Consider the following 111494-nt stretch of genomic DNA (forward strand, 5'->3'; position numbering starts at 1 on the left):
GCTCGGGCGGGCGCCGGTTGTTGTCCGGGTCCTCGTACCAGCGGTCGCCCTCTTCCTCCGACGTCGCGTACTTGTCCTTGAAGACGTCCGGGATGTACTCGAACATGAACCGCTTGCCGTCGGAGTTCTTCAGCACGCCGCCGTCGCCGCGAACGGACTCGGTGACGAGGATGCCCTTGACCGACGGTGGCCAGACCATGCCGGTCGGGTGGAACTGCACGAACTCCATGTTGATCAGCGAGGCCCCGGCGAGCAGGGCGAGCGCGTGGCCGTCCCCGGTGTACTCCCAGGAGTTGGAGGTCACCTTGAACGACTTGCCGATGCCGCCGGTGGCCAGCACCACGGCGGGGGCTTCGAAGACCACGAACTTCCCGGTCTCGCGGATGTAGCCGAACGCGCCGCAGATCTTGCCCTCCTCGTCCTTGAGGAGCCGGGTGATGGTCGTCTCGGCGAAGACCTTGAGTCGGGCGTCGTAGTCGCCGAGCTCCCGGTGGTCCTTCTGCTGGAGGGCGACGATCTTCTGCTGGCAGGTGCGGATCAGCTCGAGGCCGGTGCGGTCGCCGACGTGCGCCAGGCGCGGGTACTCGTGCCCGCCGAAGTTGCGCTGGCTGATCTTGCCTTCCTTGGTGCGGTCGAACAGCGCGCCCCAGGCCTCCAGCTCCCAGATGCGGTCGGGAGCCTCCTTGGCGTGCAGCTCGGCCATGCGCCAGTTGTTGAGGAACTTCCCGCCGCGCATGGTGTCGCGGTAGTGGACCTGCCAGTTGTCCTTGGAGTTGACGTTGCCCATGGCCGCCGCGGCGCCGCCCTCGGCCATGACCGTGTGGGCCTTGCCGAACAGCGACTTGGAGATGATCGCGGTCTTCTTGCCCTGCAGCCGCGCCTCGATCGCGGCGCGCAGCCCGGCGCCGCCGGCGCCGATGACGACGACGTCGTACTGCAGCCTCTCGATGTCAGTCACTTGTGGTCGTCCTTAGTTGAAGATCCGCAGGTCGGAGAATGATCCGTGCGCCACGAGCGCGACGTACGCGTCGGCCACCGCGAGCGTGCCGAGCGTGATCAGGGCGAACTGCCCGTGCCGGGTGTTCAGCCTGCTGATCTGCGTCCAGAGCCAGTAGCGGACGGGGTGCTTGGAGAAGTTCTTCAGGCGCCCGCCCATGACGTGCCGGCACGAGTGGCAGGACAGGGTGTAGGCCCACAGCATGATCACGTTGACCCACAGGATGATGGTGCCGAGCCCGATGCCGAAGCCGCCGTCCTTGCCGTGGAAGGCGTTGATCGCGTCCCAGGTGTTGACGACGGAGATCAGTGCGGCGATCACCCAGAAGTAACGGTGGGCGTTCTGCAGGATGAGCGGGAGGCGCGTCTCGCCGGAGTAGGCGCCCGGGGTCTTGCGGGCCGGGCTCTTGTCCGGGACCGCGCACGCCGACGGCGTGAGCCAGAACGCCCGGTAGTACGACTTGCGGTAGTAATAGCAGGTCAGCCGGAACCCGAGCAGGAACGGCAGCGAGATCAAGGCGTACGGGATGAAGAACGGCAGGTGGGCAGGGACGAACCTGCCGAAGTCCGCGGCACCTGCCGGGCACGCCTTGCTGACGCACGGTGAGTAGAACGGCGTCAGGTAGTGGTACTTCTCGACCCAGAAACTACTGCCCATCATCGATCGCACGGTCGCGTAGATCACCCACGCCGTGAACACGATGAACGTGATCAGGGGGCTGGTCCAGTAGCGGTCCGTGCGTAGGGTGCGCGCCGGGATCTGGGCCCGATCCTTGGCCGGCGCGTCAACCGTCGTCTGCGTCATCCGGAGTCTCCATCGAAGGCACATCGCCTGGGAGGGCCGCTTATACTCCAGCCTCTCCTCTGCGGGCGCACTACGTTATTAGGGAGTTGTCACGAGCAAGATACGAGGCGCGAACACGCAATGTGAAACTGCCCACTTACCAGTGAGTAACAGGGCAAATAATGCGCCTAATGTACCGTAAATCGACATATGCGAATTATGGTATCTAATGAGTGGTTGATGCGCTAGTGCCCGATTGTGGCTCGCGAGGCTAGGATCGCCGCATGGGACAGCGGTCACGCGGGACGGGTCAGCGCACACGGTCGAGCTTCGGCCAGGGCGCGTACGTCGTGCGCTACGCGTGGTGGAGCCCACTCGTCCCCACGCTCGTGGGCGCGGCCCTCGTCGCGGGATTCCTGATCGTCGAGCTGCGGCGCCCGGGGAACGAGCGCTGGCGGCCGGCCGTCCATCCGGGCGTCGACGACTGGATCAACTTCGTGGCCCGCTGCCTGATGCCGCTCGCCGGTATCGCCCTCTTCGTGCTCGCGGCCGTCTACCTGCGCCGTGTCGTACGGGGCCGGGTGGCGTTCGCCATCGCGCGCGACGGCGTCTACTGGTGCCCCTCCGGGAACCGCGCCAAGGGCGAGTGGTTCTCCTGGGACGACGTCGCGGCGATCGAGTTCCACGCGGCCGAAGGCGGCTCCACCGGCCATGGCGCCGTGGCGCTGCTCGGGTACGCGCCGCCGGACGAGGATCTCCCGCGCCTGGTCTCCACCCGCCTCGGCGGCTGGCGGATCGGCCGCCGCCGGCTGGTCCGGGCGCTCCGCGAGTTCGCCCCGCACGTCGAAGTCCTCAGATGACGAGCGTGCGGGCGGGCCGTCGATCGAGATGACGCGCTCGCGGACGAGCCGTTGAGATGACGAACGCGCGGGCGGGCTGTTGGTCGAGATGACGAGCGTACGGGCGGGTCGTTAGTCGAGCCGCTGGACGCCCGGCGGCAGCGCGTCGCCGGCCTCGGCGTCGCGCAGGAAGCCGAGCAGCGTCTCGCGGAACGCCCGCGCGGCGTGTGTCGGGTCGACGTCCTTGCGGTGGGCCAGCGCGATCGTGCGCTGCAGCCCGGGCGGGGCCAGCGGAGTGCCGACGAGGCCGGGCCGTCCGGCGAGGACCATCGACGGCACGACGGCCGCGCCGAGGCCGGCCTCGACGAACCGCAGTACCGCGTCCATCTCTCCGCCCTCGACGGCGAACCGCGGCTCGAACCCCGCCTGCCGGCAGGCCGCCTGCGTCGCCTCCCGCAGGTCGTACCCGCGGCGGAACATCACCAGCGGCCGCGACCGCAGGTCCTCGATCCGCAGCCGGGAGCGCTTCGGCGCGTCCGCGTGCGACGACACGACGACGAGCTCCTCGCGCAGGATCGGCGTCGTCTCCAGGGCCGGGTCCGTGCTCTGCAGCGGCAGGATGATCAGGGCCAGGTCGAGCTGCCCGCGCGCCAGGTCCCGTACGAGGTCGCGGGAGCCGCCCTCCTCGACGCGCAGCTCGATCCCGGGGTAGCGGGTGCGGAAGCGCATCAGCGCGTCGGCGAGCAGCCCGGCGAACAGGGACGGGGTCGCGCCCAGCCGCACCCGTCCGCGCCGCAGCCCCGTCAGGTCCTGCACCTCCCGGCGGGCCGTCTCGACGTCGGCGAGGATGCGCCGCGCGAGCGGAAGCAGCGCCTCGCCGGCCGGGGTCAGCGTGATGTTGCCGCGGGCGCGGCTGAACAGGGGGGCGCCCAGCTCCGCTTCCAGGGTCCTGATCTGCTTGGACAGGGACGGCTGTGCGACGCGCAGAGTTTCCGCCGCCTGTGTGAAGTGCCGCACCTCGGCCACCGCGACGAAGTACGAAAGCTGCTGTAGCTGCACGCTCCATAGCCTACGGCTATGGAAACGAGCGTCATCATGTCTCGGCCCGCAGGATCGCCGTCATCCTGGTCGGCCTCCACCGGCAGCACGGTGTGTTCAGCGAGGTGTCGCGTGGCGTGGCCTCACCGCGCGCACCTTCTTTAACTAAGTTCAAGAACGCTCTTGCACTTAGTTCAAGTCGCAGGTTAGTGTCTTCCTCGTCAGCCAGTTGAACTAAGTGCAAGTAACGCACGGATGCCCCGGAGGAGACCCCCGTGAACACCCTCGCCGCCGTCATGCAGCTGCTCGTCGCCGCCGCCTTCGTCAGCATCCCGCTGGTCCGCCACCGGTACGGCCCCGCAGCCAAGGCCGCCGCGCAGGCCGAGCTGCGCCGCCAGAACGTGCGGCCCGAGGTCCTGGACGAGAACAAGCTCCGCTTCGACGCCGGCGGCCACGAGACCGCGGCCCCCGCCACCGTCGCCGCGGTGATGATCACCACCGCCGTCCTCAACCTCGCCGGCCACGGGCTGGCCCAGCCGCTGACCTGGATCTTCTCCTCGCTGGTCCTGCTGTTGAACGCCGGGATCGTCTACAGCAACCTCACCGCGGTCAAGTCCGTGCAGGCCGCCTTCCGCCGCAAGGGCGACCCCGAACTGGCCCGCGTCCAGGTCGCGCCCTTCCTCAAGGCCGCCGAGAACGCCTTCCCCTCCTGGGTCCGCGCCCAGACCTACATCCGCAACACCACCGTCTTCGCCGGCTCGGCCATCGCCCTGATCGCCGTCTCCGTCGGCTGAGCCACCCGCCCACGACACCAACGGCCCGGGGCCCACCAGCCCTCGGGCCGTTCCCGCTGTCCGCGTCGCGCCGCCCCTACGAGGGTTCCCGCCGCTGGTGTGAAGTGCCTCACCTCGGCCGCGGCGACGAAGTACGAAAGCCGCTGTCGCTGCACGCTCCATAGCCTACGGCTATGGAAACGAGCGTCATCATGTCTTGGACGCCACGATCGAATCGGACATACCTTCCGCCATGTGTCGTCCGTGACCCGATCCACGCCGGTGGCCACCCGCTCCCGCCCGAAGGCCCCGTCGCCCGCGGCCGGTCCGCTGAAGCGGTACCGCTCGTCCGTCGGCAAGAAGGCCGTCATGGCGGTGACCGGCGCCGTCCTCGTCCTGTTCCTCATCGCCCACGCGATCGGCAACCTCAAGGTCTTCCTGGGCCGCCAGGACTTCGACCACTACTCCCACTGGCTGCGCACGATCGGCGAGCCCGCGATCCCGCACCGCGTCTTCCTGACCATCCTGGAAGTCGTCCTCGTCGTCGCCGTGATCCTGCACATGTGGGCGGCGGTCTCCCTGGCCCGCCAGGCGCGCCGGGCCCGCCCCATCCGGTACGCCGCGCGGCCGAAGGCGCATGAGAACCGCTACGCCACGCACGTCATGCGGTACGGCGGGATCGTCATCCTGCTGTTCGTCATCTGGCACCTGCTGGACCTGACCTTCGGCGCGGTCAACCCGAAGGGCGGGAAGGCCGAGGCGTACGACAAGGTCGTCGCGGACTTCGACCCCTCCCGCTGGTACATCTCGCTCTTCTATGTCGTCGCCGTCGTCCTGGTCGGCCTCCACCTGCGCCACGGCCTGTTCAGCGCCGTGCAGACGCTCGGCTGGGGCCGCCGGGGCCGGTACCCCGCCGTCCGCCTGGCCGCCGACGTCGTCGCGGCGCTGCTGGTGATCGGCTTCGTGTCCGTTCCCGTCATGGTCACGATCGGAGTGGTGAAGTAGCCATGAGCGAACTGTTCACCGAAGGCACCTCGATCGAGGACGACAAGGCGCCCGCCGGCCCGATCGCGGAGCGCTGGGACAAGCGCCGCTTCGGCGGCAAGCTGGTCAACCCGGCCAACCGCCGGAAGATGTCGGTGATCGTGGTGGGCACCGGCCTTGCGGGCGGCTCGGCCGCCGCGACGCTCGGCGAGCTGGGCTACCACGTCAAGTCGTTCTGCTACCAGGACAGCCCCCGGCGCGCGCACAGCATCGCCGCGCAGGGCGGCATCAACGCCGCGAAGAACTACCGCAACGACGGCGACAGCATCCAGCGCCTCTTCTACGACACGGTCAAGGGCGGCGACTACCGCTCCCGCGAGTCGAACGTCTACCGCCTCGCCCAGGTCAGCGTCGAGATCATCGACCAGTGTGTGGCGCAGGGCGTGCCGTTCGCCCGCGACTACGGCGGCCTGCTGGACACCCGGTCGTTCGGCGGCGTGCAGGTCTCCCGGACGTTCTACGCCCGGGGCCAGACGGGCCAGCAGCTGCTGCTCGGCGCGTACCAGGCCCTCGAGCGGCAGGTCGCCGCCGGGACCGTGGAGATGTTCGCCCGGCACGAGATGCTCGAGCTGATCATGGTCGACGGTGTGGCCCGGGGCATCATCGCCCGCGACATGGTCACCGGCGAGATCGAGACGCACACCGCCGACGCGGTCGTGCTGGCCTCCGGCGGGTACGGCAACGTCTTCTTCCTGTCGACCAACGCCAAGGGCTGCAACGTCACCGCGACGTGGCGGGCGCACCGCAAGGGCGCGCTGTTCGCCAACCCCTGCTACACGCAGATCCACCCGACCTGCATCCCGCAGAGCGGCGAGCACCAGTCGAAGCTGACCCTGATGTCGGAGTCGCTGCGCAACGACGGCCGGGTCTGGGTGCCGGTGAAGAAGGGCGACACCCGCAAGCCGGGCGACATCCCCGAGGACGAGCGCGACTACTACCTCGAGCGCATCTACCCGTCCTTCGGCAACCTGGTGCCGCGCGACATCGCCTCCCGCGCCGCCAAGAACGTCTGCGACGAGGGCCGCGGCGTCGGCCCCGGCGGCCTGGGCGTCTACCTGGACTTCGCCGACGCGATCGCGCGGCTGGGCCGGGACGCCGTCGCCGCGAAGTACGGCAACCTCTTCGAGATGTACGAGCGCATCACCGGCGAGGACCCGTTCGAGGTGCCGATGCGCATCTACCCGGCGGTGCACTACACGATGGGCGGCCTGTGGGTCGACTACGACCTGCAGTCGACCATCCCGGGCCTGTTCGTGATCGGTGAGGCGAACTTCTCCGACCACGGCGCGAACCGCCTCGGCGCCTCCGCGCTGATGCAGGGCCTGGCCGACGGCTACTTCGTGCTGCCGAACACCATCAGCGACTACCTCGCCAAGGGCCCGCTGCCGAAGATCGGCGACGACCACGAGGCCGTCGTCGAGGCCCGCGAGTCGGTGACGGACCGCATCGAGAAGCTGCTGTCGATCGACGGCGACCGCACCCCCGACTCCTTCCACCGTGAGCTCGGCGCGGTCATGTGGGAGTACTGCGGGATGGAGCGCACCGACGCCGGTCTGCGCAAGGCCATCGACCGGATCCGCGAGCTCCGCCAGGAGTTCTGGACCCGCGTCAAGGTCCCCGGCGAGAACGAGGAGCTCAACCAGAACCTCGAGAAGGCCGGCCGCATCGCCGACTTCTTCGAGCTGGCCGAGCTGATGTGCATCGACGCCCTGCACCGCGAGGAGTCCGCCGGCGGCCACTTCCGCGCCGAGTCGCAGACCCCCGACGGCGAGGCGCTCCGCGACGACGAGAGGTTCGCCTACGTGGCGGCGTGGGAGTACACGGGCCACGCGCCCGTCCTCCACAAGGAGAACCTCGAGTACGAGTACGTCAAGATGACCCAGAGGTCGTACAAGTAATGAAGCTCACGCTGAAGATCTGGCGGCAGAAGAACGCCGCCGACGAGGGCCGGATGGCCTCGTACGAGCTCGACGGCGTCTCGCCGGACATGTCGTTCCTGGAGATGCTCGACGTCCTCAACGAGCGGCTGATCCTGGAGGGCGAGGACCCGGTCGCGTTCGACCACGACTGCCGCGAGGGCATCTGCGGCATGTGCTCGCTCGTGATCGACGGCACGCCGCACGGCCCGGAGAAGGCGACGACCACCTGCCAGCTCCACATGCGGAAGTTCGAGGACGGCGACGTCATCACGATCGAGCCGTGGCGGGCGCGGGCGTTCCCGGTCATCAAGGACCTGGTGGTGGACCGGACGGCGTTCGACCGGATCATCCAGGCCGGCGGCTACGTCAGCGCCCCGACCGGCTCGGCGCCCGAGGCCGCGGCCCTCCCGGTGCCGAAGGAGGACGCGAACGACGCGTTCGACGCGGCGACCTGCATCGGCTGCGGGGCGTGCGTGGCGGCCTGCCCGAACGCCTCCGCGATGCTGTTCACCGCCGCGAAGATCACCCACCTGGGCCTGCTGCCGCAGGGCCAGCCGGAGCGGTACGACCGCGTCACCGCGATGGTGGACCAGATGGACGCCGAGGGCTTCGGCGGCTGCACGAACACCGGCGAGTGCACCGCGGTCTGCCCGAAGGGCATCCCGTTCGAGACGATCTCCCGTCTCAACGCCGACCTGCTCAAGGCCGTCCGCGGCTGAGCGGGCGGCGACCCGGACTTCACGGCCCGGGAGGAAGGTACGTCCCCCCTTCCTCTTGGGCCGTGAACATTCAGCCGACCGCGAGCTGCGTGACCGAGGGCCCCGGCAGGGTGAGGCTGATCTGCCCGGACTGGACGGGCAGCGAGCCGAGCGACGCGGGCGCGGCGTAGGAGACCGAACCGCCGTCCTTCTGGAAGCCGGTGGCCGTGGTGCCGCCGTCGACCCCGATGACGGCCTGCCGGCTCGTCGTGCCCTTGTTCACGATCACGATGACGTTCGGGTCCGCCGACGCGTACACCTCGACGTCCGGGAGGGTCGTCGACGAGGAGACCAGACTGGTGCCGAAGTGCTTCAGCGAGGTGCCCTGCTGGCCGGTGAAGAAGCCCAGGCCGCTGTAGATCGGCATCCGCTCGTCCAGGCCGGCGCCGTTCTGGGCGTACGACGGCCGGTCCGCGTTCGCCCGGTCGTACAGCAGGCCGAGGTCGCCGTTCTTGTCGGCGAAGGCCATGCCGGTCCCGCCCGCGGCGACGACGTGACCGAAGGCGCTGGCGGCCCACCAGATGGCGGCGTTGCGGTACTGCACGGGCTCGGTGCCGGTGTTCCCGCAGCTGCTCGGCGCGGTGTGCACGCTCCAGTCGGAGTTCATCTCACCGACCTCGACGCCGATCGACGACGCCCGGCTCGGGACCGTCGCCTGGATCATGCTGCGGAGGCGGGTGATGTCGTTCTCCCACTCGACCGTGCCGGCCAGCAACCGATCGTCGCAGAGGAACGTGTCGCCGCCCATGCCGTACTTGTGGAAGTCGACGAAGTCCGTCCGTGAGCCGCTGCCGTCCAGGAAGGTCTGGAGGAAGTCCCAGTTCGGGTAGGCCGTGGCGGGTCCACCGACCTTGATGGTCGGGTCGACGGCCTTCATCGCGTCGTAGGCGGCGTTGAACTTCGCGGAGTAGTCCGCCGCGTCCATCTTGGCCCCGTCGGGCTCGTTGCCGAGGATCCAGCGGGTGACCTTGTTCGGGGCGCCGCCCGTGTTGAAGTGGCGGACGAGCCCGGCGGCGTCGACCGGGTCCAGGGGCGCGATCACGATCGGCGTCGAGCCGAGATCCTTGATCGATGACACCCACTCGTCGCCGGTCGGCCCGCGGTCGGCGCCGTCACCGCCGGCCACGATCTTGCTGGTGGTGTCGCCGGGGACGCTGTAGACGAGCTGCATGCGCGCCAGGCCGTACCGGCCGCCGCCGAGCATGGCCCGCTGGGTCGCGTCATTGGTGATGTAGTTCCCGTAGCCGTACCCGGAGATGTCGATGCCGAAGGTCTCCGGCGGTACGGGGCGGACCGCCTGGCCGAAGGCGACGGTGACGTTGGCCGTCGCGGCGTCGGCGGGGCCGGCGGCGGACAGCAGGGCGGCGGCGACCGCACCGGTGGAAAGCAGGGCTCTGAGCGTTCTCATGTGTGGACCGGCTCCGGCGGGGAAATGATCTTGAGTGGTGGCGGACGGATGATCCACTCCGCGCGGTGATCCTCGCACTCGCGGACGTCCTCCGACAGGGGCCTGCGGCCCAATCACGAGCCGTACGGACGCGGTCGCCGGAAGGGCCGGTCGATGAGGACCGTTGGTAGGTATGTTTCAATATCAAAACGGTTGACGTAAAGATCTACCAGCGCCGGGCCGTATTGCCCCACGCTAGGGCCGTTCCCTGTACGACTCCGGAGGTGGACGGCCCCGATGACCGTGAAAAAGAGCCGCTGGCTCATCTCCCTGACCGCGGTTGCACTCGCGGCTTCCGCCTGTGGCGGCGGCGGGTCCGGCGGTGCCAAGGACAAGTCCTTCAGCTTCGCCATCACCGAGCCGGAGCACCTCACGCCGGGCAACACCAACGACGGTCAGGGCCTCAACGTCGACGAAGCGTTGTTCGACCGGCTCATGGCGCTCGACCCGACGGGCAAGCCCGTGCCGCAGGAGGCCGAGTCCCTCACCTCCACGGACCAGAAGGTCTGGACCGCCAAGATCAAGCCGGGGCTCACCTTCCACAACGGCGAGCCGGTCACCGCGCAGAGCTACATCGACGCGTGGAACCAGGCCGCGTACGGTCCCAACGGCTGGGGCAACAACGCCTACTTCGCCACCATCGACGGCTACGACGACATGAACCCGTCGGACGAGAAGGCCAAGCCCAAGGCCGACAAGCTCCGTGGGCTGAAGGCCGTCGACGACCACACCCTTCAGATCACGCTCTCGAGGCCGTTCAGCCAGCTGCCGCTGGTGCTGTCCTTCGCCGGCACCGCGCCGCTGCCCAAGGCGGCGCTGAGCGACCTCAAGGGGTTCGAGCAGAAGCCGATCGGCAACGGCCCGTTCATGCTGGACGGCGCCTGGGAGCACAACCGGCAGATCAAGCTCAAGAAGTTCCCGGGCTACAAGGGGCCGCGACCCGCCCACGCCGACGGGCTCACCTTCAAGATCTACGCCGGCCGTGACGCCGCGTACACCGATCTGCAGGCCGGGAAGGTCGACTTCGACAGCCAGATCCCGGCGGCCAAGGTCCCGCAGGCCAAGCGGGTGCTCGCCAAGCGCTTCCTGAGCGTGCCGAGCGGCACGATGGACTTCCTCGAGTTCCCGCTGTACGACAAGGCGTTCACCAACCCGGACCTGCGCAAGGCCATCTCGATGGCCATCGACCGGCAGTCGATCGTGGACTCCGTCTACAACGGCGCGTTCAAGCCGGTCGGGTCGCTGCTCGCGCCGATCGTCCCCGGCTACCGGGAGAACGCCTGCGGCCAGGCGTGCACGTACAACCCGCAGGCGGCCAAGCAGCTGTTCGACAAGGCGGGCGGCTTCAACGGCACGCTGCACCTGATGTTCTCCAACGCCGACTCGACGTACGAGCAGTGGATGACCGACATCGCCAACCAGCTCAAGCAGAACCTCGGCATCAAGGACATCGTCTTCGACAAGGTCCAGGTGTCGGACTACCTGACCAAGCTGAGCGACCACAAGGCGACCGGCCCGTACCGCAGCAACTGGATCATGGACTACCCGAGCGCGGAGGACTACCTCACCCCGCGCTGCACGCCGCCGATCCGCTCCGGCTACGACGGTGCGGCCTGCCTCGGCCTGATCAAGCAGGGGAACGCCGCCGGTGACCCGCAGCAGGCACAGCAGTTCTACCAGCAGGCCGAGGACGTCGTGCTGAAGGACATGCCGCTCACCCCGCTGTGGAACTGGCGGGACCAGGCCGGCTACTCCAACCGGATCTCGGGCGTCTCCGTCGACCCGTACACCATGCCTCTGCTGCGGCTGGACAAGGTGACGGTCAAGTAGCGTGTGGCGTTTCGTTCTCCGGCGCCTGCTGCAGATGGTGCCGGTCGTCCTCGGGACGACCTTCCTGATCTACGTGCTGGTGTTCGCGCTGCCCGGTGACCCCATCCGGGTCCTGGGCGGCGACAAACCCATGCCACCGTCCGTGTACGAGGCGCTCCGGCACCACTATCACCTCGACGAGCCGCTGATCGAGCAGTACGGCCGGTACCTGCTCGGGCTGTTCCGCGGCGATTTCGGGGAGACGCTCAACGGCCAGTCCGTCTCGAGCCTCATGGGCTCGAGCTGGACGGTCACCGTGCAGCTCGCCCTCACCGCGTGGATCTTCGAGTTGGTCATGGGGATCACGCTCGGCGTGTGGGCGGGGCTGCGCAAGGGCGGGATCGTCGACTCCCTGGTGCTGAGCGGCACGACGTTCGTCATCGCCGTACCGCAGTTCGTGCTGGGCTACTCCGCGCAGCTGGTGTTCGGGCTGAAACTCGGCCTGTTCCCGACCGTGGGCACCGACGACGGCTGGCCGTACAGCTACCTGCTGCCCGGCATGATCCTCGGCTCGCTGAGCCTGGCGTACATCGCCCGGCTCACCCGCACCAGCCTGATCGAGAACATGCGGGCCGACTACGTGCGGACCGCGCTCGCCAAGGGGCTGCCGCGCCGGCGGATCGTCGTCCGGCACACCCTGCGCAACTCCCTGATCCCGGTGGTGACCTACCTCGGCATCGACCTGGGGAACCTGCTGGCCGGCGCGATCATCATCGAGGGCATCTTCAACCTGCCCGGCATCGGCCAGCAGATCTTCCTGGCGATCCAGATCAAGGACGGGCCGACCGTCGTCGGGATCTCGACGTTCCTCGTGCTGATCTACCTGGCGGCCAACCTGGTCGTCGACATCGTGTACGGCGCTCTCGACCCGAGGATCCGGTATGAGTGAGACAGCGGACACGCTCGCGGTCGCGCAGACCGGCTCCGAGGTCGTCGGCGCCTCAGCCTCCCTGTGGAGCGACGCGTGGCGCGAGCTGCGGCGGCGCGTGATCTTCTGGGTGTCGGTCGCGATCCTTCTGGTGATGGGCCTGATCGCGGCGTTCCCGGCGCTGTTCACCGACCGGGGGTCCAACGACCGCTGCGACGTCAAACTGGCGAAGCACGGGCCGTCGTCGTGGAATCCCTTCGCGGCGGGCGGGCATCCGTTCGGGTACGACACGCACGGCTGCGACTACTGGGCCCAGATCGTGCACGGCGCGCGGGCGCCGATGATCGTCGGGTTCGTGGTGACGGGGATCGCCCTGACCCTGGCGATCGTGCTCGGCTCGCTGTCCGGCTACTTCGGGCGCTGGCTCGACACGATCATCTCCCGGCTCACCGACATCCTGTTCGGGCTGCCGCTGGTCCTGGGCGCGCTGGTGATCCTGACCGCGTTCCCCGACCACGGCGTGTGGACGATGTCGCTGGTGCTGGGCGTGCTGTGGTGGCCGACGATGACCCGCCTGATGCGGGGTCAGGTGCTGGCCGTCCGCGACGCCGACTACGTCCAGGCGGCGCGGATGCTCGGCGCCGGCGACGTACGGATCATGGCGCGGCACATCCTGCCGAACGCCATCGCGCCGGTCTTCGTCTACGCCATGCTCAACGTGGGAGTGGTGATCGGGTACGAGGCGACGCTCGACTACCTCGGCGTCGGCCTGCAGTACCCCACGGTCTCGTGGGGCCTGCAGCTGAGCCAGGCCCAGGAGCTGTTCACCGATTATCCCTACCTGCTCATCTATCCCGCGATACTCCTGACGGCGACCGTACTCAGCTTCCTGCTGCTCGGCGACGCCGTTCGCGACGCCCTGGACCCGAAACTGCGCTGATGAACACACCCGACCCCGCTCCGGGGACACCGCTGCTCCAGGTCGAGGATCTGCACGTCGAGTTCCGCATGCGCGGATCGACGGTGCACGCCGTCAACGGGCTCTCCTACGCGCTCCAGGAGGGCGAGACGCTCGCGATCCTGGGCGAGTCCGGGTCCGGCAAGAGCGTGAGCGCGCAGGCCGTGATGGGCATCCTCGACACCCCGCCCGCGTACGTCACGAAGGGCGCCGTACGGTTCCGCGGGACCGAGCTGCTCGGCCTGCCGGAGAAGAAGCGCCGGATCTACCGGGGCGCGCACATCGCGATGATCTTCCAGGACGCGCTGTCGGCGCTGAACCCGGTGCACCGGGTCGGCGACCAGATCGCCGAGATGCTGCTCGTCCACCGGGGCCTGTCCCGCGGCGACGCCCGGAAGCGGGCGATCGAGCTGATGGACCGCGTGCGGATCCCGTCGGCCGCCGACCGGGCGACCGACTACCCGCACCAGTTCTCCGGCGGCATGCGGCAGCGCGTGATGATCGCGATGGCGCTGGCCCTCGAACCCGACGTGCTCATCGCCGACGAGCCGACCACGGCCCTCGACGTCACCGTGCAGGCGCAGATCATGAAGCTGCTGCGGGACCTGCAGGACGAGATGGCGATGGGCCTGATCCTCATCACGCACGACCTCGGCGTCGTGGCGGACGTCGCCGACCGCATCGTGGTGATGTACGCCGGGCGCGTGGTCGAGCAGGCCGAGGTCAAGGAGCTGTACGCCCGGCCCGCGCACCCGTACACCGAGGGGCTGCTGGCGTCGGTGCCGCGCGTCGACGTACGCGAGAGCGCGCTGACGCCGATCAAGGGCGCGCCGCCGAACCTGGCCGCGATCCCCTCCGGCTGCCCGTTCCATCCGCGCTGCCCACGGGCGCGGGAGGAGCGCTGCCCGGACGAGGTGCCCGAGCTGCGCGACGTCACCGGCACCGGGCACGGGAGCGCCTGTCACTACGCGGAGGAGGTGCTCGGTGGCTGACGAGATCCTTCAGGTCGAGAACCTGGTCAAGCACTTCCCGCTCACCCAGGGCGTCGTGCTCAAACGCCAGATCGGGCAGGTCAAGGCGGTCGACGGGGTCTCCTTCGGGCTGCGCAAGGGCGAGACGCTGGGCCTGGTGGGGGAGTCCGGCTGCGGCAAGAGCACCCTCGCCAAGCTGCTCATGGCCCTCGAACGCCCTACCTCCGGCACCGTGCGGTTCGAGGACCGGGACGTCTTCGCGCTGTCGAAGGCGGAGCTGCGGCGGCTGCGCCGCCGGGTGCAGATGGTGCTGCAGGACCCCTACACCTCCCTGAACCCGCGCATGACCGTCGGCGACATCGTCGGCGAGCCGTTCGCGATCCACGGCGACCCCGACGGCGGGCGCCGCCGCCGCGTCCGGGAGCTGCTGGAGATCGTCGGCCTCGACCCCGACCACGTCAACCGGTACCCGCACCAGTTCTCCGGCGGGCAGCGGCAGCGGATCGGCATCGCCCGCGCGCTCGCGCTCCGGCCCGATGTGATCATCTGCGACGAGCCGGTGTCCGCGCTGGACGTCTCGGTCCAGGCACAGGTCATGAACCTCCTCGCCGAGCTGCAGGAGGAGTTCGGCCTGTCGTACGTCTTCATCGCGCACGACCTGGCCGTCGTGCGGCACATCTCCGACCGGGTCGCGGTGATGTACCTCGGGAAGATCGTCGAGGTCGGCGACGAGGAGCAGATCTACGACCATCCGACGCACCCGTACACGCAGGCGCTGCTGTCGGCCGTCCCGGTGCCCGACCCGACGCGGCGCGGGACCCCGATCGTGCTCGAGGGCGACGTGCCGAGCCCGACGAACCCGCCGTCCGGCTGCCGGTTCCGTACGCGCTGCTGGAAGGCCCAGGACGTCTGCGCGACGGAGGAACCCCTCCTGGAGATCAGGGCCGCGCGCGGCCCCGAGGAGGGCCCGGACGGGGGGACGACGGGTTCGCTCCACCCGAGCGCCTGCCACTTCGCCGACGAGAAAATCAGTCGCGCCCGATCGTGAGCGCTGGGTAGCGTCGAAGGATCTGCCGTCTCCTGATCGGCGGTTCCCATGCGCTCATTTCCCGTGCCGGACCCCGGCATGCCCGACGACCGGTCGCCCGCGCGCTACCTGCTGTGGGCGGCGCGTGCCCAAGGCGGCACGATGGCCGCCGCGGCCGGTTCCGGCGTGGTGTGGATGGCCAGCCAGGCCCTGATGCCCGCCGTGATCGGCCGGGCGATCGACGCTGGCCTGACCGCCCGCGACGCCGGGGCCCTGCTGACCTGGTCCGGGGTGCTGCTGGCCCTCGGCGTGATCCAGGCGATCACCGGCGTGCTGCGGCACCGCTACTCCACGGTCAACTGGCTGGGCGCGGCGTTCCGCACGGTCCAGGTGACGACCCGCCAGGCCGCCCGGCTCGGCGCGACGCTGCCGAAGCGGCTCGCGAGCGGCGAGGTCGTCAGCGTCGGGATCGCCGACATCTCCCACATCGGCGCGGCGATGGACATCTGCGGACGCGGCAGCGGCGCGGTCATCGCGATCGGCGTGGCGGGCGCGGTCCTGCTGACGACCTCCTGGCGGCTCGGCCTGATCGTCCTGGCCGGAGTGCCGTTGCTGGCCTTCGTGGTGGGCCCGCTGCTGCGCCCGCTGCACCGGTACCAGCAGCGCCAGCGCGAGCTGCAGGGCGAGCTGGCCACCCGGGCGGGCGACATCGTCACGGGACTGCGCGTGCTGCGCGGGATCGGCGGCGAGCAGGTGTTCGCCGCGCGGTACCGCGAGGAGTCCCAGACGGTCCGCGCGGCCGGCGTCCGCGTCGCGCGCACCGAGTCACTCCTGGACGGCGCGCAGGTGCTGCTGCCCGGCCTGCTGGTCGCGCTGGTCACCTGGGCGGGGGCGCGGTTCGCCCTGAACGGCGAGATCACGACCGGCGAGCTGGTCGCCTTCTACGGCTACGCCGTCTTCCTCGTCGACCCGCTGCGGACCCTCACCGAGGCGGCCGACAAGCTCACCAAGGCGCACGTCGCCGCGCGCCGGGTCGTGCGGATCCTCCGGATGACCCCCGAGCCGCCCGACCTGGGCACCGGGTCCCCGGCCGGCGGCGACCTGGTCGACGGGGAGTCCGGCGTCGTCGTACGGCCCGGCCGGCTCACCGCGATCGCCGCGACCGCCCCGGAGGACGCCCAGGCCATCGCGGACCGGCTCGGCCGCTTCGCCGACGGGGCGGTCACCTGGGGCGGCGTGCCCCTGCGCGAGCTGTCCCTGCCGTCCGTGCGCGAGGCGATCCTGGTCGCCGACAACGAGGCGCGGCTGTTCTCCGGGCGGCTGCTGGACGAGCTCGGCGGCCCCGGCGGGGCACCGGAGCCCGCCGTCCGGGCGGCACTGCGCACGGCGTGCGCGGAGGACGTCGTCGACGAGCTGCCGGACGGCCTGCACTCGGCGGTCGCCGAGGGCGGCCGGGAGTTCTCCGGCGGCCAGCAGCAGCGGCTCCGGCTCGCCCGCGCCCTCGCCGCCGACCCAGATGTCCTCGTCCTCGTCGAGCCGACGTCGGCGATCGACGCCCACACCGAGGCCCGGATCGCGGGCCGCCTCGGGGCGCACCGAGAGGGGCGCACGACGGTCGTGTGCACGACCAGCCCGCTCGTCCTCGACCACGCCGACGAGGTGATCTTCGTCCAGGACGGCAAGGCCGCGGCGACGGGCCGCCACCACGAGCTGCTCACCGCCGAGCCCGCCTACGCCACCACCGTGACCCGAGAGGAGCAGTGAACGTGCCGGAGGGGCGCGACGTCACGACGGAAGAGCGCGACGACGACCGGATCGACGAGGAGACGCGGCGGCCGGGCGAGGGACAGGACGTCACGGCCGAGGAGCGTGAGCGGCGCGCGTCGTCTGGACGGAAGACCGAAACGACCGGCGCGACGAGGGAGGACGGCGCGTTGGGCGCCGCGAACCGCGCTCGCGGAGCGAGCGCCATCCAACGCGACGACCGGACCGACGAGGAGACCCGGCGGCCGGGCGAGGGGCACGACGCGCCCGGGGCCGCGCGGATCCTGCCGGTCGCCTCGGCGGCCCAGGTGCGGGCGTACGCGCGGCGGCTGACGCTCGCCTATCCGCGTGAGCTCACCGTCGTGCTCGGTCTGCACGGCCTCGCCGCGATCGCCGGGCTGGTCGCCCCGCGTCTCCTCGGCGAGCTCGTGCAGAACGTACGCGCCGGGTCCTCGCACGTGACGGTCGACCGCATCGCGATCGCCATCCTGGTCTTCGTCGTCGCGCAGGGCGTGCTGCTGCGGTACGCCGTCTTCATGTCCGCGCGGCTCGGCGAGAAGGTCCTGGCGCGGCTGCGCGAGGAGTTCGTCGACCGGGTCCTGGAGCTGCCGCTGTCCACGGTCGAGCGGGCCGGCACCGGCGACCTGGTCACCCGCACGGCACGCGACGTCGACGCCCTCGCCCGTACGGTGCGGCACGCGGTGCCCGAGACGCTGATCGCGATGGTCACCGGCGCGTTCGCGGTCGGCGCGCTGCTGCTCGTCGGGCCGCTGCTGGCCCTGCCGTGCCTCGTCGGCGTGCCGCTGCTGTGGTGCGGCACCCGGTGGTACCTCAAACGGGCCCGCGACGGCTACCTCTGGGAGAACGAGGCATGGGGCGGCGTGACCTCCGGCCTCACCGAGACGGTCGACGGCGCGCGCACCATCGAGACGCTGCGGCTGGAGGGCCGCCGCGTCGCGCGGACCGACGCCGACCTCGCCGGCGCGTGGAAGGCCGAGCGGTACACCCTCGGACTGCGCCTGGTGTGGTTCCCGCTGGTGGAGATCGGCTACGTGCTCCCGGTCGCGGCGACGCTGCTGATCGGCGGGCTGTTCTACCTCCACGGCCTGGCATCGCTCGCCCAGGTCACCGCCGCCACCCTGTACGTCCAGCAGCTCATCGACCCGCTCGACCGGTTCCTGTCCTGGGTCGACGAGCTGCAGGTCGGCGGCGCGTCCCTGGCCCGGCTGCTGGGGGTCTCCGAGGTGCCGGCGGACCGCGTGCCGAGCGACGAACGGCCCGACGGCGAGCGGATGACGGTCGACGCGGTGCGGTACTCCTACCGGGACGGCCAGGACGTGCTGCACGGGATCGACCTGCGCCTGCGACCGGGAGAACGGCTCGCCATGGTCGGGCCGAGCGGCGCGGGCAAGTCCACCCTCGGCCGGCTGCTCGCCGGCGTGCTGCGGCCCCGCACCGGGGCGGTCACCGTCGGCGGGGTGCCGCTGGTGGACCTGCCGCTGGAGGACCTGCGCCGCAACGTCGCCCTGGTCACCCAGGAGCACCACGTGTTCCGGGGCACGGTGCGCGACAACCTGGTGCTGGCCCGGCCGGACGCGACCGACGAGGAGCTGGCGCGGGCCCTGGACGCCGTGGACGCGACGTGGGCGAACGCGATGCTGGACACCGAGGTCGGCACCGGCAACACGGCGCTGTCACCGGCCCAGGCGCAGCAGCTCGCGCTCGCCCGTCTCGTCCTGGCCGATCCCCACACGCTGGTGCTGGACGAGGCGACCTCGCTGCTGGACCCGCGCGCCGCCCGGCACCTCGAGCGCAGCCTGTCGGCGGTGCTCGACGGCCGTACGGTCGTGGCGATCGCACACCGGCTGCACACCGCGCACGACGCCGACCGCGTCGCCGTCGTGGAGGACGGCCGGATCACCGAGCTCGGCGGCCACCACGACCTGATCGCCCGCGACGGCTCCTACGCCGCCCTGTGGCGCTCCTGGCACGGCCAGGGCTGAGGGGCCAGGGGAGGCTGTGCGCGGAGACCGGCCGTAGCGGTCCAGGGATGGGGCGACCAGGGGTCGCCGACGGCGAGGAAGGCGTGACAGGCATCGTTCCGGGAACGAGGGACGCGCCCGCTATCCAGCCCGGTTCTGGGACGCATGAAGAAGTCGTCGATCTGCCGGACCACGTGATGAACTGGTCGAAGTCGACGGGCTTGGTGACGTAGGCCGGCGCTGAGGACACCGACGTCTCCCGTGAACCGTTGTGCTTTCATGATCAAATGAGGTATGAGGAGGCGCTGTCCGGCGTCCGTGAGCTGTGTGTCGAACATCTGGGGGAACACCTCGGGGCTCAGGTGGCGGCGTTGGCGCGGCCCGGGTTCGAGCTGAAGCCCGCGGACGAGGATGCCGCGGTGACCGGGTTGTGCCGGTGGGGCGGCCCGGCGCTGCTGGAGCCGGGCACACAGTGGCCCATGTACGCGGGTGTACCGCTCAGCGTGTACGCCGTGCTCGATGTCGGCGCGCTCGGCCCGTGGCTCGGTGATCAGGTCCCGGCGACCGGGTCCGCGCTGCTCAATTTCTTCTTCCTGGATCCATGGACCGGGTCCCAGGAGGTTCCGAAAGACGCCGGCGGCTTCAGCTACGAGGATCCGCGGGTATGCCGGGTCGTTCCTGCCGACTCACAACGTGCGGTCGAGGTGCCGGCGCCGGATCCAGCCCCGAGATTCGACGGAGTTCCGCTGCACGCCCACCCTGTCGTCACCTTGCCTTCGGCCTCGTCCTACGACTGCGATCCGGTGCTCAGCACTCTCGACTATGGCGACGCGATCGAGGAGTCGTCTCTTTACCAGGTGGATCCCGCCTGGCTGGTGGTCGACAAGTTCGGCGAGGCCGCCTGGCCGCAGTACTGCGTGGACGAGCAGGGCATCGAGTGGGGCGGCATGCGTAATCAGGCGTTCGGCTGGCCGCCGATCCACAGCTACGGCGTTGGCCTGTTGGAGGATCTGTCGCAGGACGAGCCCTACGCTCACCTGCTCACTCTCGGCGCCACCGATATGTGGGAATGGGGTGATGGGGGCATCCTGCGGTTCGTCGCCCCGGCCAAAGCGTTCCGGGCAGGCGACATGAGCCAGGCGCGAGCCAATCCCGACGCCTGGTAGTGAGGTGCCTTCCTTGCCGTCGGCGTTGACGTCATAAAGCGCGCAAACAGCGCATATGCCGGTCCACTGCGACGGCAAAGTGTCCAGGACGACGGCGAAGTGGCCGGCTTACCGCGTCAGGAGCGGGGGAGTTTGACGACGCTGACGAAGAAGTCGTCGATTTGCCGGACCACCCTGATGAACTGGTCGAGGTCGACGGGCTTGGTGACGTAGGCGTTGGCGTGCAGCCGGTAGCTGCGGAGGATGTCCTCTTCGGCCTCGGAGGTGGTGAGGACGACGACCGGGATCGTGCGCAGCGTCTCGTCGGCCTTGATCTCCCCCAGCACCTGCCGGCCGTCCATGCGCGGCAGGTTGAGGTCGAGGAGCACCAGGTCGGGGCGTGGCGCGTCGGTGTAGTCGCCCTCCCGCCGCAGGAAGCGCATCGCCTCTTCGCCGTCGCTGACGATCGACAGCTTGTTTCTGACCCCGGTGTCGTCGAACGCCTCTTTGGTCAGCACGACGTCACCGGGATCGTCCTCGACGAGGAGCACTTCGATCGGGCGGATGATCACGTCGTTCATTCCTCGGCGTTCTCTGTGGTGTCGTCGGCGATGGCGGGCAGCGTCCACCGGATCGTGGTGCCCCGCTGCTCCGGCTCGGTTTCCAGCCAGATGCGTCCGCCATGGTATTCGACGATTTTCTTGCACAACGCCAGCCCGATCCCGGTCCCGGCGTATTCGTCCTTGGGATGCAGGCGCTGGAAGATGAGGAAGATCCGGTCGGCGTACGCGGCGTCGATGCCGATGCCGTTGTCGCTGCAGGCGAACTCCCAGACCTCCTCGTCCCGCCGGGCCGAGACGTGCACGCGCGGCGCCTCCTCGCTGCGGAACTTGATGGCGTTGCCGACGAGGTTCTGGAACAGCTGGGTCAGCAGGGTCGCGTCGCCGGTCACCTTGGGCAGCGGGTCCCAGCTGATGCCCGCGTCCGACTCGGAGCGGGCGAGGCCGAGGTTGTCCAGGGCCCGCTGCAGCGTTTTTTCGCAGTCCACGACCGCCATGTCGCGGCTCACCCGGCCGACCCGGGAGAAGTTCAGCAGGTCGTTGATGAGCGACTGCATGCGCTTGGCGCCGTCGACCGCGAAGTCGATGTACTGCCGGCCGCGGTCGTCGAGGACGTCGGAGTAGCGGCGTTCGAGCATCTGGCAGAAGCTCGCGACCTTGCGCAGGGGCTCCTGCAGGTCGTGGCTGGCGACGTAGGCGAACTGCTCCAGCTCGGCGTTGGAGCGGCGCAGCTCCTGGGTCTGCTCGTCGAGCTTGGCGCGCGCCTCGGACGCCTCCCGCCACTCCTCCAGGATGTGGTTGCGCATCGCGTCGATGTGCGCGGCCAGCTCGGCGATCTCGGCCGGCCCGGAGGCCTGCAGCGGATGCGTCAGGTCGCCCTGGGAGACGCGGCGGACCTGGCCGGTCAGCGCGGACACGGGACGCAGGACCGTACGCCGGATCAGGAGGGTGAGCCCGAGGGCGCCGACGACCAGGGCGATCGCGCCGCCGAGCAGGGTCTCGTACAGCCGGTTCACCTGGTCGTTCAGCCGGTCGGCGGCGTGGTGCTGCAGCGCGGCGAGCCGGGTGCGCTCGGCCGCGGCCGCGTCGCGGACCGCGGCGAACCGCTGCTCGCCCAGGACCTCGGACGGCTTCCCCGTCTTGGTGATCAGCGGGTCGGCGTAGTCGTGCCGCCAGGCGGCCAGCCGGGAGCCGACCTCGGTGAGTCCGGCGCGGGCCGGCCCGGCGTCGTGGGCGTCGCGCAGGAGCCGCGTCGTCTCGGCGATGGCGGCGGAGGTCTCGGCCTCGGCGCGCCGGTAGTCGGCGGGACCCGTCGCGGCGCCGGTCAGCGTGTACGCGCGCACCGCGCCGACCTCCGCCGAGATGGACGTGCTGAGCCGGGCGGACTGCAGCACGGCCGGGTCGATGTGGCGGAGCAGCGTGGTGCGGGCGGAGGCGCCGTCGCGGACCGCCAGCCCGATGACGGTGCCGACGGCGACGACCGCGAGCAGCAGGAGGACGATGCCGAGGCCGTACCAGTGGCCGACGCCGAACCTCGGTACGCCCTCCGCGTCGACCTGGAGCGTCGGCTGGCGCGGGCGGCGTATCGAGGGAGTGGTCACCGGGCGGCCTTTCCGGACAGCATCACCACGGCGAGGTCGTCGGTGAGCGCCTCGCCGTTGAGCGCCTCCACCGCGGTGACGAGGTGGTCGATGAGCAGGTCGCCGGTGAGGCCCTGGGCGCGCGCGGCGGAGGCCATCTCGACCAGGCCCTCGGTGCCGAGGCGGTCGGGCCCGCCGCCGACGCGGCCCTCGATCAGCCCGTCGGTGTACAGCATGAGCGACCAGCGGCCGGTCAGCTCGACCTCCGCGGCCGGCCATTCGGAGCCGGGGAACAGGCCGAGCGCCGGGCCGTACGCGTCGTCGGGCAGTGCCGTGGCCGTGGTCTCGCCGAACAGCAGCGGCGCGGGATGGCCGGCCATGCGGAACCGCGCGCGCTGCCGGTCGGGTGCGATCGTGACCATGCTGAGCGTCGTGAAGATCTCCTCCGACCAGCGTTCGTGTCCCAGGACCGTGTCGAGCGTGCCCAGCAGGTCCATGCCGGTGTGCCCGGCCAGCACGAGGGTGCGCCAGGCCATCCGCAGCCGGACGCCGAGGGAGGCCTCGTCCGGGCCGTGCCCGCAGACGTCGCCGATGACGAGGTGGACGGTGCCGTCGGCGGTCTGCACCGTGTCGTAGAAGTCGCCGCCGAGGAGGGCGCGCTCGCGGCCGGGGCGGTAGCGCGTGTGGTGCTGCAGCTCCGGGTCGTCGATCAGCGGGACCGGCAGCAGCCCCAGCTCGATCCGGGCGTTCTCCTCGCTGCGCAGCTCGGCCTCCATGAGCTGCCGTTCGGAGTCCTCGGCGCGCTTGCGCTCCAGGGCGTACCGGATGGCACGGGCCAGCAGCGGCCCGTCGACCTCGTGCTTGATCAGGTAGTCCTCGGCGCCGGCGGCCACGGCGGCGACGCCCACCGCCGCGTCGCTGCGCCCGGTGAGGACGAGAACGGCCGAGCGCGGAGCCATGTCGAGCACCGCGCGCAGCAGGTCGAGCCCCTCGGCGTCGGGCAGCGACAGGTCCACCACCGCGCAGTGGATGCCCGGGCGCAGCCGCTCCCGGGCCTCGCGGAGCGTGCGCGCCTGGACGATGCGGGCGTCCGGGAGCTCCTCGCCGAGGAGCTCCTCGAAGAGGAAGGCGTCACCCGGGTCGTCCTCGATCAGCAGGATCTCCAGCTTGCCGTCGCCGGGAACGACCGAGGTCGAGTGCTCGATTATCGCGCTCACGTCTCGTCGGGGGTCGGGGTGCCCATCGCACCGTCGGAAGAATGGTGCCCGCTCCGGGGCGTCGGAGCAACGGTCACGCGAGCGCTTCCTTCAAGAACCGTATTTGAAGCAGCAGAAGGTTCTCGGCGACGACCTCCTGCGGCGTCATGTGGGTGACCCCGGACAGCGGCAGCACGCTGTGTGGCCGGCCCGCGGCCAGCAGCGCGGAGGACAGCCGAAGCGTGTGCGCGGCGACGACGTTGTCGTCGGCCAGCCCGTGGATGAGCAGCAGCGGCCGGGTGAGGTCGGCGCCTTCGGACGCCGCGCGCGTCAGGTCGCACTTCTCGTACGCCTCGGGGTCCTCGCCCGGGTGGCCGAGGTAGCGCTCGGTGTAGTGCGTGTCGTACAGCGTCCAGTCGGTGACCGGCGCGCCGGCGATCGCGGCGTGGAAGACGTCCGGCCGGCGCAGGACCGCGAGCGCGGCGAGGTAGCCGCCGAACGACCAGCCCCGGATGCCCACCCGCGACAGGTCGAGGGGGAAGCGCTCGGCCGCCCCGCGCAGCGCCGCGATCTGGTCGTCGAGCACCGGGTCCGCCATGTTCCTGTGGACGGCCCGCTCCCACGCGCCGCCCCGGCCCGGGGTGCCGCGCCCGTCCGCGACCACGACCGCGAACCCCTGGTCGGCGAGCCACTGCGGCTCGGCGAAGGCGCGCCGCGCCGCCATGACGCGCTGGGCGTGCGGCCCGCCGTACGGGTCCATCAGGACCGGCAGCGGATCATCCCCGGTGTACCCCGTCGGGAGCAGCACCGCGGTGCGCAGCTCCCGCTCGCCGGTGCGGATCAGGGTGACGCCGACGTCGAGGGACGGCCGTTCGGCGTGCGAGGCGATCCGGCCGACCGGCCGGCCGCCGCGCAGCACCGTCGTCTCCACGCCGAACCGGTCGAGCCGGCTGCCGGTGACGACGGTGGTGCCGCCGCGTCGCCGCGCGCCGAAGACGCCCGCGCCGTCGCTCACCCGGCTCAGGCCGCCGGGGGAGTACGCCCAGACGTGGATCTCGGTCGGCTCCTCGGAGGCGGTGAACAGGACGGTGTCGCCGTCCACGTCGAGCACCGAGCGTACGTGCAGGTCGTCGGGGGTCACGCGCTCGCCGCCGACGATGAGTCCGCGTGCGTCGTGCCCGTCCTCGGCGGCCCACACCAGGTCGCCGTCCCCGGTACGGGCGGGCACGCCCGGCGCGATGTCCAGCCAGACCGGGTCGGTGTCCTCGCGGACGAGCGTGGTCCGGCCGGTCGCGGGGTCGGCCTCGAGGATCCGCATCGTCTTCTGGTCGCGGGTCTGGACGACGAGCAGGACGCCGCGGGAGTCCCAGCGGGCGGTGACGAGGTACGGGAACGTGGCGCGGTCCCACTCGACCGCCTGCCGCCCGCCGTCGAGCCCGAGGACGACGAGGGAGACGTCGGCGTTCGGCGTGCCGGCGGCCGGGTAGCCGACCTCGCGGGGCGCCGCCTCCGGGTGGGCGGGGTCGGCGATGTGCCACCGGTGCACCGGCGACTCGTCGACGCGGGCGGTCAGGATCGCGGTGCCGTCGGGCGCCCACCAGTAGCCGCGCATGCGCTGCATCTCCTCGGCGGCGATGAACTCCGCGAGGCCGTACGAGATCTGCTCGTCCTCCGGCTCGGCCAGCGCGCGGTCGGCGCCGGTGGCCACCTCGATCACGCGCAGGGCGCGCCCGGAGACGTACGCGACGCGGGTCCCGCTCGGGTCCGGGCGCGGGTCGAAGACAGGGACGGCGGCGTCCAGGGGCCGGACCTCCGCGTCGAGGTCGGTGACGAACAGCCGCCCGGACAGCGCGAACGCGGCGAGCGAGAGCCGCTCGTCGGCGGCGTACGCGACCACGCCGCCCGCCTGCTCACGGGCGCGCTCGCGGCGGGCCCGCTCCTCGGCCGGCAGGTCCTCCTCGCCGGGCAGGTCGAGGGCGCGCGGGTCGACGATGAGGCGCTCCTTGGCCTCCGCGCCGTCGCCGGGGACGTCGAGCGCCCACAGGCAGGTGACCGGATCGGTGCCTCCCCGTGAGCGGAGGAACACCACCCGTGAACCGTCGGGAGAGACCTGGAAACCGCGCGGGGCTCCGAGCGTGAACCGCCGTGTACGCGCACTCTGCCGGGGAAAGCTCGTCGTCATGCCTCGATCCTGCCAGGAGCGTGTGAATGCTCCGTGCAAGTCCGTCGGTCATACGGAAGACTGTCCCCATCCATGTGCCGTTCCCCCCAGGAGTATTGATGTCGCCCGACGCCCGTCCCCTCAAGCCCGGTGACCCGGACAGACTGGGGTCGTACGAGATAACGGGTCGCCTGGGCGAGGGCGGCCAGGGGACCGTCTATCTCGGCCGCTCCGCCGCCGGGGACCCGGTGGCCGTCAAGCTGCTCCGCGCCGACCTCGCCCATGACGACACCGCGCGCGGCCGGTTCCTGCGGGAGCTGTCCGCCGTCAAGAGTGTCGCCCGGTTCTGCACCGCCCAGGTGCTGGAGGCCGACGTCGACGGCGACCGGCCCTATATCGTCAGCGAGTTCGTTCCCGGGCCCTCGCTGCAGGAGCTCGTCACGAGAGAGTCCCCCCGTTCCGAGGCCGAGCTCGAGCGCCTGGCCATCGGCACGGTCACCGCGCTCGTCGCGATCCACCAGGCGGGGATCGTCCACCGTGATTTCAAGCCCCAGAACGTCCTGATCGGCCCCGACGGCCCCCGCGTCATCGACTTCGGCATCGCCAAGGCCCTCGACACGGCCGCGACGATGACCAACTCCGCCATCGGCACGCCCGCCTACATGGCGCCCGAGCAGCTCACCGGCAAGGAGATCACCGCGAAGGCGGACATCTTCGCCTGGGGCTCGACGATGGTGTACGCCGCCACCGGCGCCGCGGCGTTCGGGCAGGACACCGTGATGGCGGTGATCAACCGCATCCTCAGCGAGCCGCCGGACCTCGGCGGCGTGCAGGAGCCGCTGCGCGGCATCATCGCCGCCTGCCTCGCCAAGGACCCGGCCGCGCGCCCGACCGCCCAGCAGCTGCTGATGCTGCTGCTCGGCCAGGAGGGCGTCACGCCGGCCGCTCCGATGCCGGGCGGCGGCCCGCAGACGGCGATCCTGGACCAGGGCGCCGCGTTCGCCGACACGAGGATGGCCGGGGCGGCGCCGACCGCGCCGGTCACCCCGGCCGCGCCGACGGTCGCGGGCGCCGGTCTGGGCGCCATGGGGGCGGCGGGCGCCGCCGGCCCGCCGACCATGCCGCACTACCCGGGGATGACGCATCCGGGCGGCCAGGACCGCCGCGGGATGTCGCCGCGGATGGTCCTGGCGGCCGTCGCCGGTGTGGTGCTGGCGCTGGGGATCGCCGCCATGATCGTCTGGGCGGCCGCGCACCGCGCCGACACGACCGGCAACCACGGTCCGGCGCAGACCGTCGAGAGCTCCGGCGAGCCGTCGCAAAACACCGATAAACCGGAGCAGCCGACGCAGACCAACACGCATCGCGAGCCGTCGTACACCCAGCGGCCGACGTCCCACCGGCCCACCGCCACCCACACGGTGACGAGCTCGCCCCCGACCGAGCCGAGCGGCGGCACGTCCCCGACCGGCAGGCCGACGGGCGGCGGGAAGCCCACCGGAGGCAGCACCGGAGGCACCGGCGACGGCACGGGCGGGAAGAAGCCGACCGGCGGGGCGACCAATCCCGCCGCCGGATAACGTGTTCGGTCATGGCCGACCTGCGCATTCTGTTCGTGCACGCCCATCCGGACGACGAGTCGATCGAGACCGGGGCGACGATGGCGAAGTACGCCGCCGAGGGCGCCCACGTCTGCCTGGTCACCTGCACGCGCGGGGAGGAGGGCGAGATCGTCCCCGAGGAGCTGCGCCACCTGGACGGTGACGCGCTGGGGGAGTACCGGGTCGGTGAGCTCGCGCGGGCGTGTGCCGCCCTCGGCGTGACGGACCACCGGTTCCTCGGCGGCCCGGGGCGCTGGCGCGACTCCGGGATGATGGGTGTGGCGTCCAACGATCATCCCCGGTGCTTCTGGCGGGCCGACGTCGACGAGGCCGCCGCCGAGCTCGTCGCGATCGTGCGGGAGGTGCGCCCGCAGGTGATCGTGACCTACGACGCCGACGGCTTCTACGGCCATCCGGACCACATCCAGGCGCATCGGGTCGCGTGGCGGGCGTTCGAGCGCGCCGCGGACCCGTCCTTCGGCGCCGGTGAGCCGTGGCGGCCCTCGCGGTTCTACGCGACCGCGCTGCCCCTGTCGGTGCTGGAGGAAGGGGTGGGCCGGGGGCCGTTCCAGCAGGTCGGGTCCGTGTCCGACTTCGGCTTCGGCGTGCCCGACGAGCAGGTGACCACGCGCGTCGACGCCCGTGACCACCTGCCGGCCAAGGAGGCCGCGATGCGGGCGCACCGGACGCAGCTCACCGTCGATCCGCCGTACTTCGCGCTGTCCAACGACATCGGGCAGCCGCTCCCGGGCGTCGAGTACTACACGCTGCTGGCCGGGGAGCCGGGGCCGCTGGGCGAGGACGGCCGTGAGTCCGGCTTCGCCGAGCCGGTAACCTGACCCGCTGTGGACGGATGGACGGGCCCTCACGCCCCTCAGGAGACGGGTGTCCCTGCCCCCCAGGAGCCGGCGAGCGAGCCGGGGCTGGTGACCGGCGCCGCGTACGGCGTGCTCGCCGTGCTGGGCCTGTTCCTCGGCGTGGTGGGGTCGTTCGAGTTCTCCTGGACGGCCGGGAGCGTACCCGTGGCGGCCATCCTGCTGTCCCTCGTCGAGTTCGGGGCCTTCCGCTTCGCGGGTTGGGGGATGAGCGGCCGGCTCGGCGTGGCCGCGATGGCCGTCCCGTGGCTGATCGTCGTCGTGCTGCTGTCGAGCCGGCGCCCCGAAGGCGACCTCATCGTCACCGGCACCACCAGCGGGTACGTCTTCATCTTCGGCGGGGCGATCGCCGCCGTCGCCGCCGCGGTGGCCACCCGGCCGGCGCGGCCGTGGATCCTGCAGGGTGCGCCGCCGGTCTCCCCGCCGCGGGACTGAACGCGAGCACCGAGCCGCGCCTACGGTAACGGCGCGGCCATGCACGCCGCGCCGTTGCCGTACGGCTGGATCGTGTACGCGGGCGCGCACCCGATCGTCGGTCAGCCGGTGGTCGCCTCGACCGTCTCGGGAGAGCGTTCCGCGGTCTTGCCGCGGCGCCCGCGCATCGCGAGGCAGGCGAGGGATCCGACGAACACCAGGATGATCGGCAGGGTCATCGTCGGCTTCATCGCATCGACGAACCCGTGCGCGAACACGCTCTGGGCGGCGTGGGTGATCTGGTCGACGACCTGCTGGGGGAGGTTACGCGGCAGGTGCTGGGCCGCGCCGGTCTGCCCGGAGCCCACCTCGAGACCGCCCTTGGCGGCCTTCTTGAAGCCCTCGACGAAGGGGGCGCGGGCCTGAGCGGGCAGCTGCCCGGCGCGCTTCTCGGCCTCGGCGCGGAGGTGGGAGGCGAGCTGGTTCTGCAGGATGGCGCCCGCCGTGGCACTGCCGACCACGGAACCGACCTGCCGGATCGTGTTGTTGACGCCGGAGGCCGCGCCGGCCATCCGGGGGTCCACCCCGCGCATGGCCTCGGTGGCCATCGGCGCGAACACGCCGCCGATGCCGACACCGGCGACGACCAGCCCGGGCAGGAAGGCCGGCCAGTGGGTGTCGGCGCCGGCGATCAGCACGATCCAGCCCATGCCGATCCCGTACAGCGCGAGGCCGGCCATGAGGATGAACTTGCCGCCGATCTTGTCGGAGAGCCGTCCGGCGACCGGCGCGAGGAACATCGACACGACCGACGACGGCGCCATCACCAGGCCCGCCTTGAGCGCGCTGAAGCCGAGCACCGACTGCAGGTAGATGGTCAGCGGCAGGAACATGCCGATCATCCCGATCGACACGATGGCGCCGACGAAGTTCATGACCGTGAAGTTGCGGTCCCGGAACAGGGCGAACGGGACCAGCGGCTCGCGGTCCTGCCGACCGCGCTGCTGCATGATGAAGACGACGAACACGACGGCCGCCGCGGCGAACAGGGCCCAGATGACGCCGTTCCAGTCGTACCGCTGCCCTTCGGTGAGGGCGAAGGTGAGGCAGAACAGCGCGACCGAGGCGATCAGCACGCCGGTGAGGTCGAGACGGTGCGTGCGTTCGACGCGGACGCCGGGGATCACGGTGAACGCCAGGAACAGCACGATCACGCCGATGGGCAGGTTGACGAAGAAGATCCACCGCCAGTCGAGGGCGGTGACCAGGAGTCCGCCGAGGGTCGGCCCGGCGATGGTCGCGACGCCCGCGACCGCTCCCCAGATGCCCAGCGCGGTGCCCCGGCGCTCGGCGGGGAAGGTGGCGATGATGATCGCCATCGTCTGTGGCATGAGCATGGCCGCGCCCAGGCCCTGAACGGCGCGGAAGGCGATCAGCTCGGCGGGGTTCTGGGAGACCCCGCAGAGCAGGCTGGCGATGGTGAAGATGGCCACCCCGCCGATGAACAGCGTGCGCTGGCCGCGCAGGTCACCCAGCCGGCCCGCGGTGATCAGCAGGACCGCGAGGATGAGGACGTAGGCGTTGACCACCCAGAGGACCTCGTCCAGCGACGCGTTCAGCTTGTCGATCATGCTGGGCATCGCGATGTTCACGATCGTGAGGTCCAGCAGTGTCATGAAGAACCCGAGACTGAGCGTCACGAGGATCGCCCAGGGGTTACCGCGCCATTTCGTCATTTGTCGTTGTTCTCCCCGTTTCGGCGGTCATGGGGCCGCCATGTCATCCGGCCGTTCTTGATGTCCGCGACCAGCGCGTTGACGAACTCGAGCTCGGAGCGCAGCCGGGCGTTGCACAACTCCAGCTCGATCACCGACACGCGTTCGAGACCCTGCTTCGCCAGGTTCGTGAGGACCGTGTCGTGCGCGGCCAGCTGCGCCTCGAGCCGGACGGTCCGGCGGTCGAGCAGCTGGGCAGCCTCCTCTGGCGGCAGCATCCCCAGGAACGACAGCGCCATGTCGAAGGTCGGGTACTCCTCCACGGGGTGGCGCAGGAACTCCCGGAGGCGGGAATACGCCTCGTCGCGCCCCTGTTCGGTGATCGCGTAGACGGTGCGCTCCGGACGGCGGCCCTCCCGTGTGGTCTCGACGGGCTCGATCAGGCCCTGGCCGGCGAGCCGCTCCACCGTGTGATACAGCGACCCGTGCGCGACCTTGACCACCTGGTCGATGGAGTAGTCGCGGATGCGCTGCTGCATCTCGTACGGGTGCATGGGCTCCTCGTTGAGCAGCCTGAGGACCGTGAGTGCGAGCGGCGTGAGCGGTCGTGACATGGGCCTCGTTTCTCGTCCGTTCCGAATAATCCATGTGGACTATAGGCCCGAGTTGCGACGGCTGCAATCTGATTTAGGGCAACAAAGGGGTAAACGTCGGAGACCCGGACCGGGCGGTCCGGGCCTCCGACGGCGGGTGGGAGGAAAGAGGCGTCACACCTCGGTGAGCACGGCCTCCAGCTGGTCGAGGGCCCAGTCGAGGTCCTCCTGGCTCACCACGAGCGGCGGCGCCAGCCGGAGCGTCGTCTCGTGCGTCTCCTTCGCCAGCACACCGCGCTCCATGAGTCTCTCGCTGACCGGGCGGGCCTTGCCGTTCAGCTCGACGCCCGCCCACAGGCCGCGCCCGCGCACCTCGCGGACGTGGTCGGACGGCAGCCCGCCGAGACGCGCGTGCAGGTGCGCGCCGAGCGTCCTGGACCGTTCCTGGAACTCCCCGGTCCTCAGCATGGCGATGACCTCGCGCGCCACCGCGCAGGCCAGCGGGTTGCCGCCGAACGTCGACCCGTGCTGGCCGGGCTTGAAGACGCCCAGCACGTCGCGGTCCGCGACGACCGCCGAGACCGGCAGGATGCCGCCGCCCAGCGCCTTGCCGAGGATGTAGACGTCCGGCACGACGTTCTCGTGCTCGACGGCGAAGGTCGTGCCGGTGCGGCCCAGCCCCGACTGGATCTCGTCGGCGAGCATCAGCGCGCCCCGCGCCGTGCAGATCTCGCGCACCGCCGTCAGGAACCCGCTCGGCGGGACGTTCACGCCGGCCTCGCCCTGGATCGGCTCGACGAGCACGCCGACCGTGTCGTCGTCGACGGCCGCGCGCAGCGCCTCGACGTCGCCGTACGGCACGGTGCGGAAGCCCGGCGTGAACGGACCGTAGGAGTTCCGTGCGTCCGGGTCGGTGGAGAAGCTGACGATCGTGGTCGTCCGGCCGTGGAAGTTGCCCTCGAACGTGACGATGTTCGCCTGGTCGGCGGGCACGCCCTTGACCTCGTAGCCCCACTTGCGGGCGGTCTTCAGCGCCGTCTCGACGGCCTCGGCGCCGCTGTTCATCGGCAGGACCATGTCCTTGCCGGCCAGCTCGGCCAGCTCCGCGACGAACGGCCCGAACTGGTCGTGGTCGAACGCCCGGCTGACCAGCGTGACGCGGTCGAGCTGCCGCCGGACCGCCTCGACCAGCCGCGGGTGGCGGTGCCCGAAGTTGACCGCGGAGTACGCCGAGAGCATGTCGAGATACCGCTTGCCCTCGACGTCCGTCACCCAGGCGCCCTCGGCCTCGGCGATGACGATCGGCAACGGGTGGTAGTTGTGCGCGCTGTGCTCCTCCGACAGCGCCCGCAGCTCCTGCGTGTTCAACGGTGCTCCTTCTCGGACCTGCGGGGTCTCCCCAGTCCTATTGTTCCTGCTACGGGCGGAGTTCGAGGGTGCAGCACTTCGGGCCGCCCCCCGCCTTGCGCAGCTCGGTCATCTCGATCGGGATGACCTGGTAGCCACGCTCCGTGAGCCGGGCGATCAGCGTGGTGGCGTCGTCCGGGACGATCACGTGACGTCCGTCGCTGACCGCGTTGAGGCCGAACGCGAGGGCGTCCTCCTCGGTGGCCTCGATCAGCTCGGGGAACAGCGTCTTGAGCTTGATCAGGCCGTCCTCGTCGAAGGCGCCCGGGTAGTACGCCGCCGTGAACGGGTCGATCACGCACAGCGCCGTGTCGAGGTGGTAGAAGCGCGGGTCGACGAGCCGCACGCTGACCACGGGCAGCCCGAAGGCGTCGTGCAGTTCGTTGTGCGCGACCGGGTCCGTACGGAACCCGTGCCCCGCCACGATCGCGCGGTAGGCGAAGGCGTAGTCACCCTCGCCCTCGTTGACGTACTCGGCCGCCCGGATGCGGCGGTAGCCGTGCTCCTCGAACCACGCCCGGTGCGCGTCGGCCTCGGCGGCGCGCTCGGAGTGGCGGAACTTCGCGCCCAGCACCATGCCGCCCACGACCGTCGCGCCGTTCGCGGCGAACACCATGTCCGGCAGGCCTGGGACGGGCGGCAGCACGTGCACGGTATGCCCGAGTGAGACGTACGTGGCGCGCAGGCGCTCCCACTCGTGGCAGGCCCGGTCACGGTCGACCGGGGTCTTGGGGTCCATCCACGCGTTGATCGCGTATTGGACGTCGAAGTAGGTCGGCGGGCACATCAGGTAGGTCCGTGCCGGCTGCCCCGCCGGGATGCCCGCGCCGTTGCGGGCAAGGGTCTGCATCGTCATCGATGTGGTTCTCCTGGCAATGCGGGCCCGATATCGCGCCCTGTGGTTGGTGAGGCACCACTCGAAGCGTAAGGTCGACATGTCCGCAACACCAATAACGGATATGCGCGTGGGAGGGTCTGATCATTGCGTCTTGACGACCTGGATCGGCAGATCGTTGCGTGTCTGCTGGAGAACGCCCGGGCGTCCTTCGCCCAGATCGGTGACGAGATCGGGTTGTCGGCGCCCGCGGTGAAACGCCGGGTCGACCGGCTCCGGCACGACGGCGTGATCACGGGCTACGCCGCGGTCGTCGACCCCTCCGCGCTGGGCTGGACCACGGAGGCGTTCGTGGAGCTGTTCTGCGCTGGGCGCACGTCCCCCGACGAGATCTCCGCGAGCGTCCGCCGGCACCCCGAGGTGGTCGCCGCGTACACGGTCACGGGGGAGGCCAACGCGCTGATCCACCTGCGGGCCCGCGACATCCAGGCCCTCGAGGAGGCCCTGGAACGGCTGCGCAACGAACCGAACATCGTGCAGACCAAGACGTCCATCGTCCTGTCCCGCCTGATCGGCCGCCCGACCGGCGGGCCGGACACCTGATTACGATGCGGTGGATGAGCTTCATGACGGCTGATCTGTTCGACGAGTACGGTCCGGAGCTGGCGAGCTGCGAGACGCAGTTCCGCTCGTACGGGGCGCGGGAACGGTTCGCGGGGCCGCTGGCGACCGTCCGCTGCCTCGAGGACAACGCGCTGCTCAAGAAGGTCCTCGCCACGCCGGGGGAGGGCCGCGTGCTCGTCATCGACGGCGGCGGCTCGCTGCGCACCGCGCTGATGGGCGACATGATCGCCGGGTCGGCGGTCGCGAGCGGATGGGCCGGCGTGGTGATCAACGGTGCGGTCCGCGACGTCGTCGCGCTCCGCGGACTCGACCTCGGGATCAGGGCGCTCGGCTCGAATCCGCGCAAGAGCGCGAAGGAGGGCACGGGCGAGGTCGACGTGCCGGTCGTCTTCGGCGGGGTGGAGTTCCGGCCCGGGGCATGGCTGTACGCCGACGAGGACGGCGTCGTCGTGGCGGCCCGCCGCCTGGTCTAGGGGAGCCTTCCGAGCTGCTTCGTCAGCAGCGCCGTCGCCTTCTCGGTGACCGGGTCCCCGGACGCCTTCGGGCCGACGCGCTCCCAGTACATCGACACCAGGACGACGTTGCCGCGGCTCACGTAGTCGTACACGCGGTAGAACACGTTGATCACGCTGGACGACGGTGAGATCAGTGACTTCTCGAAGCCGCGGACGTGCGACCAGCCGGGCGTCGTCTCGTCCGAGGCGCGCCAGGTGTCGTCGTGTGCCAGGGCGATGCGGTCCCCGGAGAGGGTCTTCTGCGGGACGTGTTTCTTGGCCGGGCACCCGGTGACCTTGGCGCGGATGGTCGCGAACATGGCCGACGCGGCGGCCGCGTCCGGGTAGGTCAGCGCGATCTGCCCGAAGTTCGCCCCGCCGTACCGGCTCGTGTTGAACTCGTGGGCCTTGATCTCCGGGCTTCCCGACGGCTTGATCGCCGAGAGCGAGCAGGACGGGACGGCGTGGTCCTTCAGGGCCGGCGTGCTCAGCGGCTGCTCGGCGACGTGCGGGTCGACGTCATGGGTCGACAGGAGGGCCGCCGCCACGCGGCCGGGCGCGTAGCTCGGCGCCGGAGACGGGCTCGCCGGCGTCGTACGGGCGGACGGCCCGGCGGACTTCGCCGTCTTGTGATCGCCTCCGCCACCGCACCCGGCGAGGAGGACGCCGGCGGCGAGCAGGGCCAGGGGGTGTCCGGCGGAGATCCACCGGACACCCCCGAGGACACGCGGACGTGGTCGGAACACCGGTCGCTCCTCCTCCGGGGCGGCGTGCGTCAGCCGGGCTGGGCCTGGGTCTGCACCTCGCCGACCGCGAGGGCGAGGTTTCCGGCGGGACCGTTCATCTGCCCGAACACCCCGCCGGGGGTGTCGCACTCGGCACCTACGCAGGCCCAGGTGATGTTGTAGCTGATGGTCGCGGTGACCGTGTACTTGCCGCCCGGCTGGCCGGCCGAGGACTTCTCGTAGGTGTATCCGCAGTCGGTGCCGCCGGGCGTGCCCGCCGTCGCCCCGGCGCAGGACACGCTCTTCCCGTCGCCCATGTTCCAGGTCACGTTCTGCAGGGCGGCGGTGACCGTCACCTGCTGGCCCGGCACCGTGGCCTGGGCCGTCTTGTTGCCCACGTCGTCCACCCACAGGCCGGTCGTCATCCGGATGTACGTGCGCGGGCTCGGCGCCGTGCCGATCTTCGGGACGGGCAGCTGGAGGTTGTCGCGGGCGTCGTACGCGACGTCGATCGTGGGGATGTGCGGTGCGGCCTGGGGCGCGGCCCCGCCCGGGGCGCAGACCACCTGGCCGCCCACGGTGGGGCAGCCGAGACCGGGACCGGTGTCGCCGCCCCCGCCCCCGCCACCACCGCCGCCTCCGCTGCCGGTGCCGCCTCCACCAACGGGGACGGTGCCGCCGCTGTGGGCGCAGGCGTTGGGGAGGCACATCGGGGCCGCGGACGCCGTCCCGGTCGCCAGGCCGACGACGCCGCCCGCGAGGAGGATCGGCAGGACGGCGATGGAGGATCGTCTGGTCAGCATTTCCTGCCCTCCGTCGCGTCGGAGATCTTGTAGGTGCCGTCGGTGTAGCGCATGATCGCCTGGTAAAGGTTGCTGCCGTTGTGCCAGGCCGCGAGCCGCTTTCCGGTCTTCGCCGAGAAGCGGTACGACCCGAGGGTCTGCACACAGTCGATGATCACGACGATCGAGTCGTCCTTGGAACCGCCCTGAACGCGCGGATTCAGCACATTATGAAATCGCCAGAAGACACCCTGTCGCCGGATCTTCGCGACGTCCTTGTCGATGATCGACAGAAGAGGGTCCATGGCGACCGCGTCGAGCCGGCTCGTGTCGTTCGTCTCGTACGCCTGCTCGTACATCCGCTGATACTCGCGGTAGGCGGTGAGGGCGGACTGCGGGGTCCTGGGGAGCGGGCCCCCACCGGCCGCCGGTGAGCCCGCCGGGTCCGCTGTGCCCGCCGTGCCGTCGGACTGCGGCGCGGAGCCTGCGGATGAGGAGGTCGTGGGGGAATCCGGCTGGACCTGCCCGCTGGGATGGAAGCCGCCGCTCGCACGGCCTCCACAGGCTGTGAGCAGGCCCACCAGGGTCAGTGTGCCGACGCACAAGCGGAATCGCATCGTCAATTCCCGGGCATCGGGGCAAATTACCTCATGAGCTTACTGAGACGGTAGGGGCAAGAAAAGAGGTTCCCAAGAACCGGGGGATCGGTCAGGGACTTATCCCGGATTAGAGACGGCCGACCAGCCGAACCAGGTCAAGCCCCAGAATCATGTCGAGCGCGATCGCCGTCTCGAATTTCGCCCCAGGCGCCACGGAGTCGTCCGTCGCGAGCCGGGACAGCGTCGACAGCGCGGCGGGAGTGTCCAGGTCGTCGTCGAGGTGCGCGACCGCCTCGGCCACGTACGAGCGGTCGAGCGGCCGTCCCGGCGACTCGGCCCAGCCGGCGACGCCGCGCCGCCACGAGGTGAGCGAGGCGTCGGCCCGGGTCAGGTCCGCCCGGGTGTGGGCGGCGTCCGCCCGATAGTGGGTCTCCAGCAGCGCCAGGCGCACGGCGAGCGGGTCCAGGCCGTCCCAGGGCGCCGGGTCCCAGCGCCCGACGGCCTCGCCGACGCGCACGTCGGCCGGTCCCGACGACAGCTGGGCGGGGCGAACCCCCAGGTCCGGCGCGCCGGGCACGGCGTTCCAGACCCCCACGGCGCGCACCCGATGGTGTTCGGCGAGCCGGCGGATCAGGTCGCCGACCACCTGGGCGCGCAGCTCTTCGGCGCAGGCCACCCGGAGGACTCCGGGGCGGGCCGGGACGACCTCCGCGACGCGGCCGGTTCCGGGGTCGTAAAGGCGCACCATGCCGACGACAGTACCCATCTCTCCGCGAACCCGACCGCCACCGCCGGAGCCTAGGGGCTGGGTTTCCGCCGGAGACGTTCAGCGTCTCCTACCGGCCAAGCGAAGCCCCGGGAATCGTCCCGGCTGGATGCCCGGCGTGTGTCGACCGTCTTCGTGCACCGGTCGGCGCCAGGCAGAGCCGCGACCTGCGTGGCGCGTCCCTCCGGAGACGTTCAGCTTTGGGGAGCCGATGGCACGTGCGGGGCGGGTTGCGGCTGCGGGGCCGGCGGCGGAGGAGTGGGCGACGCCTGCGGGGCCGGCGGCTGGACGAGCTCGTCCCCGCCGGGCTTGCGCACGGCGGCGAACCGGAGCCGTACATAGTCGGCCATCCAGCCGGACTCGCGGCGCAGGGCGGGCGCGGCGAGCTCGTTCACCCGGTCGAGAAGCGGACCGGCGATCTCCGGGGGGACCTCGGCGATCAGCTCCGGCGCGAAGAGCCGGACCCAGTCGGCGGCGCCGTCGGGGCACTCGGCCAGGCGGGTGGGCCGGTCGGCGTACTCCATGAGCCGGATCACGAAGCCGCCCTCTTCGAGGCGGGCGGCGTACTCGGCCGGGGTGGGGAAGTACCAGGGCAGCTCGGGCTCGGGCAGGCCGAAGACGCGCCATGCCGTCTGCACGGCGGCGATCAGCTCGGCGCAGTTGCCCGCCCCGCCCATCTCCGCGACGAACCGTCCGCCCGGCCGGAGATTGGCGTGCACGCGGGAGATGACCGCCGAAGGGTCGCGGGACATCCAGTGCAGCGCCGAGTTGGAGAAGACCGCGTCGTACCGATCACCGGTCGTGAAGCCGTGGGCGTCGCCCACGGCGAACGACAGGTGAGGGTGCTCGGATCGCGCCGCGTTGACCATCTCGACGGATTCGTCGATGCCGAGCACCTCTGCGCCGCGCGCGGCGATCTCGACGGTCATCGTGCCGGTCCCACAGCCCAGGTCGATGATGCGCTCGTCGGGCTGAGGATCGAGCAGGTCGAGCAGCGGCGCCCCGTGCGCGGAGACGTACCCGAACGCGGTGTCGTACGTCGCCACGGCCCATTGCATGAGCCGAAACATATAGGACAAACATGGCAAGTGCCGTAACGTCTCGCATCCTGGATCGTTAGTAGTGACTCGTGTCACGTCCGTGTCAGGATCCTTCTCCTCGGAGGGTGGGTTATCCACAGACCGGGGTGGAGGACTTACGGCGCACGAGCGGGCCGGGTCAGGCTTTCCGGGAGACCGATTCCCGGAGGCTTTCCATGATCGACCTGACGATTCCCGAGACCGTGACGGCCCCCTTCGTGGTGGCCACCGCGCATCCGCTCGACGACCCGGCGGCCGCCGCGCGCGGCCGGGTGCGACTGCCGTTAGCGGCCGAGCTGCTCGGCTCGTCGCTCCTGCGGTTCCGCAGCCGCCCCGCGGCCGAGTCCGGCTACGCCGACCTGCTCGGCAGCGCCGCCTGGGCGCGTCCGGAGCAGGCGCACCTCCTCGACAAGGCCCGGCACCACATCGTCATCACCGGGCACGCCCCGCCCGTCTCGCAGCCCGAGCACGCGCAGGCCGCCCGCGAGATCGCCCGGGTCGTCGCCGAGGCCTGCGAAGGCGTCGTCTACGACGCCTGGTCCCACCAGGTGCTGCCGCACGCCTTCCGGTTCGGTGCCGAGCATCCCGAGTTCTGCCTGGCCGACGACTGGCTCGCGACCTTCGTCACCGGCGAGGAGGACGACGACCTGCACCTCGTGACCGCCGGGCTGCACCGCTTCGGCCTTCCCGAGCTGGAGGCCGTCGGCGTCCCCGGCGGCAACCTGTTCGCGGCCATCACGCTGCTGCGCTGCCTGGCCGTGGGGCTGCTCGACGAGCACTGGGCGTGGCTGGCCTGCAACCCCGGCGCGCGGCGCCGCCGCATCCCCGAGGAGACGCGGGTGGACGGCGCCGACGTGTGGCGCTACTGGGCGGCCGAGCCGGCGGGCGTCGCCGGTGCGCCCGTGCGCGTCCGCCTGCGGCCCGCCCCGCCCGAGGGCGGCGACACCCTGCCCTACCTCGTCGCCGGGCCGCCCGCCGGCTTCGACGCCCCCGCCGCCCTGTGGTGGAACGACGTCGTCGACCTGGCCATGCCGTACGTCCCCGAGGCACCACGCCGCACCGCCGCCTGAGCCGCGGAGCGCGCCCGTCCACCACGAACACCAGGAGACGGTCATGTCCCCCTTCGTGCTGTCCGTTCCCGAGGTCGTCACCTCGCACTATGTGATCGCGACCAGCGAGCCGCCGCCAGACCCCTACGCGGTCGTCCCGTGGCGCGTGCCCGAGCCGTTCCGCAAATCAGCCATCGAGGCGCTCAAGTCCCCGCGGCTCGGCATCTTCACCATCGACGCCGGCGAGGCGACCTGGCGTCTCGACGACGTCCTGGCCTGCGAGGAGGATCGGCGGCGCATCCACGAGTCCTCCCACCAGATCCTGCTCGTGCACCAGGCGCTGACCGTGGAGCAGCCGCACCGCGAGCAGGTCGCGCGCGCCGTGGCGCGGGCCCTCGCCGACGCCACGGGCGGCGTCCTCATCGACCCGCAGGCCCGGCAGGTCCTCCTCCGCGACGGCCTGGCCCGCGCCGAGCGCGGCTGGTTCCGCATGGGCGACCAGTGGTTCGGCACCCGCTACGACGTCGACGAGGCGGCGCGGCGCCTGCATTCGCCCGGCGGTGATCCCACCGCCTGCGGGTGCCTGCGCATCACCCTCCTCGGGCTGCGGCGTTTCGGGCTGCCGGACCTCGCGATCGACAAGGTCGCCTGCGCCCAGGACCTGCCCGCGCTCAACCTCCTGCGCGCGGTCGCGTCCCGGCTGCTCACCGACCAGTGGCGATGGTGCCGGGAGCGGCCGGCACGGCCCACGCGCCGGCTCGACGACCATCCGAAGATCGAGCCGGACGACTTCTGGGCCTTCTGGGGCGCCACGCCCTACCTGGACGGCCGCCCGGTCGTCACGCGACTCGTGACCAGCTCGGCCACGACCCTGGAGGTGGCCCCGCCGGACGGCTATGTCGGCACCGTGGCCGACTGGAGCCGGGAGGTCCTCGCTCCGGCGATGCCACCCCTGGTCGGCTGCCCCGCCGACGAGGACTCGGCTCACGCCCGCTCCGCCGGCGGCGGGGCGTGACAGTCGGCGGCGGGGCGTGACCGTTGGAGGGGCGCGTGACGGGCCGATGGGGCCGGCGGCGTGGCCGCCGGAGGGGCAAGGAGGTGACGGGGGCAGGAAGGTGAGGGTCGGCGGGGGCGGGGCGTGACGGTCGGCGGGGTTGGCTCGCCGAGCCGAGCGCGCTCGCTGTACTGGTAGGTCGACCCGGCCGTGGCCGCGGCGGTCGCCGACCACAGCTCTAGAATCCGATTCTGTATTCGTCCGCGGCGCGAGGAGCAGCAGTGACGTACACCGAGATCGACTACACCGTGGCCGGCGGGATCGCCACCATCACCCTCGACCGGCCCGAGCGGCTCAACGCCTTCACGCTCGTGATGCGCGGCGAGCTGATCGACGCCTTCGACCGCGCCGACGCGGACGACGCCGTGCGGGCGGTCGTCGTCACCGGTCGGGGCCGGGCCTTCTGCGCCGGCGCGGACCTCGAGCGCGGCGGCTCGACCTTCGACTACAAGGCCGCCAAGGAGATGTTCGGCGGCGAGGACACCTTCGAGGACGGCGCGCCCCGCGACGGCGGAGGCACCGTCGCCCTGCGGATCGCCCGGTCCCTCAAGCCGGTCATCGGGGCGATCAACGGCCCGGCGGTGGGCGTGGGCGTCACGATGACCCTCCCGATGGACATCCGGCTCGCCGCGGACGGTGCGAGGTTCGGCTTCGTGTTCGCCCGGCGCGGCATCGTCACCGAGGCCGCGTCGAGCTGGTTCCTGCCGCGGATCGTCGGCATCTCCCAGGCCATGGAGTGGGCCGCGACGGGCCGGGTCTTCGGCGCCGAGGAGGCGCTCCGCGGGCGGCTTGTGTCCGCCGTGCATCCCGCGGATGAGCTCCTGGAGGCGGCCTATGCCCTGGCAGGGGAGATCGCGGCCAACACCTCGGCGGTGGCCGTCGCGGCCGTACGGCGGCTGATGTGGTCCGGCCTGGGCCTGTCCACACCGTGGGACGCGCACCAGGCCGACTCCCGCCTGATGTACGCGCTCGGGTCCGCACCGGACGCGGCCGAGGGGGTGACGTCTTTCTTGGAGAAGCGCCCGGCGGACTTCCCGATGAAGGTCAGCCAGGACCTGCCCGAGGAGGTCCCCGACTGGCCGGCCCGGTGACCGGCCACCAGCCGCTGCGAGTCCGGTCTGCCGTCCGCAGGGGCTCGATCACGTCTCCCGAAACATGATCAACGTGTGGTTATAGTCACTCCACGTCGTCCGTCTTTGCGCGCTCTCCGGGAGAGTCCATGCCTGTCGCCCCACCCGACCTGTCCGCGTATTTCACGGACGGCAGAAGCTACCGGGACACGGGCACCACGATCGTCGGCGACCCGTACGACTTCCTCCAGAAGATCACGGTGGAGCACCTGGGCGAGCTGTCGACGCCGAGCGGGCGGGTCATCGCTTGCGATCCGATGCTCGTCGGCTCCGACCTGCCGGCCCTCGCCGAACACATCGAGCCCGGCCGCCATCCGGTCTCGGTGGCGAGGCTGACCACGGCGATGGCCGAGTACCCGGAAGGCACCTGGAGCGAGATCGCCGCCATGCGGCTCGTCGTCCGCGACGCCCCTGCGGTCGCCTGGGAAGCGGCGCTGCTGGAGGGGCAGGAGGACCCCGAGGTGCTCTACGGCTATCCGGTCGACACCGGCTTGGCCTGCTTCGTGGACGCGGCCGCCAACACCGCCTTCGGCCGGCAGGACGACCCGTGGGAGAACCTGACCGAAGCGTCCCGCGGCTGGGACGCCGTTCCGGCGGTCGTCACCGAACCGGCCACCGGCCACGCCATCGCGGTCACGCGCTCGGGCGCGGGCGACGGCCTCTATCCGAACTGGATCGGCCGCGACGCCGACGGCGAGGTCACCTGCATCGTGACGACGTTTATCGAGATACTCCGGTCGTGAGACCGGAGAGCTCCCTTTCCGTTACTCTTTGTGAGTCCGCGATGGCCAAGCGGATTCGCGGCCGGGCGGGCCGTGACAGCGCGGGGAGCCCTCCAGCCGTTGGGCGGGGCCGTGAACCGCGAACCACCGGCTTCTCCTTCGCGAGAGGTTGGAATCTCCGGCCTTTAGGCGGGAGAGGACGTCAAGCACGACATCAAGTGAGCGTCCCGCGAGCGCCGCTGCCCCCGGACCCCCGTGACCGACGAGCGATCAGGTCCGGGCGGCGCGGCGTGGGGGAGGCGGGGGCACGACCTTGCCCGCCACCAACTCCGCCTCGGGGACCGAGACGATCGAGCCGTCCCGGCGGCGCACGGTCAGCAGCCCGTCCGCCCACGCCTGTAGCTCACCGACCACGTCGCTGTACGATCCGCTATCAAGGCGACGTCGGAGCGACACGCGACGTCCGATGTCGGACGGAGCTATCGAAACGACATAGCGGGCGGAGAATCGCGGTCCGATGTGACGCCCCCCATGGTGAAAGCGTTGACTGACAGCAGCAATACTAGGCAATGACACCGCTGCGAGCGTGGCGATGGCCACAGACGTTGAGGAGTAGGACGTGACCTACGTCATCGCGCAGCCTTGCGTGGACGTACTCGACAAGGCGTGCATCGAGGAATGCCCCGTCGACTGCATCTACGAGGGCAAGCGCATGCTCTACATCCACCCGGACGAGTGCGTCGACTGCGGCGCCTGTGAGCCGGTGTGCCCGGTCGAGGCGATCTTCTATGAAGACGACACACCGGATCAGTGGAAGGACTTCTACAAGGCGAACGTGGAGTTCTTCGACGATCTGGGCTCGCCGGGAGGGGCGTCCAAGGTCGGCAAGATCGACAAGGACCACCCGATCGTGGCGGCGCTGCCGCCGCAGGCCGAGGACGCCTGAGCCCACGCGCCCGGCGCCTTCCGGACGCGTGAGTTCAACACAGGCCGAGGCGCGCCGCCCGCCAGTCAGCGGCAGGCGGCGCGCGAACGTTCGAGCGAACGCGCCGCAGCGAGCCCTGTGTCCGGCCGAGCAACGAGGCCGGACACAGGGCGAGTGAGCAGCGTGAGCGCCATGGGCAGGGGGACAGATGATCACGACGCTGCCGGACTTTCCCTGGGACCTGCTGGCCCCGTACAAGGAGCAGGCGCGGCAGCATGCCGGCGGCATCGTCGACCTGTCGGTCGGCACGCCGGTCGACCCCACGCCTGAGATCGTCCGGCGGGCGCTCGTGGACGCGGCCGACGCGCCGGGATACCCCGCGACGTACGGCACCCCCGAACTGCGCGACGCCGTGGCCGGCTGGTTGATCCGCCGGCTCGGTATCGAGGCCGACCCGGCCGCGGTCCTGCCGGTCATCGGCACCAAGGAGGCCGTCGCCTGGCTGCCCACGCTGCTCGGCGCGGGCCCCGGCGACACCGTGGCCTTCCCGGAGCTGGCCTACCCGACGTACGACGTCGGCGCGCGGCTGGCCGGCGCGACGCCCCGGGCCGTCGACGGGCTGTTCTCTCTCGGCCCGGAGACGCCGAAGATCGTCTGGATCAACTCGCCGTCGAACCCCACCGGCAAGGTGCTGCCGGCCGAGCACCTGCGCAAGGTCGTGGCGTGGGCGCGGACGCGCGGGGCCATCGTCATCAGCGACGAGTGCTACGTCGAGCTCGGCTGGGACGCCGAGCCGGTGTCGGTCCTGCGCCCCGACGTCTGCGATGGGGACCACCGCGGCCTGCTCGCCCTGCACTCGCTGTCCAAGCGCTCCAACCTCGCCGGGTACCGCGCCGGTTTCATCACCGGTGACCCCTCCCTGGTCGCCGCGCTCCTGGAGATCCGCAAGCACGCGGGCATGATCGTTCCCGCACCGGTCCAGGCCGCGATGACGGCCGCCTTCGGCGACGACGCGCACGTCGAGGAGCAGCGTGCCCGCTACGCCCGCAGGCGCGCCGTCCTCCGTACGGCCCTGGAGTCGTACGGCTTCCGTATCGACCACTCCGAGGCGGGGCTGTACCTCTGGGCGAGCCGCGACGAGCCCTGCTGGGACACCGTGAAGGCCCTCGCCGAGCTGGGCGTGCTCGTCGCCCCCGGCGAGTTCTACGGCGAGGCGGGCGCCCGGCACGTGCGCGTCGCCATCACCGCCACCGACGAGCGCGTCGACGCCGCCGTCGCCCGGCTGACCGCCTGACCCACCCGCGCGTCCCGCATTCCCCGGGAGTCTCCAGCGGCGGCGGGCGTCGGCAGGGCGACGTGCGTCGCCCACCGCGGCGGAGACGGTGATCCCGGCGTCCTCGAGCGGCCGGGTGAGACCACGCCGGAAGAGCATGCCGTCCTCGGCGAGCATCACACGCGTGGGCCGAGGCTGGGGGATGCCCAGTGGACCTTCGTCCGGCTTACGAACAAGATCCACCGGACACCCCTCAGACCGCTGTGATCACGCGTTGCTCTCGGCGGCCGGTTCGGGGGTCTTCTCCGGTTCGGGGCGGGGCTGGGGGCGGAGCACCGAGAAGGCCAGGACGGCGGCGGCGATGCCGCCGAACACCCCGACGATGGAGGTGGTCGACATGGCGTCGACGAACGCGTCCTTCGCGGTCCGGGCCAGCGTGGCGTCGCCGCGCGCCGCCGCGATGGCGAGGGCCTCGCCGATCGAGTGACGCGCCGGGCCGGTGACGCTCTTGGGCATGCTGGACGTGTAGGCCGCCGTGAGCACGCTGCCCAGGATGGCGACGCTGAGCGCCTGGCCGACCTGCTGGACGGTGTCGTTGACGGCCGAGCCGACCCCGGCCCGCTCGGGAGGCAGGGCGCCCAGCAGGGTGCCGTAGGCGGCGGGTCCGGCCGTTCCGCTGCCCGCTCCGATGACCACGAGGGCGATGGAGAGCTTGAGGTAGCCGTCGCCCGGAGAGATCGAGTAGAGCACCGCGAACCCGCCGGCCAGCAGGATGAGCCCGGCGGCGAGCGCGACGCGGGCGCCGAACCTCTTGTCGACCACCACGCCGAGGCCGTTGAAGGCCATCGCGGTGATGACGAGCGGGATGAGCGCGGTCCCCGCCTTCATCGGCCCGTATCCCAGCACGAACTGCAGGTACTGCGTGAGCGCCAGCAGCACGCCGCCGGCGGAGAACGACAGCAGGACGATCGACAGGCTGGCGCCGCTGAAGTTCCGGTCGCGGAACAGGGCGAGCGGCAGCATCGGCTCCGGGCAGCGCCGCTCCCACAGGACGAAGGCGGTGAGCGCTACGACCGCGACGGCGAACCCGCCGAGCGCCTGGGTGGAGGACGAGCCGTCCTTGGCCGAGTTGATGACCCCCCACACCAGGGCGGTGATGCCGACCATGGACAGGAGGGCGCCGACGAGGTCGGGGCGGACGGCGGGCCCCCGCGACTCGGGGATGATCAGCAGCGCGGCGATGATGCCGAGGATGGCGATCGGCACGTTGAGCAGGAAGACCGAGCCCCACCAGAAGTGCTGCAGCATGAAGCCGCCCAGGGTGGGGCCGCCGACCGCGCCGAGCATGAGGACCGAACTCCAGATGGCGATGGCCTTCTTGCGCTCCGTGTCGTCGAAGACGGTGGTGAGGATGGACAGCGTGCCCGGCATCAGGAACGCGCCGCCGATCCCCATGGCGGCGCGGGCGGCGATGAGCTGACCGGGGCTGCCGGCGAAGGAGGCGACGAGGGACGCGCCGCCGAACAGGACCAGCCCGATGATCAGACCGCGGCGCCGGCCGTGCCGGTCGGACAGGCTGCCCGCGGTGAGCAGGAGCCCGGCGAAGACCAGGATGTACGCGTCGATGATCCACTGGATGTCGGAGCTGCTCGCGTGGATGTTCCGGATCAGCGACGGGATGGCGACGTTGAGCACCGTGTTGTCGATGACCAGGACGAGCAGGCTCAGGCAGAGCACGCCGAGGATCCACCAGCGGCGCGGATGAGAGGTCGACATGAGCGTCCGTTCGTACGGTGTGCGATTTTCTCGCACACCGTACCACGCGCCTCGAACGCCGTACGATTCTGCTCGCACACTGTACGAGCGACGGTAGAGTGAGAGGACAAGCCACCCCTGGTGAAGGACGTCGAATGTCGTCGAACGCGGATCCTCTCGCGAACTCTGTCTGGACCCGGCCGCCACGCTCGCGCGGTGGCCAGCCGACGCTCAGCCGCGAGCAGATCGTGCGCGCCGCCATCGAGCTGCTCGACGAGAAGGGGCTCGACGGCCTGAGCATGCGTCGCCTCGGCAGCAGGCTGGCCGCCGGGGCCACCTCCGCCTACTGGTACGTCGCGACCAAGGACGAGCTGCTCGAGCTGGCCCAGGACGAGGTCATGGGGGAGATCGAGATCCCGGACACCGACGCGGCGGACTGGCGGACCGCGGCCTCCGCCGCGGCGCATGGACTGCGCGCGGTGATCCTGCGTCATCCCTGGATCACGGGTCTGTACGGCGTCCGCCCCGCCATGGGCCCCAACTCGATGCGGGTGAGCGACCGGCTGATCGGGATGCTGACGGACGCCGGCTTCTCGGGCCTGGAGGTCGCCTACGCGAGCTCACTGGTGCTGTCCCACACCATCGGCTCGGCCACGATAGAGGCCGCGTGGAAGGGGTCGATCGCCCCGTCGGGCAAGACCCCCAACGAGGTGGTCGACGAGATGCGGCCCTACATCGACGAGGTCGCCTCCCGCTACGAGAACTACGGCGCGTGGTGGCGGGAGAACAAGACGTTGGACGTCGACACCATGCAGGACGACAACTTCGCCTTCGGGGTGGAGCGGCTCCTCGACGGCCTGCAGTCGTGGCTCGACCGGCGGGACGCCGGGGACCGTCACGACGCCGGCCGGGCGTGAGCGAGGGCGCGTGCCCGAACCGGGACGGCATGACGGGGCGGCCCTCAGAAGCCGGGAGTGACCGGCATGTAAGTGGTAAATTACTCGCGAGTCGGTTCGTTCAGCCCGAGGGAGGCCGATGGTGCGGCGCGAGATCTTCACGGATGAGCACGAGGCCTTCCGCGACATGGTGCGGTCGTTCATCGCCAAGGAGATCGCGCCGTTCCACGAGCAGTGGGAGAAGGACGGCGTCGTCTCCCGCGACGTGTGGCTGGCCGCCGGGCGGCAGGGGCTGCTCGGCATCGACATCGCCGAGGAGTACGGCGGCGGGGGCGACCCCGACTACCGCTACTACGTCGTGTTCAACGAGGAGCTGGCCCGCGCGGGTGCCCACGGCCCCGGCTTCGCGGTCCACAACGACATCAACGGCGCGTACCTGAACCGGCTCGCCACCGACGAGCAGAGGCGGCGGTGGTTCCCCGGCTACTGCTCCGGCGAGATCGTCACCGCGATCGCCATGACCGAGCCTGCCGCGGGTTCGGACCTGCAGGGCATCCGCACCACCGCCGTACGGGACGGCGGCGACTACGTCCTCAACGGGCAGAAGACGTTCATCTCCAACGGCATCCTGTCCGACCTGGTCATCGTGGTCGCGCGGACCGACCCCGACGCCGGGCACCAGGGCATCAGCCTCCTCGTCGTCGAACGCGGCATGAAGGGCTTCGAGCGCGGCCGCAACCTCGAAAAGATCGGCCTGCACGCCCAGGACACCGCCGAGCTGTACTTCGAGGACGTCCGCGTGCCCCGGGAGAACCTCCTCGGTGAGGAGGGGCAGGGATTCATCCACCTGATGCAGAATCTCCCGAGGGAGCGGGTGTCGATCGGCGTGGGAGCCCTGGCGGGCGCGGAGAAGGCCTTCGAGCAGACCCTGGAGTACTGCAAGACCCGGGAGGCGTTCGGCCGCCCGATCGGCCGCTTCCAGCACAACCGGTTCACCCTGGCCGAGATGAAGACCGAGCTGACGGTCGCCCGCTCCTTCACCGACCGGTGCATCACCGAGCACGTCGACGACCGCCTCGGCACCGAGGAGGCCTCCATGCTCAAGTGGTGGAACACCGAGCTGTGCAACCGGGTCGTCGACCGCTGCCTGCAACTGCACGGCGGTTACGGCTACATGAGCGAGTTCCCGATCGCCAAGGCGTACCTCGACGCCCGGATCCAGACCATCTTCGGCGGCACGACCGAGATCATGAAGGAGATCATCGGCCGCGGCCTGGGCGTCTAGCCCAACCTGCCGCCCGCGACGGTTGCCGCGGCGTGCGGGCCGGAGCCGATGGAGTCTCTCGGGGGCACCCTCGAGCTCGCCGCGCTGTCAGGGGCGCTGCCCTGGCCGAAAGCGGAGGCGGTCGGCGGCTGGTGGAACCGCCGGTTCGACCCCGAGGTCGACCTGGTCGGAGCCGATCGCGCGCCGGTCGCGGGCACCATCTTCTTCGCCGGGTCGATCAAGTGGCTCGCGAGCCCCTTCGACGGCCACGACCTTGCCGCGACGCGGCGCGCCGTCACGCGGATTCCCGGCTTCGACTCGGGGGCGACCGGCCTTGTCGTCGCCTCCCGGGGCGGCCTCGGCGCTGATGTCGAGCGATCCATCGACCTGCTGTGGAGCCCCGAGGACGTGGTCGGGGCCTGGCGCGGGTGATCGCGCCCCTCAGCCGACCGTCAGGACCGCGTTGCCGCGGATCCCGCGGGCACGCAGGTCGGTGATGACGTCGGCGGTACGGCTCCAGTCGAGCACCGTGCCGATCTCGGGGTGCAGCCGTCCGCCGGCGACCAGCCTGACGAGCGCGGCCAGGTCCCGGCCGTACGTCACGTCGGACACCGTGTAGTCGAAGTGCCTGATGCGGCCCTGGGCGGGACCCTTGAAGAAGTCGAAGAAGTCGAGCGTCACGGGCGTACGGCCGGCCTGTCCGAACCAGATGAGCAGGCCGCCCGGGGCCAAGTGGGCGAGCGCCGCGGGCAGGCTGTCGCCGCCGACCGACTCCAGCACGACGTCGTACGGGCCCGCCGCGTCGTTCACCGAGGTCAGCAGGTCCGTCGCGCCGAGCTCCAGCAGCCGGGCACCGCGTTCCTCGGTGGCGCTGACGGCCGTGACCTCGGCGCCGGACGCGGCGGCGAGCTCGGTGACGTAGTGGCCGACGCCGCCGCTGGCGCCGGTGAGGAGTACGCGCCGGCCGGCGAGCGGGCCCGCCGCGCGGAGGAGCCGCAGCGCGGTGATCCCGGCCAGCGGCAGCGCCGCCGCGGTCACCGCGTCCACGCTGTCGGGCAGTTCGGCGACGCTCGACGTGGGCACGGCGACCCGCTCGGCCCATCCGTAGGCCGGGGGATGGGCCACGACGCGGGTGCCCGGCGCCGGTCCGGTGCCGTCCGCCGCGGCGCGAACGACGGTGCCGGCGACGTCCTTGCCCGGGCGCCAGCCCGGCCAGCGGCGGTCGAGCGCGCCGTCGAGCTGGAACGTCTCGCCGCGGTTGACGGAGTACGCCTCCACGGCGATCACCACCTCGTCGGCGGCGGGCTCGGGCTCGGCGGCCTCGCCGAGGATGACCGCCTTGTCGGCGGCCGAACCGGGAAGCATCGCCTTCATGGTGAAACCTGCCTTTCCGGGTGTCAGGGAATGGACGCGGCCGGGTCAGCCGAAGACGACGTTCTTCGCGTGCAGGGTGTCGAAGTACTCGCGGACCGCCGCGATCTTGCCGTCGTGGACGGTGAAGATCGCCAGGCAGTGCTGGTCGTAGCGTCCGCCGGTCTTGCTGAGCGCTCGGGTGTTCCACTCGGCCAGCACCTGGTCGCCCTCGGCGATCACGCCCGTGAACTCCAGCGCCATGGACTCCGGCACCAGCCGGGACACCATCGCCGGCACGAACTCGCCGAGGATCTCGTCCGGCCCGGTCCACGTCCGCGACAACGGCAGGTCGCCCGCCAGCGTCCAGGTCGCCTCGGGGGTGAAGAAGCCGCGGAGCACCGTGAAGTCGCCGCCGGTGAGGGCATTCATGTAATCGAGGACAACGGCCTTGCTCTGCGCCGTGACGTCATCGGCATTCAGCGTTGAGGTCATTTCCCGAACCTTTCTCGAACGGTTTCTTTCCGGTGTCTCGAACGTAGGCGGAGCCGGACGGCGAAGGGAAAGACCTGTTGCTTCTCGGCTTAGAACGTCGCGGCATAAGTGCAGCTCGGAGCCCGTGTAAGATGCCTCGCGTGCCGGATCTTCACCGTCTTCGCTGCTTTCTGGCCGTCGCGCGGGAACGCAACTTCACCCGTGCCGCCGAGCAGCTGCACATCGCCCAGCCCGCGCTGAGCCGCCACGTCCGGCAGCTCGAGCAGGAATTGGGCGTACGGCTGCTGGACCGGACCACGCAGTACGTCGAGCCCACCGAGGCCGGCCGGGTGCTGATGGAGCGCGGGGCGGCCCTGTGCGAGGAGGCCGACCGTCTGTGGCGCGACGTGCGCGCCTACGCCGACGGCGAGCACGGCACCCTCACGATCGGCTACAGCGCCAGCCTCGGCTACGAGACCGCCCCCGCCCTCCTCGCGGCCCTGGCCGAACAGCATTCCGGCATCACGGTCGACACCCGGCTGCTGTCCACGACCGACATCGTCGGCGGTGTCGCCGACGGCACCCTCGACGCGGGCCTCGTACGCTGCCCGCCGCCCGTACCCGACCTGGTGCGCACCATGCTCAGACTGGAACCGCAGGGCGTGCTCATGCACGCCGAACACCCGCTCGCCGGCCGTCGCGCGGTGGCCGCCGCCGACCTCGGCGAGGAGACCCTGCTCGTGCACGCCCGGGAGGCCAACCCCGGCCACTACGACGCGATCATGGAGATCCTGCGCCGCGCGGGTGTCTCCCCGCGGCTACGACCGCGTCAGCTGTCGTTCGACGCCGCGCACACGCCGGTGGCGCGGGACGACGCCGTCTCCATCGTCGGGCAGTCCGCAGCCGGGAGCCTGCCGGCCCACCTGGTGTGGCGGCCGTTGACCCCCGCGACCACCATCGAGATCCACCTGCTCACCCGCGGCAAGGGCACCACCCCGGCCCTCGCCCGGCTGCTGCGGACGGCGTCCGCCACGGCCCGCGCCCACGGCTGGCTCCGTACGGCCGACGCGGCGGGCCTCAGCGGATGACGATCCGGTCGGCGGGCGCCGCCTTGTCGTGCGTCCAGCCGTCGTGCCCCTGCTCCGCCCGCCAGTGCCTGCCGGCGTAGCGCACCTCGCGGAGCCCGAACGGCTGGGCGTGCGCGACCATCCAGATGGCCATGGTCCAGCCCGCGCGGGCGTTCGCCGCGGTGATCGCGTCGCCGCCGGTGTCCTTGCGCTTCAGCGCCTTGTCCAGGGCGCCCAGAGCCTGCCGCGGGTCGCTCTGCTTCTTGCGCTTGTTCGGGGGATACCAGCACCGCATGGCGCCGGGCACGCGCCCGGTATAGACCGCGGCCATGATCTTGGCGTCTTCCTCGTGCCGGGCGTACGCCTTGCCGTCCGCGCTGCGCTGGACCTTCTGGGCCGCCTCGTGGACGGGCATGCCGCTGTAGTCCTTGATCTTGACGAGCGCGCTGAAGAACCGGTTCGCGGCGTACACCGGGTCCTTCAGCTGGTTGACCGTCCCCCATCCCTGCGACGGGCGCTGCTGGAAGAGGCCGACCGAGTCGCGGTCGCCGCTCTCGAGGTTGCGCAGGTGCGACTCCTGCAGCGCCGTCGCGTACGCGATGATCACTGCCTCTTCGGGGAGCTTCTTGCGCAGCGCGACGGCGGCGATGGTCGCGGCGTTGCCCGCCTGGTCCAGGTCGAGCGGCATCACGCCGGCGGTCGTCCGGGCCTCGCAGTTGGTGCCGTGGAGGTACGGGCGGAAGTGGACGTACAGCGCGATGGCGCCGCCGACGATGACGAGCGTCGTGGCCAATCCGATGATGGCGAGCCGTAGCCGCCCACTCCTCCGACTCACGGCACGAAGGTACCCGGTTCGCACACCCTGCCGGACATCTTGCGCCGAGGCCGCCGCTATCCTCACCGGCATGACCGACACGTTCACCAGCCCGATCTCAAGCGCCATCGACGAGCTGTGGGAGCGCCGGGCGGACCTGAGCCCTGAGGACACCGACGCCCGTTCCGCCATCGTGGCCGCCGTCGATCTGCTCGACGCCGGGCAGGCGCGTGTGGCGTTCGTCGACGAGGCCACCGACGAGGTGATCGTCGACGAGCGCGCCAAGCGGGCGATCCTGCTCAGCTTCAAGGTGCTGGGCATGGCCCGGGCACAGGTGGGCGACTTCCACTACCACGACCGGATCCCGCTGAAGACCCGCCTCGACGGCGTGCGCGTCGTGCCGGGCGCCATCGCCCGCTGGGGCTCCCACCTCGCGCCGGGCGTCGTCCTGATGCCGTCCTTCACCAACATCGGCGCCTACGTCGACTCCGGCACGATGGTCGACACCTGGGCGACGGTCGGATCCTGCGCGCAGGTCGGCAAGAACGTCCACCTGTCCGGTGGCGTCGGCATCGGCGGCGTGCTGGAGCCGCCGAACGCCAAGCCTGTCATCATCGGGGACGAGGCCATGATCGGCAGCCGCTCGATGATCGTCGAGGGCGCCCGCGTGGGCACGGGCGCGGTCGTCGGCTCCGGCACGAACCTCTCCGCCTCGATGCCGGTCATCGACGTGGAGACGGGCGAGGAGCTCGGCCGCGGCCGGATCCCCGACTGGTGCGTCGCCGTCGGCGGAACGCGCCTGAAGGAGTTCTCCGGCGGCACCTTCGGGATGCCCGCCGTCCTGGTGATCAAGCGCCTCGAGCCGGGCGTACGGCACGACAAGTCGCAGCTCAACGACGTCCTGCGCGACCACGGCCTGAGCGCCTGACCGACCCGTACGGGGCGTCTACCGGCCCGGAAGCCTCGACGGCCTGAGCGCCTGACGGGGCATCCGGCGGCCCGGAAGCCTCGACGGACCGGACGCGAACGCGCGCGGCGCCGGAGCCCTGCTCCGGCGCCGCGCCGTCACGCGATCAGGTGTTGTCGGCCAGGGCGAGCAGGCGCGTGGAGTCTCCGTTGAAGACGTCCTGGTCGCCGGGGAACGTCCCGCTGTCGGCGTACTGCCAGAAGGTGTAGAAGCTCCAGCCCGCCGGCAGCGTGCCTGCGGAGCTCGCCCACTTCGCGATCCACAGCGGGCTGTTGGTGGCGAACGTCGTGTCGGTGTTACCGGTGCAGCTGGTCCACCAGCTCAGGCTGGTGTAGATGACCGCCCACCGGCCGCTCTTGGCGTGGTACTCGTTGATGAACGCGTGGATCCAGCTGCGCATCGACGCCTGGCTGAGCCCGTAGCAGGACGCCCCGTACGGGTTGCTCTCCAGGTCGACCGCGCCGGGCAGGGTGTGGTGGTCCGCCGACCAGCCGCCGCCGTGCGCGGCGAAGTAGTCGGCCTGCGCCGCGCCGCTCGAGGTGTCCGGCGTGGCGAAGTGGTAGGCGCCCCGGATCAGGCCGACGTTGTACGACCCGACGTACTGCTGCGAGAAGTACGGGTTCTGGTACGTCGTTCCCTCGGTGGCCTTGACATACGCGAACTGCGCGCCGTTGCTCTTGACCGAGCTCCAGGTGACGTTGCCCTGGTGGCTGGAGACGTCGAGGCCGAGCGGGCCGGACACGAGCGGGGTGACGGTGCCGGACCCGCTGCCCTCGAGGCTGGAGCCCGCATGGTCCTTGTCGGGGTGCGTGATCGGGTTGGGTGACGCGCCGGCCGCGGGGCCGGCGGCCAGGACGCCTCCGGCGAGGGAGAGCGCGGCGAACGCCGTGCTCAGCCGGCGGATGATGCGGTTGCGGGGGGACGGGGCCACGGTTCCTCCTGGGGTCGTGTGGCGGGACGGGAGGGCCGCCCCTGGGGCCGGGGCATGCCACGTGCGAGGGCCCGGTGACGGCGGGTCGCCGTGAGCGGGCGGATCGGTCGACGGCGGGTCGTCGTGAGCGGGCCGAGTCAGGTGACGGCGAGTCGTCGTGAGTGGGCGGGTTCGGTTGACGGTGGGTCGACCGTGAGCGGGCGGTTCGGGTCGTCCGCGAGCGGTCGGGGCGGTCGAGGGTGAGCCGATCGTGAGCGGGCGGTTCGGGTCGACCGTGAGCGGTCGGGGCGGTCGAGGGTGAGCCGATCGTGAGCGGTCGGTTCGGGTCGACCGTGAGCGGTCGGCGGTCGACGGTGGGACGACCGTGAGCGGGCCGGATCAGGTGACGGTGGGTCGGCCGTCAGGGGCGGGGTTCGGTGGCGCCGACGGCGGGGCCGTGGTCGCCGAGGGTGCGTGGGCCGGGCAGGCCGGATCGCGTGACGGAGCCGGCTCGAGCGGCGGACGCCAGGCCGAGCGTGCCCGCGACCTCCGATCGGAGCCGGGGCAACTGGGCGTAGAGCGCGTCACCGGGGCACTGGGTGGAGTTGTAGTCGCGATGGCCGACGATCGCGGTCGCCGGCGACAGCCCGTACAGGTCGCAGAGCCAGGCGAGGGTCTGGACGAGGGCGTTCCAGAGGGCGGTGGGCGGCAGCTCGGTGGTGTAGGTGCCCTCGTTCTCGATGCCGAGCGTGTGGCCGTTCTCGTTGGCGCACTGGGCGCCGAAGACGTTCTCGCGCTGCCCGATGGCCTCGAGCGTGCGGTTGCGGCCCTCCATGACGTAGCCGCCGCGGCTGATGGTCAGTTGCTGCCCGGTGTCGCTCCAGCCGTTGGTGTCCATGTGGAGGTTCTGGCAGTCGCGGGACAGCTGGAAGGCGTGGGCGAGGGAGTAGTCGGTGGAGTTGGGGAACGCCATGTGGTGCACGATCAGGTGGTCGGGCGCCTTGATGATCGTGGCCGGCGAGGTGGGCGGACGGGCGCTCCACTCGGCGCGCGTGTAGACGCGGGGCGCGGTGACGGCCCGCGCGCGGCGGGGCCGGGCCAGGTCGGCGGCGCCGATGAGCGCGGCACCGCCCGCGATGACGGCCGCCCGAGTGAGCAGATCGCGACGGCCGAGACCACCGGGCGCGGCGGTCGCCGTCGCGAGCCGCTGGGGCGCGGTCGCGTACGTCAGCGGGTCGGGTTCGGCGACGCTGAGCAAGCGGGCCTCGGTGGCCGCCGTCGCGGGCGGCTGGGGCGCGGTCGCGGGCGTCAGCGGGTCGGGTTCGGCGACGCTGAGCGGATGGGGCTCGGGAGCCGCCGTTGCGGGTGGCCGGGGCGCGGTCGCGGACGTGGGCGGATGGGGTTCGGTGACACCGGGTGTGGTGGCCGCCGGCGCGAGCGGCCGGGGTTCGGCGGCGCGCGGTGCGGCGGTCGCCGGTGCGGGTGGGTGGGGTTCGGTGACGCCGGGTATGGCTGCGGCTGAGGTGATCGGGTCGTGACGGTCGGGGACGAGGCTGTCGTACGTGGAGGCCACCCCTGGGGCGAGGCGGCCGGCGGGGGGTTCCGGCATGGTGGGAGCTCCTTCCGGCGGGGGTGAAAGGGGCCCGCTCCCACATATGTAAATATCCAACGGCAGGACCATCGAATAGGTGGAAAATTCCCCTAAGCTCAGCCGTTTTTTGGCAGATCGTCACATCCGCGCAGCTGATACCAGGTCGACGCGGGGTTTCCGGCGGCAGGGTGACTGGCCGGATCCGGGCACCTCTGGCGTAGGCTCATGCGGCATGCGGCTTGATCTGACCCAGGACGTCGCCTCCCTCACCGCGGCGATCGTCGACATCGAATCGGTGAGCGGCAACGAGAAGGCGCTCGCCGACGCCGTCGAGGAGGCGCTGCGCGCCCTGCCCCACCTGTCCGTCGAACGCGACGGCGACACCGTGATCGCGCGCACGTCGCAGGGCCGGAGCGAGCGGGTGGTGATCGCCGGGCACCTCGACACGGTCCCGGTCAACCACAACCTCCCCTCCCGGGTCGAGGGCGACCGCCTGTACGGCTGCGGGACCGGCGACATGAAGGCCGGCGTCGCCGTGCAGCTCAAGCTGGCCACCATCGCCGAGACGACCCGGGACGTCACCTACTTCTTCTACGAGTGCGAAGAGGTCGAGGAGGCCCGCAACGGGCTCAAGCGCATCGGGCAGACCCGCCCCGAGCTGCTGCAGGCCGACTTCGCGGTCCTCATGGAGCCGTCGGGTGGCATCGTGGAGGGTGGCTGTCAGGGCACCATCCGCGTGGAGGTCAAGGTCCCGGGCGAGCGGGCGCACAGCGCGCGGTCGTGGATGGGCTCGAACGCCATCCACCACGCCGGCGCGGTCCTCGACGTCCTGCGGGCGTACGAGCCGAAGCGTCCCGTGGTCGACGGCCTGGAGTTCCACGAGGGGCTCAACGCGGTGTTCATCGGGGGCGGCGTCGCGGGCAACGTGATCCCCGACGAGTGCGTCGTCACGATCAACTACCGGTTCGCGCCCGACAAGTCCCTGGGCGACGCGGAGAAGTACCTGCGCGAACTGTTCGGAGGCTACGAGGTGACCGTGGTCGACGGTGCTCCCGGCGCCCGGCCGGGTCTGACGCATCCGGTCGCGTCCGCGTTCGCCGCGGCCACCGGCGGCGAGGCGCGCGCCAAGCTCGGCTGGACGGACGTGGCGAGGTTCTCCGAGCTGGGCATTCCGGCCGTCAACTACGGTCCCGGCGAGCCCAGCCTGTCGCACACGCGTGACGAGTACGTGGAGATTCCGCGTATCTTCGCCAGCGAGGAGCGAATGCGGGCCTGGCTCACCACGTGAGCCCTGCCCGGCCCACGGGTCCGGCTCATGACCTGAGCCGCGCCCGGTCCACGGGACCGGCTCACGACCCGAGCCGCGCCCGGCCCTTGACTCGGTATCGACGCGGAAGGGCGACCTCATGGCCCAGGCACTGGCCCAGGGACTGACGATCGCGGAGGCGGCCGAGCGTACCGGCGTCTCCACGCACACCCTGCGGTACTACGAGCGCATCGGCGCGTTCCGGGAGCCGCCGGAGCGCGACTCCAGCGGGCACCGCCGCTACACCGACCGGGACCTGTCCTGGATCACACTGCTCACCCGGCTGCGCGCGACGGGGATGCCCATCGCGACGATCCTCCGCTACGCCGAGCTGGCGCGGGAGGGCAACGGAACGGCCGCCGACCGCAAGGCCCTGCTCGTCGCGCACCGCGCCGAGGTGGCCGCGCGCATCGACGAACTGCAGCAGGACCTCGAACTCATCGACCACAAGATCAACGTCTACGAGGAGATCGACCGCACCCGCTTCGGCCGGTGACGGCTCGTACGACCATGGCGGACCCGCACGACGGGTGACGGATCCGCACGACCGTGGCGGCTCCGCACGACGGTGGCGGCTCCGTACGACCATGGCGGATTCGCACGACGGGTGACGGATCCGTACGGCCTCAGATGCCGGCCTGGGAGGGCAGCGGCTCGCCCTCCGAGAACGTCCCGGTGCGCCGGATGACGTGCCAGCGCAGCCGGGCGCCCAGGACCGCCGTGACGAGCGACTGGATGACCACCAGGTACATCAGCTGCCGGTAGACGATCTGCTGGAAGGGCAGCACCCACAGCGTGGTGAGGCGTTCGCCGTCGAGCCGCAGCGCGTACATCGCGGCCGCCGCCTGGGCCACCGTGAACAGCACCCACGACCCCGCGACGGTCAGCGGGTCGAGGACGAAGATGCCGTAGATGGCGAACACGTCCACCACGGGCGCGAGGCACGGCAGGGCGACCTGGAAGAGCGCCAGGTACGGCAGGCAGCGGCGGCCGAACCGGCCGGACCGGCCGCGCTCGGCCAGCGCGCGCTTGTGCTTCCACATCGACTGCAGGGTGCCGTAGCACCAGCGGTACCGCTGCTTCCACAGCTGGCGCAGCGACGACGGCGCCTCCGTCCACGCCACGGCGGTCTCCTCGTACACGACCCGCCAGCCCGCTCGGCAGATCGCCATGGTCAGGTCGGTGTCCTCGGCGAGGGTCTCGGTGCTGAGCCCGCCGACCGACGCGAGTGCCTGCCGGCGGAAGGCGCCGATCGCGCCGGGCACGGTGGGCATGCACTCCAGCACGTCGAACATCCGCCGGTCGAGGTTGAACCCGATGACGTACTCCAGGTGCTGCCAGCGGCCGATGAGACCCTTGCGGTTGGCCACCTTGGTGTTGCCGCTGACCGCTCCGACGCGCGGGTCGACCAGCGGCCGTACGAGGTTGTTGAGGGTGTCGCGCTGGAAGACGGTGTCGCCGTCGACGAGGACGAGCACGTCGTGGCTCGCCTGCGCGATGCCCGTGTTGAGGGCGGCCGGCTTGCCGCCGTTGGGTCGGCAGATGAGCCGGACGTTCGGGAACTCCTGCTGCAACCGGTCACCGATGACGGGGGTGTCGTCGGTGGACCCGTCGTCGACGATCAGCACCTCGATCGGCGACGGGTACGTGGTGTTCACGAGGGAGCGGACCGTCGCCGCCAGGCCGACCTCCTCGTTGTACGCCGGGACGATCACCGACACCGGTGGCGGGGCGCCCCCGGCGGTGAGCCATGGCGAGGGCCCGCGGCGGGGGCGGCGCCGGACCCGCCGTACGTGGACGTGCGCGAACAGCGGGAGGGCCAGCAGCCGCAGCGTGGTCAGCGCGCCCGCGATCCCGAAGAGGATCCCGAACCAGCCGGCCCACAGGTCGGACCAGCGCTGCGCGGCGGTCAGGGCCGTTCCGGTCACCTTGTCGAAGGTCGAGGCGGGCACGTCGGCGGACGGCAGCCGCGTCGCCTGGCTCAGTGTCGTGAACCGGTACCCCTTGGCCGACAGCCGGGTCAGCAGCGCGTCCAGCGCCTGTACCGTCTGGGCCCGGTTTCCTCCCGCGTCGTGCATCATCACGACGGCGCCGGCGCCCTTCTCGGGCGTCGCGGCCTGGATGATCTTCTCCACGCCCGGCCGCCGCCAGTCCTCGGTGTCCCGGTCGGTGAGCGCGACGACGTAGCCCTGCCGTCCGGCCTCCAGGGCCGCCCGGTACTCCGGCGCGGACAGGCCGTCCGGCACGGAGGAGTACGGCATCCGGATGAGCCGGGTGTTGATGCCGGCCGCGCCGGCGAGCGCGCGCTGGGTCAGGTCGAGTTCGAAGCGGATGCGCCAGGGCGGGGAACTCGCCATGTCGATGTGGGTGTAGGTGTGCGAGCCGATCTCGTTGCCCTCACGGAGCGCCCGTTCGACGATGCCGGGGTGGTCGGCGACGCGCGCCCCGATGACGAAGAACGTCGCGTGGGCCCCGTGGCGCCGCAGCACGTCGAGGACCTGCGGCGTCCATCGGGGGTCGGGTCCGTCGTCGAAGGTGAGCGCGATGGTGCGGCGGGGCGTCCGGATGCTCTGCGGTTGGCCGCCCGACAGGTTCACGACGGGACCGCCGTCCGCGACCGCGGACGGCGCCGAACCGCTTTTCTCGTAGTTGTGCTGCGTCGACTCCCCGACCGTGCCGTGCGCGTAACCGGTCAGCAGGAGCCCCGCGACGAGGGTGACGGCGCCGAGGAAGAGCAGGATCCAGTGGCCGCGCGGATCACGCCGGCGGTCCCGGCGTGCCATCAGGGCTTCCTCGGGTTGGGGCTCTTGGTCCGGCCGTAGGCGTGTCCCTTGCCGGGGGCGGTGGTGGTGGACGTCGGCGTCACCGGCGGCGTGGTCGCTCCGGTGGTCGGCTTGGAACCAGGGGTGCCGGACGTCGTGGCGCCCGGGTGGGTGCCGCCCGCGGGCGCTCCGGCCGTCGGCGCCGGGCCGCTCGGTGCCTTGCCGGCGGCGGAGCTTCGGTTCGGGAGCGGGTTGCGTCCTCCGCTGCGAGGCATGAGGCCGTCCTCGGCGGGGCCGCGGCCCGACTTCGCGTGCTTCGTCTCGGGCCACGGGGTGAGCGGCACCCGCGTGCCGGTGGCCAGCCCGATTCCGACGAGCAGGAGATAGGCGGCGACGACGCACCCGAGCGCGATCCCCGCACCGCGCGCGATCCGTGCCCGGCGCCCCGTCGCGTCGACGAAAACGGGCTCCGGCTCGAGCACCTCAGTCGCTTGGTTCACGGCCGAAGTCTAGAGCCCAACAAAACGACAAACAGCACAAATGGGTTCCTTGTCCTCGGGTCGATTCAGTGTCCGATTGCTCAAAACCGCTTGCGGTGCTGGCTAACGTTGGGCCATGCAACCTGACGAGACGCGGCGCCGGAGGCGGCAGGGCCCCGTAACGCTTCGCGGCAAGGCGATCCCCGCCACGACGACCGACCAGCGACTGCTCGACGCCCGCGGCCCGTCCGACTGGGTGCACACCGACCCCTGGCGGGTGCTCCGCATCCAGGCGGAGTTCGTGGAGGGCTTCGGGCTGCTGTCCGAGCTGGGGCGCGCGGTGAGCATCTTCGGCTCCGCCCGCACCAAGCCGGCGTCGGAGGAGTACGAACTGGCCGAGCGGATCGGCGCCCTGCTCGTCGAGGCCGGGTACGCCGTGATCACCGGCGGCGGCCCCGGGATCATGGAGGCCGGGAACAAGGGGGCCGACGAGGCCGGCGGCGTCTCGGTCGGACTCGGCATCGAGCTGCCGTTCGAGCAGGGGCTGAACGACCACATCGACGTCGGCCTGGAGTTCCGCTACTTCTTCGTCCGAAAGACGATGTTCGTCAAGTACTCCCAGGCGTTCGTCGTGCTCCCCGGCGGGTTCGGGACGCTCGACGAGCTGTTCGAGGCGATCACCCTCGTGCAGACCAAGAAGATCACCCGCTTCCCGATCGTGCTCGTCGGCACGGAGTTCTGGGGCGGCCTCGTCGACTGGATCAAGAACCAGATGCTGCCCTCGGGCAAGGTCTCCCCGCAGGACATCGACCTGATCCACCTCACCGACGACCCGGAGGAGGTCGTCGAGGTCATCAGGCGGGCCCACGAGACCCAGGAGCGCGAGCTGGAGGAGCGCGCCGCCCTGGAGGCCGACGCGCAGCTCGGAGGGAACGGAAGCTGATGCGGATCTGTGTCTTCTGCTCCTCCAGCGGCCGCATCGACCGCCGCTACGTCGACCTGGCCGCCGAGGCCGGCGCCGAACTGGCCCGGCGGGGGCACGCGCTCGTCAGCGGCGGCGCCACCGTGTCCTGCATGGGGGCCGTCGCCCGGGCCGCGCGCGAGGGCGGCGCGCAGACCGTCGGCGTCATTCCGCAGGCCCTCGTCGACGTCGAGATCGCCGACGACGACTCCGCCGAACTGGTCGTGACGGAGGACATGCGGTCCCGCAAGGGCGAGATGGACCGCCGCTCCGACGCGTTCCTGGTCCTGCCCGGCGGGCTCGGCACCCTCGAGGAGCTCTTCGAGGTCTGGACCGCGCGCGTGCTGGGCCTGCACGAGAAGCCCATCGCGATCCTCGACCCGGACGGCCTGTACGACCCGCTGCGCGAGCTGATGAAGCACCTGCTGAACGAGGGTTTCGCCCGGCCCCGCATCTTCGACGCGATCGGCTGGACCACCACCGTCGAGGAGGCGTTCGACCACCTGGAGCGCTCGCCGGTACGCCTGCAGCCGACCGCCGAGGACTACATCGAGGCCGAACCCTGAGCGACCGGCCGACGCCCGCGCCGTGCATGCACGATGTCGGCGCGCACGGGGGTACGGTGCCGCGCTCGTACGATCTCGGCACGCGTCCGTGCGATCCCGCACCGCGTCCGTGCGATCCCGCGCCCCGCGCTCGTACGATCCCGGCCCGCGTCCGCCCGATCCCGCGCCCGTACGATCCCGGCCCGGTCCGTGCGATCCCGCACCGCGCACGCTCGTTACGGTGCCGGGCTCGCACGGCCAGGCACCGCGCCCGTCCGGTGCGGCGTCAGGCGAGGCCGCGGCGTGAGACGGCGGGCGGGCGGGTTCCGGTGATCGACGCGACCATGTCGAGGACCTGCCGGGTCGGGTCGGGGTCGGCCGTGCGGAAGACGCGCGCGCCGGCCCAGGCGAACACCGAGACGACGGCGGGCTCGGCCTCGTCCACCAGGACGGCGTGACCGGCCCCAGCGAGGCGCTCGGCCTCGTACGGGTCCGTCGCACGGACCAGCACCCCGTCCGGCCGCACGCCCGCCGCCCGCTCCGGCGCCGAGCACAGGAGCGCCGCCCCGGTCGCCGCGGCGACGCCGGCGAAGGCGTCCCCGGCCAGCAGGTCGGCCCCGGCCCGTGCACAGGCGACCGCCTGCTCCTCCGACGACGGCGCCACCGCGATCACCCGCCCGTCCGCCCGGGCCGCGCGGACGGCCTCTGGGTCGGCGGGGACCTCGGCGATGTCGGCGCCGTCGACCAGGCCGATCGTCATGATCGCGAATTGCCCGGGGCGAATGATCCGGGTCCCGAGGCGCAGGTCCATGCCCCGATCGTGGCATACGCGGCCGAGAGCAAGTCCGTCCGACCGGGTTGACGCACTGTACGTCATGGTTGTGGCACGATCGGCATATGCTGGTCACCATCACCGTGGCCCTCGCCGCGTTGGCCGTCCTGGCGGCGATCGTCGTCGTGGCCATCGGGGGCGGCGGGGAGCTGTCCGTAGAGCACCCCGACCACCCGCCGCTGGCGCTGCCGGGCCGGCGTTCCGCCGGCGGCACCGACGCCGCGCTGCTCCGCCTGCCGATGGGGCTGTGGGGCTACCACAAGCAGATCACCGACGAGGCGCTGGAGCGCTTCGCCCATGAGCTGACCGAGCGCGACACGCGGATCGCCGTGCTCGAGCAGGAGCTCGCGGAGGCGCGGCAACACCTGTACGAGCCGCCGGAGCAGTCCTCGTGGCGGCCGTCCATCCCGTCGGCGTCCCCGGCGCCGGACACGCTGACCGCGCACCACGACTTCGACCCGGCGGACACGCTCGCCCCGCGCGAAGACGACCTGCCGCCCCTGCCCCAGCGCGCGGACGAGCCGCCCCGAGAGCGGGCCATCGAACCGCCGCAGACCATCGTCGACAAGGTCGTCTTCGACCCCAAGGCCACCCTCGCCGACCACGACGCGGGCGAAGACACCGGCCGGGACGTCGAGTACGACGCCGGCCGGGCGGCCGAGAACGGCACCGGCCGGGACGCCGACCACGGCGACGCCGGCGCGGGTCACCGGCCGGGCGAGGGCATCCCGTGGCGGGAGCGGGACGAGTGAGGACGAACACGGTCGCGGTGCACGCCTCCGCCGACGTCGCCGCCCCGGCGGAGCGGGTCTGGGAGGTCCTCGTCGACTGGCCCCGGCACGCCGAATGGGTGCCGTTCACCCGCGCGGAGGGCGGCGCGGGCGACGGCGCGAGCCTGGAGGCGTGGACCGGGATCGGGCCGGTCGGGTTCCTCGACACCATGGTGATCAGCGAGTGGCGACCGCCGCACCGGGTCCGGGTGCTGCACACCGGGACGCTGGTCCGCGGTGAGGGCCGGTTCGACCTGCTCGACCTGCCGGAGGGCAGGTGCCGGGTGACCTGGGCGGAGCTGATCCACCTGCCGTTCGGGCCGGTCGGCCGGGTCGGCTGGTTCGCGGTCGGACCGCTGGCCCGGCTCATGTTGCGGACGTCGCTGCGCCGTCTCGCTACCATGTTCGAATGACTGTGATCGGCCCGGACGGGCTGGCGCGGTGCCCGTGGGGCGTCTCCGCGCCCGACTACATCGCCTACCACGACGACGAGTGGGGCCGCCCGGTCCGCGACGACCGGGGCCTGTACGAGCGACTGTGCCTGGAAGCGTTCCAGTCCGGCCTGTCGTGGCTCACGATCCTGCGCAAGCGCGAGGGGTTCCGGCGGGCGTTCGACGACTTCGACCCGGAGAAGGTCGCGGCGTACGGCCCGGCCGACGTCGAGCGGCTGATGGCCGACGCCTCGATCGTCCGGAACCGCCGGAAGGTCGACGCGACGATCGCGAACGCCCGCGCGGCGCTCGACCTGCCCGACGGCCTGGCCGCGCTCGTCTGGGCGCACGCCGACCCGGACGCCCCGGCCCCCAAGGACGTCACCGACGTGCCCGCCACCACCCCCGGCTCCACGGCGCTCGCCAAGAAGCTGAAGAAGCACGGCTTCAAGCACGTCGGCCCGACGACCGTCTACGCCCTCATGCAGGCATGCGGCCTGGTCGACGACCACCTGGTGGACTGCCACCGGCGCGGCGCCTACCGCTGAGCGTCTTTCGACGGCGTCGACGACCCTCGGGCCGGCCCGCCGTAACGGCAGGCATCGCTCGGTGGCGTCGACGGCCCATGGGCGGGCCCGCCATCGGCGTCGCGCGCCGGTGAGCGTCCCTCGGCGGCGTCGACGGTCCTCCAGCGGGCCCGCCGTCGGCGCTGCGCGTCATTCCGCCTTGGCGGCCTCCAGGACCGGTACTCCGGCGGCGCGGCGGGCGGGCAGGGCCGACGTCGCCCACGTCACGGCGCCCGCGCCGCCGACGACCACGGCGAGCAGCCACCACGGCAGGTGCACCCGGATGTACGAGCTGCCGGTGGCCACGTGCAGCAGCGCGACGGTGCCGACGGCGGTCGCCATGCCGAGCAGCACGCCCAGCAGTACGACGGTCGCGGCCTCCCAGCGGACGATCGACCGGATCTGCCGCACGGTCGTCCCGACCGCGCCGAGCATGCCGAACTCCCGCGTCCTTTCGAAGACGCTGAGCGACATCGTCGTGGCCATCCCGAACAGGGAGATCACCAGCGACATCCCGATGAACCCGTAGACCACCCGCAGGCCCTTCTCCATGGACGCGACGGCGACCCGGACGTAGGCCGCCGGCTCGTACACCCGCGCGACCGGGACGTCGGCGACGGCCGCCGCGAGGGCTCGCGTGGGCGCGGTGCCCCGGACCAGCACGGCCGACGTGGTCGCGCCCGGGTCGAGCATCGCCATCGTGGCCGGGGCGACGAGCGCCTGGTCGGCGAACACGTGCGAGGGGTCGTGGTAGCGGCCGGCCACGGTGAGCGTCACGTTGCCGCGCGCTCCGTGCACGACGATCCGGCGGCCCGGCCACAGGTGATACGCCGTCACGAGCGGCGACGCGACTCCGATCTCGCCGGGCCGCAGGGCGGGCAGGTGCCCGCCGAAGCGCAGCACCGGCCGTACGTCGGACGCGCCGGTCACGTTGAGGAAGACCGGCGGGCCGGGGACCTCGTCGGCGATCTTCATCTTCGGCGACACGAGCTCTACCTCCGTGCGCGTCAGCGCGACCGCGGCGGTCACCCCGGGGACGCGTGCGACCCGGGCCGCCGTGTCGCCGGGCAGCGGGGCGGCACCGTCCGAGGTGCGGCCGTTGGTCGCGATGACGTGGTCGGCCGCGAGCGTCTGCGCGCCGGCCTCGGCGCCGCGCTGATGAACGGAGGTGATCAGCAGTCCGGTCGCGGCGACGAGCGCCACGCCGAGCATGAGCGAGGCGGCGGCCGAGGAGACCCGGCGGGGGCTGCGCGTGATCGTGGCGCGGGCGAGCCGGCCCGACTCGCCGCTGACGAGCATGCCGAGCCGCCCGACCAGGCCGCCGAGCGGCCCGACGAAGAACGGCGCGAGCACCGCCAGCCCCGACACGCACACCATCGAGCCCATGAGGATGAGCACCACGATCCCGATGGTCCGGTCGATCCCGACCTCGGTCTTGTCGTTCGCGACCGCGAAGACGGGGCCGAAGAACATCCACGACGCCCCGAAGATCGCCAGGGCGCCGACGAGCCGGGGCCAGATCCGTCCCCGGCCCTCCGCGGTGGACGACCGCAGCGCCTCGATCGGCGCGATCCGCGCCGCGCGGCGGGCCGGCCGCCAGGCGGCCAGCTGCGTGGTCACGACGCCCGCGGCGAACGGGAAGACCAGCGCGACCCAGCCGACCTGCACCTCACCGGCGGAGATGTCGAAGCCGTCCTGGGCGAACAGCCGCGTGAGGATCTCCGACACGCCGTACCCGGCCACAAGGCCGCCCGCCGAGGCGACCACCCCCAGGACCAGCGCCTCGAAGCGGACCAGCCGCTTGATCTGCCGGGGCCGGGCCCCGATCGCCGACAGCAGGGCCAGCCGCCGGGTGCGCTGACGGACCAGCGTTCCGAAGGCGTTCGCGACCACGAACAGGCCGGTGAACACCGCGACCGACGCCAGCATGCCGATCGCCCCGCCGACGGACGCCCCCGCCCCCTGCAGCTCGGCCGACTGCCGGTGCCGTACGTCGGAGGCCTTCCGCACGACGTCCGGGCGCATCACCGGGACCAGCCGGGCGCGCAGCGCGGCGGCCGTGACGCCCGGCGCGGCCTTCACCCACAGGCCCTGCCAGGTGCCCGGCCGCAGCCCGGCGGCGCGATGAACGGCCGTCGGCGTGCCGAGGATCAGGTCGCCGGAGGCCACCGCCCCCCGCCCTCGTACGGTGACGACGCCGACGACCCGCACGCGCTGCGTGGAGTTCGGCAGCAGCAGCGTCGTGGCCGAGCCGGCGTGGAGCCCTCCGGCGCTCGCGACGTGCCGTACGACGGCCACCTCGTCATCGGCGGCCGGCGCCCGCCCGGAGACCAGGTGATAGGCGCTCAGGCGGGCGTCGGGGATCCAGGGGCGGAGCGCGGTCCCCGCGCCCGCCGGCGGCGTCACCGGCCTTCCGTGCGCGCCGACGATCGTGACCGGCACGGCCGCGTCACCGGCGACGGCCGCGACGCCCGGCACCGAGGCGATCGCGCCGGGCCGTACCTCACCCTGCGGCACGCTGAACACGTCATCCGGGTCGGCGCCGCGCGGCTGCACCAGCACGTCGACCCTGGCGTACTCGCTGGCGTCCGATCCGGACACCGCCGCCTCCGCCCGCAGCGCGAACTGCAGCGCCCCCGACATCAACCCCACGGAGAACAGCACGGCGAGCATCGTCGCGGTCAGCCGCGCCCAGTCCTGCGCGAACGACCGGCGGGCGATCAGCCACATGCTCAGGCCTCCATCCGGCGCATCACGTCGTGCACCGCGTCGATCGTCGGCCCGGCCAGCTCGTACACGATCCGGCCGTCCGCGAGGAACAGCACCCGGTCGGCGTACGACGCGGCGAGCGGGTCGTGCGTCACCATGACGACCGTCTGGCCGTACGTGTCCACTGCCGCGCGCAGGAACCGCAGCACCTCCCCGCCGGCCGAGGAGTCGAGGTTGCCGGTCGGCTCGTCGGCGAACACCACCTCCGGCCGGGTCAGCAGCGCCCGCGCGACCGCGACCCGCTGCTGCTGCCCGCCGGACAGCTCGGCCGGCCGGTGCCCGAGGCGCTCGCGCAGCCCGAGCGCGTCCACGAGGGTCCGGAACCACTCCCGGTCCACCCGCCGCGCGGCCATCCGCGCGGTCAGCCGGATGTTCTCCTCGGCGGTCAGCATCGGCATCAGGTTGAACGCCTGGAAGACGAAGCCCAGCTTCTCGCCGCGCAGTCTCGTGAGGCGCGTCCGGGACAGCCGCGTGATGTCCACCCCGTCGATCACGACCGAGCCCGACGTCACGGTGTCCAGCCCGGCGAGGCAGTGCAGGAACGTCGACTTGCCCGACCCCGAGGGCCCCATGATCGCGGTGAACTGCCCGCGCGCGAAGGAGGCCGAGACGCCGCGCAGCGCGGCCACCGTGTTCTCCCCGGAGCCGTACGTCTTCACGAGTGAGTCCGCCTGAGCCACCGGCGCCAGGACGGTCGTCTGTGTCATGCCTCAACCCAACCCCGTACGGGCCGGAGGCACATTGGCGCGACCTGGAGAGCCGGAGTAGGGCTGACCCCACCTGGTACCCCACCCGTACGCCGAGTGGACCGCCCACCACACCGACGACCACCGCTGATCCGGACGGCCGTTCTATGGTGATCTACGGCAGGGGAGGCCGACGGGGTGGGGGTCACAGTGAGCGAGCGCGCGATCCGCCGGTTGAGGAATCTCGGCCCGATCGTCGCCGGCGGTGTTCTCGGCGTCGTGCTGACCGTCGCGGTGGGCGTCGCGGCGTCGTGGCCGCGATCCGCGGTCGTCTACCGGAGCCGCCAGCCGTCGACCGTCGCCTACCAGGACGGGGCGCCGCACTATCTCGGCCTGATCCGCGACCGTTCAACGCTCGCCGGTGAGTCCTACCACCTGATGATCGGCCGTGATCCGAGCCTGTCGTACGGTCATCGGATCCGCGTCGACACCGCCATGTCGGTCGCCGTCGGCTCGATCGAGTGGCGGGCCGACGGTGTGCGAGTCCGCTTCACCACCGGACACGAGTTGTTCGTCCCCGCGCGGTACTTCACGTTCGGCCGGTGATCGGGGGTCAGCACCGGCCGTCGACGGAGACGTGCTCCCAGGCGTCCAGGCCGGCCGCCGATCCGGTGCGGACCGGAGGCACATCGGCACGCCCCGGAGAGCCGGAGTAGGGCCGGCCCTACCCGGACGGGTCTACCGCATCTCGGCATTCCGCCCTACTGATCTTCGCGCTCGCCGTCGGTTGGCTGGCATCGACCCGCCCCCGACGCAGGAGCACCCGCATGACGATCACCGTCTCCCCTCCGCCGATCACAGGCCACCCGGGCGACCCACGGAAGCGCGTGCGCCGTCGTGAGCCCGACCGCTGGGTGTTCGTGGCGGAGCCACACCTGTACGCGCTGTTCGCCGGGTTCGCGGGCGTCTTCGCCGCCACGGCGGGAACGGCCGCGCATCGCGCCTGGGGAACGGCAGCGGCGGTCGGCTACGCGTGCGCCGCGCTCGTCGCCGTCACGAGCCGGACCGCCGGAAGGGCGTGCGCGTTCGCGGGCGCGGCGCTGGTCCCGCTCGCCGTGCTGATCGCCACCGGGCAGGCTCAGGAGGAGGTCTCCGTGGTGGCGCGGTCCGGCGCCGCGCTCCTGCGCCACGGCACGCCGTACCCGCCCGTGCCCGGTACCGCGTACACCGCCTACGACCCGTACCTGCCGGGGATGGCGGTGTTCGGGCTGACCGGGCTGGATCCGCGGATCCTGTTCACGGGTGTCTTCGCCGCCGCGATCATCGCCGGGATGGTGCTGAGCCGGTCGCATGGCGGGCCGCGCCAGGTCGGGTGCATGGGGGTGCTGATCGTCACCCTCGCCTCCCCGCTGGTCGCCCTGCCGGTCGCGGTCGGCGGCGACGACCTGCCCGTCCTGGGGTGCGCCTGCCTGGGCCTGGCGCTGGCCCGGAACCGGCCGGGCGCGGCGGGGCTCGCGCTGGGCGCCGCCGGAACGCTCAAGCCGACCGCGTGGCCGGTTCTGATCACGGTCTTCTTCCTGCTGCGAGCGCGGCGGAAGGCGCGACGGTACGTCGTCGCCGCGACCGCCGTGCTCACCGCCGGGGTGGGGGTGCCCGCCGCACTGGACCCGTCCGGATTCGTGACCAACGCCGTGCTGTTCCCCCTGGGCCTCACGCCCGCGACCTCGCCCGCCGCGAGCCCCCTGCCCGGGCATCTCCTCACCGGACTCGGCCCGGCCGGGTACGCGGTGGCGGCGGCGCTGCTCGCCCTCGCCGCCGTGGCCGTCGGCGTCTCGCTGGTGCTCCGCCCGCCCACGGACGTCCGGGGCGCGGCGCGCAGGGCGGCGCTCGGCCTCGCCCTGGCGATCTGCCTGCTCCCCGCCGCCCGCTGGGGCTACTTCCTCTACCCGGCGGTCCTGGCCGCGTTCGCCACGCTGCCCGAGCGCCCGGCGGCCACCCGCGAAGGGATCGTGCCGTGCGCCGCTGCCTGATCGTCACCAACGACTTCCCGCCACGGCTGGGCGGCATCGAGACGTTCGCGTACGAGCTGGCGCGCCGGTTCCCGCCGGAGGAGGTCGTCGTCTACACGTCGCGGGAGCCGGGCGGGGACCGGTTCGACGCCCGGCTGCCCTTCCCCGTCGTACGGGACCGGGCCCGCACGCTGCTGCCGACGCGAGCGGTGGCCGGTACGGCGGCGGCCCTGGTGAAGGGGTACGGCTGTGACCGGGTGTGGTTCGGCGCGGCCGCGCCGCTGGGCCTGCTCGCCGGGCCGCTCGGCCTGCCGTCGGTGGCGACCACGCACGGGCACGAGACCGGGTGGGCGGCGCTGCCGGGATCGCGGCAGGTCCTGCGCCGGATCGGTGACCGGGTGGGCACCGTGACGTACCTGACCGAGTACACGCGGCGGCGGATCGCCGGAGCTCTCGGTCCGCTCCCGCGCCTGGCGCGCCTGACGCCCGGGGTGGACGTCTCGATGTTCCGCCCGGACGCCGCGGCCCGGGCGGCGATCCGGCGGCGGTACGCCCTGGGGGAGCGGCCCGTCATCCTGACCGTGTCACGGCTGGTGCCGCGCAAGGGCCAGGATCGGCTGATCGGCGCGCTGCCGCTGGTGCGGCGCGCGGTGCCGGACGCGACGCTGCTGATCGTCGGAACGGGACCGTACGAGGATCGCCTGCGGCGGCTCGCCGGGAACGGTGTCGTGTTCGCGGGCGGGCATCCGCACCACGCGCTGCCGTGGTTCTTCGCGGCAGCGGACGTGTTCGCGCTGCCGTCGCGCAGCCGGCTGGGCGGGCTGGAGGTCGAGGGGCTGGGGATCGTGTTCCTGGAGGCGGCCGCCGCCGGGCTGCCCGTGCTGGCCGGCGATTCGGGCGGCGCGCCCGAGGCCGTACGGGACGGGGAGACCGGGCATGTCGTCGACGGGCGTTCGGTGCCGGACATCGCCGACCGGCTGATCGGGCTGCTGACCGATCCGGGCGCGATGGGCGAGAAGGGCCGCGCCTGGGTGTCGGCCGCGTGGAGCTGGGACCGCTCCTACGAACGCCTGCGCGAGCTGCTGTCGCGTACGGTCGCCTCGTGAGCGACGTACGGGCCGCGGACCCACGGGTGACCGTCTGGCGGGCGCTGGCCCGGAACCCGCTGCGGTTCCTGTGCTCCTCGTGGCCGTGGCGCGCGTTCGCCTACCTCGTCACCGGCGTTCCGATCGGGCTGCTGTGGCTGGCCCTCACCGCCGCGCTGCTGTTCTTCGGCGTGCTGCTGACGCCGGTCGTCGCGGGCGTCGGCCTGCTCGCCTGCGTTCCGCTCCTCGCCGTGGCGCTGGCGGCGGTCGAGCGCCGGCGGTTGCGCTGGCTCGACCCGCGCGCGGCTCCGTCACCGCACCGGGGCGTCCCCCGACCGGGGCGACGGGTTCGGTTCCGGCTGCGGGAGGCGGCGACGTGGCGCGAGCTCGGCTACGCGTTCCTGCACGCGGTCCTGTCGGCGTTCGACGGCGCCGTCGTGTTCGTGTTCGTCGTCGGCGCCGTCGTCCAGGTCGGCGCGCCCGCGTGGGTGGGCGGCGGTGACCGGATCCAGTACGGCTCGACCATGACCGTCGACACACCCGACGAGGCGTGGCTGACCGCGCCGATGGGACTCGTCGTGGCGGTCGTGGGCGTGTACCTCATGACGGTGCTGGCCGGCGCCCGCGTCGCGCTCGCCCGCGCCCTGCTCGTGCCCTCCCACGACACCGAGCTGGGGGAGCGGCTCGTCGCGGTCACCGCCTCCCGGGCCCGGATGGCCGACGCGTTCGAGACCGAGCGGCGGCGCATCGAACGCGACCTGCACGACGGGGCGCAGCAACGGCTGACCGGGCTGATCATGACGCTCGGGCTGGCCCGGCTCGACGGAGATCGCGAGCTGATCGCCAAGGCCCAGGACGAGGCGCGCGCCGCCCTCGCCGAGCTGCGCGACCTCGTACGCGGCATCCACCCGTCGATCCTCACCGACCGGGGACTGGAGGCCGCCGTACGCGCCCTGGCCGAGCGTTCCCCCGTGCCGGTCGACGTGGACGTCGACCTGCCCGCACGGCCGCCCGAACCGATCGAGTCCGCCGCCTACTTCGTGGTCGCCGAGGCGCTGGCCAACGTCGCGAAGCACAGCGGGGCCGGCGGCGCCCGCGTGTTCGCCCGGGTGCTCGGGCGACTGCTCGTCATCGAGATCCGCGACGACGGCACGGGCGGCGCCGACCCGGAAGGCGGCACCGGCCTGCAGGGCCTCGCCGACCGGGTCGCCGTCTACGACGGGTCGCTCCGGCTGTCCAGCCCGCCCGGCGGCCCTACGATCATTCGGGTGGAGATCCCATGCGGGTAGTGCTCGCCGAGGACTCGGTGCTGCTGCGCGAGGGCCTCACCCAGATCCTCGGCCGGTTCGGCCACGAGACGGTCGCGGTCGCCGACGCCCCGGCGCTGATCGCCGCCGTCGCCGACGACCGGCCGGACATCGTCGTCACCGACGTGCGCATGCCCCCGGGCCACCGCGACGAGGGACTGCGCGCCGCGCTGGAGTTGCGGCGCGACGATCCCGGGCTGCCGGTGCTCGTGCTGTCGCAGTACGTCGAGCAGTCCTACGCCGCCGACCTGCTGCAGACCGGCGGTGGCGTGGGATATCTGCTGAAGGACCGCGTCGGGGACGTCGCCGAGTTCCTGGACGGCCTGGAGCGCGTGGCCGGCGGAGGCACCGTCATCGACCCCGAGGTGGTCCGGCGGCTCCTGTCCGGCCGCCGCGGCGGCTCGCCGCTCAGGCGTCTCACCGACCGGGAGCGCCAAGTGCTGGAGCTGATGGCCGAGGGCCGCTCCAACGGCGCGATCGCCCGGCGCCTGGTCGTCAGCGAGGCGGCCGTCGTCAAGCACGTCGGCTCGATCCTGATGAAGCTCGACCTGCCGCTCGCGGCCGACGACCACCGCCGCGTCCTCGCCGTCCTCACCTACCTCCGCGCCTGACGACCACCGTTCCGTTCTCGCCGTCTCGACCTGCCTGGCGGCTGACGACCACCGTTCCGTTCTCGCCGTCCTCACCTGCCTTCGCGGCTGACGACCGGTCCGGCGGATCCCCGCCTTGGCCCTGGAGGCGCCCGCCCGCACGGGTCCCGGCGTGCCGATCCGCGTGAGCCGACGCTTCGGCCGCGGTCCTCGCACGGGGTCAGGGAGTCGCCGGCTGCCAGTCGCGTACTTCGTGGGCCCAGGCGGTCAGACCGGTCACGAATCCCTCCCGGTCCTGCGGAGAAAGGTCGCGTAGGACGCGCACCAGCGGGGCGGACCGCCGGGCGATGAACGCCTCGATCATCGGGCGGTGCCGATCCGCGATGGACACCAGGGTGCGGCGGCGGTTGTCCGGGTCCTCCCGGCGCTCGACCCATCCGGCCCGGCTGAGGTCGCCGACGAGCTCGCTGGCGGTCGACAGGGAGATGCCGAGGCGGCGCGACAGTTCGGTGACGCTCATCGCGTGGGCGCCCAGCAGGTGGGGGAGCACGGCTCCGTGCCGGGCGGTGAGCCCGTGCGTGCGGAAGGCCTCGAGGATCTCCCCGGACATGTCGCCCCGCGCCCGCTGGAAGTAGGCCGCGACCAGCGGAATGAGGGCCAGCACCTCGCGGTATTCCGCCGGGATCGGCGCGTCGGCCGGAGAGGGAGGGGTGTCGCTCACGAGGCTCAGTCTATATATTCGGATATCCAAAGTATTCGATTATCCGAATGGAGATGTGATGATCCTCGTGACGGGAGCGACCGGGAACGTCGGCCGGCAGGTGGTCGAACAGCTGGTGGACGCGGGCGAAGAGGTCTGCGCCCTCACCCGCAGGCCCGACCGGGCCGGCCTGCCGGACACGGTCGAGGTCGTGCGCGGAGACCTCGCCGAGCCGGACACCCTGCCCGCCGCGCTCCGCGGCGTCGAGGCGGCGTTCCTGTTCCCGGTGCCCGGGCGGGTCCCCGGATTCATCGACGTGGCCGAGAAGACCGGCCTCCGCCGTGTCGTCCTGCTGTCCGCCTCCGCGGTCACCTACGAGCGGCCGAACGCGATCGGGCGCGTCCACCAAGGCGCCGAACAGGCGGTCACCGGCGCCGGGCTCCCGTGGACGATCCTGCGGCCCGGCGCCTTCATGGCCAACGACCTGAACTGGGCACGGCAGATCCGGGCCACCGGGGTGGTGCGCGGCATCGGGGACGGCGCCGCCACCGCGCCGATCGACGAACGCGACCTCGCGGCCGTCGCCGTCCGCGCCCTCCTCGATGACGGACACGCCGGAAAGGCCCACCTGCTCACCGGCCCAGAGGCGCTGACCGAGGCGGAACGCGTCCGCGTCCTCGGTGAGGTACTGGGCCGGCCGGTGCGGTTCCAGGAGCTGTCGGTCGAGGAGGGACGCGCGGCGATGCTCGCGCACCTGCCCGCCGAGGTCGTCGACTCCATGCTCGCCATGCGCGCGGAGTCCAAGGAGATGGCCGAGGTGTCGCCGGCTCCGGCCGACCTCCTCGGCCGGGCGCCGTACACCTACGCCGAATGGGCCGCCCACCACGCCGCGGACTTCTCCTGACGCCCGAGAAGCGGGGTCACGCCGGAGCGTCCGGGCGTCGCGTGGGGAAGGGATCACCGGTGTCGCGTACGCCTCGCAGAATCAGCGCCAGGGCGAACCGGAACCGGCCCGCCGGGGTGCCGAGCCCGCGGCACTAGGAAAGGGGCGTCGCGGTGCTGCTGCGGACGATCAGGGAGGGGTCGATGACCAGGTGCGGGTCGTCGGGGCCGTTGCCCTCGATCCGGTCGAGGAGCAGCCGGATGCTGGCCTTGCCGACCGTTTCGAAGTCCTGGCGGACCGTCGTCAGCGGCGGCGCGAAGTACTCGGCCTCGGGGATGTCGTCGAATCCGGCGACGGCCACGTCGTCCGGCACGCGTACGCCCGCCTCGCGGAAGGCGCGCAGCACCCCGAGGGCCATCTGGTCGTTGGCGACGAACACGGCCGTCAGGGCGGCGGCCCGTCCCGTGGCGCCGGCCGCCTGCCCGGCGAGCTGCTGCCCGGCCCGGTAGCCGGACAGCGGGCTCCAGTCGCCGAGCAGGGGAGTCGGAGGCTCGGCTCCCGCGTCCTCCAGGGCCGCGCGCCACCCGGCCATGCGCGACTCCGCCTCGATCCAGTCCTGTGGGCCGGCGACGTGCCAGACGGTGCGGTGACCGGCGGCGAGCAGGTGCTCGGTGATCAGTCGTGCGCCCAGGTGCTGGTTGACCGAGACGCCGGGGATGTCGAGGTCGTGTCCGCCCTCCACGGTGACGATGGGGAAGGGGCGTCGCATCGCCGACAGCGCGACGACCGCCTGGCGCTGTGGGGTGATGACGACCGCGCCCTCGACGCCCCACTCGCCCAGGTGCTCCAGCGCCTGGGTCAGAGACTCACGGCTCAGCCGGCGGAGGTTCACGGTGGAGGTCAGGAACCCTTCGGCGCGGGCCGCCTCCTCGATGCCGGCGAGGGTGCTGGCCGGGCCGAACAGGGCGGTGTTGACGGCGACCACGCCCAGGGTGTGCGTGCGGCTGGTGGCCAGCGCGCGGGCCGAGGAGTTACGGCGATAGCCGAGGTCCTTGATCGCCTGAAGCACCTCCGCGCGGGTGCTGTCCCGTACGTTCGGGTGGCCGCGAAGGACGCGCGACACGGTCTGATGGGACACCCCGACCGCCCGCGCGACATCCTCCATGGTCGGACGGCGCAGCGGAACGTCATCCAGGGGCGAGGGCAGGACTCCTCCCTCCGGGTTCACGTCCTGTTCGGTCCATGTTCGCGCTCACAACTTACCGGGGTCAAGCGAAGAGAGGTCGTACGAACCCCTCCGGAAACCGACCTGGCGGGTCCGTTGACACGTCGTATTGTGAGCGCTAACAATACCGGGGCAATGCGCACTTAACTCGCTCGATACCACCCGATCGACCCGGTTACCCGAGGCTGAGACCGTTCACCCGACGGCGCGCCTCCTCCTGGCAGCCGAGGGTTCGGCGCGAATCCTCGCTCGCCGGCGCGCGCTTTGTTAGCGGTCTCATCCCGAGAGGACCACGTCCCGCTGCTCGAAATACGGAGCCCACGGATCCCCCAGAAACCGGAAGGCGCCATGTTCACCTCGAATCGCAATGGCCGGCGATGGCCGGCCGGCAGCGCACGCACCCGAGCCGCGCTCGTGGTCACGGCATGTTCGGCGTTGCTCGCCGGCGTGCTGACGACCACGGGCGCGGCCGCCGCCGACGGCCCCGCCCTGGCCGGCCACTGGACGCTCGACGAGGGCAGCGGCACCGCCGCCGCCGACTCCTCCGGCAACGGGAACACCGGCACGCTGGGCTCGGGCGCGACCTGGGCCGGCGGGCAGATCGGCCCGCACGCGGTCCAGTTCAACGGCACCGGCAACGGCACCGTGGACATCCCCCAGCCCGTGGTGGACACCTCGCAGAGCTTCACCGTCTCCGCCTGGGTGAAGCTCGACTCCACCGTCGGCTACCAGACCGCGGTCAGCATCGACGGCGGCCAGATCAGCGGCTTCTACCTGCAGCTGAGCGCCGGGTCCGGCGGGTTCTCCTTCACCCGCCGGACCGCCGACGACTCGAACGCGACCGAGGTCCGCGCGGACTCCGGGGTCTCGCCGACCGCCGGCACGTGGTACCACCTCGTCGGCGTGGACGACGCTGCCTCCGGGAAGCTGAAGGTCTACGTCGACGGCGACGAGGGCACCGACGCCGCCTTCACCGCACCCTGGAAGGCCACCGGCCACACGCTCATCGGCCGCGGAAAGTACGGCGGCAACTCGGTCGACTTCGTCCACGGGGCAGTGGACGACGTGCGGTTCTACCAGGGGGCGCTGACCGCCGGCCAGGTGGAGGCGCTCGAGGAGGCCGGGCACTGGACCTACGACGAGGGCAGCGGCACCACCGCCGCCGACTCCTCCGGCAACGGCCACACCGGCACCCTCGGGTCGGGCGCGAGCTGGACGACCGGCCGGGTCGGCGCGCACGCCGTCGCCCTCAACGGCACCGCGAACGGCGAGGTCACCTCCCAGGGCCCCACCGTCGACACCGGCGGTTCGTTCTCCGTCTCCGCCTGGGCGAAGCTCGACCAGACCACCGGCGACCAGGACCTCGCCAGCGTGAACGGCTCGCAGGTCAGCGCGTACGAGCTACAGCTGCGCGGCGGGAGGTTCGCGTTCGCCCGGCCGGCCTCGGACTCCTCGTCGGCGGCCGTCGCGTACGCCGCGGCGAGCGCCGCTCCGAAGGCGGGCCAGTGGTACCACCTGGTCGGCGTGGACGACGTCGCGGCCGGGAGGCTGCAGCTCTACGTCAACGGCCTGCCGGCCGGCTCCGCCGCGTACACGTCGGCGTGGAAGGCCACCGGTGACACGGTCATCGGGGCCGGCCGTACGGGCGACTTTCTTCATGGCGCGGTGGACGACGTGCGGATGTACGGCTACGCGATGTCCCTCCACCAGGTGCAGGACCTCGCCGGCAACATCGGCGGCACGCTCAGCGTCGACGCGGGCAGGTCGCTGCACTCGCTGCCGTCCACCTTCTTCGGCCTGATGACCGAGGACATCAACCACTCGATGACCGGCGGCCTGTACCCCGAGCTGATCAACAACCGCTCGATGATGGCCGACGCCTCCAAGCCGGTGGAGTGGTCCGCGGCCGGTGACGCGGCCATCTCCCTCGACCCCGGAAACCCGCTGAACACGGCCCTGACGCGCTCCCTCAAGGTCGACGTGCACGGCGCCCGCGCGGGCGTCGCCAACGGCGGCTACTGGGGCATCCCGGTCACCCCGCGGAAGACGTACAAGGTCTCGTTCTTCGCCAAGGCGAGCGACGGCCTCACCGGCCCGCTGACCGTCGACGTGGAGAGCACCGACGGCACCAAGGTGTACGCGAGCGCCGACGTCCACGGCGTGGGCGGCGACTGGAAACGGTTCACCGCGACGCTGCGCACCAAGACGGACGCGCCGACGACCGCCGACGCCCGCTTCGTCCTGTCCACGAGCGGCAACGCCGGCCGGACCCTGTGGCTGGACAACGTCTCGCTCTTCCCGCCCACGTACAAGAACGTCAAGAACGGGCTGCGCCCCGACCTGATGAAGCTGTTCGCCGGGCTCAAGCCCGCCTTCATCCGCGAACCGGGCGGCAACTACCTCGAAGGCAACACCATCGGCACCCGGTTCGACTGGAAGAAGACCATCGGACCCGTCTGGACCCGGCCCGGTCACCCGGACGACGCCTGGGGCTACTGGTCCACCGACGGCATGGGCCTGCTGGAGTACCTGGAGTGGTGCGAGCAGCTGGGCGCGGAACCGATGCTGGCGGTCTACGCGGGTTACTCGCTCAACCACTCCTACGTGCCGCAGGACCAGCTGCAGCCGTACGTCCAGGACGCCCTGGACGAGATCGAGTACGCGACGGGCCCCGTCACGAGCACGTGGGGTAAGAAGCGGGCCGAGGACGGGCACCCCGCGCCGTTCAAGATCCGCTATGTGGAGGTCGGCAACGAGGACTGGTTCGACAAGTCCGGCGGTTACGACAACTACCGCTTCCCGATGTTCTACGACGCCATCAAGAAGGCGTACCCGTCGATGCAGCTGATCGCCACGGCACCGGTGACCTCACGGACGCCCGACATCGTCGACGATCACTACTACCAGTCCCCGGGCTGGATGAACACGCACGCCAACCTGTACGACGGCCATTCCCGCAGCGGGCCGAAGGTCCTCGTGGGCGAGTGGGCCGCTCAGGAAGGCGCGCCCACGCCCGACCTGAACGCCGCGATCGGCGACGCGTCCTGGCTCACCGGCCTGGAACGCAACTCCGACCTGGTCATCCAGGAGGCGTACGCCCCGATGCTCGTCAACGTCCACGACGACCGCTGGAAGACCAACCTCATCGGGTTCGACGCGCTGACCAGCTACGGTTCGCCCAGCTACTACGCGCAGAAGATGCTGGCGCGCAACCACGGCGACCAGGTGATCGGCGCGACGTACACCGGCGTCGGCGGCATCAACGTCGTCGCCACGAAGGACGGCCGGAGCGGCAGGATCTACCTGACGGTGGTCAACCCGAGCTCCGCGTCCCAGCCGGTCTCCGTCGACCTCGGCGGCGCGGGACACATCGGACGGCGGGGCACCGCGACGGTGCTCAGCTCCGCGCACCCGGGCGACACCAACACCATCTCCCAACCCGCCAACGTGGTGCCGAAGACCACGACCATCACCGGACTCGGCTCCACGTTCACGCACACGGTCCCGGCGTACTCGGTCACCGTGCTCACCCTGAACTGACCCCCCACCGGCCCGGCGCGGCGACCGCAGCACGCGGTCGCCGCGCCGCGGCAGGTCAGTAGCGGGTGTCCAGCGAGACCGGCTCCCAGCGCTCCAGGTCGGCCAGCTGCCCCTGGAGCTTCCGCCGGATCCGCTCCACCGCCTCCGGGCCGAGCGGCAGACGCAGCGGCGAGTCCTCCTCGTCGACGGCCCGGACGATCGCCTCGGCGGCCTTGGCCGGGTCGTTCGGCTGCGCGCCGTCCTGGGCGGAGAACCGCTTCCGCAGGGCCCCGGCCGGCGTTTCCCGGTAGTCGTCGATCGGGTCGGCGAACCGCATCGACCGGCCGGCGAAGTCCGTACGGAACGGTCCCGGCTCGACGAGCGTGACCCGGATCCCGAGCGGCGCGACCTCTCCGGCCAGCGCCTCGGACATCCCCTCCAGAGCGAACTTGGAGGTCGCGTAGATGGCGTGGCCCGGGTTGCCGACCACGCCGCCGACCGAGGACATCTGCACGATGTGCCCGCGCCTGCGGGACCGCATGTGGGGGAGCACCGCCCGGGTCACGGCGATCACACCGAGCACGTTGGTGGAGAGCACCGCGTTGATCTGCTCGTCGGACAACTCCTCCAGCGCGCCGAGCAGACCGTGGCCGGCGTTGTTGACCAGCACGTCGATCCGCCCGAACCCCTCGATCGCCGTGCCGACCGCGGTCGCCACCTGCGCCGGGTCGGTGACGTCGAGGGCGACCGCGCGGACGCGGTCCGGTGCCCGCTCCACCAGGTCCTTGACCGTCTGCGGGTCCCGCGCCGTGGCGACGACACGCTCACCGCGGGCGAGCACCGCATCGGCGATCGCACGCCCGAGGCCGCTGCTGGTGCCGGTGATGAACCACACGCGGGCGTCGTTTCCCATGTCAGGCATACTCGATCCTTCTCGGTAGGCTAGTTTGAGTATCAAAGTTTGACCCTCAAAGTATTTTAGTTCGAAGGATGTGTCCAGTGGCCTCAGAGCAGGACGAGCTCCCGCCCGACTCGGTCGGCGCCGACTTCGCGGAGTGGATCGAGCAGATGCCCTCCGGCGTCGACCCCGTCGTCGAGGCCGCTCGCCAGCGGATCGGCCGGATCGCGCGGCAGTTCGGGCGCGTCCTCGAACGCGTCGCCGACCGGCAGGGCGTCACCGTCGGCGACTGGGCCGCGCTGTCCGTCCTGCAACGCTCCGGCCCGCCGTACGAACGCACGCCCAAGCAACTGGCCGACGCCCTCGGCCTGACACCCGGCACCATCAGTGTGCGCATCGACCGCCTCCTCCGAGCCGGTCTCGTCGAGCCGGCGCCCGCCGCCGACGGCCGCAGCCGCCCGGTCCGCCTGACGGCGGAGGGGCGCCGCCTCTGGAGCGACGCCACCGCGCAACGCACGATCGAGGACCGCCGCCTATTCGAGCGAGCGTTGAACAGGGAGGAACTCGACCACCTCAACACATTGCTAGCCCCACTACTGGCCGGTCTGGAAGCGGAGTTCGGCCCCGCCCCCCGCCACGACCGGCTGCGCCCCGGCGCCTGAGCACGGCCGATGCCCACCTTGCCGCCGGTCTTGACGGCGCAATCTTCGCGGATCAGGGCAATCGAAGGTCACCAGCGACGGCAACGTGTCCACGGCGACGGCATGGCCGGTGGCTCAGTCGTAGAGGGCGCCGATCAGGGCGCCTTGGCCCGACTGGAGGACGTGAGCCGCCTCCAGCGGTATCCAGAAACACTCGAACGCCGTGGGCTCCCGCTCGCCGTCGTGAAGTTCCTGACTGAGCCATCGCTCCGGCGCCGGCTCGGCCAGATTCAGGGCGAAGACGTGCCGCCGCTGAACCTCGAAGCGGTACGGGCTGATGTCGTACGTGACCTCTCCCAGCTTCCGGGTGATGGTGAACCGGGTGAGACCGGTCTCCTCCCGGGCCTCGCGAAGGGCGGCCTCCTCCGGCGCCTCACCCCGGCGAATGCCGCCGCCGGGAACCTGGATGCCGACCTCCTCGTAGGACCGGCCGACGTGCCGGAAGACCAGCAGCCGTCCGTCGCGGACGACGTAACAGAGCACCTTGTCCTTGACGACCTTCTCGGTCATGGCGCCTCAGCCCGCGGTGATCAGGAACGCCAGCGCGCCGACCAGCGCCAGGACGACGGCGTCGACAGAGACCATCGTCACGGAGTCGCGGACCCGCAGGCGGCTGATGATCGCACCGCACATCAGTGCGGTCAGACCGATCGCCGCGACCGCGGCGAGGCCCGGAAACGCCATGCCGATCAGCAAACCGGCACCACCCGCCGCCTCGAGTGACCCGATCGCACGCCACAGCTCTGGTGGCAGGCCGAGATGGTCACGGATCTTCAACGACTCCGGTAGGTCCACGACCTTGACCATGCCGGTCACCACGAAGAGCAGTCCTAGGATCACCGACAGTGTGATGGTCATGACGTGCATCCTCGTCCTCCGGCGCATCGAGCGACTGAACGGTCATCATCGGTCACTTGAACGGTTCTGTTCAATCCGTAACCATTCGCGCACGAACCGCCTTCTCGGCCGGTCGCGCATGGAACCGGGCTTCCCGCCGTCCGCGATCGACCGCCTCCTCGCCACCGGCGAACCCGGCACCCCGTGACAGCGGCGGCATCCGCGACCCGGGAAAGTGGCCGATACCGTGCCATCTGTGATCGATAAGGAAAGAGCCCAGGGCGGGCGGCAGACCGACGCGGCGATCGAGGCCTTCTTGGCCGGCCGGCCAGACGACGCCCGCAGGGTGACCCTGCGCCCGCTCGCCGGCAGTGATCAGCGCGAGTTCCTCGATCTGGTGAGCGTCAGCGAAGACCTGCATCGTCCGTGGATGTCCCTGCCCTCCACTCCGGAGCGGTTCCAGGCGTACGTCGCGCGGTACGAGCAGCCCGACGAGGAGTCGCTGCTGGTCTGCGTGCGCGGCACCGGCGCCATCGCCGGCATGGTCAACATCAACAGCATCATCCGCGGGCGCCTCCAGTCCGGCGCCCTCGCCTACGCCGCCTTCGCTCCCACCGCCGGTCAGGGCTACCTGACCGAAGGACTCGACCTGGTGGTGCGGTACGCCTTCGAGCAGTTGCGGCTTCACCGACTCGAAGCCCAGATCCAGCCCGACAACCATGCCTCCATCCGGCTGATCCGCCGGGTCGGCTTCCGGCACGAGGGCAACTCGCCGGAGTTCCTGTTCATCGACGGCGCCTGGCGAGACCACGAACGGTGGGCCATCACCAACACCATGATCGACATCAGGCCGACCGCTCCCCATCCGACCCTGCCCGAACGCTGAGCACCGGCCGGGGGCGCGAGTGCGAGCGGCCGGCGAGCCGGGTGGCGGTGGCCCCCGACTCCGGCCGGGCGGCGGCGGACCCGGCCGACCTACCGTTGTGCGACGGTCGCGAACACGCCCCGCGCAGCCGCCCCGTCCGGCCAGGTCCACCCGGCGACGAGGCGTCCGGGCGCCCCCTCCGCGGCCTCCTCCGCCCGCAGGACGCGGTTGATCCGCACATCGGACCCGTCGACAGGGCTGATTCCGTGCACGACCACGGTCGGGTCCGGGGTGTCGCTCACGCTCTGGCGCTGCGGCACCGCCTCGCCGCGCAGAAGCGCGCGCAACCGCGCCGTCACCACCGGGTCGTGGACACCGTCGTAGATCCACCGCTTGCCGAGCACCCCGTGCTCGGAGGTGCCGATCAGCGCCGCGCCGGGAACGCCCTCCAGCGCCGCACCGCGGTAGCCCATCGGCACCAGGTACGCCACCGGCTCCCGCGCGCCGGCGTCGACCACAACCATGAGCTCGATCCCGACCTCGCCCTCCGGGTCGTCCAACCGGAACCCGCCGGCCTTGAGCAGCTCCGGCGATCCCGCACCGCCCACATACCAGCTCTGAGCCGGCAGCCACTCGGCGAGCAGCTCCAGCTTGGTGGGCGTCATGGTGGTGTGGTGGATGAAGGCCATACGAGCTTCCTCACGCGTGTCTCTACCGGGCTGTGATCGAGAACCTATCGGGGCAGGACCAAGGGGGAGCGGCGCGGTCAACCGACGGGCGAGCCACAGATAGGCGGCGGCGGTGAGCATGCCGATCGTGACGACCGCGAGCAGGAGCCGGTAGTCGGCGACGGACACCAGTGCGGCACCCGCCGCGATGGAGATCGTCTGCGGACCGCTGATCAGCGTTTCGGCCGCGGTGGAGACCCGGCCGATCAGGGGGCCGGGCGTGTGCCGCTGTATCACGGTGGTGAACCCGGTGATCATTATGGTCAGGCCCAGGCCGCCGGTGACCTTGCCCAGGAGGATGACGGGCAGCCAGGGAAAGGCGATGAGGGCGTCGGCGACTCCGATCGCCGCCATGCCGATCGCGATCGCCGCGAGTTCACCGACGCCTCGGGCGAGCCGGCCGGCCCACAGTCCTCCGGCGATGGCGCCGACGCCCTGGGCCGAGGCGAGCACGCCGACGAACGCGGCCGGCCGGTGCAGGCCCTGTCCGACGACCGCGAACAGCACCGACTCATTGATGCCGATGACCAGGAAGCCGATGGCCGTGGCGATCGTCATGCGACGCAGTGCCGCTTCGGTCCTGATGTGCGACAGTCCTGCGGTCAGTTCGCTCAGCCAGTGCAGACCCGAGGGCGCCGGCGGCTCCTCGTGCAGGCGCATGCGGGCGATGGCCACCGCGGCGACCAGGAAGGTGACCGCGTCGATCGCGGCGACGGCCGCGCCGCCTAACGCGGCGAACAGCGCCGCGCCCGCGAGCGGACCGCCCAGCCGGAGCCCTTCCCGGACCGTCTGCAGGGTGCCGTTGGCGTCGGCCAGCAGGTCGTCGGCGAGCAGTTCCTTCAACAGGCCGCTGAGCGCGGCGGCGATCGTCACCGACGAGACGCCGTAGAGCGCGGCGACCGTGTAGATGATCCAGACGTCGGCGGCGTCGCGTACGGCGAACAGCGGGAGCAGCATCAGCGCCGAGGCGAGGTTGGCGACGACGAGGAAGGGGCGGTGCCGGAAGCGGTCGACCAGCCAGCCGCCGAGCGGCGCCAGGACGTACGGCACCGCGATGAACAGGGTGACCAGCCCGGCCGCGCCGTTGGAGCCGGTGAGACTCTTGACCCAGATGGCGTACACCAGCATCAACAGCGCGTCGCCGACCATGCTCGCGGCCAGGCCGGCGAACAGCAGCCGGAACGCGGGAATCCGGAAGACGGCGCGCATCAGTCTTCGGCGTACGGTTCGGCGGGCACGGCCCAGGCGAAGACCCGGACCCGGCGGGCCCCAGGGGGACGTCCGGCCGGGTCCCGGCGCTCCTTGTGGCGGCCGACGATCGCGGTGATGGCCTCGTTGAGCTCTTTCAGCTCCTCCACGGTGAGCCAGTCGATGTTCTGGACCCAGTTCGCGGCGTCCTGCCATTCGGGCGGATCGGTGCGCCGCCACGCCTGCCAGTCACGCAACCCGGCGAACTCCTGCTCGACGAACTGGGCGCTGAGCGCGTCGCTCGCGGCGGCGACCTCACCGGACTCGTCACTGTCACCCCACGACAACGCATGCGGCACCGGCCGCCACGGGCGATGCCGGCCCTTGCCGCCGCCGGCCTCCTCGACGAAGCCGTACTTGGCGAGCTGACGCAGATGCCAGGAGCAGTTCGCCGAGCTCTCCCCGATCATCTCGGCGAGTTCGGTGGCGGTCGCGGTGCCGCGCTCGTACAGGGCCTGGCTCAGCCGCATGCGTACGGGGTGGGCGAGCGCACGCAGTTCGCCGGGGTCGCGGAGCTTCCGTTCCGGTGTCTCCATGTCGGGGACGATAGCTCTGAAAAGACTCTTTCGAAAGAGTCTTTTCATGCTGTGCTAGTACAGTCCATCGGGCGTCGATGTTGGGAGGCCCCGCCGTGGGTGAGCGGTATCCGCCGATTGAGCCGTACGAGAGCGGAATGCTCGACGTCGGTGACGGCAACCTCGTGTACTGGGAGGCCTGCGGTAATCCGGACGGCAAGCCGGCGCTCGTCGTCCACGGCGGGCCGGGGTCCGGGTGCCGCACCGGGATGCGCCGGTACTTCGACCCGGATCGGTACCGCGTCGTCCTGTTCGACCAGCGCGGCTGCGGGCGCAGCACTCCACACGCGAGCGATCCCGCGACCGACATGCGGCACAACACCACCCCGCATCTGATCGCCGACATGGAGCAGCTGCGGGAGCACCTGGGGATCGACCGCTGGCTGCTGTACGGCGGCTCGTGGGGCTCCACGCTGATCCTCGCCTACGCCGAGTCGTACACCGAGCGCGTGTCGGAGATCGTCATCGCCGCCGTCACCAGCACCCGGCGCTCCGAGATCGACTGGCTCTACCGAGGCGTCGGGCGGTTCTTCCCCGAGCAGTGGGAACGCTTCCTCGCCGGTGCCCCCGGCACGCCGCGCGACGGTGACATCGTCGCCGCGTACGCCCGTCTGATGGAGCATCCGGACGCCGCCGTACGGGAGAAGGCCACGGCCGACTGGTGCGCCTGGGAGGACGCGGTCCTCTCCGGGGAGACCACCTCCAAGCCTTACGGCGACCGTCCCCCGGCCGCCCGACTGGCCTTCGTGCGCATCTGCTCGCACTACTTCGCCCACGGCGCGTGGCTGGAGGAAGGCGTGCTGATTCGCGAGGCCGGCCGGCTGGCCGGCGTACCGGGCGTCCTGATCCACGGCCGGCTCGACATGAGCGGACCGCTCGAAACCGCGTGGGAGCTCAACCGCGCCTGGCCCGACGCGGAGTTGATCGTCGTCGAAGACGCAGGACACATAGGCAGCGAGACGACGCGCGACCACGTACTCCGAGCCCTCGACCGGTTCGCCGTTCCGGCTTGACCCCGACTCGTCATCGATCTGCCGCAGAAAGGCCAAGGGCCTGGTCCGTCGGCGCACCGGCGGCTGAGCCGGAGAGGCATCAACCGACCGGCGGACCCTCGCCGACCGGCGCGGCCTGTGGGAAGCGGTCTCGCAGGTGCCGCAAGCTGCGTTCCTCCAGCGCGATCAGCAGCCTCGACACGGTCTCCGGCGCCGTACGGGCCGCGGTCAAGATCTTCTCCAGGTCGGCGAAGAGGCCCGGTACGTCGAGCAGCTCGGCGGCCCGCAGGCACGAGATCACGCCGCGGCGGGCGCTGCGCGGCGTCGGTGGGGTGACGGCCTGCCACAGGTATGCGCGCTGCAGCCGGTTGACCGTCGTGCCGGTACGGACCAGCGCCTGGGTAAGGGTCGCCAGCACGTCGGAAAGCAGGAAGGTGACGTCGAAGGTGTTCCGCGCCGGCGTGCCGCCGCCGGCCGCGAGGCGGTCCCAGGCGCCCAGGTGGTGCGGGCCGGGAATGCCGTGGCGGAAGGCGTCGCGCGGGTCATGCCCGGTGCGGGCGAGCGTTTCCTCGAGCGGTGCCTGCCCGTCGAGGCGGTACGTGTGCGCGACCTCGTGAGTGGCGTACATATCGAGCACCTGCCGCTCGCGTCCGCCGTCCGCCGGTATGTCGCGGAGCAGGGCGACGCCGTACCGCTGCCACGGCGTCAGGCCCGGCGCCGGCCGCGACAGGCGGGCGAGCCAGTCGTAGCCGGCCGCCACCACCTGTACGGACGCCGGCTGGGCGAAGAAGCGGTCACCGACGGTGAATCCGTAGTAGCGGCGCGCGAAGACCGAGGCCGCCCGCTCGGTGACCATGGTGAACGGGTGTCCGGCGTGCCACGCGACGGTGTCCCGGTGCAGCACACCGAAGGAGTGCCGGTTCGCCCAGCGGACACCGTCGCCGTCGACCCTGCCGGTGGCGGTACCGGACAGCAGACCCAGCGCGGCCTCCCGGGCCGCGCCGGGGATCGTGCACACGGCCGCGGGGTCGATGTCGTGCTCGCTCAGTGGCCCGTAGTCGATGTCTTTGAGCCGTGACACCACGTGGGCCAGTGCCGCGCCGCGTCGCGCCGGCCGGTCGAGGTAGGCGCGGACCGCCTCGAGCCCGTCGGCCCGGGCCAGTTCGCGCAGCAGCACGTGGGAGGGGTCGTCCAGCGGATGCCCGGCGGCAAGCCGGGAGTCCGTCACCCCGGTCAGCACCCGCAGGTGTTCCGCCCGGCCGAGGAGGGTCAGGGCGTCGTCCATCCCACCAGTGTGACGGCCGTGGTCAGGCGGGCAAGGCTCGGACTACGCCGGCCCGTCAACCGCGGCGATCAGGAAATTCGGCATACGGACGTAGCTCCCGATCCCGCGGATCGAGGCAGGTTCAATCCCAGACCAGATCGTAGGCATTGAATCGCTGATCGATATCCGCGGTCAGCCCGGTCACGTTCGCGATCACGCTCCACAGGAAGTCCTCATCGGGTCCCCAGGAGGGAATCTCGACCTGATCCTCGATCGGGAGCGGTTCGCCGACGGTCCCGCCGAGAACATTCGAGGACTGGCCGTTCTCGTAGCAGACGTGGCGGACCAGCCCGCCGTCGTCGAAAAGCCAGAACGCGTAGGTGCTCATCACGCTGGAGAACAGAACGGCCAGCGCCCGGGTTCCCTTGAGCGTGTCCAGCTCACTGCGGTCCAGCCAGCCCTCCACCTTGCCTGCGAACCGGCCCTCGGGGTCCCACATCTGACTCCAACCGGCCGTCTCGGCGAGATAGACGCGCTCGCTGGGCGAGAAGGACCATGCCTGATCGGCCGTCACCTGCTCGTCGTCGAGGACGTAGTCGACGAGGTCCGGAAGAGAGTCAACCAGATCATCGACAGAGCGATCGCGTACGAAGAGTGCCGTTGTGTTCCAGCCCATGCCGACGGATCTTTCACGTCACCAGCACACGCTGTCAAAATCCCCGAACAACCGAGCGAGACCATCGCGTGCTGGACCTTCAAGCGCCTCTACTCGTGCAGGTCAGCCCCGCCGCCCGGCCTCGACCGCGTCCCCGTCGAAATCCAGGCAGAGCTCCGCGTGGAGTGCCCGAGGCCGGAACCGCGCTGATCTTCGTTTCGTCGAATGCGGAGTCGACGAAGGGGCGGCTCCGGTGACATTCCGGCGTAGGAGGCTCAGCGGCAGGGACGCGCTCATCGCCGGCGTTGTCGGCTGGGGGCTCTACCTGACGGTGTTTCTGGTCAGTCAGGTGGCCCCCTTCGGGCCATCGCCTCACGATCGGGTCTGCCAGTCGTACCGGGACGACGAGAGGATTCTGTCGATCTCCCTGTACCCGAGTTCCGGTTCTTCGCTGGACGGCACGGAAGCCGGCCGCGCAGCGATGGGGGCCGCCGAACTGCAGCGGCAGCAGGAGCACGACACCCTCGTCACGAGCCACCCGGACTGCTTCAGCGCGCAGCAGGTCCAAGCCGCCTCAGCCAGGCTCCGGACCACCGTCGGCTGACCACCGGGGCTGGAGGACGAGGTTCGCGCCAGCGAGTTGTTACTTCCCGAGTTGGGACTCCATGCCGACGACCGCCAACTCGACGCAGTTGTCACCTGAGCTGCCGCTCCGGCTGCTCTTCCGCCAATCGGTAGTCATCGCGCGACCTCTACCTCGGCTTCAGCGATGCTGACTTCCACGCAGTTGTCGCCGGAATGGCCGCTTCTACTACTCCTACGCCAGCAGGTAGTCATTTCGTCACCATGGCCACGGCGTGGGTGATGGTGACTTCCACACAGTTACCGCCCGAGCTTCCGCTGCGGCTGCTCTTGCGCCAGTCCGTGAGTAGGCGAGGGGTGTTCACAATGCCTCCCGGATCAACCTGGTGCTCTCATCGACGCTGACGGCTCGAGCCCGGATCAACTCGAAACGAGTGATGGTCCGCGCTACATCCTTCTGCTGTTCGATCATGTGCCCTCCACCTGCAGCTTCTGCGTAGGCCATATCCGCGCCATCGTCGAAGCTGAGGATCGAGAAGCCGCCTTCCAGGCCAATGTACTCACCTACTGATGACGGAACGACCTGGATTGTGACGTCGTGACGCTCGGTCATCGTCAGGAGGTGCGTGATCTGCTTGCGCATGACTTCGGCGCCGCCGATCTGTCGTCTGAGAACGCCCGCGTCAATGACGACCCAGAGACGGGGCGGAGTGGGCTCCTTACGGTGAAGAATCTTCTGCCGTTCCAAGCGAGCGGCCACGGCCTGGTCCAGTTGGTCCGGGCTCTGATCGGTGGCGAGCAGCGCGCGGGCGTACTCCTCGATCTGAAGGAGACCAGGGACGACGAGCGGCTCGAACATCCGGATGTTCGCTGCGTCGGGCTCCTTCCGTGCGAAGGGACGGAAGAAGTCGGGGAGCTCTTCGCGGATGATGAGGCCGTGGAGCCAGCCGAAGCGGTCGGTGGCGAAGAAGGTGTCGAGGTCCTTGGCGTGGTCGGAGGTGGGGGAGCGGAACGCCGTCTCGAGGTTGCCGACTGCGGACTTGGCCCAGTGCAGGCGATCGGCCAGCTCGGCCTGGGAGAGCTTCACGTACTCGCGATGCTTGCGCACCTCGAAGCCGAAGTAGGCCGTGAGGCTCTGATCCGGCGTTAGGGCTTTGGGGGGTTTTGGCATTGTTCGCATCCATTCGGTGTCCACAAGGCGGAGCCCGCTCACGTGTGGATATGAAGCTGATGCAGAGAGTAACAATGCGGTACGACGATTAGCGGGTCAACGGAGGATTCGGCCGGCGAGAGCCGCGTCGAGAGATGACAGGCATGGCCCATGGATCACCTTCCGGCGTCCCAGGCGCTGTCGTTCACGGCTACCGAGAGCACCGTTCCCGCCATTCGCCGATGGGTCTCGATAGTCATCGGTGAGTTCGGCCGGCACGACCGGTGTTCCGACGCCGAACTGATCATTTCCGAACTCGCGACCAACGCGGTCAAGGCCGCACCCGGGAAACTCATCAAAGTGATGATCACTCGGGACGGCGAGGGAAGCGTCCTCTCCGTCTGGGACCCGTCCCCCGAACTCCCGGAGGTCGGATCCGACCCGCTCGCCGACCTGGACGACGACGACTTCGACCACAACGGCGGACGCGGCCTGCTCCTCGTGGCCGCCGCCGCCACCGCGTGGGGCTGCACACCGACCCCTGACCAGGGAGGCAAGTGGGTATGGGCGCGGATTTGAGCGGCCGACTTCGAAATCACTTGGATGCGGGGCGTGCTATGCGCTCCAGCTCTGCCAAGAATGGGCTTTTTTGAGCGCTTCGGCGCGCGCCATCAGTTTGGCTCGTTCGCCCTCTGGTCCAAAAAGCATGAGCAGTTCGATCGACTCATGGTCCGCGTGCCCCATCCAGTGCGGTACACCTGTGTCGAACTCCGCGGATTCGCCGGGTTTCAGCACGAAATCCTGATCACCCAACAGGACGCGTAGCCGGCCGCTGAGGACGTATAGCCACTGGAAACCTTTGTGGCTGCATGGGTCGGGTGGAGGCAGCGTGTGCCGGGCCGGGGAAAACATCTTGTACGCCTGGATTCCGCCTGGGCGTCGGGTAAGCGGGACGAACACCGCTCCGTGACGGTGGATCACCGGCATGCGCTTGTCCTGGCGCTCGGAGTCGGGAAGGCCGACCAAATCATCGAGCGTGACGTCGTACACACGGGCCAATGGGACCAACTGCGCCAACGTCGGCCGTAGGCGCCCGGTCTCCAGTCGAGACAATGTGCTCTCTGATATGCCGGTGGCCTCCGCAAGTTCGGCGAGCCTCATGTCCCGGCCATGTCGTAGCGAACGCAACCGACGCCCTACGTCCGCGAGTACGTGCGAGGCGTCCATGTCCATGGGCGCTCAGCTTGCCGATCTGCAACATCGATTGCAAGCCGGCCGGCCTCACGATCAAGATCACGGGCATGTCATCAACGGAAGACCCACGAGGCGCGCAGTATGACGTAGCCGTGATCGGCGGTGGTGCCGCCGGTCTGAGCGCCGGGATCACTTTGACGCGTGCTCTGCGCTCAGTAGTCGTCTTCGACGCGGGGCACCCCCGCAACCGGCCGGCCAAAGCGGTCCACGGTTTCCTGAGCCGCGACGGAGCACCTCCCGGCGAACTACTCGCCGTCGGCCGCCGGGAACTGGTGCGCTACGGCGGCTTGGTGCTGTCGCGCAAAGCGGTGTCCGCCCGCAGAAGTGATACCGCTTTCGAAGTCACCGCCGAAGACGGTGACGTGATCCGGGCCCGGCGGCTGATGGTGACCAGCGGGCTTACCGACGAACTGCCCGAGGTGCCAGGGGTACGCGAGCGCTGGGGCAAAGACGTTGTGCACTGTCCTTACTGCCATGGCTGGGAGATTCGCGGACGCGCGATCGGAGTGCTGGCCGGCGGCCCGATGGCGATCCATCAGGCTCTGCTGTTCCGGCAGTGGACCGACGACCTGATGCTGCTGACGCACACCACCACGATGCCGACACCCGATCAGCTCGAGCAACTCGTCGCCCGTGGAATCCAGGTGGTCCCCGGCGTCGTCGAGCGGCTCGAGATCACGGACGACCGACTGCGCGGCGCACGACTCACAGACGGCAACCTCATCGCCCGTGAGGCGATCGTGGTGGCTCCGCGCATGGTCGCCGCATCGCCGGTACTCGAGAGTCTCGGGCTGAAACCGATCGCCCACCCCCTGGGCAGTGCCGTCGGAGCAGCCTATGAGGCGGATCCGACTGGTGCGACGCCGGTCGAGGGTGTCTGGGTGGCGGGCAACGTTCATGACATCCAAGCCCAGCTGATCACCTCGGCGGCGCAGGGAGCCGCGGCTGCGGCGGCGCTGAACGCTCACCTGATCGCCGAAGAGACCAAGGCCGCAGTCGTGCGGTCTCGCGCTGAAGTTTCCCCGTAGGACCTTCTCACTACAACACCGACGATGGCCATATCAGCGTCTTCGGTCTTTTCGATGCGCGGAGAATATCACCGAAAGGCCCCTTCAGTTGCAGGCCTTGTCTATTACTCTGACAATAATACTCGCCATATTTCTCGTTGTCGTGGGATCGCTCCGGATCGCTGGGTATCCGCCTATAAGGTCCGACGCGGAGCGGTTCGGCATTCCTTATATCGCTTATCGGTGGCTTGGGGCGTCGGAACTCATTTGTGCTGCCATCCTGATCTCGGGGCTGGCATTCTGGCCGCTGGCGTTTGCCGCGGCAGCGTACATGGCGGCCGGGGCGGCCGGGGCGCTACTGCTCCACGTACGCGCCGGCGATCCGATGAACAGGCGCGTGGGAGCGCTGGCCGTAGTTTTGATGGCGGCCTCGGTGGGATTGATGAGCGCTTTCAGTCCGTGATCCGAAAGCAAGCCGCAGTGACCGGCGTCTTTTATGAGTTATGGAGGTGAATCATGGACATTAGGTCACTTCGTTATGCGATCACGCTCGCGGAGGAGTTGCACTTCGGCCGCGCCGCGCAGCAGCACTACATCGGCGCCCAACCGTTCGGCCGGCACATCCAGAATCTGGAGCGTGAACTGGGCGTCCGGCTGTTCGAGCGCACCAGCCGGCGGGTCACCCTGACCCCGGCGGGCGCGCGGGTCCTGGCCGAGGCCCGGGCCATCGTGGACGCGGTGGACGCGCTCGCCGACTCGCGCCGCTAGGCCGAACCCGACGAGGGCGATCCCAACCACCTGATGGAGCGTGCGGAGATGCACGCGTGTGGAGACGTTTGGGAGTGCGCCTGGTCTGAGTAGTCATCAGGTGGTCGGTCGCAAACGGTCCGGAACCTTCCCGGATAGGGGAGACGTCTAAGATCACCTGGCTTCGACCTGACCTCTCCCAAAGCTCACCACGGAGACTGGACCACCGATGACCGACGACGGCGAACCGCGTACCCGCCCATCGACCGCACCACGGGTGGAGACCGTCATGTCGTGGACGGTCGACGAACCGGCGGTCAGGAGGGGGCGACGGTGGCGGCCGTACGCGGTCGTGGCGGCACTGATCGCCGTCGTCCTGGCGTTCTGGGGTGCGCCTCGTCTCTGGGCGATGTTCGACGACGGCATGCGCGGGCCGTACGGGCGGTTCCCTCAGCCGGTGGCGGCGCAGCCACCCGTGCACTCGGCGCAACGGGTGGCGTCCGTCCGCAGGTCCACGGTGGTCTACGGCGGGCTCGCGATCGTGCCCGCCGGTGACGGGGTGCGCGCCGTCGACATTGTCACGGGCAGGGTCTACTGGCGCTTCACGAGGAGCAAGCGGGCGCCGGTGGGCGTCGATCGCTCGACGGGCGATGTCTTCCTCCAGTCGACGGGCGACGAGCTGGTGAAGATCAACATCCGTTCGGGCAAGGTCCGGTGGTCCGGAGAGGTGCCCGACATCGGTGACGACGAGTCCGTTGTGCCGGACGCCGACGCGGCGACGCTGGCGTTCATCGGCCGCGACGGAATGGCTGGAATCTCCCGTACGACCGGCAAGGTGCGCTGGATGGAGAAGTGGCCTGGCACCTGCCCGTACGAGAGCATCTTCGCCCACGTGGCCGTGACGCCGGGTACCCTCGCCGTCGCCTGTAACAACTATGACGCGCGGGACAAGGCACTGGTCGGGTTCGACCCGGCGACTGGAGCCACACGGTGGGCGCTGCGCGTCTCACAGTTGTCCGCCGGGGCGTCGGACCCAGACCGTATGGTCAAGGCCCTCGGAGTCGTCAACGGTCGGCTGGCAGTGGCGGTCGGTGACACGACCGGCCTTCTTGACCCGGCGACCGGCCGGATCGTGGCCAAGCGGCGATGGAAGGATCAGACCGCGGCCGCCCTGGACGACGGGTTCCAGGTCAGCCTCTGTGCGGACAAGAAGGACAACGCCATCTGCGGATTCGATCCGGCCACCGGCGGGGAGCTGTGGCGCACCCCGATTCCCGAATCCGGCCACCTCCCCCAGGACGGCGAGAGCCTCGCCGTGGCCGATGGCCGGGTCTACATCGTGTCCGAGGTCCCCCGGAACGACACGGCCGTCTACGAGTTCATCGTCTTCGACGGCCGAACCGGCAGGATCCTCGGCCGCATCCCGATCTCCGGCGACGCGGACTTCATCGGATCTGTCACCGACGGCATCATCACCGTCAGGAGCGGCGGCGCCGCCGGCCTGTACGCCGAGCGCCCCGATATCCGGAACACCCGCAGACTCCCCTCGTAACGGCCGGGGTGCCGGCAATCGGAGCCGGGCTCCTGACAGCCATGGCGGGTCGTTCCGCGCCCGGCTCGGGCGGCGAGCGGAGGCGGCGACGACCGTGTCGACCGGGCGGGAGCCGCCAATGGTCACGGTTGTCTGTCCGGTACGCGCTGCGCGGGCAGCGTGGGAGCGGTGTTGGTCCATCGGGCGCTGACCGGGGTGTAGGCGTTGTGATTTCCGGGAGCGTTCTGATTTCCGACCGCGAGGATATTCGCAGTGGCGGGGTCGATGATGAACCGGTCCTGATATGAACCACCCTGGCGGAAGCTCGGGTCGGTGACGATGAGGCCGATTCCCTCACGGCCGAGCGGATCCCGTTCCTTGCCCAGCGTATTGATCCCCGGGAACGTCGCGAGAAGGCGGAACGCCGCTGCCCGGACCTTCGGCGGTGCTGGTGCGAGGATGAGCAGATCCCGGACGGCGTCGTACATTCCTTCGGTCGGCGTACGGCCGAAACTCTTCAACGCGGCCGGATCTGCGAGCGCTTGTAGACGAGCCTTGAGCCGGGCCGGCTCGGTCGGCAGAGCCATGACGTCCGTTACCGAGACCTTGTGGCGGGATTCGCCGAGGAGAATGCTGCGCGGGCCTTTGACATAACGGCCCGGCAGGGTGCTTTCGGTGGCCAGGCGCCACCCATGAGGAGCCGCTTTCCCCGCCGGCCATGGCCGCAGCACCTCCGAATCATCCGGACCGTCCGACATCGGGCCACAGCATTCAGGGCGGGGCTTGGCTTTGATGAACACCGTCGGGGAGCCGTCGCGGCGCCATGCGGCAGCGTCGGCCGGGGTCGGGGCGGTGAAGGTCGGGTCGCCGCCTTGCAGATACCAGCTGAGATCTTTGGGCGACCGTGCGATCCAGACGTTGGTCTGGTCGACGGTCATGGCAAGCCGGTACCGGATGCGGCCGTGTTCGACGGTGACGGGTTCGGGGACGTTACGGATCTCGGCGTGCCAGTAGCGGCCCGTCGTGGATGGTCGTCCCTCGGACGTGGTCGCAGCCGCCAGCAGGATCTGCCGCGCGCTCATCGGCTGATCCTTGGACGACCGGTCCGCCGGTCCACCCACGCCGAAAACGGCCACGAGCGCCGCGGCGCCGACGGCCGTGGCCGCAAGGCCGGCCATCCAGACTCGGCGGCCTCGCCGACCGCCCGGTCGTACGGCGTTCTGGTTCGAGGTCAGCAGCGCGCGGCCGGTGGCGACGACCTCGGGACTCGGACCCTGCGCTTCCGGCAGTGCCTGGCGAAGCATCTGCAACTCATCCATCGCTTACTCCTCCTCGAATGGGTCATTGGGTCCCAGTGCCTCGCGCAGTTTTCGCCTGGCGCGGTTCAATCGGGAGCACACGGTCCCGTACGGGATGTCGAGCGCCGTGGCGACCTGCTCGTAGGAGAGCTCCGCGAGAGCCACCATCAACACGACGTCGCGATCGCCGGGACTCAGCCGTGCGAGTGCCTTGAGGAGCTGTGGCCGCATCCCCAACGCGACGATCCGGGCGTCCGGCCCGTCCTCATGGACCTCAACGCTCTCCGCCGCACCGGCTCGGGCGAGCGCCTTGTACGCGGCGACCTCCCGGCGCCGATGCCGCCTGATCAAGTTGGTGGCGATCCCGTACAGCCAGGCACGCGCATCGCCGCGAGCGCGGTCATAGCGCTGACGCTGCCGGAACGCGGCAACGAACGTCTCAGCCGCGAGATCATCGGCGATGTCCCGACCCAACCGGCGCTCGACATACTTGTGGATCTCCACGAAATACGCGTCGTAGATCTCGGCGAAGCGTTCGGGGGCCTCCCAGGACGCCTGAATCACCGCCGCGTCCTCATCCCGAAACCTTCCAGGCGCGCGGGGAGTCAGGCATCGGTCGGATTCAAAGCCCATGCGGTGTTCCGCTCATGAACGTGACCCTCCTCTGCGGACAGCTGACACCTGTTCTTGCCACGAGGCCCATCAGCCCTTCACGCCCGAGGACAGCCGGGGCCACGACCACGACTCGCAGCGTCGGAGACAGTGAAAGCCGACCCCGGGAGGGGGCCAGGACGCCGGGGTCCGCGATCTCCCGCGAGGAGGCGGGAGCCGGTTGGTGAGGGGCGCGAGCGGTGCAGGCGTCCGACGGTTGCTGGTACGTGCGCGGACCGATGAGTTTCTCGGCGAGTTCAAGTCATCATCAGGACGGCACGTAGACACGGAGGCATGATGGGCCGGCTTGCTGCCGCTGCTTCACCAGCGTCGGTTGGCTGAGCATGCCTCATTGACCTAAGGATGTGACATGTTCGACAGCGAACCGGATGTCGTGCTGGGGCCGTTCTCGTCTCCGGGCGCGCAGGCGACGCCGTGGGCGTCGGCGTTGGCGGTCCTCGGTGAGGCGGAGGTGTTCTGGCTCTCTACGGTGCGGCCTGACGGGCGACCGCACGTGACGCCGTTGTTGGCGGCTTGGAGTCTGGGCGGCCTGTGCTTCACCACGGGTGCTCAGGAGCGCAAGGCGCGGAATCTTGAGCGTAATCCCCGCTGCGTGCTGACGACCGGCACGAATGCCTTGACCGGTATGGATGTCGTCATCGAGGGTGTCGCATCCGTGGTGGATGAGCGCTCCGAGCGTGAACAGGCCGCCGCGGACTTCGAGCAGAAGTACGGCGCGCATCTGACCAGCCCCGAGGGTGTCTGGTACCGGTTGGGCGAGGCCGTCATCGCCGGCGACGTCAAGCTGTATCGAGTCGCGCCGACCGTCGGATTCGCCTTCGGCAAGCTGCCGACGTCCAGCGAGACTCGCTACACGTGGCCGAGCGGGTGACGGCGATGCCCTCACTGCAGCAAAAGGTTCAGAGCGTCCTCGACGAACTCGTCGATACCGGAGCCGAAACCGGCTTGCAGGTCGCCGTTCACCACCACGGTGCTCTTGTCGTCGACGCCGTCGCCGGCGTCGCCGACGGCCGGACCGGGCGCAGGGTGACCCCCGAGACCCCGTTCTTCAGCTTCTCCGCCGGCAAGGTCATGACGGCGCTGATCGCTCACCTGCTCGTCAGGACCGGTGCCGTCGGGTACGACACACCAGTGGTCGACCTGTGGCCGGAGTTCGGTGCCCACGGCAAGGCGACCGCGACTCTTCGGCACGTGCTCACACACTCGGTCGGGGTGCCGGCGATGCCTCGTGGCATCGGCCCTGCCGACCTGACCGACTGGTCGCGGGTCTGCAGCGCGATCGCCGAGGCCGAACCGCGGTGGCGGCCCGGGACCGAGACGGGATACCACGCGTTCACCTTCGGCTTCCTCGTCGGCGAGGTCGCCCGCCGGGCCACCGGCAAGCCGATGCGGCAGCTCCTCCATGAGTGGGTCACCGTGCCCCTGGGCATCGACGGTGACCTGTACTTCGGTGTGCCCCGAACCGACCTGGCCCGGCTGGCACGGCTCGAAGACGCCGCACCGCTCCCGGTCGCCCCACCTGACGGCGACGCCATTCTCGCGCCCTGGGAACTGCGACCGACCGCGGCCATGGGCAACAGCCACGAGATCCTGCAAGCGGACATCCCGTCGGTCGGCACCTTCACCGCGCGGGGAATCGCCGCCATGAACGCCGCGGTCCTCGACGGTCGGCTCATCGATTCACGCCGGCTCGAGGAATTGACGGCGGTGGCCTTCGAGGGCACCGACCAGGTCTTCGGTAACCACGCGCGGATGGCCCTGGGCTATCCGCTCGGCCGCATCGGTACCCGGCCGGACGAGGCACCCACCACGTTCGGCTGGGTCGGTGGTGGCGGCAGTTACGTCTATGCGGACACCGCCACCGGCACCTCCTTCGCCATGACCAAGACCCGTCTCACCCCCCACTTCAACACCGCACAACGACTCGCGGATCTGACCACAGCCGAGATCAACCCACATGCTTGAGCCCGGGACACGCACCGGGTGAGGCCGGTATAGGGCTACTTCACGGCCCCGCTGGTGATTCCGGAGATGATCTTCCGCTGGGCGACGGCGAACACGGCGATCAGCGGGAGGCTCATGAGGATCACGTACGCGAAGATGAGGTGCCAGTTGTTGAGGTACAGGCCCGCGCTGGCGACCTGGAACAGGTTGAGCGGCAGGGTGTCGATGCGGCCGCCGATGACGAAGAACGCGTAGAAGACGTCGTTCCACACGTACAGGCAGATCAGGATGGTCGCGGTCGCGAGCACCGGCCGCAGCAGCGGGAGCACGACGCGCACGAACACCCGTACCGGCCCGGCGCCGTCGATCTGCGCGGCCTCTTCCAGGGAGGCCGGGATCGTACGGACGAAACCGGTCACGAAGAAGATCACGGTGGACAGGTAGATGCCCATGTAGACACCGATCATCCCGACCGCGCTGCCGGCCAGGCCCAACTGGCGCAGCAGCAGGACCAGGGTGACGACGGCGGGCGGCAGCACGATGCCGCTGATGCCGAGGGCGTACAGCATCGCGGTGAGGCGGGTGGCCCGGCGGGCCAGGATCCAGGCGGCCATCGATCCCAGGACGAGGACGCCCACCACGGACGGGACGACGACCAGAAGGCTGCCGAAGAACGCCGTGGGGATCCGGCCCTGGTGCCAGACCTCCGCCAGGTTGTGGAACAGCCGCCAGTGACTCGGCGGCGACAGGTTCGGCGTCAGCGCCTCGCCCTGGGACTTGGCGGCGGTCGCGACGACCAGCCACAGCGGGATCCCGATCAGGACCGCGACGAGCGCGATCGCGCAGAACGGCTGCAGCCGTCGCCAGATCGACGCATCGCTGAGCCTGGTACCACGTGAGGTGACGGCGTTCAAAGGATCTCCTCGCGCTTGCGCAGGATGGCGATGACGGGGAAGGCCATGAGCGCCACGACGAGGAACAGCATCAGGCTCATGGTGGTGGCCTGGGCGAACAGCCCCTGGCCGAAGGTCCGGAAGATGAAGATGTTGAGGATCTCCGTCGTACGGGCGGGGCCGCCGCCGGTGGTGGCCTGAACGATGTCGAATCCGTTCATCGAGCCGAGGAGCGCGGTGGAGACGTTGAAGGTGACGGCGGGGGCCAGGAACGGGAACCGGACCGACCAGAACATCCGCCAGCGGGAGGCGCCGTCGATGCGCGCCGCCTCGGTGATCTCCGCCGGGATGGTCTTGAGGCCGGCGAGGTAGATGAGCATGGACAGGCCCATCCACTTCCAGGCGTGGATCACCGAGACGGTGACGATCGTCCAGGTCGTGTCCCCGAGCCACGGATAGCCGACGTGGTGCCCCAGTACGAGGCCCAGGAGCCGGTTCATGCTGCCGTCGGGCTTGAGCAGCGCCTGGAAGATGTAGCCGACGGCGAGCGCGGACATCAGCACCGGGATGAGGAAGAAGACCCGGGCGAAGCGGTTCACGACGGTGTCGCGCTCGAGCAGGACCGCCAGCACGAAGCCGAACACGTTCTGGAAGACGGCCACCAGGACCGCGTAGACGACGGTGATGCGGAGCGCGCGCAGCAGGGTGCCGTCGGAGAGCAGGTCCCGGAAGTTGGCGACTCCGACCGGGCGGATCGCGCTCTTGAAGCTGGACCAGTCGGTGAAGGCGTAGATGAAGTTGAACAGCGTGGGCACGAAGAAGAAGACCAGCAGGATGAGGAACGCCGGCGCCAGGAACCACATCGGATGCGTGCGATGCGCGTTGCCGCGGCCGCGTCGCCGCTGACGAGGCGCCTGAAGCGTGGTCGGCGTCTCCCGCACGGCTCTTTCCTTGACCGAGTGCACGTGTCGGACTCCTTCGCGGAGGGGGTGCCGGAGTGCGGCTCCGGCACCTCCGAGGGACGAGTGATCAGAAGCCAGGTGCCCCGGCGGCCTTGGCGAGCTGCGCGAACTGGTCCTGGGTGGTCGAGGCCACCTTCTCCGGCGACATCTTTCCGGCGATCATGTCGGAGAGGTTGAGGTACAGGTCGGGGTTGGCGACGGCGAGGGCCTGCATCGAGCCGACCGAGGTGGGCAGGGAGGCGTGCACGGCCAGCAGGGCCTGCGGCACACCCGCCGGGTTCGGCACGGAGGGCTCCAGCGACACGGTGTTCTGGGTGGTGATGAAGTTCTTGTAGTCGGGGCCCATCCAGAAGGACAGCAGCTGCCGGGCGGCCGCCTCACGCTTGGTGTCGCCGGTCTTGAACGCGACCAGGGCGTTGGACTGGTCCGGGATGTACGTGCCGACGTTCCCGGACGGTGAGATCGGGAAGAACCCGATCTTCTTGTCGAGGGTGGCGGTGTCCGCGCTCGCCTGCAGCTCGCCGAAGAAGGAGTTCACCTGCATGGCCATGGCGGCCGTGCCGCCGAGCAGCGCCTTGCCCTGGTCCTCGAACTTCGCGGTCTTGATGTTGGAGTTGAACAGTCCTTCGTCGATCAGGGACTTGTACTTCTTGATCGCTCCCAGCACGGTCGGGCCGGTGAACGTCTCCTTCTTCGTGTTGATCCGGTCCCAGAGCCCGCTCTTCGCGGCGTCGGCGAGCTGGACCTGAACCCACCACTGGGTGGCCCACTTGTCGCCGCCCATCTCGTAGAACGGGGTGACACCCTTGGCCTTGAGCCTGCGTGCGATGGCGATCATCTCGTCGAAGTTCTTCGGCGTCTGGGTGATCCCGTTGGCGGCGAAGACCTCCTTGTTGTAGTAGACGCCTTCGACCGCCGGGCTGGTGATCAGCGCGGCGTAGCGGGTGTTGTCGAGGAGCCCGGTCATGTCCTTGAGGGCGGGCGAGAGCTTCGACAGCCAGGGGGCGCCGGTGAGCGGTTGAAGATTGGCCTTCGCGTTGATCGCCGTCAGCATGGACGCGGTCGGCTGCCAGAACGCCAGGTCCGGCTTGTCGCCGGTGGCGACCTTCGTCTGCACGCCCTGCTCGTACGGGTCGGGGATGGTGACGACCTTGACGGTGGCGCCCGTCGCGGTGTGGAAGGCGTCGATGACCTGCTTGGGCACGGTGTTGCTGTTCTGGGCGGCCCAGATCGTCAGGTTGACGCCGGCGAGCTTGGCCGAGGGGTCCGTCCAGGTCGCCGCGGCAGTGCCACCAGACGAGGAGCCGGCACCGGGGTCGCTGCAGGCGGTGGCGGCCAGGCTCAGCGCGAGCGTCGCCGCCACACCGAGGAGGGTCCTTCTCTTCATCGCAGATCCTTTTCGGGAGGGGGACCCCGCCCTGCTGTGGCAGAGCGGTCAATCTAGCGGTTCAGATGCTGTTCTTGCTGGTAGGGCGGATGCGAATGAGGCGTGCGGCGACCGTTTCGGTGTCGGGTGCCTGGATGGACAACCGGCCGGTCCGGGCATCGAAGTGCCGCCCGAAGGAGGGGAGATGGCGGGGGAAGAGCGTGTCGATCTCCACGTCGGCGCCCGCCAGGTGCGGCAGGGACAGCACCGCGTCGTCGGTCGTCCCGCCCCGGTACCAGACGGTCACGTACGTCGTGTCGCCGCGGCGCAGCGCCAGGCTGAGCCACGGATCCGACCAGCCGGGCAGGCCCAGCGGCCACAGCGGCGTGGCCGCCGCCAGTTCGGCCCGGATGTCGCGGTGGACGGCGACGGCGTCCCGTACGGAGGCGAGCTGCCGGTCCGTCATCCGGTCGAGGTGGCCGGACAGGTAGAGGCGACCGAGAAGGCCGGTGCACAAGGTGAAGGCGATCTGCTCGTCGCTCATCTCCGGCTGCGGGTACGCCCAGTTGCCGGCCTGCTCGGGCAGCAGCGACATCGGCGCCGCGGCGGCGATCGGCGGGTAGCGCAGGAAGTCCTGCTGGTCGCTGGTCGACTGCAGCTGCATCCGCGACAACATCGCGTAGTCCATGCGCATCGCCCCGGACGCGCAGTTCTCCAGGATGAGGCCTGGATGCCGGTCCAGGACACCGTCCAGCCAGGCCAGGTGGGCGCGGTTGTGGGCCAGCAGGCCCGCCCCCGCGCTGTCGGCGTCGCGGTCGGTGCCGACGCCGGGGTCGATGTTGTAGTCGAGTTTGAAGTAGCCGACGCCGAGCTGTTCGACCAGCCGGTTGATCGTCTCGTCCAGGTGCGCGACGGCGCGGGGGTGCCGCAGGTCCAGGTGGTAGCGGCCGTGCTCGACCACCCGTACGCCGCCGCGCTGCAGGAACGCCTCCTCGGGCAGCTTGTCGGCGATCGGGCTGCGGACACCGATCACTTCGGGTTCCAGCCACAGCCCGGGCACCATCCCCCGCCGCCGGATGTGGGCGAGGACCTCTTCGATCCCGCGTGGGAACCGTGCCTGGGACGGCTCCCACGCGCCGACGCTGTCCCACCAGTTGCCGTCGCCGTACCAGCCGGCGTCGACGCAGAACACCTCGGCGCCGGCGCCGGCCGCCGCATCGATCAACGGAAGCAGTTTCGCGGTGGTCGGGTCGCCGCTCAGAGTGTTCATGTAGTCGTTGAACACGACCGGGAGGGCGTCGCGGTCGGGGTGCGGCCGCACGAGGGCGCGCCGGTGGGCCGTCAGCGCGGCGACCGCGCCGTGCAGACCCTCGCCGGAGACGGCGACCGACACCGGAACGGTGGTGAAGGATCCGCCGGGCTGAAGGTCGTGCTGCCACTGGTGGTCGAGATCGGTCGGGCCGAGCAGCGCGACGTAGGCGCCGTCGAGACGTTCACCGGTCTCCCAGCGCCACGCGCCGTTGTGCTCGATCTGCCACAGCCAGGCGTCTCCGCCCTCCCGGTCGATCAGGCCGCCGGTCGGCAGGACGTCGGCGGTGGACCAGGCGCCGGTGCTGATGGCCGCGAACCGCCCGCGGCCGTTCTGCCCGTGGAACGGCAGGTTGAGGTCGACCGCGATCTCCCGGAAGGGGCGACGGCTCCATCGGCCCTCGCCGATCCACTCGCCGGACCCGCGTACGAGGTCCAGCCGATCGACCGGATGGCCGAGGAATCCGGCGGAGAACGACGACACGCCCAGCAGCAGGACCGGCCGGTCGCCGTGATTGGTCACGCGGACCTGACTCTGTACCGCGCTCACGCCGTCGGCCGAGCGGAGCGTGACCTCGCCCCGCAGGCCCGTCGGCTCGTCTCGCAACGCGATGCGCAGCAGGTGCCACCTGCCGTCCCGGGACCGCTCACTGCCGGCGAATTCCAGGCGGCGGCCGATCGTGGTCTCGGAGAACCGCTGCGATATGGCGTCCCGTCCCGTACCGGCGGTGAGGATCTCCACCAGCGGCTGCGCCGTGGGGCCCGGGGGAGGGCCGGCGTGGCCGGGCGTCATCGTGCGCACGCTCACCGGCCGTCCCGGGGTGACGTCCACGACGAGGGACAACGCCGAGTGCCCCCACGTGATGCTCGTTCCGTCGTCGAACGCGCTCAACTGCTGCTCCTTCTCATGCCGGTGGGAGGACAAGGGATCGGGGCCTGTCTTCGCGGGGTCGCCGGGAAGACCGGGCACCTGGCCGCTCGGATCGCGGTGCCGGGCGCCATCGGCGCTCGGCGGGTGTGCCCGCCATGGAGACGCCGATCGGCTGTTTCGTCGCTCTGCTAAAGGTCGTCAGGGCCGGTCACCGGCCGATCGGCTGCCCGATCGACCAGATATGTGACCGGTCACATGCGGATGAGTGTGACCGGTCACATTTCGAAATGGAAGGTCCCGTTACCGTCTTGTTACAAGCGGATGTCTAACGCGTCGCCCGAGGTGGGGCGGTCGACTCCCGGACGACCAGGTTCGGGGAGGTCAGCGCGATCTCCGGACGTGGCCGGCCGTCGAGTTCGGCCGCCAGGGCGGCGAGGCAGGCCCGCCCCCAGCCCGCGAAGTCCATGCGGATGGTGGTCAGGGCCGGAATCCAGTACGCCGAGCCGGGAACGTCGTCGAACCCGACGAGGCTGACGTCGCCGGGAACGTCCCGGCCCGCGTCGTACAGGGCACGACGTACGGCCATCGCGGTGTCGTCGTTGCCGCACAGGATCGCCGTCACCGCGTCGTCGGCGGCCAGCGCGCATCCTGCCTCGTACGCCGATCGGGCGTCCCACCCGGCGGCCACGATCTCCGGGACCGGAGCCTCCGCCTCCAGCAGGGCGTGCCGCCACCCCGCCTCGCGTCCTCGCGTCCCGGCTTCGGAGGGGATCGCCACGTGGTGCACCGTACGGTGCCCGAGCGACAGCAGGTGCCGGGTCGCGTCGGCGGACGCCTGCTGCTCGTCCAGGCAGATCGTCGTCCGCCCGGCCTCGGCGAGAGCACCCGGCTCGACCGCCGCGACCGCCGGGACGTCGCCGGGGAGCTGACGCAGCAACTCCATTCCTGCGGCGTCGAAGGCGATCACCACCACGCCGCCCACGCTCGGGTCGCTGACGTGCTCGACGGCCTGCCGGATGTCGCCGGAGCGGGCGGACTCGATCACCTGGACGCCGACGGCGAGCCCCTCTTCGCGGGCGGCCTCCTCGATGCCCTGAAGCGTGGCGGCGTAGCCGTACAGCGTCGTGTTCGAGGTGACGACCGTGACGGCGCGGGCCCGCCCGAAGCCGAGCGCGCGGGCCGCGCGGTTGGGCCGATAACCCAGCCGTTCGATCGCGTCCATCACCTGGTGCCTGGTCACCGGCCGCACTCTCGGCGAGTCGTTGAGGACCCGGGACACCGTCTGATAGGAGACGCCGGCCGCCGCCGCGACGTCCCTGATGCTCGGTGCCGCGTCCCGGCGCTTTCGGGAGGGGGCCCGCTCAGGAGACGGTTGGCTCACGCCGTCATGGTGATCGCTCGACCGACGCCCGGTCAAACCGGCAGTGTCAGCTGGACCAGCGGTTTCGCCGCCGGCGGCCCGGTTTCCGCCGGTATCGAAAGCCGGGGCGCGCCGGCGGTCGGCCTCGGGATGAAGGGGCGCGCCGGAGGCCTCAGCCGTCCGTGGCGCGTGGCGGGTCGTCGGCGGAGGTCTCGTCGGGACGAGGATCTTCCTCATTCCGGGGAGAGGACGCCTCCTCGCTGCCGTGGTCGGGTGTGGAGCCGGACTCAGAGTCGGATGGATCGGCCGAAGTCGTGTCGGGAGACGCGGGGGCCTGGGGCGGCGGCCCGTACCCGGGTGGTGGTCCATAGCCCTGCGGCGGCGCGTATCCCGGGGGCGGGCCGTACGGTGACGGCGGGCCGTAGCCCACGGGAGGGGCGTAGCCGGGCGGGGGAGCGTACGAGGCCGGTGGGCCGGAGGGCGGTGGCAGGCCCGGGCCGGCTAGGGCGGGGATCGGGGCGGGCCAGCCCGGCTGGGCGGTCCCCGCGATGCGCACGGTCTCCTCGTCCGGGCCGGTGGTGATGACGAGCCGGTCCAGGTAGAAGATCTGCAGCGCCGCCAGTGCGATGAACATCAGAATCACCGCGACGATGGGCGTCGTGAGCCCGACCTGGGCGTTGGCGGTGAAGAACTGGCCCACGCGGATCAGCAGCTCGACCGGCGCGGTCCGGTTGCCGGCGCTGACGCCCACGATGCTCGGCCAGAGCACGCCCTGCGCGCCGATCAGGGTGATCGCTCCGACGAGCAGGCCGGCCAGGGGGAGTGCCGGGACGATGACCGTCGCGAAGAACGACGGCGCGGCCGGGGCGCCGGTGGCGCGCTGCGCCCGCCAGCGGACCGCGTGGCGCCGGCAGAAGAGCGTCAGGATGAGGAGCGCCGGGACGCTCACCCAGATCGGCGAGAACAGCGACGTGAACTTGTCGAGAAGGTGCAGGCTCCGCTCGTTCTCGTAGCCGGTGACGCTGAGCGGGCCGATGCCGACGAACAGCCACGGCGCGAACGGCAGGAGCAGCAGCTCGCTACGACGGCCGAGCGGGCGCAGGCCGCCGATGCCCAGCGCCGCGAGGAACGCCACGAAGACGGAGACGAGGGCGTTCAGCAGCGGCGGGACCCAGGTGTTCAGGTAGATCTTGCCGGTGGACGCCCCGGACGAGGAGCCGTGCCCGCTGGAGAACAGCGCGGACAGCCAGGGCCACAAGCCCAGAACCGTGAAGATGAGGACCACGACCACGGCCAGGATCGCGATCACCGAGCGGGCGGCGTCCGGGCGCGGGCCCGGTTCCGGCGCCCCGCGCGGCGGGGCCGGGGCGAGCTTGATCCCCAGGCCGGTCCTGATCGCGATGACGGTGGCTCCCACCCCGAGGACCGCGAGGATCAGGCCGGTGATGGTGGCGATGGCCGACGCGAGGCCGAAATTCGCGATGCGGAGCGCCGCGGTGTACTGCAGGCCGGTGAGCGTCTCCGACTTCCTCGAGTCGCCCATCACCCCGGAGAACGTGAACGCCTGCAGGCTCGTCGCGGCGGCGGCCAGCACGACGATCGCCCCCACCGCGAGCATCGCCGGGGTGATCCGCCGGCCCTCGGCGCGGGCGCGCAGGACGGGCAGGAAGACGAGCAGCGCCAGGCCGCACACCGCGCCGAACAGCGCCGCCGCCGTGATGAACGGGATGACGGTCGCCGCCTTGTCGGGGGTGTCGATCCGGCCGAAGATCGTGGCGATGCCGCCCTTGCCGGTCGCCTGCCCCATGTGCCAGGCGACGGCGACCGCCACGGGGGAGAAGACCACGAGCGGCAGCGACATCAGCACGCGGCCGACCCGGCGGGGCCAGGTGCCGGCCTGGTCGAGGGCGGCGGCGAGCGCCGGGGCGACCAGGACCGCCACGATGATCGGGACGATGGCGATCCCGATCGAGAAGCCCAGCGCGCGCCAGAAGTCGCCCTCTTTCAGCACGGTGCCGTAGTTGTCCAGGCCCACGAATCGATGGGAGGAGCTGAGGAACCGTGAGTCCTGGAAGCTGCGCACGATGGTCTGACCGGTCGGGACGACCAGCGAGACGAGCGCGAGCACGGCGGCCGGGAGGACGAGCAGCAGGCCGGGGCCGGGATGCCGGTCGGCGGCGGGCCGGCCTGCGACGGGTAGCGCCGGGGGATGAGGGGCCATCGTCCGCTCCGCGTTGTTCCGTTGTGATCGATCTCACTGATCGTCAGTGCTGACGGTAGCGCCCGAGGGACGTCCTTGTCGCGGGTCCGTCCCCTTATGACCTCTCCAGGCCGCCGAGCCGGACGCTCAGGCTAATTAGCCATAAAGTATGACTATCATGCTCCATGTCCGCAAAGGCGTATGATCGCCCGCATGGCGGATGAAGGAGGAAGATCCGAAAAGGGCGCTCCCGTTCCACCGCCCGAGCTTCGGGCCAGCACCGGCTACCTGCTGGCGTGGCTCGGTGCCGAGTCGCGGCGGCGATGGGCGCGCATGCTCGCGGAGCACGGGATGACGCCGCATCACTACGGCGCCCTCATGACCCTCGACAACCTCAAGACCACCCACCAGCAGCGCCTCGCCGAGCTGATCGGCGTCGACCCGCGGAACGCCGTCTCGGTGGTCGACTTCCTGGAGCGCCAGGGTCTGATCGAGCGGACCCGGGACCCCGCCGACCGGCGTCGTCACACCATCGCGCTCAGCGCGGAGGGCCGGGTCGTGATCGCGGGGCTGCGCCGTACGGGCGAGGGCATCGAACAGGACATGCTCGACGGGCTGACCAGCGATGAGCGGGCGGCGCTGCACGTCCTGCTGCAGCGGTTGTTCGAGGTCACCATCGACCGATGAGCGGCTCCGCGGGCGGCGGAGGCGCGTGACTCCCGGATCATGCACCGGTTCGTAAAAATCTGGCCGATCGAGCGTCGCCTTTCGTAAATCATTTCCTGGTGAGGTGCAGAGGTTTCGCATCGACACATCACCGGGAGGCGCCGTGCGAACGGCGAACCGTCTCATCAGAATCGGCCTGACCGCGGTGGTCACCGCGACGATGGCCGCCGGACTCACCCATCGTGCCGCCGCCGCGGCCGGCTCCTGGCTCCCCGAGACTCCTGACTTCTGGCCGCTCGTCGTCGACGAGAGCCGGACCGACCCGAGCGCGATCACCCATGGCGTCAGCGAGTACTCCGAGACCTACGACGCCGTCGGCGGTCGCCAGCACACGCAGGTACTCAGCGCCGACCTGTCCGACCCGAACGTCCGGGTCGGCGCGGTCGAGGCGGGAGACCAGATCACCTATCCCTCGGACGAGACCCTGACCTCCATGGGGACGCGTACGGGCGCGGTGGCCGGGATCAACGGCGACTACTTCGACATCAACGCGACCGGCCGTCCGATCGGCGGGATCATGGCCAACGGCCGCCTGCTCAAGAGCCCGCAGCCCGACTTCAACGCCATCCTCGGCGTCAAGCCGGACGGCTCGATGGTCATCGGGCCGCAGACCTACAGCGGCACCGTCACCGACGGCGGCGCGAGCCATGCCATCACGTCCGTGAACACCGTCACCGACGTGGCGGCCGGCGGGATCAGCCGGCTGACCCCCGACCTCGGCGGTCCGACGGCGGTGTCCGCGGCGACGGTCGTCACCGGCCACGCCGCCGGGGGCCGTCTCACCGTCGACGGCGTCACGCCCGGCGTCACCTCGATACCCCGCCTGACCGGCGGGCAGGAGGCCCTCGCCGGCTCCGGCACGGGCGGGCAGTGGCTCGCCGCGAACGTCCACGCGGGCGACACCCTGACGATCGACGAGAAGGCGCCCGCCCTGACCACGATGGTCAGCGGCGCGACCGTCCTGGTGAAGGACGGCGAGGCGTACAAGGATCCGGTGGGCACTCCGCCCGGAGGCAAGAACCCCAGCCGCAACCCGGAGACGGCCGTCGGCCTCAGCAAGGACGGCCGGCACGTGACGTTCGTCGTCCTCGACGGGCGTACCGGCCCGACGGGGGCGTCCGGCGTCACGCCTGACGAGGCCACCGGCTACCTGCTGGCCCACGGCGCGTACAGCGCCATCCTGTTCGACGGCGGCGGATCGAGCGAACTGGTCGCGCGCAGGCCCGGCGACAGCCGGCTCTCCGTCATGAACACGCCCTCGGACGGCCACGAGCGCGCGGTCGCGAACGGCATCTTCATCTACTCCACCGCCCACGCCGCCGGTGCGGCGCGCAAGGTCGTCATCAACGGCGGCACACCGGTCACCACCGTGCCCGGCGCGACCGTCGACGTCCCGGTGTACGCCACCGGCGCCGACCAGAACCCCGCCGCCGGCGCCACCCGGGTCACGGTCGTGCCGTCGTCCCTCGGCTCGTGGCAGAACGGCCGGCTCACCGTGAACCGCGCGGGCACCGGAACGATCATCGCCCGGAACGGTCGCGCGACCACGACCGAGCGCCTGCGCGTCCTCGACCGGCTGCACTCGCTGACGATCAGCCCGGACAAGCCCGACCTCATCAACGGGTCGGTCCAGCAGTTCACCCTCACCGGCGACGGCTCCGTACCGGTCCCCGCGGAGGTGGCCCGGTGGACGGTGAGCCCGTCCGACCTGGGTGCCATCGACGCGCACGGGACGTTCACCGCGTCGACGTCCAAGAGCGGGCTGGCCACGGTGACGGCCGCGTCGGGCGGCGTGTCCGCGAGCACGACCGTCGCGGTGGGCAGCGCCTCCAAGGTCATCGACGACATGAGCGACGTCGGCAACTGGAACCTGCGCAACACCACCGGCCAACCGGCGCAGACGAGCCTGGCCTCCGGTGTCGTGCCGCCCGGATCCACGGCCTCTGGCTCGCTCCAGCTCACGTACACCGTGCCTGCCGGGCAGGGGGTCAAGCAGCTCGTCCTGTCCTCGAAGACGACGCTGCAGGCCGGGGCCGACGCCGAGGGCAGGAACCCGACCGGCATCGGCCTGTGGATCAAGGGCGATGGCAGCGGCATCAACCTGGCGGAGTCCTACATCGGCGCCGACGGCCTCACGACGACCCTCTACCCGACGACGGTCACCTGGAAGGACTGGCGGCTCGTCGTCGCCGCGCTGCCGTCGACGATGAAGTTCCCACTGAAGATCAACTTCATCGACTTCCTCGGCATCAACGCGGCGACCACGATGAGCGGCACGCTGAACGTCAGCGGCCTGCAGGCGCTCTACTCTCCTCGTCCGATCGTCGCGCCGCCGTACACGGCCATCCCGAAGAACCCGTCCTGGCTCACGTACGAGGAGAGCGCGGACGCCTTCCCCAAGAAGGGCACGACGCTGCTCACCGGCGACGACGCCCACCTCCTCGCGTCGGACCCGGGCTCGGCCAGCGGCAACGTCATGGACGCCGTCGCCAAGCGGGTTCCCGCGCTGAAGCCCGACCGCGCGCAGTTCCTCGGCGACATGGCCGATGACGGGCAGCTGCCCGACCTGCGGTTCGCCCAGCAGAAGATGGCCGCGCTCGGCATCCCGTACCGGGACACCGTCGGCAACCACGAGATCAGCCAGGGCGCGGTGCCGGAGAACGGGAACTTCGCGAAGGTGTTCGGCGAGACCCACTACGCGTACACCTCCGGGCCCGCGAACGTCATCGTGACCGACAATGGGCACGGCAGCCTGCAGTCGTCCGACGCCTACCAGAGCCCCGCCGAGGCACAGTTCCCCTGGCTGGTCCGGCAGCTCACCGGCAACCGCTCGCCGGCGGTACTCGTGGTCACGCACATGCCGGCGTACGACCCGCATCCGGCCGCGAACAGCCAGTTCGGCGACCGGTGGGAGGCGCGGATGTACATGCGGCTGATCCAGCGGTACCAGCAGACGCATCGCGGCACCCACGTGATCATGGTGTACGGCCACGCCCGCGGCTTCGCCGAGCAGATCCTCGACCCGCTCGGACGGCCCTCGGCCGACGGCGTGCCGCAGCTCACGTTCGCCGATCTGGGCATGCCCGCCTACGCGCCGGCGGATCAGGGCGGCTTCTACAACTTCGGACTGATCCACATCAACCCGTCCGGCCGCATCGGATTCACCGTCGAGCCGGTGCTCGCGTCCATCGCGGTCACCGGCCCGGCCTCACTCGGTAAGGGCGCCTCCGGGCAGCTCACGGCGACCGGCACGGCCGTCGGCGGGGACAACCAGCCCACGCTGACGGTCCCGATCGCCGATCCGGCCTCGCACGTCTGGTCGTCCAGCGACTCGCGGGTGGTCGAGGTCGACCCGGCGACGGGGAGGATCACCGCCCGTCACGCCGGCACCGCGACCGTCTCGGTCACCGGCGGCGGCGTGTCCGGGAAGATCGAGGTGACGGTCACCGGCTGACCGAGCCCACGCCGGCCCCTCGGAGACGGCCGACCGTCGCCTCCGAGGGGCCTCGTCGTGGCAGAAGGCCCTGACCCGCACGGCCAACGAGCGCTCTCCGGGCCGGCGCCGCACGGTTGAGGAGTGCTCTCCGTACCGGAGCCGCACGGTTAAGGAGCGATCTCTCCACGCGCCCGGAGGGCGCGCGGCTACGGTGCGATCTCGGCGTCGGAGGGCCGGGTGACCGGGAGGTACTGGGTCTCGCCGGTCCGGAGGGCGTGGAGCGCGGCGGGGAGGCGGCTCGCGAAGGCGGCGGCGAGCATGCCGACGCCCTCCTCGACCGTCACGAACGCGTGGTCGTCGAGCTCCTCCTCCTGGAGCCGGATCGGCGGGTCTCCCTCGTAAGTGCCGCAGTCGAACATGAAGTACACGCTCGCGCGCGGACGCTCGCCGTCGGCCGGGACCCAGTCGGCGACGAGCAGGCGCCCCGCAGCGACGCTCAGCCCGACCTCCTCGAGCACCTCCCGCTCGCATCCCCGGTGCGGCGCCTCGCCGGCCTCGACGACGCCGCCG

At 71.0% G+C, this 111494-nt stretch carries 108 protein-coding genes (2 of these 108 running past the window's edge); 56 read left to right on the forward strand and 52 right to left on the reverse strand.

What is annotated here, in order from left to right; translation table 11 throughout:
* On the reverse strand, positions 1–958 hold the 5' portion of the coding sequence (locus ACQP2O_RS07790; RefSeq protein WP_433181255.1) for a fumarate reductase/succinate dehydrogenase flavoprotein subunit. 953 nt of this gene lie to the left of the window's left edge; the window shows 958 of its 1911 coding nt (coding positions 1–958); it begins with the start codon at positions 956–958; its stop codon lies off the left edge, out of view.
* 12 nt (positions 959–970) lie between these two features.
* Entirely contained in the window at positions 971–1801 is an 831-nt protein-coding gene (locus ACQP2O_RS07795) for a hypothetical protein (RefSeq protein WP_433181257.1), read from the reverse strand.
* A 263-nt stretch (positions 1802–2064) separates the two neighbouring features.
* Between ACQP2O_RS07795 and ACQP2O_RS07800 the strand changes: the two genes are divergently transcribed.
* Entirely contained in the window at positions 2065–2640 is a 576-nt protein-coding gene (locus tag ACQP2O_RS07800; RefSeq protein WP_433181258.1) for a hypothetical protein, read from the forward strand.
* A gap of 111 nt (positions 2641–2751) precedes the next feature.
* Here ACQP2O_RS07800 and ACQP2O_RS07805 read toward each other — a convergent pair whose 3' ends face one another.
* Entirely contained in the window at positions 2752–3678 is a 927-nt protein-coding gene (locus tag ACQP2O_RS07805) for a LysR substrate-binding domain-containing protein (protein WP_360880557.1), read from the reverse strand.
* A 254-nt stretch (positions 3679–3932) separates the two neighbouring features.
* Here ACQP2O_RS07805 and ACQP2O_RS07810 point away from each other — a divergent pair, with 254 nt between their 5' ends.
* The 4 genes from ACQP2O_RS07810 to ACQP2O_RS07825 all read left to right on the forward strand — a co-directional run bounded on the left by ACQP2O_RS07810 (position 3933) and on the right by ACQP2O_RS07825 (position 8112).
* Positions 3933–4451: a hypothetical protein gene (locus tag ACQP2O_RS07810; protein WP_433181260.1), complete on the forward strand. Its 519-nt coding sequence runs from the start codon at positions 3933–3935 to the stop codon at positions 4449–4451.
* A gap of 243 nt (positions 4452–4694) precedes the next feature.
* The gene (locus ACQP2O_RS07815) at positions 4695–5435 is read left to right on the forward strand and encodes a succinate dehydrogenase cytochrome b subunit (protein ID WP_433181262.1); all 741 of its coding nucleotides are present in this window, start codon (positions 4695–4697) and stop codon (positions 5433–5435) included.
* A gap of 2 nt (positions 5436–5437) precedes the next feature.
* Positions 5438–7372 (forward strand): fumarate reductase/succinate dehydrogenase flavoprotein subunit, encoded by a 1935-nt coding sequence (locus tag ACQP2O_RS07820; protein ID WP_433181263.1) that lies wholly within the window; start codon positions 5438–5440, stop codon positions 7370–7372.
* Positions 7372–8112, forward strand: coding sequence for a succinate dehydrogenase/fumarate reductase iron-sulfur subunit (locus ACQP2O_RS07825; protein WP_433181265.1), 741 nt, complete (start codon positions 7372–7374; stop codon positions 8110–8112). Before ACQP2O_RS07820 ends, ACQP2O_RS07825 begins: the two co-directional genes overlap by 1 nt.
* 70 nt (positions 8113–8182) lie before the next feature.
* Here the strand turns inward: ACQP2O_RS07825 and ACQP2O_RS07830 are convergent, their stop codons facing one another.
* Positions 8183–9559: a GH39 family glycosyl hydrolase gene (locus tag ACQP2O_RS07830; protein WP_433181266.1), complete on the reverse strand. Its 1377-nt coding sequence runs from the start codon at positions 9557–9559 to the stop codon at positions 8183–8185.
* Positions 9560–9835: 276 nt separating this feature from the next.
* Between ACQP2O_RS07830 and ACQP2O_RS07835 the strand changes: the two genes are divergently transcribed.
* The 8 genes from ACQP2O_RS07835 to ACQP2O_RS07870 all read left to right on the forward strand — a co-directional run bounded on the left by ACQP2O_RS07835 (position 9836) and on the right by ACQP2O_RS07870 (position 20203).
* On the forward strand, positions 9836–11428 hold the full coding sequence (locus tag ACQP2O_RS07835; protein WP_433181268.1) for a peptide ABC transporter substrate-binding protein: 1593 nt from the start codon (positions 9836–9838) through the stop codon (positions 11426–11428).
* A 1-nt stretch (position 11429) separates the two neighbouring features.
* Positions 11430–12356 (forward strand): ABC transporter permease, encoded by a 927-nt coding sequence (locus ACQP2O_RS07840; protein WP_433181270.1) that lies wholly within the window; start codon positions 11430–11432, stop codon positions 12354–12356.
* Positions 12349–13275 carry an ABC transporter permease gene (locus ACQP2O_RS07845; RefSeq protein WP_433181271.1) on the forward strand — a complete coding sequence of 309 codons (927 nt, stop codon included), beginning with the start codon at positions 12349–12351 and terminating at the stop codon, positions 13273–13275. The genes ACQP2O_RS07840 and ACQP2O_RS07845 overlap by 8 nt, the downstream gene beginning before the upstream one ends.
* Positions 13275–14285, forward strand: coding sequence for an ABC transporter ATP-binding protein (locus tag ACQP2O_RS07850; RefSeq protein ID WP_433181273.1), 1011 nt, complete (start codon positions 13275–13277; stop codon positions 14283–14285). Before ACQP2O_RS07845 ends, ACQP2O_RS07850 begins: the two co-directional genes overlap by 1 nt.
* Complete coding sequence (locus ACQP2O_RS07855; RefSeq protein WP_433181275.1) at positions 14278–15312, forward strand: ABC transporter ATP-binding protein; 1035 nt, start codon at positions 14278–14280, stop codon at positions 15310–15312. The genes ACQP2O_RS07850 and ACQP2O_RS07855 overlap by 8 nt, the downstream gene beginning before the upstream one ends.
* A 48-nt stretch (positions 15313–15360) precedes the next feature.
* Positions 15361–17055, forward strand: a complete 1695-nt coding sequence (locus tag ACQP2O_RS07860) for an ABC transporter ATP-binding protein (protein ID WP_433181277.1) — start codon at positions 15361–15363, stop codon at positions 17053–17055.
* Positions 17056–17057: 2 nt separating this feature from the next.
* Positions 17058–19058 carry an ABC transporter ATP-binding protein gene (locus ACQP2O_RS07865; RefSeq protein ID WP_433181279.1) on the forward strand — a complete coding sequence of 667 codons (2001 nt, stop codon included), beginning with the start codon at positions 17058–17060 and terminating at the stop codon, positions 19056–19058.
* A gap of 266 nt (positions 19059–19324) precedes the next feature.
* Positions 19325–20203: a DUF1963 domain-containing protein gene (locus tag ACQP2O_RS07870; protein ID WP_433181281.1), complete on the forward strand. Its 879-nt coding sequence runs from the start codon at positions 19325–19327 to the stop codon at positions 20201–20203.
* Positions 20204–20319: 116 nt separating this feature from the next.
* On the opposite strand, the gene ACQP2O_RS07875 is transcribed toward ACQP2O_RS07870, so the two are convergent.
* The 4 genes from ACQP2O_RS07875 to ACQP2O_RS07890 all read right to left on the reverse strand — a co-directional run bounded on the left by ACQP2O_RS07875 (position 20320) and on the right by ACQP2O_RS07890 (position 25700).
* A complete protein-coding gene (locus ACQP2O_RS07875) occupies positions 20320–20763 on the reverse strand; it encodes a response regulator (protein ID WP_433181283.1) in 444 nt (147 codons plus the stop codon).
* Positions 20760–22343 carry a sensor histidine kinase gene (locus ACQP2O_RS07880; RefSeq protein ID WP_433181285.1) on the reverse strand — a complete coding sequence of 528 codons (1584 nt, stop codon included), beginning with the start codon at positions 22341–22343 and terminating at the stop codon, positions 20760–20762. The genes ACQP2O_RS07875 and ACQP2O_RS07880 overlap by 4 nt, the downstream gene beginning before the upstream one ends.
* The gene (locus ACQP2O_RS07885) at positions 22340–23539 is read right to left on the reverse strand and encodes a PP2C family protein-serine/threonine phosphatase (RefSeq protein WP_433181287.1); all 1200 of its coding nucleotides are present in this window, start codon (positions 23537–23539) and stop codon (positions 22340–22342) included. Before ACQP2O_RS07885 ends, ACQP2O_RS07880 begins: the two co-directional genes overlap by 4 nt.
* Positions 23540–23612: 73 nt before the next feature.
* Positions 23613–25700 (reverse strand): prolyl oligopeptidase family serine peptidase, encoded by a 2088-nt coding sequence (locus ACQP2O_RS07890; RefSeq protein WP_433181289.1) that lies wholly within the window; start codon positions 25698–25700, stop codon positions 23613–23615.
* A 98-nt stretch (positions 25701–25798) separates the two neighbouring features.
* Between ACQP2O_RS07890 and ACQP2O_RS07895 the strand changes: the two genes are divergently transcribed.
* The 3 genes from ACQP2O_RS07895 to ACQP2O_RS07905 are packed head-to-tail and all read left to right on the forward strand — an operon-like array spanning position 25799 to position 28590.
* On the forward strand, positions 25799–27259 hold the full coding sequence (locus tag ACQP2O_RS07895; RefSeq protein WP_433181291.1) for a protein kinase domain-containing protein: 1461 nt from the start codon (positions 25799–25801) through the stop codon (positions 27257–27259).
* Between the two features lie 11 nt (positions 27260–27270).
* Positions 27271–28119: an N-acetyl-1-D-myo-inositol-2-amino-2-deoxy-alpha-D-glucopyranoside deacetylase gene (gene mshB, locus ACQP2O_RS07900; RefSeq protein ID WP_433181293.1), complete on the forward strand. Its 849-nt coding sequence runs from the start codon at positions 27271–27273 to the stop codon at positions 28117–28119.
* A gap of 6 nt (positions 28120–28125) precedes the next feature.
* Positions 28126–28590 carry a DUF6113 family protein gene (locus ACQP2O_RS07905; RefSeq protein WP_433181295.1) on the forward strand — a complete coding sequence of 155 codons (465 nt, stop codon included), beginning with the start codon at positions 28126–28128 and terminating at the stop codon, positions 28588–28590.
* Between the two features lie 101 nt (positions 28591–28691).
* Here ACQP2O_RS07905 and ACQP2O_RS07910 read toward each other — a convergent pair whose 3' ends face one another.
* The 4 genes from ACQP2O_RS07910 to ddaH form a co-directional block, all read right to left on the reverse strand.
* Positions 28692–30305 carry a DHA2 family efflux MFS transporter permease subunit gene (locus ACQP2O_RS07910; RefSeq protein WP_433181297.1) on the reverse strand — a complete coding sequence of 538 codons (1614 nt, stop codon included), beginning with the start codon at positions 30303–30305 and terminating at the stop codon, positions 28692–28694.
* On the reverse strand, positions 30302–30898 hold the full coding sequence (locus ACQP2O_RS07915; protein WP_433181299.1) for a helix-turn-helix transcriptional regulator: 597 nt from the start codon (positions 30896–30898) through the stop codon (positions 30302–30304). The genes ACQP2O_RS07910 and ACQP2O_RS07915 overlap by 4 nt, the downstream gene beginning before the upstream one ends.
* A 153-nt stretch (positions 30899–31051) precedes the next feature.
* On the reverse strand, positions 31052–32245 hold the full coding sequence (gene rocD / locus ACQP2O_RS07920) for an ornithine--oxo-acid transaminase (protein ID WP_433181301.1): 1194 nt from the start codon (positions 32243–32245) through the stop codon (positions 31052–31054).
* Positions 32246–32294: 49 nt separating this feature from the next.
* Entirely contained in the window at positions 32295–33140 is an 846-nt protein-coding gene (gene ddaH, locus ACQP2O_RS07925) for a dimethylargininase (protein ID WP_433181303.1), read from the reverse strand.
* A gap of 126 nt (positions 33141–33266) precedes the next feature.
* Between ddaH and ACQP2O_RS07930 the strand changes: the two genes are divergently transcribed.
* Complete coding sequence (locus ACQP2O_RS07930) at positions 33267–33722, forward strand: Lrp/AsnC family transcriptional regulator (protein WP_433181305.1); 456 nt, start codon at positions 33267–33269, stop codon at positions 33720–33722.
* A 14-nt stretch (positions 33723–33736) separates the two neighbouring features.
* Positions 33737–34216, forward strand: a complete 480-nt coding sequence (gene rraA / locus ACQP2O_RS07935; RefSeq protein WP_433181307.1) for a ribonuclease E activity regulator RraA — start codon at positions 33737–33739, stop codon at positions 34214–34216.
* On the opposite strand, the gene ACQP2O_RS07940 is transcribed toward rraA, so the two are convergent.
* The 5 genes from ACQP2O_RS07940 to ACQP2O_RS07960 form a co-directional block, all read right to left on the reverse strand.
* Complete coding sequence (locus ACQP2O_RS07940) at positions 34213–34983, reverse strand: hypothetical protein (protein WP_433181309.1); 771 nt, start codon at positions 34981–34983, stop codon at positions 34213–34215. The genes rraA and ACQP2O_RS07940 overlap by 4 nt on opposite strands.
* A 29-nt stretch (positions 34984–35012) precedes the next feature.
* Entirely contained in the window at positions 35013–35765 is a 753-nt protein-coding gene (locus tag ACQP2O_RS07945; protein WP_433181311.1) for a hypothetical protein, read from the reverse strand.
* A complete protein-coding gene (locus tag ACQP2O_RS07950; protein ID WP_433181313.1) occupies positions 35759–36361 on the reverse strand; it encodes a hypothetical protein in 603 nt (200 codons plus the stop codon). Before ACQP2O_RS07950 ends, ACQP2O_RS07945 begins: the two co-directional genes overlap by 7 nt.
* A gap of 109 nt (positions 36362–36470) precedes the next feature.
* Positions 36471–37091 carry a hypothetical protein gene (locus ACQP2O_RS07955; RefSeq protein WP_433181314.1) on the reverse strand — a complete coding sequence of 207 codons (621 nt, stop codon included), beginning with the start codon at positions 37089–37091 and terminating at the stop codon, positions 36471–36473.
* Between the two features lie 212 nt (positions 37092–37303).
* Positions 37304–38167 carry a class I SAM-dependent methyltransferase gene (locus ACQP2O_RS07960; protein ID WP_433181316.1) on the reverse strand — a complete coding sequence of 288 codons (864 nt, stop codon included), beginning with the start codon at positions 38165–38167 and terminating at the stop codon, positions 37304–37306.
* 197 nt (positions 38168–38364) lie between these two features.
* On the opposite strand from ACQP2O_RS07960, the gene ACQP2O_RS07965 reads away from it, so the two are divergent.
* From ACQP2O_RS07965 to ACQP2O_RS07980, 4 genes are all read left to right on the forward strand, one after another.
* Positions 38365–39258, forward strand: a complete 894-nt coding sequence (locus ACQP2O_RS07965) for a hypothetical protein (RefSeq protein ID WP_433181318.1) — start codon at positions 38365–38367, stop codon at positions 39256–39258.
* A gap of 43 nt (positions 39259–39301) precedes the next feature.
* On the forward strand, positions 39302–40252 hold the full coding sequence (locus ACQP2O_RS07970) for a hypothetical protein (protein ID WP_433181319.1): 951 nt from the start codon (positions 39302–39304) through the stop codon (positions 40250–40252).
* A 260-nt stretch (positions 40253–40512) separates the two neighbouring features.
* Positions 40513–41382: an enoyl-CoA hydratase-related protein gene (locus ACQP2O_RS07975; RefSeq protein WP_433181321.1), complete on the forward strand. Its 870-nt coding sequence runs from the start codon at positions 40513–40515 to the stop codon at positions 41380–41382.
* Between the two features lie 128 nt (positions 41383–41510).
* Positions 41511–42164, forward strand: a complete 654-nt coding sequence (locus ACQP2O_RS07980; protein ID WP_433181322.1) for a DUF4241 domain-containing protein — start codon at positions 41511–41513, stop codon at positions 42162–42164.
* 249 nt (positions 42165–42413) lie between these two features.
* On the opposite strand, the gene ACQP2O_RS07985 is transcribed toward ACQP2O_RS07980, so the two are convergent.
* Positions 42414–42743: a hypothetical protein gene (locus tag ACQP2O_RS07985; protein WP_433181324.1), complete on the reverse strand. Its 330-nt coding sequence runs from the start codon at positions 42741–42743 to the stop codon at positions 42414–42416.
* 19 nt (positions 42744–42762) lie between these two features.
* Here ACQP2O_RS07985 and fdxA point away from each other — a divergent pair, with 19 nt between their 5' ends.
* Positions 42763–43089: a ferredoxin gene (gene fdxA, locus ACQP2O_RS07990; protein WP_252842853.1), complete on the forward strand. Its 327-nt coding sequence runs from the start codon at positions 42763–42765 to the stop codon at positions 43087–43089.
* Positions 43090–43276: 187 nt separating this feature from the next.
* Positions 43277–44362, forward strand: coding sequence for a succinyldiaminopimelate transaminase (gene dapC / locus ACQP2O_RS07995; protein ID WP_433181326.1), 1086 nt, complete (start codon positions 43277–43279; stop codon positions 44360–44362).
* A 246-nt stretch (positions 44363–44608) separates the two neighbouring features.
* Here the strand turns inward: dapC and ACQP2O_RS08000 are convergent, their stop codons facing one another.
* Positions 44609–46117, reverse strand: a complete 1509-nt coding sequence (locus ACQP2O_RS08000; RefSeq protein ID WP_433181328.1) for an MFS transporter — start codon at positions 46115–46117, stop codon at positions 44609–44611.
* A gap of 134 nt (positions 46118–46251) precedes the next feature.
* Here ACQP2O_RS08000 and ACQP2O_RS08005 point away from each other — a divergent pair, with 134 nt between their 5' ends.
* The 3 genes from ACQP2O_RS08005 to ACQP2O_RS08015 all read left to right on the forward strand — a co-directional run bounded on the left by ACQP2O_RS08005 (position 46252) and on the right by ACQP2O_RS08015 (position 48688).
* On the forward strand, positions 46252–47013 hold the full coding sequence (locus tag ACQP2O_RS08005) for a TetR/AcrR family transcriptional regulator (RefSeq protein ID WP_433181330.1): 762 nt from the start codon (positions 46252–46254) through the stop codon (positions 47011–47013).
* Positions 47014–47134: 121 nt separating this feature from the next.
* On the forward strand, positions 47135–48277 hold the full coding sequence (locus ACQP2O_RS08010; protein WP_433190962.1) for an acyl-CoA dehydrogenase family protein: 1143 nt from the start codon (positions 47135–47137) through the stop codon (positions 48275–48277).
* Positions 48278–48325: 48 nt separating this feature from the next.
* Positions 48326–48688, forward strand: coding sequence for a hypothetical protein (locus ACQP2O_RS08015; RefSeq protein WP_433181332.1), 363 nt, complete (start codon positions 48326–48328; stop codon positions 48686–48688).
* A gap of 9 nt (positions 48689–48697) precedes the next feature.
* Here ACQP2O_RS08015 and ACQP2O_RS08020 read toward each other — a convergent pair whose 3' ends face one another.
* Positions 48698–49630, reverse strand: a complete 933-nt coding sequence (locus tag ACQP2O_RS08020) for a zinc-binding dehydrogenase (protein ID WP_433181334.1) — start codon at positions 49628–49630, stop codon at positions 48698–48700.
* 45 nt (positions 49631–49675) lie between these two features.
* The gene (locus tag ACQP2O_RS08025) at positions 49676–50101 is read right to left on the reverse strand and encodes a nuclear transport factor 2 family protein (protein ID WP_433181336.1); all 426 of its coding nucleotides are present in this window, start codon (positions 50099–50101) and stop codon (positions 49676–49678) included.
* A gap of 140 nt (positions 50102–50241) precedes the next feature.
* Here ACQP2O_RS08025 and ACQP2O_RS08030 point away from each other — a divergent pair, with 140 nt between their 5' ends.
* A complete protein-coding gene (locus ACQP2O_RS08030; protein WP_433181338.1) occupies positions 50242–51168 on the forward strand; it encodes a LysR family transcriptional regulator in 927 nt (308 codons plus the stop codon).
* Here ACQP2O_RS08030 and ACQP2O_RS08035 read toward each other — a convergent pair.
* The gene (locus ACQP2O_RS08035) at positions 51158–51982 is read right to left on the reverse strand and encodes a hypothetical protein (protein WP_433181339.1); all 825 of its coding nucleotides are present in this window, start codon (positions 51980–51982) and stop codon (positions 51158–51160) included. The genes ACQP2O_RS08030 and ACQP2O_RS08035 overlap by 11 nt on opposite strands.
* Positions 51983–52052: 70 nt before the next feature.
* On the opposite strand from ACQP2O_RS08035, the gene ACQP2O_RS08040 reads away from it, so the two are divergent.
* Positions 52053–52889, forward strand: a complete 837-nt coding sequence (locus ACQP2O_RS08040) for a 2,3,4,5-tetrahydropyridine-2,6-dicarboxylate N-succinyltransferase (RefSeq protein WP_433181341.1) — start codon at positions 52053–52055, stop codon at positions 52887–52889.
* Positions 52890–53034: 145 nt separating this feature from the next.
* Here the strand turns inward: ACQP2O_RS08040 and ACQP2O_RS08045 are convergent, their stop codons facing one another.
* Complete coding sequence (locus tag ACQP2O_RS08045) at positions 53035–53859, reverse strand: lysozyme (protein WP_433181343.1); 825 nt, start codon at positions 53857–53859, stop codon at positions 53035–53037.
* Between the two features lie 400 nt (positions 53860–54259).
* Positions 54260–55447, reverse strand: a complete 1188-nt coding sequence (locus tag ACQP2O_RS08050; protein ID WP_433181344.1) for an N-acetylmuramoyl-L-alanine amidase — start codon at positions 55445–55447, stop codon at positions 54260–54262.
* A 214-nt stretch (positions 55448–55661) separates the two neighbouring features.
* On the opposite strand from ACQP2O_RS08050, the gene dapE reads away from it, so the two are divergent.
* Together dapE and ACQP2O_RS08060 are read left to right on the forward strand one after the other, a co-directional pair.
* Positions 55662–56717, forward strand: coding sequence for a succinyl-diaminopimelate desuccinylase (dapE, locus tag ACQP2O_RS08055; protein ID WP_433181346.1), 1056 nt, complete (start codon positions 55662–55664; stop codon positions 56715–56717).
* Between the two features lie 118 nt (positions 56718–56835).
* A complete protein-coding gene (locus tag ACQP2O_RS08060; RefSeq protein ID WP_433181348.1) occupies positions 56836–57231 on the forward strand; it encodes a MerR family transcriptional regulator in 396 nt (131 codons plus the stop codon).
* 130 nt (positions 57232–57361) lie between these two features.
* On the opposite strand, the gene ACQP2O_RS08065 is transcribed toward ACQP2O_RS08060, so the two are convergent.
* Together ACQP2O_RS08065 and ACQP2O_RS08070 are read right to left on the reverse strand one after the other, a co-directional pair.
* Positions 57362–59518: a bifunctional polysaccharide deacetylase/glycosyltransferase family 2 protein gene (locus tag ACQP2O_RS08065; RefSeq protein ID WP_433181350.1), complete on the reverse strand. Its 2157-nt coding sequence runs from the start codon at positions 59516–59518 to the stop codon at positions 57362–57364.
* Positions 59518–59997, reverse strand: a complete 480-nt coding sequence (locus tag ACQP2O_RS08070) for a hypothetical protein (protein WP_433181351.1) — start codon at positions 59995–59997, stop codon at positions 59518–59520. Before ACQP2O_RS08070 ends, ACQP2O_RS08065 begins: the two co-directional genes overlap by 1 nt.
* 115 nt (positions 59998–60112) lie before the next feature.
* Between ACQP2O_RS08070 and ACQP2O_RS08075 the strand changes: the two genes are divergently transcribed.
* Both ACQP2O_RS08075 and ACQP2O_RS08080 read left to right on the forward strand, forming a co-directional pair.
* Entirely contained in the window at positions 60113–60919 is an 807-nt protein-coding gene (locus ACQP2O_RS08075) for a TIGR00730 family Rossman fold protein (RefSeq protein WP_433181353.1), read from the forward strand.
* The gene (locus ACQP2O_RS08080; protein ID WP_433181354.1) at positions 60919–61503 is read left to right on the forward strand and encodes a TIGR00730 family Rossman fold protein; all 585 of its coding nucleotides are present in this window, start codon (positions 60919–60921) and stop codon (positions 61501–61503) included. The genes ACQP2O_RS08075 and ACQP2O_RS08080 overlap by 1 nt, the downstream gene beginning before the upstream one ends.
* 265 nt (positions 61504–61768) lie before the next feature.
* Here the strand turns inward: ACQP2O_RS08080 and ACQP2O_RS08085 are convergent, their stop codons facing one another.
* On the reverse strand, positions 61769–62293 hold the full coding sequence (locus tag ACQP2O_RS08085; RefSeq protein WP_433181356.1) for a hypothetical protein: 525 nt from the start codon (positions 62291–62293) through the stop codon (positions 61769–61771).
* A gap of 86 nt (positions 62294–62379) precedes the next feature.
* Between ACQP2O_RS08085 and ACQP2O_RS08090 the strand changes: the two genes are divergently transcribed.
* From ACQP2O_RS08090 to ACQP2O_RS08100, 3 genes are read left to right on the forward strand one after another with little or no spacing between them, the layout of a single operon-like run.
* Positions 62380–63066, forward strand: coding sequence for a hypothetical protein (locus ACQP2O_RS08090; protein WP_433181358.1), 687 nt, complete (start codon positions 62380–62382; stop codon positions 63064–63066).
* Positions 63063–63497, forward strand: coding sequence for an SRPBCC family protein (locus ACQP2O_RS08095; RefSeq protein ID WP_433181359.1), 435 nt, complete (start codon positions 63063–63065; stop codon positions 63495–63497). The genes ACQP2O_RS08090 and ACQP2O_RS08095 overlap by 4 nt, the downstream gene beginning before the upstream one ends.
* Positions 63494–64063, forward strand: coding sequence for a DNA-3-methyladenine glycosylase I (locus tag ACQP2O_RS08100; RefSeq protein ID WP_433181361.1), 570 nt, complete (start codon positions 63494–63496; stop codon positions 64061–64063). The genes ACQP2O_RS08095 and ACQP2O_RS08100 overlap by 4 nt, the downstream gene beginning before the upstream one ends.
* A 168-nt stretch (positions 64064–64231) precedes the next feature.
* Here ACQP2O_RS08100 and ACQP2O_RS08105 read toward each other — a convergent pair whose 3' ends face one another.
* Both ACQP2O_RS08105 and ACQP2O_RS08110 read right to left on the reverse strand, forming a co-directional pair.
* The gene (locus tag ACQP2O_RS08105) at positions 64232–66811 is read right to left on the reverse strand and encodes an FtsX-like permease family protein (protein WP_433181363.1); all 2580 of its coding nucleotides are present in this window, start codon (positions 66809–66811) and stop codon (positions 64232–64234) included.
* 2 nt (positions 66812–66813) lie between these two features.
* Complete coding sequence (locus ACQP2O_RS08110) at positions 66814–67557, reverse strand: ABC transporter ATP-binding protein (protein ID WP_433181365.1); 744 nt, start codon at positions 67555–67557, stop codon at positions 66814–66816.
* 177 nt (positions 67558–67734) lie between these two features.
* On the opposite strand from ACQP2O_RS08110, the gene ACQP2O_RS08115 reads away from it, so the two are divergent.
* The 5 genes from ACQP2O_RS08115 to ACQP2O_RS08135 all read left to right on the forward strand — a co-directional run bounded on the left by ACQP2O_RS08115 (position 67735) and on the right by ACQP2O_RS08135 (position 72548).
* Positions 67735–68142 carry a hypothetical protein gene (locus ACQP2O_RS08115; protein ID WP_433181367.1) on the forward strand — a complete coding sequence of 136 codons (408 nt, stop codon included), beginning with the start codon at positions 67735–67737 and terminating at the stop codon, positions 68140–68142.
* Between the two features lie 221 nt (positions 68143–68363).
* Positions 68364–69566: a glycosyltransferase 87 family protein gene (locus ACQP2O_RS08120; protein WP_433181369.1), complete on the forward strand. Its 1203-nt coding sequence runs from the start codon at positions 68364–68366 to the stop codon at positions 69564–69566.
* Complete coding sequence (locus ACQP2O_RS08125; RefSeq protein WP_433181371.1) at positions 69551–70651, forward strand: glycosyltransferase family 4 protein; 1101 nt, start codon at positions 69551–69553, stop codon at positions 70649–70651. Before ACQP2O_RS08120 ends, ACQP2O_RS08125 begins: the two co-directional genes overlap by 16 nt.
* A complete protein-coding gene (locus ACQP2O_RS08130; RefSeq protein ID WP_433181373.1) occupies positions 70648–71919 on the forward strand; it encodes a sensor histidine kinase in 1272 nt (423 codons plus the stop codon). Before ACQP2O_RS08125 ends, ACQP2O_RS08130 begins: the two co-directional genes overlap by 4 nt.
* Positions 71910–72548 (forward strand): response regulator transcription factor, encoded by a 639-nt coding sequence (locus tag ACQP2O_RS08135; protein WP_433181375.1) that lies wholly within the window; start codon positions 71910–71912, stop codon positions 72546–72548. Before ACQP2O_RS08130 ends, ACQP2O_RS08135 begins: the two co-directional genes overlap by 10 nt.
* Positions 72549–72747: 199 nt before the next feature.
* Here the strand turns inward: ACQP2O_RS08135 and ACQP2O_RS08140 are convergent, their stop codons facing one another.
* Complete coding sequence (locus ACQP2O_RS08140; protein ID WP_433181377.1) at positions 72748–73248, reverse strand: MarR family winged helix-turn-helix transcriptional regulator; 501 nt, start codon at positions 73246–73248, stop codon at positions 72748–72750.
* 58 nt (positions 73249–73306) lie between these two features.
* Here ACQP2O_RS08140 and ACQP2O_RS08145 point away from each other — a divergent pair, with 58 nt between their 5' ends.
* Positions 73307–74131, forward strand: coding sequence for an NAD(P)H-binding protein (locus ACQP2O_RS08145; protein WP_433181379.1), 825 nt, complete (start codon positions 73307–73309; stop codon positions 74129–74131).
* Between the two features lie 133 nt (positions 74132–74264).
* Here the strand turns inward: ACQP2O_RS08145 and ACQP2O_RS08150 are convergent, their stop codons facing one another.
* The gene (locus ACQP2O_RS08150; protein ID WP_433190964.1) at positions 74265–75275 is read right to left on the reverse strand and encodes a LacI family DNA-binding transcriptional regulator; all 1011 of its coding nucleotides are present in this window, start codon (positions 75273–75275) and stop codon (positions 74265–74267) included.
* 408 nt (positions 75276–75683) lie between these two features.
* On the opposite strand from ACQP2O_RS08150, the gene ACQP2O_RS08155 reads away from it, so the two are divergent.
* On the forward strand, positions 75684–78875 hold the full coding sequence (locus ACQP2O_RS08155) for a LamG-like jellyroll fold domain-containing protein (protein WP_433181381.1): 3192 nt from the start codon (positions 75684–75686) through the stop codon (positions 78873–78875).
* A 55-nt stretch (positions 78876–78930) separates the two neighbouring features.
* Here the strand turns inward: ACQP2O_RS08155 and ACQP2O_RS08160 are convergent, their stop codons facing one another.
* Positions 78931–79776 (reverse strand): SDR family oxidoreductase, encoded by an 846-nt coding sequence (locus ACQP2O_RS08160; RefSeq protein ID WP_433181383.1) that lies wholly within the window; start codon positions 79774–79776, stop codon positions 78931–78933.
* Between the two features lie 77 nt (positions 79777–79853).
* Here ACQP2O_RS08160 and ACQP2O_RS08165 point away from each other — a divergent pair, with 77 nt between their 5' ends.
* Positions 79854–80414 carry a MarR family winged helix-turn-helix transcriptional regulator gene (locus ACQP2O_RS08165; RefSeq protein ID WP_433181385.1) on the forward strand — a complete coding sequence of 187 codons (561 nt, stop codon included), beginning with the start codon at positions 79854–79856 and terminating at the stop codon, positions 80412–80414.
* A 114-nt stretch (positions 80415–80528) separates the two neighbouring features.
* On the opposite strand, the gene ACQP2O_RS08170 is transcribed toward ACQP2O_RS08165, so the two are convergent.
* Positions 80529–80963: an NUDIX hydrolase gene (locus tag ACQP2O_RS08170; protein ID WP_433181387.1), complete on the reverse strand. Its 435-nt coding sequence runs from the start codon at positions 80961–80963 to the stop codon at positions 80529–80531.
* A gap of 6 nt (positions 80964–80969) precedes the next feature.
* On the reverse strand, positions 80970–81311 hold the full coding sequence (locus ACQP2O_RS08175) for a DoxX family protein (protein ID WP_433181389.1): 342 nt from the start codon (positions 81309–81311) through the stop codon (positions 80970–80972).
* A gap of 235 nt (positions 81312–81546) precedes the next feature.
* On the opposite strand from ACQP2O_RS08175, the gene ACQP2O_RS08180 reads away from it, so the two are divergent.
* A complete protein-coding gene (locus ACQP2O_RS08180) occupies positions 81547–82176 on the forward strand; it encodes a GNAT family N-acetyltransferase (protein WP_433181390.1) in 630 nt (209 codons plus the stop codon).
* An 89-nt stretch (positions 82177–82265) separates the two neighbouring features.
* Here the strand turns inward: ACQP2O_RS08180 and ACQP2O_RS08185 are convergent, their stop codons facing one another.
* Positions 82266–84092: an MFS transporter gene (locus ACQP2O_RS08185; protein WP_433181391.1), complete on the reverse strand. Its 1827-nt coding sequence runs from the start codon at positions 84090–84092 to the stop codon at positions 82266–82268.
* Entirely contained in the window at positions 84092–84667 is a 576-nt protein-coding gene (locus tag ACQP2O_RS08190) for a winged helix-turn-helix domain-containing protein (RefSeq protein WP_433181393.1), read from the reverse strand. Before ACQP2O_RS08190 ends, ACQP2O_RS08185 begins: the two co-directional genes overlap by 1 nt.
* 95 nt (positions 84668–84762) lie before the next feature.
* Here ACQP2O_RS08190 and pip point away from each other — a divergent pair, with 95 nt between their 5' ends.
* Complete coding sequence (gene pip / locus ACQP2O_RS08195; protein ID WP_433181395.1) at positions 84763–85719, forward strand: prolyl aminopeptidase; 957 nt, start codon at positions 84763–84765, stop codon at positions 85717–85719.
* Between the two features lie 79 nt (positions 85720–85798).
* Here the strand turns inward: pip and ACQP2O_RS08200 are convergent, their stop codons facing one another.
* Together ACQP2O_RS08200 and ACQP2O_RS08205 are read right to left on the reverse strand one after the other, a co-directional pair.
* Positions 85799–86983 (reverse strand): hypothetical protein, encoded by a 1185-nt coding sequence (locus ACQP2O_RS08200; RefSeq protein ID WP_433181397.1) that lies wholly within the window; start codon positions 86981–86983, stop codon positions 85799–85801.
* A 121-nt stretch (positions 86984–87104) separates the two neighbouring features.
* The gene (locus ACQP2O_RS08205; protein ID WP_433181399.1) at positions 87105–87536 is read right to left on the reverse strand and encodes a hypothetical protein; all 432 of its coding nucleotides are present in this window, start codon (positions 87534–87536) and stop codon (positions 87105–87107) included.
* A gap of 334 nt (positions 87537–87870) precedes the next feature.
* Between ACQP2O_RS08205 and ACQP2O_RS08210 the strand changes: the two genes are divergently transcribed.
* The gene (locus tag ACQP2O_RS08210) at positions 87871–88221 is read left to right on the forward strand and encodes a hypothetical protein (RefSeq protein ID WP_433181401.1); all 351 of its coding nucleotides are present in this window, start codon (positions 87871–87873) and stop codon (positions 88219–88221) included.
* 39 nt (positions 88222–88260) lie between these two features.
* On the opposite strand, the gene ACQP2O_RS08215 is transcribed toward ACQP2O_RS08210, so the two are convergent.
* The 4 genes from ACQP2O_RS08215 to ACQP2O_RS08230 are packed head-to-tail and all read right to left on the reverse strand — an operon-like array spanning position 88261 to position 89370.
* Entirely contained in the window at positions 88261–88359 is a 99-nt protein-coding gene (locus ACQP2O_RS08215; RefSeq protein WP_433181403.1) for a DUF397 domain-containing protein, read from the reverse strand.
* The gene (locus ACQP2O_RS08220) at positions 88356–88454 is read right to left on the reverse strand and encodes a DUF397 domain-containing protein (RefSeq protein WP_433181405.1); all 99 of its coding nucleotides are present in this window, start codon (positions 88452–88454) and stop codon (positions 88356–88358) included. The genes ACQP2O_RS08215 and ACQP2O_RS08220 overlap by 4 nt, the downstream gene beginning before the upstream one ends.
* On the reverse strand, positions 88451–88564 hold the full coding sequence (locus tag ACQP2O_RS08225) for a DUF397 domain-containing protein (protein WP_433181406.1): 114 nt from the start codon (positions 88562–88564) through the stop codon (positions 88451–88453). The genes ACQP2O_RS08220 and ACQP2O_RS08225 overlap by 4 nt, the downstream gene beginning before the upstream one ends.
* Positions 88561–89370 carry a helix-turn-helix domain-containing protein gene (locus tag ACQP2O_RS08230; protein WP_433181408.1) on the reverse strand — a complete coding sequence of 270 codons (810 nt, stop codon included), beginning with the start codon at positions 89368–89370 and terminating at the stop codon, positions 88561–88563. Before ACQP2O_RS08230 ends, ACQP2O_RS08225 begins: the two co-directional genes overlap by 4 nt.
* A gap of 150 nt (positions 89371–89520) precedes the next feature.
* Here ACQP2O_RS08230 and ACQP2O_RS08235 point away from each other — a divergent pair, with 150 nt between their 5' ends.
* Positions 89521–89928, forward strand: a complete 408-nt coding sequence (locus ACQP2O_RS08235; RefSeq protein ID WP_433181410.1) for an ATP-binding protein — start codon at positions 89521–89523, stop codon at positions 89926–89928.
* A gap of 36 nt (positions 89929–89964) precedes the next feature.
* Here the strand turns inward: ACQP2O_RS08235 and ACQP2O_RS08240 are convergent, their stop codons facing one another.
* On the reverse strand, positions 89965–90582 hold the full coding sequence (locus ACQP2O_RS08240) for a helix-turn-helix domain-containing protein (protein WP_433181412.1): 618 nt from the start codon (positions 90580–90582) through the stop codon (positions 89965–89967).
* Between the two features lie 11 nt (positions 90583–90593).
* Here ACQP2O_RS08240 and ACQP2O_RS08245 point away from each other — a divergent pair, with 11 nt between their 5' ends.
* The 4 genes from ACQP2O_RS08245 to ACQP2O_RS08260 all read left to right on the forward strand — a co-directional run bounded on the left by ACQP2O_RS08245 (position 90594) and on the right by ACQP2O_RS08260 (position 93909).
* The gene (locus ACQP2O_RS08245) at positions 90594–91631 is read left to right on the forward strand and encodes an NAD(P)/FAD-dependent oxidoreductase (protein WP_433181414.1); all 1038 of its coding nucleotides are present in this window, start codon (positions 90594–90596) and stop codon (positions 91629–91631) included.
* 97 nt (positions 91632–91728) lie between these two features.
* Positions 91729–92073 carry a DoxX family protein gene (locus tag ACQP2O_RS08250; RefSeq protein WP_433190966.1) on the forward strand — a complete coding sequence of 115 codons (345 nt, stop codon included), beginning with the start codon at positions 91729–91731 and terminating at the stop codon, positions 92071–92073.
* A 53-nt stretch (positions 92074–92126) separates the two neighbouring features.
* On the forward strand, positions 92127–92378 hold the full coding sequence (locus tag ACQP2O_RS08255; protein WP_433181416.1) for a LysR family transcriptional regulator: 252 nt from the start codon (positions 92127–92129) through the stop codon (positions 92376–92378).
* A 208-nt stretch (positions 92379–92586) separates the two neighbouring features.
* Complete coding sequence (locus ACQP2O_RS08260; RefSeq protein ID WP_433181417.1) at positions 92587–93909, forward strand: PQQ-binding-like beta-propeller repeat protein; 1323 nt, start codon at positions 92587–92589, stop codon at positions 93907–93909.
* Positions 93910–94031: 122 nt separating this feature from the next.
* Here ACQP2O_RS08260 and ACQP2O_RS08265 read toward each other — a convergent pair whose 3' ends face one another.
* Complete coding sequence (locus ACQP2O_RS08265; protein WP_433181419.1) at positions 94032–95207, reverse strand: CU044_5270 family protein; 1176 nt, start codon at positions 95205–95207, stop codon at positions 94032–94034.
* Between the two features lie 3 nt (positions 95208–95210).
* Complete coding sequence (locus tag ACQP2O_RS08270; protein WP_433181420.1) at positions 95211–95750, reverse strand: RNA polymerase sigma factor; 540 nt, start codon at positions 95748–95750, stop codon at positions 95211–95213.
* 457 nt (positions 95751–96207) lie between these two features.
* Between ACQP2O_RS08270 and ACQP2O_RS08275 the strand changes: the two genes are divergently transcribed.
* Positions 96208–96729 carry a pyridoxamine 5'-phosphate oxidase family protein gene (locus tag ACQP2O_RS08275; RefSeq protein WP_433181422.1) on the forward strand — a complete coding sequence of 174 codons (522 nt, stop codon included), beginning with the start codon at positions 96208–96210 and terminating at the stop codon, positions 96727–96729.
* Positions 96714–97823, forward strand: coding sequence for a serine hydrolase domain-containing protein (locus ACQP2O_RS08280; protein WP_433181423.1), 1110 nt, complete (start codon positions 96714–96716; stop codon positions 97821–97823). Before ACQP2O_RS08275 ends, ACQP2O_RS08280 begins: the two co-directional genes overlap by 16 nt.
* A 35-nt stretch (positions 97824–97858) precedes the next feature.
* Here ACQP2O_RS08280 and ACQP2O_RS08285 read toward each other — a convergent pair whose 3' ends face one another.
* The 6 genes from ACQP2O_RS08285 to ACQP2O_RS08310 all read right to left on the reverse strand — a co-directional run bounded on the left by ACQP2O_RS08285 (position 97859) and on the right by ACQP2O_RS08310 (position 106783).
* Complete coding sequence (locus ACQP2O_RS08285; RefSeq protein WP_433181425.1) at positions 97859–98716, reverse strand: carbohydrate ABC transporter permease; 858 nt, start codon at positions 98714–98716, stop codon at positions 97859–97861.
* Positions 98713–99660 (reverse strand): carbohydrate ABC transporter permease, encoded by a 948-nt coding sequence (locus tag ACQP2O_RS08290; protein ID WP_433181427.1) that lies wholly within the window; start codon positions 99658–99660, stop codon positions 98713–98715. Before ACQP2O_RS08290 ends, ACQP2O_RS08285 begins: the two co-directional genes overlap by 4 nt.
* Before the next feature lie 64 nt (positions 99661–99724).
* Positions 99725–101044 carry an ABC transporter substrate-binding protein gene (locus tag ACQP2O_RS08295; protein WP_433181429.1) on the reverse strand — a complete coding sequence of 440 codons (1320 nt, stop codon included), beginning with the start codon at positions 101042–101044 and terminating at the stop codon, positions 99725–99727.
* Between the two features lie 61 nt (positions 101045–101105).
* A complete protein-coding gene (locus tag ACQP2O_RS08300) occupies positions 101106–103223 on the reverse strand; it encodes an alpha-galactosidase (protein ID WP_433181431.1) in 2118 nt (705 codons plus the stop codon).
* Between the two features lie 304 nt (positions 103224–103527).
* On the reverse strand, positions 103528–104583 hold the full coding sequence (locus ACQP2O_RS08305) for a LacI family DNA-binding transcriptional regulator (RefSeq protein WP_433181433.1): 1056 nt from the start codon (positions 104581–104583) through the stop codon (positions 103528–103530).
* A 151-nt stretch (positions 104584–104734) separates the two neighbouring features.
* Complete coding sequence (locus ACQP2O_RS08310; RefSeq protein ID WP_433181435.1) at positions 104735–106783, reverse strand: carbohydrate ABC transporter permease; 2049 nt, start codon at positions 106781–106783, stop codon at positions 104735–104737.
* A 192-nt stretch (positions 106784–106975) separates the two neighbouring features.
* Here ACQP2O_RS08310 and ACQP2O_RS08315 point away from each other — a divergent pair, with 192 nt between their 5' ends.
* Positions 106976–107449, forward strand: a complete 474-nt coding sequence (locus ACQP2O_RS08315) for a MarR family winged helix-turn-helix transcriptional regulator (protein WP_433181437.1) — start codon at positions 106976–106978, stop codon at positions 107447–107449.
* Positions 107450–107591: 142 nt separating this feature from the next.
* Entirely contained in the window at positions 107592–110942 is a 3351-nt protein-coding gene (locus ACQP2O_RS08320) for a phosphodiester glycosidase family protein (protein WP_433181439.1), read from the forward strand.
* Positions 110943–111130: 188 nt separating this feature from the next.
* Here ACQP2O_RS08320 and ACQP2O_RS08325 read toward each other — a convergent pair whose 3' ends face one another.
* Positions 111131–111494 carry the 3' portion of an NUDIX domain-containing protein gene (locus tag ACQP2O_RS08325; RefSeq protein ID WP_433181441.1) on the reverse strand. Its footprint extends 143 nt past the window's final position, so 364 of the gene's 507 nt are visible here — the last part of the coding sequence; the start codon falls outside the window, past its right edge; the stop codon is at positions 111131–111133.

The organism is Actinoallomurus sp. CA-150999 (genome assembly GCF_050942425.1).
In the GTDB taxonomy this organism is placed as follows: Bacteria; Actinomycetota; Actinomycetes; order Streptosporangiales; family Streptosporangiaceae; genus Actinoallomurus.

What these genes read in the sequence shown, in the direction of transcription:
- ACQP2O_RS07795 (WP_433181257.1), bottom strand. Translation starts at nt 1,801, where the DNA reads ATGACGCAGACGACGGTTGACGCGCCGGCCAAGGATCGGGCCCAGATC.
- ACQP2O_RS07800 (WP_433181258.1), top strand. Translation starts at nt 2,065, where the DNA reads ATGGGACAGCGGTCACGCGGGACGGGTCAGCGCACACGGTCGAGCTTC.
- ACQP2O_RS07820 (WP_433181263.1), top strand. Translation starts at nt 5,438, where the DNA reads ATGAGCGAACTGTTCACCGAAGGCACCTCGATCGAGGACGACAAGGCG.
- ACQP2O_RS07825 (WP_433181265.1), top strand. Translation starts at nt 7,372, where the DNA reads ATGAAGCTCACGCTGAAGATCTGGCGGCAGAAGAACGCCGCCGACGAG.
- ACQP2O_RS07830 (WP_433181266.1), bottom strand. Translation starts at nt 9,559, where the DNA reads ATGAGAACGCTCAGAGCCCTGCTTTCCACCGGTGCGGTCGCCGCCGCC.
- ACQP2O_RS07835 (WP_433181268.1), top strand. Translation starts at nt 9,836, where the DNA reads ATGACCGTGAAAAAGAGCCGCTGGCTCATCTCCCTGACCGCGGTTGCA.
- ACQP2O_RS07845 (WP_433181271.1), top strand. Translation starts at nt 12,349, where the DNA reads ATGAGTGAGACAGCGGACACGCTCGCGGTCGCGCAGACCGGCTCCGAG.
- ACQP2O_RS07850 (WP_433181273.1), top strand. Translation starts at nt 13,275, where the DNA reads ATGAACACACCCGACCCCGCTCCGGGGACACCGCTGCTCCAGGTCGAG.
- ACQP2O_RS07860 (WP_433181277.1), top strand. Translation starts at nt 15,361, where the DNA reads ATGCGCTCATTTCCCGTGCCGGACCCCGGCATGCCCGACGACCGGTCG.
- ACQP2O_RS07870 (WP_433181281.1), top strand. Translation starts at nt 19,325, where the DNA reads ATGAGGTATGAGGAGGCGCTGTCCGGCGTCCGTGAGCTGTGTGTCGAA.
- ACQP2O_RS07875 (WP_433181283.1), bottom strand. Translation starts at nt 20,763, where the DNA reads ATGAACGACGTGATCATCCGCCCGATCGAAGTGCTCCTCGTCGAGGAC.
- ACQP2O_RS07890 (WP_433181289.1), bottom strand. Translation starts at nt 25,700, where the DNA reads ATGACGACGAGCTTTCCCCGGCAGAGTGCGCGTACACGGCGGTTCACG.
- ACQP2O_RS07895 (WP_433181291.1), top strand. Translation starts at nt 25,799, where the DNA reads ATGTCGCCCGACGCCCGTCCCCTCAAGCCCGGTGACCCGGACAGACTG.
- mshB (WP_433181293.1), top strand. Translation starts at nt 27,271, where the DNA reads ATGGCCGACCTGCGCATTCTGTTCGTGCACGCCCATCCGGACGACGAG.
- ACQP2O_RS07910 (WP_433181297.1), bottom strand. Translation starts at nt 30,305, where the DNA reads ATGACGAAATGGCGCGGTAACCCCTGGGCGATCCTCGTGACGCTCAGT.
- ACQP2O_RS07915 (WP_433181299.1), bottom strand. Translation starts at nt 30,898, where the DNA reads ATGTCACGACCGCTCACGCCGCTCGCACTCACGGTCCTCAGGCTGCTC.
- ddaH (WP_433181303.1), bottom strand. Translation starts at nt 33,140, where the DNA reads ATGACGATGCAGACCCTTGCCCGCAACGGCGCGGGCATCCCGGCGGGG.
- rraA (WP_433181307.1), top strand. Translation starts at nt 33,737, where the DNA reads ATGAGCTTCATGACGGCTGATCTGTTCGACGAGTACGGTCCGGAGCTG.
- ACQP2O_RS07945 (WP_433181311.1), bottom strand. Translation starts at nt 35,765, where the DNA reads ATGCTGACCAGACGATCCTCCATCGCCGTCCTGCCGATCCTCCTCGCG.
- ACQP2O_RS07950 (WP_433181313.1), bottom strand. Translation starts at nt 36,361, where the DNA reads ATGCGATTCCGCTTGTGCGTCGGCACACTGACCCTGGTGGGCCTGCTC.
- ACQP2O_RS07955 (WP_433181314.1), bottom strand. Translation starts at nt 37,091, where the DNA reads ATGGTGCGCCTTTACGACCCCGGAACCGGCCGCGTCGCGGAGGTCGTC.
- ACQP2O_RS07960 (WP_433181316.1), bottom strand. Translation starts at nt 38,167, where the DNA reads ATGCAATGGGCCGTGGCGACGTACGACACCGCGTTCGGGTACGTCTCC.
- ACQP2O_RS07965 (WP_433181318.1), top strand. Translation starts at nt 38,365, where the DNA reads ATGATCGACCTGACGATTCCCGAGACCGTGACGGCCCCCTTCGTGGTG.
- ACQP2O_RS07970 (WP_433181319.1), top strand. Translation starts at nt 39,302, where the DNA reads ATGTCCCCCTTCGTGCTGTCCGTTCCCGAGGTCGTCACCTCGCACTAT.
- ACQP2O_RS07980 (WP_433181322.1), top strand. Translation starts at nt 41,511, where the DNA reads ATGCCTGTCGCCCCACCCGACCTGTCCGCGTATTTCACGGACGGCAGA.
- dapC (WP_433181326.1), top strand. Translation starts at nt 43,277, where the DNA reads ATGATCACGACGCTGCCGGACTTTCCCTGGGACCTGCTGGCCCCGTAC.
- ACQP2O_RS08000 (WP_433181328.1), bottom strand. Translation starts at nt 46,117, where the DNA reads ATGTCGACCTCTCATCCGCGCCGCTGGTGGATCCTCGGCGTGCTCTGC.
- ACQP2O_RS08005 (WP_433181330.1), top strand. Translation starts at nt 46,252, where the DNA reads ATGTCGTCGAACGCGGATCCTCTCGCGAACTCTGTCTGGACCCGGCCG.
- ACQP2O_RS08015 (WP_433181332.1), top strand. Translation starts at nt 48,326, where the DNA reads ATGGAGTCTCTCGGGGGCACCCTCGAGCTCGCCGCGCTGTCAGGGGCG.
- ACQP2O_RS08020 (WP_433181334.1), bottom strand. Translation starts at nt 49,630, where the DNA reads ATGAAGGCGATGCTTCCCGGTTCGGCCGCCGACAAGGCGGTCATCCTC.
- ACQP2O_RS08025 (WP_433181336.1), bottom strand. Translation starts at nt 50,101, where the DNA reads ATGACCTCAACGCTGAATGCCGATGACGTCACGGCGCAGAGCAAGGCC.
- ACQP2O_RS08040 (WP_433181341.1), top strand. Translation starts at nt 52,053, where the DNA reads ATGACCGACACGTTCACCAGCCCGATCTCAAGCGCCATCGACGAGCTG.
- ACQP2O_RS08050 (WP_433181344.1), bottom strand. Translation starts at nt 55,447, where the DNA reads ATGCCGGAACCCCCCGCCGGCCGCCTCGCCCCAGGGGTGGCCTCCACG.
- dapE (WP_433181346.1), top strand. Translation starts at nt 55,662, where the DNA reads ATGCGGCTTGATCTGACCCAGGACGTCGCCTCCCTCACCGCGGCGATC.
- ACQP2O_RS08060 (WP_433181348.1), top strand. Translation starts at nt 56,836, where the DNA reads ATGGCCCAGGCACTGGCCCAGGGACTGACGATCGCGGAGGCGGCCGAG.
- ACQP2O_RS08065 (WP_433181350.1), bottom strand. Translation starts at nt 59,518, where the DNA reads ATGGCACGCCGGGACCGCCGGCGTGATCCGCGCGGCCACTGGATCCTG.
- ACQP2O_RS08075 (WP_433181353.1), top strand. Translation starts at nt 60,113, where the DNA reads ATGCAACCTGACGAGACGCGGCGCCGGAGGCGGCAGGGCCCCGTAACG.
- ACQP2O_RS08080 (WP_433181354.1), top strand. Translation starts at nt 60,919, where the DNA reads ATGCGGATCTGTGTCTTCTGCTCCTCCAGCGGCCGCATCGACCGCCGC.
- ACQP2O_RS08085 (WP_433181356.1), bottom strand. Translation starts at nt 62,293, where the DNA reads ATGGACCTGCGCCTCGGGACCCGGATCATTCGCCCCGGGCAATTCGCG.
- ACQP2O_RS08090 (WP_433181358.1), top strand. Translation starts at nt 62,380, where the DNA reads ATGCTGGTCACCATCACCGTGGCCCTCGCCGCGTTGGCCGTCCTGGCG.
- ACQP2O_RS08100 (WP_433181361.1), top strand. Translation starts at nt 63,494, where the DNA reads ATGACTGTGATCGGCCCGGACGGGCTGGCGCGGTGCCCGTGGGGCGTC.
- ACQP2O_RS08105 (WP_433181363.1), bottom strand. Translation starts at nt 66,811, where the DNA reads ATGTGGCTGATCGCCCGCCGGTCGTTCGCGCAGGACTGGGCGCGGCTG.
- ACQP2O_RS08110 (WP_433181365.1), bottom strand. Translation starts at nt 67,557, where the DNA reads ATGACACAGACGACCGTCCTGGCGCCGGTGGCTCAGGCGGACTCACTC.
- ACQP2O_RS08120 (WP_433181369.1), top strand. Translation starts at nt 68,364, where the DNA reads ATGACGATCACCGTCTCCCCTCCGCCGATCACAGGCCACCCGGGCGAC.
- ACQP2O_RS08135 (WP_433181375.1), top strand. Translation starts at nt 71,910, where the DNA reads ATGCGGGTAGTGCTCGCCGAGGACTCGGTGCTGCTGCGCGAGGGCCTC.
- ACQP2O_RS08145 (WP_433181379.1), top strand. Translation starts at nt 73,307, where the DNA reads ATGATCCTCGTGACGGGAGCGACCGGGAACGTCGGCCGGCAGGTGGTC.
- ACQP2O_RS08150 (WP_433190964.1), bottom strand. Translation starts at nt 75,275, where the DNA reads ATGGAGGATGTCGCGCGGGCGGTCGGGGTGTCCCATCAGACCGTGTCG.
- ACQP2O_RS08155 (WP_433181381.1), top strand. Translation starts at nt 75,684, where the DNA reads ATGTTCACCTCGAATCGCAATGGCCGGCGATGGCCGGCCGGCAGCGCA.
- ACQP2O_RS08160 (WP_433181383.1), bottom strand. Translation starts at nt 79,776, where the DNA reads ATGCCTGACATGGGAAACGACGCCCGCGTGTGGTTCATCACCGGCACC.
- ACQP2O_RS08170 (WP_433181387.1), bottom strand. Translation starts at nt 80,963, where the DNA reads ATGACCGAGAAGGTCGTCAAGGACAAGGTGCTCTGTTACGTCGTCCGC.
- ACQP2O_RS08175 (WP_433181389.1), bottom strand. Translation starts at nt 81,311, where the DNA reads ATGACCATCACACTGTCGGTGATCCTAGGACTGCTCTTCGTGGTGACC.
- ACQP2O_RS08185 (WP_433181391.1), bottom strand. Translation starts at nt 84,092, where the DNA reads ATGCGCGCCGTCTTCCGGATTCCCGCGTTCCGGCTGCTGTTCGCCGGC.
- ACQP2O_RS08190 (WP_433181393.1), bottom strand. Translation starts at nt 84,667, where the DNA reads ATGGAGACACCGGAACGGAAGCTCCGCGACCCCGGCGAACTGCGTGCG.
- ACQP2O_RS08200 (WP_433181397.1), bottom strand. Translation starts at nt 86,983, where the DNA reads ATGGACGACGCCCTGACCCTCCTCGGCCGGGCGGAACACCTGCGGGTG.
- ACQP2O_RS08215 (WP_433181403.1), bottom strand. Translation starts at nt 88,359, where the DNA reads ATGACTACCGATTGGCGGAAGAGCAGCCGGAGCGGCAGCTCAGGTGAC.
- ACQP2O_RS08220 (WP_433181405.1), bottom strand. Translation starts at nt 88,454, where the DNA reads ATGACTACCTGCTGGCGTAGGAGTAGTAGAAGCGGCCATTCCGGCGAC.
- ACQP2O_RS08230 (WP_433181408.1), bottom strand. Translation starts at nt 89,370, where the DNA reads ATGCCAAAACCCCCCAAAGCCCTAACGCCGGATCAGAGCCTCACGGCC.
- ACQP2O_RS08235 (WP_433181410.1), top strand. Translation starts at nt 89,521, where the DNA reads ATGGATCACCTTCCGGCGTCCCAGGCGCTGTCGTTCACGGCTACCGAG.
- ACQP2O_RS08240 (WP_433181412.1), bottom strand. Translation starts at nt 90,582, where the DNA reads ATGGACATGGACGCCTCGCACGTACTCGCGGACGTAGGGCGTCGGTTG.
- ACQP2O_RS08255 (WP_433181416.1), top strand. Translation starts at nt 92,127, where the DNA reads ATGGACATTAGGTCACTTCGTTATGCGATCACGCTCGCGGAGGAGTTG.
- ACQP2O_RS08260 (WP_433181417.1), top strand. Translation starts at nt 92,587, where the DNA reads ATGACCGACGACGGCGAACCGCGTACCCGCCCATCGACCGCACCACGG.
- ACQP2O_RS08265 (WP_433181419.1), bottom strand. Translation starts at nt 95,207, where the DNA reads ATGGATGAGTTGCAGATGCTTCGCCAGGCACTGCCGGAAGCGCAGGGT.
- ACQP2O_RS08275 (WP_433181422.1), top strand. Translation starts at nt 96,208, where the DNA reads ATGTTCGACAGCGAACCGGATGTCGTGCTGGGGCCGTTCTCGTCTCCG.
- ACQP2O_RS08295 (WP_433181429.1), bottom strand. Translation starts at nt 101,044, where the DNA reads ATGAAGAGAAGGACCCTCCTCGGTGTGGCGGCGACGCTCGCGCTGAGC.
- ACQP2O_RS08310 (WP_433181435.1), bottom strand. Translation starts at nt 106,783, where the DNA reads ATGGCCCCTCATCCCCCGGCGCTACCCGTCGCAGGCCGGCCCGCCGCC.
- ACQP2O_RS08315 (WP_433181437.1), top strand. Translation starts at nt 106,976, where the DNA reads ATGGCGGATGAAGGAGGAAGATCCGAAAAGGGCGCTCCCGTTCCACCG.